This is a genomic window from Mycobacterium sp. PSTR-4-N, from assembly GCF_022348085.1.
Classification (GTDB): domain Bacteria; phylum Actinomycetota; class Actinomycetes; order Mycobacteriales; family Mycobacteriaceae; genus Mycobacterium.
Genome location: NZ_JAKRFN010000011.1, coordinates 1 through 114,083, shown reverse-complemented (window position 1 = coordinate 114,083; position 114,083 = coordinate 1). Strand labels below are relative to the sequence as shown.

Sequence of the window (114,083 nt, the reverse complement as noted above, 5' to 3'; positions counted from 1 at the left end):
GTCGCGCTGTAGGGCGTCGTTGTGGCCCGCGGCGGCACGGCCGATGAGTTGCTCGTCGGTGAGTTCGTCACCGGAGAACACGTTGAACAACCAGATTGCGATCACGATGGCGACAATGATGGCGAGCGCACCCAGGAACGGCGCGGCCGAGTTGCCGGTGGACTCCTCGGGCTCGGTCACGTCAGCCTGCGCACCGCCGACGCCACGCGCCGAGCGCGGTCGCGGGCGACGATCGGATCGGGCGCGGTGGCGGTGGCCAACCAGCGCCGCCCCGAGAACAACCGCACGTCGCTCTCGGCGACCGCGAGCGCCTCACCGAGAGCGGCCCGCCAGGCGGTGTCGTCGGGATCGTGCCCGTCGGAAGAGATCTCCATCGCCGCCGGGGAGATCATGATGGTGTCGACAGGGAGCCCGAGGATCGCCCGGGCATGCAGTTCATGTGCCGACAGACGCTGGGAGCGCAGAGTCACCAGCGCGCTGTCCTGCGGCCGAGGTGTGACATCGCTGAAATACACCTCGTCGCCGCGGACCAGCAGCTCGACCGCGAACACGCCCCGACCACCGAGGGAGTTGACGATCCGCGCCGCGATCGACTTCGCCGCGTCCGAAGCGGCGGCCGAGAGGTGTTGCGGCTGCCACGATTCCAGTGTCTCGGCGGACTCCCGGTGGTGTCCGATCGGTTCGCAAAAGCTGACGGCAGGCCCCGACGGTCCGGTGGTGCGCACGGTCAGCAGAGTCACCGCGACGTCGACCTCGACCACTGTCTCGGCCAGCACCCGCTGCAGGCTCAGCCGGCCTCCGGCCACCGCGCTGCGCCACGCCGGCTCGATGTCATCGGACCGCAGAACGACCGACTCCCCCTCGCCGGGCGCGGCGGTCACCGGCTTGACCAGCAGCGGGTAGCCGGCATGCTGGGCGACCGCCGTGAGCTCGGCCACCGAACCGGCGAACCAGAACGGCGCCGTCGGCAATCCGAGCTCGTCGGCGGCCAGCCGGCGCAGCGCCTCCCCGTCCACCGACAACCGCAACGCGCGCGGCGTCGGCAGCACCTCGACGTCCTCGCGGTCGGCGGCGGCGAGCAGCGCATCGATGGCCACCCCGCCGGCGTCGGCGACGACGATCCGGGGCCGGGTCGCGTCGATCAGCGCGGTGAGCGCGTCCGCATCGGTCAGCGCGGCCATGTCGTCGGACACCGTGACACGGGCGCCCAGCCGCTCGAAGGCCAGCGCCAGGTCATTCGCGTGCTCGCCACCCCGCAGGAGCAGCACCGACGTCGTCTCGGCAGCAGTCGTCTCACTCATCGAGCATCCAGCCTGCCAGAACCTTCACTCAGGGGTGACGCGCAGATCGGTGCGAAACGCACCCATCGCGTCGACGACGGCGCTGAACACCCGGTGGGCAGCCTGCAGATCGGCGTCGGGCACGTCGGTCAGCGCGCGGTTCAAATGCTCGGCCAGTGGGGCGAAGAACTCGCCGGCCACCGCCAGGCCGTGCTCGGCCACCCGAAGCTTGACCCTGCGCCGGTCGCCGGGATCGGGCTCGCGCAGCACGTGCCCGGAGGCGATCATCCGCTCGACCAGATAGGTGATCGCCGCGCCGGACATGCCCATCCGGGCGCGCAATCCTCCGGCGGCGAGCGGGTCACCGCTGGTCTCGGCCACCATCACGTGCAGCAGGGCGCGAAAGTCGTTGTCCGACAATCCGTGGCGGGCGGCAAAGGCGTGACCGATCTGGTCGGACTGCGCGGTGAGCGCACGCACATCGGCGGCAATGAGCGCTTCCAACGCTGCACGGTCCTCTACGGCCATGCCCACACCTTACCGCTTGTTCACTTGATTAACGATTAAGTATCTGAAATATTGACCGTCATGAGCAGACGACTGTCGTGGACGATCGCGGTGCTGATCATCGCCGTGTCCGGCGCACTCCTGGGCTTGCTGAGCGGCGGCTCCGCAGGTGAGCAATCGCCGGTGCCCGTACCGGCGAACGCCGAGTCGACCCGCGCCGACGCGCTGCGCGCGGACTTCCCCGGTGGCGATCAGGCACCGGTGCTGCTGGTCCTGACCCGCACCGACGGCGCGCCGCTCAGCCCCGCCGACCGGGCGGCCGCCGACGCGGCGCGCGAGCGCATGCTGGCCGCCGCGGACGCGGGTCCCGGCGGGCCTCCCGTGCAGGTGTCCGAGGACGGACAGGCCGCGATCGCCGTGGTCCCCGTGCCGGCCGACCTATCCGGGTTCGCGCTCGGCGACGAAGTCAGCACACTCCGCGCAGCGGCCTCCGACGGCCTGGACCCGCAACTGCGCGCGGAGGTCACCGGCGGTCCCGCGTTCGGCGCGGACATCGCGGACTCGTTCTCCGGTGCCAACATCACGCTGCTCGCCGTCACCGCGGCCGTGGTCGCTCTGCTGCTGATCGTCACGTACCGCTCACCCGTGCTGTGGCTGGTGCCGCTGCTGGTGATCGCGTTCGCCGACCGGGTCGGCGGCGTGTTGGGCACCGCCGTCGCCGAAGGTCTCGGCATGTCCCCGGACGGCTCGACGACCGGGATCACCAGCGTGCTCGTGTTCGGCGCGGGCACCAACTACGCGCTGCTGCTCATCTCGCGGTACCGGGAAGAACTCGGCCGCAACGCCCTCCACCACGACGCGCTCGCCACGGCGGTGCGCCGGGCCGGTCCAGCGATCATCGCGAGCAACGCGACGGTGGTGCTGGCACTGCTGACCCTGCTGCTCGCCTCCTCCCCCAGCACCCGCAGCCTCGGCGTCCAGGCCGCCGCCGGACTGGTCGTCGCCGCGGTGTTCGTCCTGTTGGTGTTGCCACCGTTCCTCGACCTCTTCGGTCGGAAACTGTTCTGGCCCTTCATTCCCCGGATGGGAGCGACGGCACTGACCGAAGGTGGTGCGTGGCATCGCGTCGCCGACGGGGTGGCGCGCCGGCCGGCGGTGGTGTCCGTCGCCGCGCTCGCGGTGCTCGGGCTGTTGTGCACCGGGCTGGTGAGCACGCCGATCGGGTTGTCGCAGACCGAGCAGTTCCGCGTGCAAGCCGAATCGGTGAGCGGCTTCGAGACCCTGGCCGACCACTTCCCCAGCGGCCTCACCGATCCGACCCTCGTCATCGCCTCGACCGACCGCGCCGCAGACGTACAGCAGGCGATCACCGCCACCCCGGGCGTGGTCTCCGCCAACCCGACAGGCACCTCCCCGCAGGGCCTGACTCAGTGGTCGGTCGTGCTGGCCGCCGAGCCCGCCTCCGACGAGGCGTTCGGCACCGTCGACGCACTGCGTGACGCCGTGCACGGCGCCGATCCCGAGAGCCTGGTCGGCGGCTCCGACGCCAAGGCCCGGGACGCGGCGGCCGCCGCAGGCCGGGACCGCATGCTGGTCGTGCCCGCGATCCTCGCGGTCGTGCTGGTGGTGCTGTTCGTGCTGCTGCGCTCGGCGCTGGCGCCGGTGATCCTGGTCGCGGTGACCGTACTGAGCGCCCTTGCCGCCCTCGGGCTCGGCGGGTGGGCCAGCGTTCACGTGTTCGGCTTCCCTGCGCTGGACAACAGCGTGCCGCTGTTCGCGCTGCTGTTCCTGGTCGCACTCGGCGTGGACTACACGATCTTCCTGGTGACCCGGGCCCGGGAGGAAACCCCAGAGCACGGCACCCGCGACGGCATCGTGCGGGCGGTCTCGGCGACGGGAGCGGTGATCACCAGCGCAGGCATCGTGCTGGCGGCGGTGTTCTGCGTGCTGGGGGTGCTGCCCCTGATCGCGCTGACGCAGGTCGGCATCATCGTGGGGCTCGGTATTTTGCTGGACACGTTCGTCGTACGCACCGTCGTCATCCCGGCGCTGTTCACGCTCATCGGCCCGAAGATCTGGTGGCCGGCGCTGCGCGCGGAAAGGTAGCTGGGCTAACGGGCAGGTAGCGTCGAGACATGAGTCAGGCCGATACCCGCACCGAACCGGCGGCCGGGCAACCGCCGCTGCACATGCGCCGCGACGGGCTCGATCCGACGCCGGTACTGGGCCAGATCCGCGAGTCCGTCGGCGTCGCCAGCGTCACCAATGCCTTCGGCATGCACGTCTACCTCGTCACCCGCCACGAAGACGTCAAGACGGTGCTCAGCGATCACGCGCGGTTCTCGAATGGCAGGCCGCCCGGGTTCGTCGTGGCCGGCGCACCCCCGGTCGACGAGGAGGAGGCCGCCCGCAACCGTGCCGGCAACCTGCTCGGCCTCGATCCCCCTGAGCACCAACGACTTCGGCGCATGCTGACCCCGGAGTTCACGATCCGCCGGATCCAGCGGCTGGCGCCTCGCATCGTCGAGATCGTCGACGCGCAGCTCGACGCACTCGAAGCCGCCGGCTCCCCGGCCGATCTCGTCGAACACGTCACGCTGCCGATCCCGTCGCTGGTGATCTGCGAACTGCTCGGCGTGCCCTACGCCGATCGCGACGACTTCCAGCGCCGCAGCGCACGCCAACTCGACCTGTCCATCCCGATTCCCGAACGCCTGCAGTTGGCCCAGGAGGGTCGCGCCTACATGGGCTCGCTCGTCGAGCGGGCTCGGGCCGCCCCGGGCGAGGACATCCTGGGCATGCTGGTGCGCGAGCACGGCGACGAGCTCACCGACGACGAGCTGATCGGTATCGCGGGGCTACTGTTGCTCGCCGGGCACGAGACCACGTCGAACATGCTGGCGCTCGGCACCGTGGCGCTGCTGAGCCATCCCGACCAGATGGCGGCCGTGCGCGACGATCCCGCCGCGGTTGGCCCGGCCATCGAGGAACTGCTGCGCTACCTGTCGATCGTGCACACCTCGATCCCTCGCATCACCACCACCGACGTCGAGCTCGCCGGGGTGGCCATCCCGGCCGGCCGGCTGGTGTTCGCCTCGCTGCCTGCCGCCAACCGCGATCCCCAGTTCATCTCTGCGTCAGAACATTTCGACATCCGCCGAGGAGCGCCCGGCCATTTGGCCTTCGGCCACGGCGTGCACCACTGCCTGGGCGCTCCGCTGGCGCGGATGGAGATGCAGATCGCCTTCCCGGCGTTGCTGCGCCGCTTCCCGACGTTGCAGCTCGCCGACGACACCGACGACATCGCGTTCCGGTCCTTCCACTTCATCTACGGCGTGGCGTCGTTGGGGGTGCGCTGGTGAGCCGGGTCAGCGCGGACCGGGAGATCTGCATCCAGGCCGGCAACTGCGTGATGGTGGCCGCCGACGTCTTCGACCAGGACGACGACGGCGTGGTCGTGGTGCTCACCGCCGAGGTGAGCGGGGACGCCGAGGAGCGTGCGCAACAGGCCGTCAACCTCTGTCCGGCAGCGGCGTTGGCGTTGCAGGCCGATTCGGGGGACGACGGAACATCAGCAGGCTGACCACCAGCACCCACGCCGGGAACGTCAACGTCATCCACGGGCTGACGTCACCGGCGACGAGCACACTGAGCGCGACCAGGTACGTCGTCACCACCAGCCACCGGGCCATCAGGCCGGTCCGCAGCCAGATGGTGGCCAGCGACATCATGAAGACCGCGGCCATCCGCAGCGCGTAGGTGTTGGTCAACGCGAGCAGCAACCCGTGGGCGAACGCCACCACCTCCGGGTCGGCCGCGATGCCCGCCTTCCTGCCGGCCAGCAGGCCCGCCTCGACCGCGGTCCCCGCGAACACCATCGCCAGGAACAGCAGACCGCTACCGAGGAACACGGTGGTGAAGAACCGGTCCTCCAGGCGACCCAGGCTGTCGCGGACCACGCCGATGAACCACAGGAACGCGATGCCCGCGAACGGCGTCAGCACGACCGCGATACGCAGGCGGGTGCTCGTCGTCGGCTCCGGCAGCCGCAGCGCCACCAGTATCACCGCGAACAGCAGCGCGAACACCACCCCGGCCAACGCGGCGGCGCGGGGAGTCGTGAGGCTGCGCAATTGGCCCGGCGGGTGCTCTGTCATGCGCCGACGACCACGGTCTGGTTGCCGCCCACGCTCTTCGCGCGGTACATCGCGCCGTCGGCCAACTCGAGCAGCGAGTGCACCGTCGACGACGCCTCCCGGTCGGTGGTCCACCCGGTCGCGACACCCACGCTGACGGTCGGCACCACCGCGGCGTCGCAACGGGCCACCGCGTCGTGCAGCTGCGCGGCGACCGAGCGCACCGTGGCGGGAGGGGCCAGGACCACCACCGCGAACTCCTCCCCGCCGGTGCGCGCGATCAGAGACCGCACACCCGCGGCCGCCACGGCGTCGCGGATGCCCTTGGCCACCGACACCAGCACCTGATCCCCGGCGTCGTGGCCATGGCCGTCGTTGATCGCCTTGAACTTGTCGATGTCGACGGCCAGCACCCCCAGATGCGCGCCGTCCTCGGACACCAGCCCGGTCACCTCGTCCTCCAACCCCCGGCGATTGAGCAGCCCGGTCAGCGGATCGTAGAGCGAGTCGAGCGCACCCATCCGCAAAGCAAGCAGATACGACTGCACGATCACCGGCACGCCCACCACGGTCGGCAGCAGGACCAGAAGACGGATGGTGATGACACTGACGGCCTGCGTGTCCTGCGCCAGCGCCATGGCGTACCACGCGGCGAACGCCGCGACGGTGAAGGCGAGGTGCGCGGCGAGTGCCCGCGGGCCGTGCAGCACCACGACGTAGATTCCGTTCGCGGCGAGCAGCGCCAGGCCGGGCATCGCGGTGAAGGCGTCGTGATAGCACGCGATGACCACGATCACCGCGATGTCGGCGTATATCGCAAAGGCGCGGGACCGACGCTCGGTCGGCGGCGGGCCGAAGATCCAGATCGCGCCCAGGATCGCCGAGCTGATCGCGATCGCGATCACCAGCGGCCGGCCGTTCACCGCGCCGCCGTCGCGCGCTGCCCACACCACCGTCAGCAGCGCGGTCAGCCCGTAGAGCAGCGAGAACGAGCCGATGAACACCTGGTGGATTCGCATCACACCCCGGGACTGCAGGTGCCGCCGGGTCCATTCGAAGTCGAACGGCTGCCGCCACCAGATCAGCAGGTACTCGCGAAAGCCCTTCTCCATCGCCCCCCTGAGAGCAGCGCTACGGCTGTCCGGGGAGCAGCCGGATCATCAGTCCGTTCGCCTCGGCGAGCAGGGTGCCGTCCGGGTCGCGGAGCTCTGCGTTGACGAAGGCCTTACGGCCTTCGGCCTCGCGAAGCCAGCCCTTCGCGGTGAGCACCGTGTCGATCGGCGTCACGTTGCGGTAGTCCACGTGCAGGAACGCGGTCCGGCTGATCGGGCGTCCGGTCGCATGGATCACCATTCCGAAGACGCTGTCGAACAGCAACGGCAACACTCCGCCATGAACGGCATGGTTCCCGCCCACCGAGAACCGACTGAACTCTACCTGCAGTTCGACGCCCGCGTCAGTGAAAGAAATGATGCGATACGGCGGCATCAGCAAGCTTCCCGTGCCGGGCAGCGACGGCGCGCGGTTGGCGGGGCCGACCCCTTCCTCCGCCTCGAACGGGGCCAGCACCTCGATCAGCCGCTCCACCTGGTCGGCGGCCTCGTCCCACGTCGCCGCATCGGGGGCCGCCGACACCGCGAGGTCCTGGGCACGGCGCATGGCCGCCAGGAAGCGGCCGAACCCGGGCGGCGGGGTGATCGGTTGCAGATCAGGGAACCCGCCCGGGGTCGGGTCGGTCACGCCAGCACGTCGCGGCGCACGATGGTCTGGTCACGGCCGGGCCCGACGCCGATGCACGAGACGTGCGCGCCGGCGAGCTCTTCAAGACGCAGCACGTAGTCGCGCGCCTTGGCGGGCAGGTCGTCGAACTCCCGCGCGCCGGAGATGTCCTCCCACCACCCGGGCAGTTCTTCGTAGATGGGCTCGGCGCGGGCGATGTCGCTCTGGGTCATCGGCATCTCGTCGGTCCGCTTGCCGTCGACGGTGTAGCCGATGCAGATCGGCACCGTCTCCAGGCTGGAGAGCACATCGAGCTTGGTGAGGAAGTAGTCGGTGATGCCGTTGACCCGCGTCGCGTACCGGGCGATGACGGCGTCGAACCAGCCGCAGCGGCGCCGCCGGCCGGTGGTGACCCCGACCTCGCCGCCGGTCTTGGCCAGGTATTCACCGTGCTCGTCGAACAGTTCGGTCGGGAACGGACCGGACCCCACCCGGGTCGTGTACGCCTTGAGGATGCCCAGCACCGTCGTGATGCGGGTCGGCCCGATGCCGGAGCCGACGGCCGCCCCGCCGGAGGTCGGATTCGACGACGTGACAAAGGGATACGTGCCGTGGTCGACGTCGAGCAGCGTGCCCTGCGACCCCTCGAGCAGCACGGTCTCGCCCTGCTCGAGTGCGGTGTTGAGCAGGAGCCGGGTGTCGGCGATGCGATGCCGGAAGCCCTCGGCCTGGGCCAGCAGGTTCTCGACCACTTCGTTCGCGTCGAGCGCTTTGCGGTTGTAGATCTTGACGAGCACCTGGTTCTTGAATTCCAGTGCGCCCTCGATCTTTTCGGCCAGCAGATCCGGGTCCAGCACATCGGCGACGCGGATGCCCTGCCGGGCGATCTTGTCCTGGTAGCAGGGACCGATACCGCGACCGGTGGTGCCGATCTTCTTACTGCCGGCGTACCGTTCCACGACCTTGTCGATCGCCACGTGGTAGGGCATCAGCAGGTGCGCGTCGGCCGACAGCAGCAGCCGGTCGGTGTCCACACCGCGGTCTTCGAGGCCGCGCAGCTCGGTCAGCAGCACGCCCGGATCGACGACGACGCCGTTGCCGATCACGTTGGTCACGCCCGGGGTGAGAATGCCCGACGGGATGAGGTGAAGCGCGAAGTTCTCCCCCGTCGGGAGCACCACCGTGTGGCCGGCGTTGTTGCCGCCCTGGTAGCGCACCACCCACTGAACCCGCCCACCGAGCAGGTCGGTGGCCTTACCTTTGCCCTCGTCGCCCCACTGGGCGCCGATGAGGACGATTGCCGGCATGCCGCGCCTCTCCCGCTCGAATGCTGTGCATAGTGTGTGCAGCCGGTGAGCTACCTTATCCGATCGCGAGCAGCACCTCCGTCAGTCGCGGTGCTCAGTCCGGGCGGCGCACGGGTGCCGCGACCGCTGCGCGCCCTCCCCCGCACCGACCTGGACGAGATCGCGACGTGGCGTCGCGTCGTCGTGGTCGGCAGCGACGCCGACCTGGCCGCCGCGCTCAAGGCTTTGCTGCGCGCTGACCGTCTCGACGTCGAGGTGGCCCACGTTCGCCATGCGTTCGGCGCAGGCCGGGCCCTGCACGCACCGGCCACCCGCGTTCCGTTGATCAGGGACGAAACCGGTGGCGTCGTCGTCGGCTCGGCGCTGTGGCGGCCGCCGGAGAACCAGCGCACCGTGCACGGCGAAGCCGTCGTCGACGACACCGTGCTGTTCGACGGCGAGGTGGCGGCCGTCCGTGTGGAGCCGACCGGGCAGCTGCCCGGGTTGCGCGCCGCGGTGCTGACCGGCCCGTTTCGCCCGCGCCGCTGGGTGGCCGGGCGGGCGGCGCAGCTGGGCACCACCGGCGCGCAGGTGGTGCGAGACGGGGTGCCCGGGCCGCGCCCGGTGCGGCGTTCCACGTTCTATCGCCACACGCAGGGCTGGTTGCACGTCGGGCGCAGGTAGCTTGGGGTGCGTGGGCCTCATCAGGATGAACGACCGGGGTCCGCTGCACCGGTCGGTGCGGCCGAGTCCTCTGTTCCTGGTCCTGATCGCCGTGACGGTCGCCGGCGGAGTCGTGGCGTGGCTGTCGACGTCGCAGGTCGGCCCGATGGCCTACCTCGGGGTGTTCGTGTTCGTGATCTTCGGCTGGCTGGTGTCGCTGTGCCTGCACGAATTCGGCCATGCGTACTCGGCGTGGCGGTGCGGCGACCGCGACGTCGAGGCGCTCGGCTACCTGACGCTCAACCCGCTGAAGTACTCGCATCCGCTGTTGTCACTGGGGTTGCCGGTGCTGTTCATCGCACTCGGCGGTATCGGGTTGCCTGGTGGCGCGGTCTACCTGCGAACCGGCTGGATGGGTGCGTGGCAGCGGACGCTGATCAGCCTCGCCGGCCCGGCGGCCAACGTCGTGTGCGCGGTGCTGCTGCTGACGGCGACCCGGCTGTTCTACGACCCGGCGCACTCGGTGTTCTGGGCCGCAGTCGCGTTCCTGGGGTTCCTGCAGATCACCGCGTTCCTGCTGAACATCCTTCCGATCCCGGGGCTCGACGGCTACGGCGCTCTCGAGCCGCATCTGAGTCCGCAGACGCAGCGTGCGGTCGAACCAGCCAAACAGTGGGGCTTCCTGCTGCTGGTGTTGTTGCTGTTCGCCCCCGGAGTCAACCGGGGGTTCTTCTCCGGGGTCTACACCCTCTTCGAGCTGTCCGGCGTCCCGGCGTACCTGTCGGCCGTCGGCGGTGAACTGACGCGGTTCTGGTCGGCATTGCGATAGCTCCCTCCGACAGCCTTGCCATATATGCGTCATTGCGCATATATTCGCCGACATGGGTGCGGGACACGATCACAGCCACGGGGGCGATGCGCGCGTATCCCGGATGGTGATCGCCGCCGCGATCCTGACCGTGTTCTTCGCCGTCGAACTCGGCACCGCACTGGCCATCGGCTCGATCGCACTGCTCGCCGACGCCGGGCACATGCTCACCGACCTGGTCGCGATGTTCATGGGTCTGACCGCGGTGCTCCTGGCCAGGCGCGGCAGCACGTCGCCGTCGCGGACCTACGGATGGCACCGGGCCGAGGTGTTCACCGCGGTCGCCAACGCGGTGCTGCTGATCGGCGTCGCCGGTTTCATCCTCTACGAGGCATTCGAACGGCTCGGCGGCGCACCGGACGTGCCCGGCGTGCCGATGATCGTCGTCGCGCTCGCCGGACTTCTCGCCAACGCCGCCGTGGTGCTGCTGCTGCGCTCGCAGTCGGAGAACAGCCTCGCGGTCAAAGGTGCCTACATGGAGGTCGTCGCCGACACCGTCGGCAGCATCGGCGTCCTGATCGCCGGCATCGTCACCGTCACCACCCAGTGGCCCTATGCCGACGTCGTGGTCGCGGTGCTGGTGGCACTGTGGGTGCTGCCCCGGGCGATCGCGCTGGCCCGCGCCGCGCTGCGCATCCTGTCCGAGAGCTCACCCAGCCACATCGACGTCGACGAACTGCGCGCCGCACTGTGCGCCGTGGAGGGCGTGACCGAGGTGCACGATCTACACGTGTGGACCCTGGTCCCCGGCAAGGACATGGTCACTGCGCACCTGACCAGCCGCAGTGACTCGGCACGGGTGCTCGACGATGCGCGCGCCGTACTCACTGCGCGCGGGCTCGACCACGCGACCGTGCAGGTCGAGCCGCCGGATTCGGCCGCCGACTGCGAGTGCGAAAGCCAGAACCGGTAACCCCGCCACGGCTGCCCGGCGCCGTTCGCGCCGCGGTCAGCACCGCGATCCCCGTCCTCGTCGGCGCGGCCGTCGGCAGCGTCGGCGCCGGGTTGATCGCCACGCTCGGCGCCTTCACATCGCGGTTCGGGGTGGGCCGGCCCTACCTCAGCCGCGCCGTCCACCTCGCCGTGGTGGCGATCGCACTGGCACTGGCGGTCACCGCGGGCTCCTGGGCCGCCGACGTCGCGTGGGCGGCCGTGCTGACCGTCTCCGCCGTCGCGCTGATCGCGGTATGGCTGTGCAGCGCGCTACGAGTCGGGCCGCCCGGAGCGTACGTCTTCGTCGTGGCCTGTGCCGCGGGGATCGGTGTCTCGGCGTCCCGGCTGAGCCCCTGGCAGATCGGCGGACTCGTGCTGGCGGGCGGTGCGGTGGCGTGGGCCGTCCAGATGATCGGCGCGGTGACGGGGTTACGGCGCCCGGAGCGCGCGGCGGTGCGCACGGCGGCCGATCGGGTGGCCGGCTACCTCGACGCCGTCGGCGGGCCCGGCGAGGACACCGCGCGCCATGAGGCGGCGCACGCGCTGCATCGGGCATGGACAGCTTTGATCGACCAACAGCCCGTCGCCTTCGAGACCCGCCGGCTGCACCGACTGCGCGCCACGAACCACGCGGTGCACGTCCTCTACGCCCGCGCCGACCGCGACGACGCGGACGTGGCGCGCGCCCTCGGGCGGTTCGACATCGATCCCGACACGATCGCCCATCGTGACGCCGGTCAGCCCCCGCCGGCGCCGGTGCCCGCCCGGCATCTGCTGCGGGCGGCGCTTCGCACCGGCTCGCAGACGCGCCGGGTGCTGGTCCGCGTGGCGATCGGGGTGCCGCTCGCCGGATTCGCCGCCGTGGGCCTCGGTGTCGACCGGGCCTACTGGGCCATGGCCGCGGCGGTGCTGATCCTGCATCAGGGCGCGCCGCTGCGCCATGCGATGCGCCGGGGTGCCGAGCGCCTCCTCGGCACCTGGATCGGGCTGGCACTGGCCGCGGCGATCGTCTTCGTCCACCCGCAGGGCTGGCTCTTGGCCGCAGTGCTGGCCCTGCTGAACTTCGCCATCGAGATGCTGGTGGCCCGCAACTATCTCCTCGCCTCGGTGTTCATCACCGCCACCGCACTGACCATCGGTACGGCGAGCCACCCGCTGGAGCCGGGGCAGGTCGGACACCTGCTCCTGACCCGCGGCGTCGACACGCTGATCGGCTGCGCCATCGGGCTGGCGGTGTACCTGGCACTGGCGGGCCGACAGGAGACCCACCGGCTCGCCGACGCGCTGGCGTCGACCCGAGCCGCGCTGGCACTCGCCCAGCCGTTCGCGGCGGCGGGCGACGCGACCAGCCTCGCAGCGCGCACCGCGCGACGGGATCTGCAGCGGACGACGCTCGACATGCTCGACGTGCTCGATGCCGCCGAGGCCGGGCCGCGGGATCAGCGGGAAGCCGCAGTCCGGCTGCGGCCGGAGGTATTGGCGGTCGAGCGGGCGTCGTCGGAGACGATCGCCGCGCTCTGGGGTGTCTAGGCCAGCCCGAGTTGACCGCGCGCTGCCGGATCGCAGTCGTCGAGCAGGTCCAGGCAGCGCTGATACTCGGGCACTTCGCCGATCGCGTCAGCCGCTCGGGCCAGCGCCGCCACGCAGCGCAGGAAGCCGCGATTGGGCTCATGGGCGTAGGGCACCGGGCCGAAACCCTTCCAGCCGTTGCGGCGCAACTGATCGAGCCCGCGGTGATAGCCGGTGCGGGCGTAGGCGTAGGCGGTCACCGCCTGGTCCTCGGCGAGCGCATCCTCGGCCAGCTGGGCCCACGCCACCGACGCCGAGGGGTGCGCGGCAGCGACGATCGCCGGGCTCTCCGCGGCGGCCAACTCTGCTTCGGCCTCGGGATCGCCGGGCAGCAGTACAGGTTCCGGTCCGAGGAGATCGCCCATCCGAGTCATGGCCCCCATTGTGCCGTGCACAGTTACCCGACCGTCACCGCGGATGGATAAGCTTCGCCCGTAGCCGTCAGGAGGACCGCAGCACCGATGTCGAACCCCACTGGCCCGGATCAACCGGACGAAGCAACACACTCACAGGATGAGCCCGCCACCGAGGTGTTCGCGCCGGCGGATCCGGGTGAGCAGTCGGACCCTGCGGCGGGTGAGCGGCGATTCACCGCACCGTCGGGCTTCGACGCCGGGTCCACCCAGATCATCAACCGGCCACAGGAACCGGCCACCGAGGTCTTCGACACCGGCGGGGCGGCCGAGACCGAGGCTTTTGCGGCGCAAAACGTTGCGCCGCAGAAGATCCCGGCCCGCGACGACGCCCCCAAACCACCCGGCAAGAAACGCAGCTGGGGCTGGGTGATCGCGATCGTGCTGGTGATCGCCGCGCTCGCGGCCGTCGCGATCCTGGGCACCATCCTGCTCACCCGCGGGTCGTCAGCGGCCGCCTCGCAGGAGGACAAGGTGCGCGACACCATTTCAGATTTCGACGTCGCGGTGCAGAACGGCGACCTGGCGGCGCTGCGCAGCATCACCTGCGGCAGCACCCGCGACACCTACGTCGCCTACAACGACGACGCGTGGGAGCAGACCCACGCCCGGGTCGCGGCGGCCAAGCAGTACCCCGTGGTTGCCAGCATCGACCAGGTCGTCGTCAACGGCGACCACGCCGAGGCGAACGTGACCACGTTCATGGCCTACGCGCCGCAGACCCGCTCGACGCGCAGTTTCGACCTGGAGTTCACCGACGAGCAGTGGAAGATCTGCCAGGCCCCGCAGTAGCTGGCCCGCGGTATCTGATTGCGGGCTTCTCTTCGTTCAGCCCGCGGTCACACTGCGGCCTGCACTGTGCAGGTCGTTGCACGCCTCGACCACGCGCTCGCTCATCGACGCCTCGGCCTTCTTGAAGTAGCTGCGCGGGTCGTAGACCTTCTTGTTGCCGACCTCGCCGTCCACCTTCAGCACGCCGTCGTAGTTGGTGAACATGTGGCCGACGATCGGCCGGGTGAACGCGTACTGGGTGTCGGTGTCGACGTTCATCTTGACCACGCCGTACTTGAGCGAATCCTCGATCTCGGACTTCAGCGAACCGGACCCGCCGTGGAAGACGAAGTCGAACGGCTTGGACCCCTCGGGCAGACCCAGCTTGGCCGCGGCTACCTTCTGCCCCTCGGCCAGCACCTCGGGACGCAGCTTGACGTTGCCCGGCTTGTACACGCCGTGCACGTTGCCGAAGGTCGCCGCCAGCAGGTACTTGCCGTGCTCACCCGCGCCGAGCGCAGAGATCGTCTTCTCGAAGTCCTCGGGGGTGGTGTAGAGCTTGTCGTTGATCTCGGCCTCGACACCGTCCTCTTCGCCGCCGACCACGCCGATCTCGATCTCCAGGATGATCTTCGCCGCGGCGGCCTGCTTGAGCAGCTCCTGCGCGATCTCCAGGTTCTCGTCGATCGGCACCGCGGAACCGTCCCACATGTGCGACTGGAACAGCGGGTTCTGGCCCTTGGCGACGCGTTCGGCGGAGATCGCGAGCAGCGGACGGACCAGGCCGTCGAGCTTGTCCTTGGGGCAGTGGTCGGTGTGCAGCGCGACGGTGATGTCGTACTTCTCGGCGATCACGTGCGCGAACTCGGCCAGCGCCACCGCACCCGTCACCATGTCTTTGACACCGAGACCCGACGCGAATTCCGCACCGCCGGTGGAGAACTGGATGATGCCGTCGGAGCCGGCGTCGGCGAAGCCCTTGATCGCGGCGTTGACGCTCTCCGACCCGACGCAGTTGATCGCCGGGAACGCGAACGAGTGCTCCTTGGCCCGGCTCAGCATCTCGGCGTAGACCTCGGGCGTGGCGATGGGCATGACTGTTCCTCTCGGCTTGGGTGGTTTGGAGTATCTCAGGTGCGGCGGATGCTCACACGGTCAGAACCATGCGGTAGCGCGCCTGGCCCGAATCCATCAGCTGGAACGCCTCGGCGGCCTCGGCCAGCGGCCGCTCCTGGACCATCGCCCGCACGCCGGACAGCACGGCGAAGTGCATGGTCTCCTCGACGTCGCGGGAGGTGCCCGACGGGTGGCCGCTCACCGACAGGCCCGAGTTGATCAGATCGAGCGGGCTGATCGGCAGGTTCTCCGGCGTGACGCCGACGGCCACCAGCTCACCTTCCGGACTCAGACCTCCGACGGTCGCGGCCATCGCCTCGGCGTTGTTCGCCGTCGCCAACACCACCGCGGCCCCGCCGAGCTTCTGCAGTTCGGCAGCGACGTCCTGGGCGGTGGAATCGATGTAGTGGTGCGCGCCGAGCTGGGTGGCCTCCTCGGCCTTGCCGGTACCCCGCGCGATCGCGACGGTCTCGAAGCCCATCGCCCGGGCGAACTGCACCCCGAGGTGGCCGAGCCCGCCGACGCCGAGGATCGCGACGACGTCGCCGGCTTTCGCGCGGGTCTGACGCAACCCGTTGAACGTCGTCACCCCGGCGCAGCCCATCGGTGCGGCCTCGACGAACGACAACCCGTCGGGGATGCGGGCCAGCGCGGTGGCCGGCACGGTCACCGATTCCGCGTAGCCGCCCGGGTAGTGCCAGCTGGGAACCTCCATGCGCACGCACTGCATGAAGTGGCCCTGCCGACACGGGATGCAGCGGTTGCAGTTGCCGCCGAACCAGCCGACCGCGACCCGGTCACCGGTGGCGAAGTCCTCGACCCCGTCCCCGACCTCGGCGACGGTGCCGGCGATCTCGTGGCCGAGCGTCAGCGGCCACTGCAAGCCCGGGAAGTGCCCGGCATGGAATTCGCGGTCGGTGCCGCAGACGCCGCAGGCGGCGACGTCGATCCGGACGTGACCGGCCGACGGGGAGGGGGTGTCGACCTCGACGACGGTCAGCGCGGCGTTGGCTTCGGGAACCTGGACGGCCTTGTGCGTGGGCATGCCTCAGCCTAAGCCGCCGGTACCCTTGGGGCCGTGGTCGTCGACAATCTCGCGCTGATGCCCGATTTCCTGGACCCGATAAATCTCATCGGATACTTCGGCACCTGGGCGCTGGTCGGCATCCTGGTGGTCGTCTTCGTCGAATCGGGTGTGCTGTTCCCGGTGCTCCCGGGCGACACGCTGTTGTTCGTGGCGGGCATGCTGGCGGCGGGCACGGCCGCGCGCGCCGACGCGGTCGACGCGAATTTCCACCTGTGGCAGCTGCTGGTGTTCATCCCCATCGCCGCCGTGCTGGGTGGCCAGGTGGGCTACTGGATCGGCCGCAGCTTGGGCACCGCGATGTTCAAGCCGAACGCGCGCGTGCTCAAGCAGCGCTACCTCGACGAGGCGCATCTGTTCTTCGAGCAGCGCGGGCCGTTCGCGATCGTGATCGCCCGATTCGTGCCGATCGTGCGCACGCTGGCGCCCATCACCGCGGGCGCGGCGAAGATGAGCTACGGCCTGTTCACCGCGTTCAACGTGCTGGGCGCCGTCGTGTGGGGTGTGGGCCTGACGCTGATGGGCTACGGCCTCGGCCAGTTCGAGGTCGTGCAGAAGCTGCTCGAGCCGATCTTCATCCTGATCGCGGTCGCCTCGATCACGCCGATGATCTGGGAGTGGTACAAGCGCCGGAAGGCGGCGAAGGCGGCCGGTCAGGCAGGGCCGTCAGCACCCGAGCCGCACCATCCGTGACCGCAATCGTGTGCTCGCTGTGCGCAGTGCGGGACCCGTCGGCCGACCGGATCGTCCACCCGTCCGGGTCGTAGACGATCCGGTTCGTGCCCTGGGCGAGCCAGGGCTCCAATGCCAGTGTCAGACCCGGCCGCAGCACCATGCCCCGTCCTGCACGCCCGACGTTGGACACGTGCGGGTCCTCGTGCATCGTGCGGCCCAGGCCGTGCCCACCGAAGTCGGTGTTCACCCGGTAGCCGTACTCGGCTGACACCGCGCCGATGGCCGCCGAGATGTCGCCCAGGCGGTTGCCCGGGCGGGCCGCGTGGATGCCCGCGGCCAGCGCGTGCTCGGTGGCCTCGATGATCCGCTGGTCTTGGGGGCGCGGGGTGCCGACGATGATGCTGCGCGCGGAGTCGGCCACCCATCCGTCGATCGAGACCGCGATGTCCATGCTCAGTAGATCCCCGTCGCGCAACACATAGTCGTGCGGAAGTCCGTGCAGCACAGCGTCGTTGACGGACAAGCAGATGACGTTGCGGAACGGTCCGCGACCGAAGGACGGGTCGTAGTCCCAGTAGCAGGACTGCGCACCGCGCTCGGCGATCAGCTCCCGCGCGCGCTGTTCGAGGTCGAGCAGGTTGACCCCGACCTGCGCGCGCTCGGCCAGCTCGTCGAGCAGTGCGGCGATGAACGCTCCGGTGACGCCCATGGCGTCGACCTCAGCCGCCGTCTTCAACTCGACCATGAACACCCTTCCGCAGACCGGTATAAAAATACCAGTGTAGGCCCGGGGGCCTATTCTTGGCCCATGGTGCGTTCTCCCCTGACCCCGCAGCAGCGGGCAGCAGGCGCTCGCCTCGGGGCCTATCTGCGCGCCGCCCGCGGCACCCGGAAGGCGGCCGATGTCGCGCGCGCGGCAGCCATCTCACCGGAGACCCTGCGCAAGATCGAGACCGGCCGCCTGGCCACACCGGCGTTCACCACGGTCGCCGCACTGGCCGCGGTGCTGGACATCCGCCTCGACGAGCTCGCCCGCACCTGCCGTTAGGACTGTTCGAGCCCGTTCTGCAGTGCATCGAAGAGTTGACCCAGACGGCGGCGATGGTCGTCGACAACCGGTTCCGGCGACCCTTCGCCGATGACGCGGCGTGCCGTTTCGGTCAGGACGGTCGAGTATCCGGCGATGACGAGCGCGGGGAACAGGGCCGGGTCACCTTCGAACTGCGGGTCCGCGTCGAGCGCCTCGCGCAGCGCCTGCACGAGTTCGGCGGCGATCTCCCGCAGCCGGGCGATCAGCACCGGCGATCCTGCGACGGTTCGATAGAACGGAATCGATCCGTCCTTGACCCCGGACAGGGCGTGGCGTTCGTCGACGAGACGGAACGCCATGTCGCGCAGCGACGTCAGTACGGCGGTTTCGGGGGCGCGGTCACGCACCGCCGCCCGCAGGATCTCGACGGCGTCGTCGACGCGGTCGAACAGCAGGTCCTCTTTGCGCGGAAAGTGCTTGAACACCGTCACGCTCGAGACTCCGGCCTCCTTGGCGACCTGCGCGACCGTCACCTCGTCGAACCCGCGATCGAGGAACATCCGGGTCGCGACATCCGAGATCTTTCGCCGGGTCATCGGCCCGCCGCGCTCCGAGGTCCTGGGCATTCCACCTCACTTTGTTGACTCACTTAGTTTAGTCACTTAGCTTAGTGACATGACCATCCAGAGCATTGTCTCTCCTCGCTCGCTCACCCAGGCCTGGCCGGCCCTTCTGGGCCTGTCGGCCGTGTTCCTGTTCGAGATGCTCGACAACTCGATCCTGACCGTCGCGCTGCCCACGATCGGCCGCGACCTGCACGCCTCCACCGCCGCACTGCAATGGGTGACGGGCGCCTACGCCGTCGTGTTCGGCGCGCTGATGCTCATACTCGGGGCCGTCGCCGACCGGGTCGGACGGCGTCGCGTCATGCTTGTCGGCCTCGCCCTGCTCGCCGCCGCGAGCCTGGCGACCGTGTTCGTCACGACGGCCGAACAGCTCATCGCCGTCCGGGTGCTGACCGGCGTCGCGGCGGCGATGACGACACCGGGCGCGATGGCGCTGGCGTTCCGGCTGTTCGACGACGACACGCTGCGCATGCGGGCGATCACGCTGATCTCGACCGTGGGACTGGTCGGTCTCGCGATCGGCCCGACAGTGGGCGGGTTCGTCATCGAGATCGCACCCTGGCAGGTGCTGCTGCTGGTCAACGCGCCGATCGCACTGCTCGCGATCGTGGGTGTGCGCGTCGGCATCACGGCCGACCGCGCCGAGGATCTTCATCGCGATCCGCTGGACGTCGCGGGCGGCGTTCTCGGCACGATCGCGATCGCGTGCGCGCTGGTCGCGCCGACGCTCTTCGTCGAGCAGGGTGCCGGTGCGTGGCTGCCGTGGGCGACGGGAGGCCTGGCGGTGGTCGGCTGCGTGGCGTTCGTGCTCAGGGAGCGGACCGCACGGTTCCCGCTGATCTCGTTGCAGCTGGTAGCGCACCCGCTGGTGGCGAGCGGCCTGGCGTTCAAGGCCGCAGCCGGGCTGGCGATCGCCGGCCTGGGCTACCTGGTGACGCTGCAGCTCCAGCTCGACTGGGGCTGGCCCCCGGCGCTCGCCGCAATCGGGATGCTGCCGCAGGTCGCAGTGCTCATCGCAGGAAGCTTTGTCGTCAGGCCCTTCGTGGCTCGGGTCGGGCCGGAACGCGCCGCCTGGCTCAGCGCCTCGGCGGTCGTGCTCGGACTCGCGGTGTACGCCGTGTTGGGCCGCTTCGGCTATCCGTGGGTCGCGACCGCGCTGGTGCTAGTGGCGGCGGGCCTGCGGGTGGTCGGCGTGGTGGCAGCGGTGAACGTGTTGCGCGGGCTGCCCGAGAACCGGACCACGATCGGCACAGCGCTGGTCGACACGTCCAGCGAGGTGACGTCCGGCGTCGGCATCGCGGTCAGCGGGACGATCCTGGCGGCTATGTTCACCGGCACCATCACCGCCGCGCACTGGACGGCGAGTCAGACGACGCAGTTCCGGGAGGCGGTCACCGTCGCGGGGCTCGCGCTGACCGGGATCGCGGCGGCGCTGGTCGTGTTCGGAATCGTCCGTGCGGGATGATGCCGATCGGATTTTCGTTGCATTCGTTTTCCACCCGGCGGAAGGAAGAGCGAGGGAGCGTCAAGAAAGGAGTAAGCACTCTCCTCGCACTGGCACGAGCGGACGAAATCGGCAGCGAACCCGCCTAACCAATCACTCAGTCGAACACGGCTATAACAGCCAGGATCACTCCATAGCGACGGCATCGTCGGTGTCGGTTGAGCCGAGCCGGCTAGGAGCCGAGCCGGGGGCGCTGCGCCCGCGCGTCTGCGACGAACGGGGAAATGAGGTGCTGGCCGATGCGCCGTCTGCGGTCAGCAGGGCCTCGTTTGAGGGTCGTACGGCTCGGCGACGAGGTCGGCCACCCGTCACGCCTGCGCCAGGACATGAGACTTGCCGGGCTCCTTCGAGAAGTCGAACACCTCGTGTACCGACTCCCACAGAGCCCTAACGCCCTTCTGCAGGCCGATGGTCATCGCTTGACTCAATGACTCGCACGGAAATCGAGATGCTGATTTACTCAGCGGACCGGCCATCCGCTTTACGGCCGGTGATTGGGCGGAGGCGCGGAGAACTCCCCCTTGGGGTGCGAGTACTCGCGACGCGTCCACGCGTAGAAACGGAAGCCGTTCATCCCGTTTCCAAATCTTGTCGGCCGCTGTGGTTATGCTGGCGGCCACCTGTAGGTCAACTGACTAAAGATGGGGGCTTGTACAGTGACCCAGCCAAGAGCGGGATGGTATCCAGACCCGTCTGACCCGAGCCGGCAACGGTACTTCGACGGCAGGGCGTGGACGGATAACTACGCGCCGTTCGGGCCACCCGTGCCACTCGGTACCAGTACGCCCGAAAAGCCGGGTCTTTCCAAGGGTGTAAAGATCGTCGCGGGTGTAGCCGCAGCGATCCTGGCGTTAATCATCCTCGGGTCGCTCGGCAGCGGGAGCGGCAATAAGGACACGGCCACTTCCACTGCGACTGAGAAGAACTCATCGACATCGGACACCTCCAGGTCTGCATCCGTGCAATCGGCAGGGGACGAGGTCGCTCCAGCAGGGTCGACCGTTCGCGATGGCAAATTCGAGTTCCAAGTCCTCGGGATCGACCGGTCGGCCACCAAAGAGGGTGTCTTCAGCCCGGAGCAGGCAAAAGGCGAGTTCTTCAGCGTTCGCATGAAGGTGACGAACATCGGTGATGACGCGCGCAGCTTCTCTGCGTCTAACCAACACTTGATCGTCAACGGCAATACCTACGACGCCACCACCTCGCTCAGCGATGAGAACTGGATGGAAGACATTAATCCCGGCCTTTCAATCACCGCGACCGTGTCGTTTGATATTCCGCCGGGTGCGGTGCCCGAAGCCATCGAATGCCATGACTCGGCGTTCTCGGGCGGGGCCATGCTCGCGCTCTAGCGATAGCAAACTCAATCGTCGGGCACGCACTGAGAGGCGCGGATCGGGATAGATCGCGCCCTCCGAATGTCCCACAGATCAGGCACTTGTCGGACCCTAAACCGCGACGGTTACGCAGCGTCGCAGCCTTGGACCACACCGGCCTTGTTTTTGAAGCCGATGCTTGGCCTTTCGACGCGCGGACGCAAATGCCGTCATGGTCGACGGCCGGTAAGCGATCCATGTCGTGCTCTTTCTCATCACGAGCGCGACGTGAGCCATGGGATCCCCCAGACCACGGCTTTTGCGTCGACCTGGTCGACAACCAACACCGGCAGGCCGACGAACGTCTCGACACTCGCGCCACACTTGGCGGCGGCGTGTCCTATGTTCGCAACCTGGTTGCAGTCGCCCTACGCCAACCCTCCAGTTCGGTGGCTCGTGGGTAGTCAACAGTGGACATCCCGACGCTCACGGGCGTAAGGAACGCCCGCCTTCGAGCGCGCGGATGAGGCTCGCCGCGTCCCACGGCCCCTTGTGCCGGACCCCGTTGACGAACAGCGTCGGCGTCGCATTCAGGTCCATTGCTTGGGCGTCCTCGGCATCGTCGGTCACCCGGTGCAGCACCTTCGACGCATGCAGCCGGACATCGCGGTCGAACTGTTCAATGTCGCAGCCCGCAGCGACGGCGTAGCGGTAGATGTCGGCCCAGTCGAGATCGTCCTGATGGGCGAACAGCTGACGCGCCATCTCCCAGAACCGCCCCTGCAGCGCCGCCGCCTCGCTGGCGCGGGCCGCGTCGAACGCCCGCGGATGCGCCCGCTCCAGTGGGAAATGCCGCCACACGTACCGCAACTCGTCGCCGAAGTGCTTGCGGACCTCGTCGATAGCGCCGGTGGCGCGGCTGCAGAACGGGCACTCGAAGTCGCCGTACTCGACCAGCGTCAGCGGTGCGTCGGGCCGGCCGCGCAGGTGGTCCCGCTCGGGATCGACGGGACGCAGCAGGTGCAGGCCGACCGGTTCGGGCGGGCTGAGCCAATCGGTGATCCGGAAGATCGCCCAGCCCAGTGCGAACGCCAGCACCGACGCCGCCAGCACGCCGATACGGGCCCGGTCCTGGCGGCCCGGGTCCTCGATCGCGATGTCGACGATGAACAGCGAGATCGTGAACCCGATGCCCGACAGCGCGGCGCCGCCCATCACCCTGCGCAGCGTCAGCCCCGGCGCGAGCACGCCCAGCCCGGTGCGGCGCATGAACCACGTCGCACCGGTGATGCCGACGAACTTGCCGATCACCAGGCCGGCGACGATGCCCCACGTCAGCGGTGACCGCAGCGCCGCGCCCACGCTCGCCGCATCCAGCTTCACCCCCGCGTTGACCAACGCGAAGATCGGCAGGATGCCGAACGACACCACCGGCCCGACCGCCGTCTGCAGCCGTTCGTTGATCGAGATGGACTCCTGCAGCGAGCGGCTCGCGGCGCGGGCGTACCGCGAATTCGGCGACTGCCGGAACGCGCGGATCTGCTCGACCGCGCGCTCGACCGGCCGTCGTTCCGGGGTGAAGACCGGGATCAGCAGCGCGACCGCCACCCCGGCCAGGGTGGGATGCACCCCGCCCATGTACAGCGCGACCCACAGCGCCACGCCGAGGACCGCGTAGGCGGGCCCGCGTGCGACGGGCAGCCTACGCACCAGCGCCAGCGCACCCAGCAGCACCGCAGCCACCAGCAGCGGCACCCATCGGATCTCGTCGGAGTAGAACAGCGCGATCACCCCGAGCGCGCCGACGTCGTCGACGACGGCCAGGGTGAGCAGGAACAGCCGCACGCGAGCGGGGAACACCGGCTTGATGATCGCCAGCGCGCCGACGAGGAACGCGGTGTCGGTCGAGATCACCACACCCCACGCGTGCGCGTTCTCCCCCGACGGGTTGAGCGCCAGGAACACGACCGCGGGCAGCACCAGCCCGGCGATCGCGGCGACGACGGGTACCGCGGCGCGGGAGCGGTCCGTCAGCTCGCCGATGGTGAACTCCCGGGTCACCTCGAGGCCGACGATGAAGAAGAAGAACGTCATCAACGCGTCGTTGACCAGGTGCTGCACCGACATCTCGGCGTGATACGAGCCGACGGTGAACCCGACCTCGGTGTGCAGCAGCGTCGAATACGCTTGCGCCCACGGCGAATTCGCCCACAGGATGGCGACGATGGTGGCGATGAGCAGCAGCGCCGCCGCGGTGTTGTCGGTCGTCTTGTTCGTGCCACTGCCGCGGCTCAGACGCGAGGGCCGCAGCGGGAAACCCCGCGGCGGGGTACCGGCTTCGGTCACGGCCGACCGGAAACGGCGTGGGCTGCTTCCATCAGCATCCACCCTGCCAGTTGGACCGACAGATCGCGCTCCGGGATCTCCGAGGAGTTCACGGCACCGGCGACGAACTCGGCATCACCGGACGTTGCCGTGGGCAGCTGCGCCTCGCGCTCCCAGAACGCGCTGAACAGCGGCAGATCCTCGACCGTCGCACGGTTGTCCCAGGCCGCCTGCGCCGAGGACAGCACCAACGTCGCGGCGGTGGCGCGCGCCGACTCGTCCTCCGGCGAGTCACCGGGCAGATCGGTCGCCACCAGCGCGAGATAGCGCGCGAGGATGCCGTGGAACAGTCCGCCGTCACCGCCGCCGGCGCCCTTGAGCACCCCGGCCGGGGCCATGCGCTCGGCCACCGCGGCGACCAGCCGGTGCACGCGCTCGGCGTGCCGCGAGTCCTGGGTGCGGACGGCGAGCTCGGTTTCCAGGCCCAGCACCACGCCCTGGCAATAGGTGTACTGGGCGCGCACCAAGGAGCCGGCCTTGATGCCGTCGAAGACGAGGTGCGTCTCGGGATCGATCAGGGTCTCGTCGATCCAGTCGGCCATCTGCTGGGCCCGGCGCAGCCGGCCTTCGGTGCGTGCCAGGAAGATTCCGGCGGGACCGTTGGCGGGGGCGTTGAAGAACTGGTCCTGTTTGCGCCACGGGATGCCGCCGCCGTCCTCGGGCACCCACGCGCTCAGGAACTGGTCGGCCAGGGTGTCCAGCGCCTTGGGTCGACCCACGTCGGCCAGCCGGCCGGCGCGTTCGAGCGCCAGGGCCAGCCAGGCCATGTCGTCGTAGTAGTCGTTGGTCCACCGGCCGATGTTGCGCAGCCGGTGGCTGCGGATCTGGCGGGTGAGGCGCGTCAACCGGTCGGGCTGCGGGTCCCGCACCTGCGCGTCGACCAGGTTGTCGATGAGGTGGGCCTGCCACCAGTAGTGCCAGGTACCGAAGCGCCGCTGGCCGCCCGTCGCCGGCCACGCCACGACGCCGAGCTGAGTGCCCGGCAGCCCCCACAGTTTGCGGAGGTGGCGCGCGGCGATCGCGGCTTCGGCGCTGGCCGCGCGGTTGGCCCACATCTGATCCATGCGTCGATCCTGCCTCACCCACTCCCCCAAAAGCCATGAGACAAATGTGTCTCACGTGAGCTATAGTCGTCTCATGTCGACGCGAGAAGATTTGCTCCGCGCCGCCGCCGACTACCTCGGGCGGCGGCCCAACGCGACGCAGGACGAGATCGCCTCGGCGGTCGGCGTCAGCCGCGCGACGCTGCACCGGCACTTCTCGGGTCGCACCGCGCTGATGGCGGCGCTCGAGGAGCTCGCCATCAGGGAGATGAGCGAGGTGCTGGCCGTCGTCCGTCTCCACGAGGGACCTGCCGACGAGGCGCTGCGCCGGCTGGTGATGGCGTGCGAGCCCATCGCGCCCTACCTCGCGCTGCTCTACAGCCAGAGCCAGGACGATGTGACCGCCTGCATCGAGGTGTGGGACGAGGTCGACGGCGCGATCACAGAGCTCTTCGTCCGCGGGCAACGCGACGGAGTGTTCCGGCCCGACCTGCCTGCCGCCTGGCTGACCGAGTCCTTCTACAGCCTGGTCGCCGCGACCGACTGGTCCATCCGCGCCGGCCGAGTGGCCGCCCGCGACGGCACCCGACTCATCATCGACCTTCTGTTGAACGGAGTACGTACCTCATGACTCGCCGCTGGCTCGCACTCGGCGTCCTCACCCTCGCCGTCTTGCTCATCGGTGTCGACGGCACCGTCCTGGCGCTGGCAACACCGTTCATCAGTGCCGACCTCGGCGCCACCGGCACCGAGATCCTCTGGATCGGCGACATCTACTCCTTCGTGCTCGCCGCGCTGCTCATCAGCATGGGCAGCCTCGGCGATCGCATCGGTCACAAGAAACTGCTGCTCTGGGGCGCGACGGGGTTCGCCGCGGTCTCCGCGATCTCGGCGTACTCGAGCACCGCGCCGATGCTGATCGGCACCCGCGCGCTTCTCGGCATGGCGGGTGCGACGCTGGCCCCGGCCACGCTTGCGCTGATCCGCGGCCTGTTCGCCGATCAACGGGAACGCAGCATCGCGGTCGGCATCTGGGCCGCGACGTTCTCCGCCGGCGCCGCGCTGGGACCCGTGGTGGGTGGCGTGCTGCTCGAGCACTTCTGGTGGGGGTCGGTCTTCCTGATCAACATCCCGGTGATGGTGGTCCTCGTGGTGGGCGGGCTGTTACTGCTGCCCGAACACCGCGATCCCGAGCCAGGACCGTGGGATCTGCCCAGCGTCGCGTTGTCGATGGTCGGCATGATCGGCGTGGTCTACGCGATCAAGGAGGGGTTCACCAGCCTGGCCGAAGGCGTCGGGGCTGACGTGGTGGTCGCGGGCGCGCTCGGCGCGGCCGCGCTGGTCGCGTTCGTGCGCAGGCAGCTGCGGCTGCCGCACCCGCTGATCGACGTGCGGCTGTTCGCGAACCCGCGGTTCTCCGGCGTCGTCGCCGGCAACCTGCTCTCGGTGCTGGGGCTGTCAGGACTGGTGTTCTTCCTGTCGCAGTACTTCCAGCTGGTGCACGGCTACGGCCCGCTGAAGGCCGGGTTGGCCGAACTACCGGCCGCTCTGACCGCCACCGTGTTCGGTGTGCTCGCCGGCCTGCTGGTGCGCTACGTGTCCCACCGGGCGGTGCTCACCACCGGGCTCGCACTGGTCGGCGTGGCGATGGCGGGGATGATGGTCTCGCTGCTCGTGTTCACGCCGATCGCCCCGTACCTGCCGTTGGGCATCGCGCTGTTCGTCGTCGGCGTGGGGCTGGGCCTGGCGTTCACCGTGGCCAGCGACGTCATCTTGGCCAGCGTGCCCAAAGAGCGGGCCGGCGCGGCGGCAGCCGTGTCGGAGACGGCCTACGAGCTCGGCATGGCGCTGGGTATCGCGGTGCTGGGCTCGATCGTCACCGCGGTGTACCGCACAGTGGTCGTCGCGCCGGGGGTGCCGGCCGCAGCGGCCGCGCAGGCCCGCGACTCGCTGCCGCATGCCCTGGAGGCAGCGCAGACACTGCGGCCGGCCCAGGCCGAGGGCCTTCTCGACGCCGCGCGTACCGCATTCACGCACGGATTGTCGGTGGCCTCCGGGGTCGGCGCGCTCCTGCTGCTGTCCTCGGCCGTCGCGGTGTGGATTCTGCTGAAATCACCAGGCCAGGTCGAGGTCGGCGTGCTGGCGGACCCAGGTGTGCATCGCGATGCCGGCGGCGACCGCCGCGTTGATGCTTCGTGTGGAGCCGAACTGCGCGATTGAGACTGTCAGCGCCGCACCGCTTTTCGCGTCGTCGGTGATACCGGGCCCCTCCTGGCCGAAGATCAGCAGCGCCGCCCGCGGCAACGTCACCTCCTCGATACGCGCCGCGCCCGGCACGTTGTCGACGGCCACCGGGGTCAACCCGTCCCGGGCGGCGGCGTCGAGCAGCGCGGCCGTACTGTCGTGGTGGCACAACCGCTGATATCGGTCGGTCACCATGGCGCCGCGCCGGTTCCAGCGTCGCCGGCCGACGATGTGCACGGTGTGCACGGCGAACGCGTTCGCCGTGCGAACCACGGCGCCGATGTTGGCGTCGTTGCCGAAGTTCTCGATCGCGATGTGCAGCGGATGCCGTCGGGCGTCGATGTCGGCGACGATCGCTTCCCGCGTCCAGTACCGGTACGCGTCGACGACGTTGCGAGTGTCGCCGTCGCGCAACAGGTTCGGGTCGTAACGGGGGTCGTCGGGCAGAGGACCCGGCCAGGGTCCGACGCCCGGCCCCTCGCCCCACTCGGTGGGACCGGGCGAATTGGTCATCAGCGCGTCCACAGCGCCGCATGGGTGCCGACCACCGACACCGTCGCATACAGCAGCGCCTCGTTGATCTCCCCCTGGGTGCACAGCGACGCACGCACATGCACGCCGTCGCGCGACGCCTCGGGCAGGACCAGCACGGACGCTCCGTAGACGTCACAGGCGTGGCTGAGGCCGCGACCCGGCACCGTCGGGGCGGCGACCACCATCAGCGGGCCGCCGCGGGCGGCGGCGTCATCGCGGTAGCGAGCGGCCAACCCGCTGATGTCGAGCCCGATCAGCATGTATCCCTTGCCGGTGAAGGCCTCCGGGTCACCCAGGGCGGTCGGGTTCAGGGCGGTGCCGTCGGCGCGGAACGCGTCCAGGCTCGTGGTGGTCAAATCCAATCCGGTGTCGTTGGCGTTGATCTCGGGCAGCCCGACGGGGAACGCGACGGGGTAGGCGACGGTCGTCCCGGCGATGCGGTCGCGCGGTGAATACGCGTACACCCCGCGCACCTGAGCCTGGTCACGGAACGGTCCGATGCACACGGTGCCCGACATCCGATCCGGATCCTGCGCCGAAACCGGTTGCAGTGCAAGCGATGTCACATCCTCACAGCCGCCGATCACGTTGGCTTCCACGGGATGGTCCAGGGCCCCGTAGAGGCCGAAGCGGATGTCGCGCGGCGTGGTATGGGGTGCGCCCTGCTGCGCCGGAGCGGCGTCGATATCGACGAGCACGTAGTCGGCGTCGAAGCGCAGGTCGGTCACCGAGATGTTCCAACCGAGGACGGCCAGCGATTCGCCGATCGTCGCCGTCAGCGCCGAATACACGTCGGGACGGTCGTCGTCACTCGAACAGGAGGTGGCGGTCAGCACCAGGACCACCAGGAGCGCGATCAGTCGCACGGCGTGTCAGGTCCGGCCACGGCCCTTGCCCACGGTTCGGGTCAGCGCGCGCACCAGGGTTCTCGGCACCATGCGCCCGCCGGTGGTCAACGCCTTGTACTGCAGGCCCGGGATGATCACGACCTTGCCCTTCGCCATGTCGGACATCGTCTCGGCGACGACGTCGTCGACCTCGAGCCACAGGAACGACGCGGTGCCGGCCATGTCGATGCCGGCGCGGGCGTGGAACTCGGTGCGCACGAATCCCGGACACAGTGCGTGGACGCCGACCCCTGTACCGCCCAGGCCGTTGGCCAGCCCCTCGGAGAACGACACCACCCACGCCTTGGACGCCGAGTACGTCGAGCCGCGCCCGGGCAGCAGACCCGCGACGCTGGCCACGTTGAGCACGGTGCCGGTGCCCGCGGCGATCATCGCCGGCAACGCCGCGTGGGTGAGGGCCATGACGGCGGTGACGTTGACGTCGAGCTGGGCCTGCAGCTTCTCGTACGGCGCGGACCAGAACTCGCCGGAGGTGCCGAACCCGGCGTTGTTGACCAGGACGCGGACCCCGGCGCGCAACCGCTCGGCGACGGTGTCCCGATCAGCGGCCACCGAGAGGTCGGCGGTGATGGTCTCCACCCCGGTGCCGTGCCGCTGCCGCAGCTCATCGGCCAAGCGGTCCAGCCGCGCGGTGTCGCGGGCCACGAGCACCAGGTCGTACCCGTCGGCCGCGTAGCGGCGCGCGAAACCTTCGCCGATCCCGGCGGTCGGTCCGGTGATCAACGCGACGGGACGGGACATGCCCAGAGGATAGCTACCGCTGATAGTTCGGCGATTGCCGGCCGTTGCGCTGCCCGGGGGGTGGCGGGGGCACGGGACGGCGCGGCGGCTCAGGCCGCGGCGGCGTCGGGGTCAGCGGCCGGCTCGGGGAGCCGCTGCGGCGCGCCACGGGCTGCCCGGCCGCGGCCGACGGCACCGGCGGCAGCACACGCAGCAGGTCGTTGAACTGACGCACGGTGCGCAGGCCCTCGTCCCACTGGGCGCGGGTGCTGGTCACCGGCATGCTGATCAGCGTCCAGTTCTGCTCGTTCCACATGATCTCGGCGCAATCGGGCGCGGTGTGGGCGAACGTCACCATGCGCCGGTCGCACGCGCGCCGGGCAGCGTCGAGGTTGGTGGAGTAGACCATGCGGGGCCCGATAGCGCCGAGCAGCCAGATGTCGCTCTCGCGCGGCTCCTTGATGCCCTTGAGCCGCATGTCGACGACGACGTTCGTGCCGACCTTGCGGTGCAGCGCGATGACCGTCGCGACGTCCTCGAGGTCGAAGATGAACACGGCCTCGCCGCGGATCTGCCCGAGGACGACGTTCTTGGCCGTCACATCGCCGACGGTGGACATCACGCCGCGCTTCCAACGGTCCAGGATGTCGGCGGATTCGGGCTCGTAATCGAAGCCGTGCGACTTCGCCCACGACTTGCGGCGCCGGCCCAGACCGCGACGGCGGTCCTGGTCGACGTACAGCAGAACTGCCGCACCCACGAAACAGAGTGCGGACAGCGTGAACCAGAGCGGAACCATTGCGACCAGAGTATCCGCTCCCAGCGGTCCGGTCCGAATCCGTTTGGGTCACAACCCGGTCACCTTCTCCCGGACCTCCTGCCGGCGCCGGCGACGCATACTGGCCCGATGACCGATCTGACCGGCACGGCCTACCTCGTTGTCGGGGCCAGCGGGGCGCTCGGATCGCGGATCGCGCGGTCCCTCGCCGAGCGCGGCGCGGCGGTGACGGTGACGGGCCGCAACGCCGACGCGCTCGGCCAGCTCGGCGACGTCCACGCCGTCACCGCCGATCTGCGCGAGCCCGACGCCGGGCGGACCGTGGTCGAGGCGGCCCGCGAGCAGCACGGCCGGCTCGACGGCGTCGTCATCGCCGCTGGTGTGGTGGCATTCGGGCCGTTCACCGACATCGACGACGACACCGTCGACGATCTCGTGCTGGTCGACTTCCTGGCGCCCTTGCGCGTGATGCGCGCCGCGCTGCCGGTCGTGGAGCCCGGCGGGGTGATCCTCGGCATCAGCGCGGTGGTCGCAGAGAAGCCACTGCCAAACATGGCTGTGTACTCGGCAGTCAAGGCGGCGACGGCGGCGCTGTTCACCGCGGTCCGCAGCGAGGCACGCCGACGCAAGGTCCGCGTCGTCGACGTGCGGCCGCCCCACACCGAGACCGGCCTCGCAGGCCGGGCGATCGCGGGCGACCCGCCGCGGCTACCGCAGGGGTTGGAGCCCGATGCGGTGGCCGAGCGGATCGTCGACGCGCTGCTCGGCGACGAGACGGACCTCCCGAGCACCGCGTTTTCTTAGGCACCTTTTTCCCAGGCAGACGCAAACTCGCGTGCTTTCGGCAGAAAACACGCGAGTTTGCGTCTGGTCGCGGGACCCAACTCAGCCCAGAACCAACCGGTCGCCGTCGGGGCTGACGTTGACGGGCACGATGTCACCGTCGTGCACGTCGCCCGCGAGCAGCATCTTGGCCAGCTGGTCGCCGATGGCCTGCTGCACCAACCGGCGCAGCGGCCGCGCGCCGTACAGCGGGTCGAAGCCGCGCTCGGCGAGCCACTTCTTGGCCGGCAGCGACACCTCGAGGGTGAGCCGGCGCTGCGCCAACCGCTTGGCCAGCTGGTTGAGCTGGATGTCGACGATGGAGACCAGCTCCTCGGGGTTGAGCCCGTCGAAGATGATCACGTCGTCGAGCCGGTTGATGAACTCGGGCTTGAAGGCCGAGCGCACCGCCGCCATCACCATCTCCTCGGTGCCGCCGGCGCCCAGGTTGGACGTCAGGATGAGGATGGTGTTGCGGAAGTCGACCGTGCGGCCCTGGCCGTCGGTCAGCCGGCCCTCATCGAGCACCTGCAGCAGCACGTCGAACACGTCCGGGTGGGCCTTCTCGATCTCGTCGAACAGGATCACCGTGTACGGACGACGACGCACCGCCTCGGTCAGCTGGCCTCCCTGGTCGTAGCCGATGTAGCCGGGAGGCGCACCGACCAGCCGAGCCACCGAGTGCTTCTCGCCGTACTCGCTCATGTCGATGCGGACCATCGCCCGCTCGTCGTCGAACAGGAACTCCGCCAACGCTTTTGCCAGCTCGGTCTTACCGACACCGGTCGGGCCCAGGAACATGAACGAGCCCGTCGGCCGGTTCGGGTCGGCGACACCGGCGCGCGAGCGGCGCACCGCGTCGGAGACGGCCTGCACGGCCTTGCGCTGCCCGATGACGCGCTTGCCCAGCTCCTCCTCCATGCGGAGCAGCTTGGCGGTCTCGCCTTCGAGCATCCGGCCCGCCGGGATTCCGGTCCACGCCGACACCACATCGGCGATGTCGTCGGGGCCGACCTCCTCCTTGAGCATCACGTCCTCGCGGGCTTCCGCCTGCGGCACCGCGGCGTCGAGCTTCTTCTCGACCTCGGGAATCCGGCCGTACCGCAGCTCGGCGGCCTTGGCCAGGTCACCGTCGCGTTCGGCTCGGTCGGCCGCGCCGCGCAGCTCCTCGAGCTGCTCCTTGAGCTCGCGGACGACGTCGATGGCGCTCTTCTCGTTCTGCCAGCGGGTGGTCAGCTCCGAGAGCTTCTCCTTGTGGTCGGCCAGTTCGGCGCGCAGCTTCTCCAGCCGGTCCTTCGACGCCGCGTCCTCCTCCTTGGCCAGCGCCATCTCCTCGATCTCGAGGCGACGCACCAGCCGCTCGACCTCGTCGATCTCGACGGGCCGGGAGTCGATCTCCATCCGCAGCCGGGACGCGGCCTCGTCGACGAGGTCGATGGCCTTGTCGGGCAGGAACCGCGAGGTGATGTACCGGTCGGACAGCGACGCGGCGGCCACCAGCGCGGAGTCGGTGATCCGCACGCCGTGGTGCACCTCGTAGCGTTCCTTGAGCCCGCGCAGGATGCCGACAGTGTCCTCGACAGAGGGCTCGCCGACCAGCACCTGCTGGAAGCGCCGCTCGAGTGCGGCGTCCTTTTCGATGTACTTGCGGTACTCGTCGAGCGTGGTCGCACCGACCAGCCGCAGCTCACCACGGGCCAGCATCGGCTTGATCATGTTGCCGGCGTCCATCGCGGACTCACCGGTCGCGCCGGCGCCCACGATGGTGTGCAGCTCGTCGATGAACGTGATGATCTGTCCGGCGGAGTTCTTGATGTCGTCGAGGACGGCCTTGAGGCGCTCCTCGAATTCACCGCGGTACTTCGCGCCGGCCACCATCGAGCCCAGGTCGAGCGAGATGACGGTCTTGTCGCGCAGACTCTCCGGCACGTCACCGGCGACCACGCGCTGGGCCAGACCCTCGACGATCGCGGTCTTGCCGACGCCGGGTTCGCCGATGAGCACCGGGTTGTTCTTGGTGCGACGGCTCAGTACCTGCACGACGCGACGGATCTCGGTGTCCCGGCCGATGACCGGATCGAGCTTGCCCTCGCGGGCGCGTGCGGTCAGATCGGTGGAGTACTTCTCGAGCGCCTGGTAGGTGCCCTCGGGATCGGGGCTGGTGACGCGGGCACTGCCGCGGACCTTGGTGAACGCCTCACGCAGCGCCTGGGGCGATGCGCCGTGGCCGGTCAGCAGCTTGGCGGTGTCGCTGTCGCCGGTCGCGAGACCGACGAGCAGATGCTCGGTGGAGACGTATTCGTCGTCCATCTCGGTCGCGAGATGCTGCGCGGCGGTGATGGCCGCGACGGCCTGCGGGGCGAGCTGGGGCTGCGACGCCGAGCCGGTGGCGCTGGGCAGCCGGTCGAGCAGACGCTGCGTCTCGGCGCGCACGGTCGCGGGATCGACGCCGACGGCCTCCAGCAACGGGGCGGCGATGCCGTCGTTCTGCGTCAGCAGCGCCATCAACAGATGAGCGGGCGTGATCTGCGGGTTGCCCGCGGCCGTTGCCGCCTGCAGCGCCGACGTCAGGGCCGCCTGGGTCTTGGTCGTCGGGTTGAACGAGTCCACGACACTCCTTTACGGGTCCGACGGGCCACACGGGTGACCCGGAAAATTGCTAGTCGACAGAATCAACGCGGAAAACCTTGAGTCTGTTCCGCTCAACTTTAACTTTTTTGCCGACGCGACACCAGGGGCCGAACGGCACCGATCGCTTCGCGGACATTTCGCCTGGTGGACACGAACGCCACGTCCCCGCACGTGAACGCGACCAGGGTTAACGTCAACGCATGTCCGACATCGGCGACTTCGAGTACGAACGGAAGTTCTTCGTTCGCGACATGCCGGCGGTCGCGGCGTCCGACCCGAGCCCGCTACTGATCGCGCAGGCCTATCTGTTCGTCTCGGACGGCTACGCCGTGCGGGTACGTGTGCAGGGACCGGCCCCCGCCGACCTCGACGCAACGCCGGCCGAGCTGGTGACGGCCCTGGGCGACGAGTCGATGGGAACCATGACCGCCAAGGGTCCGGCCGCCGGTGGGACCCGCTACGAGGCCGAGCGCGAACTCGATCCGCTGGTGGCGGGCCAGATCGTCTCGCGGGCCGACCATGTCGTGGTCAAGATCCGCTCCTCGGTCTGGCTCGGCGAGGACGGGTGGGTGATCGATCGCTTCCTGGGCGCCAACGCCCCGTTGCTGATGGCCGAGGTCGAACGCGACAACCCCGTGGTCGATCTCGCGATCCCCGCGTTCTGCACGACCGAAGTGTCCGAAGACGACCGGTTCCGCAACGAATACCTGGCCCACCATCCGTTCGGATCGTGGGCAGAGCAGTTCGGGGGCGAACTCGACTCCCGCGGGCCGGCTTTCGTCGACAGCCTGGGTCAGAACCGCTTCGACGGCCCCTAGCCTGCCGCCACGCGCTTGCGGAAGACCACCCACCGCAGCGCGCAATACATGAAGACGGCTTCGCATCCCCCGACCGCGAGCCGCGCCAGCCGGTAGTCGAGGCCGAGCTCGGTCAGCAGTGTCGACAGCGCCAGGATGAACACCAGGAAGTTGACCACCACCACCGCGACGTAGACGCCCAACTCCTGTCCCACAGGGGCGTGCGAGCGGAAGTTGAAGCGACGGTTGAGCACATAGCTCAGGCCGAAGGCGCATGCATAGGCCACCGTCACCGCGAGCGGGTACGGAACGCCGAGTCCACCGCGCAACCCCGTCAACAGCACCAGGTCGACGCCGAAGGTCGCGCTGTTGATCAGGCAGAAGCCGACCAGCGTTGGCGGTACCAGCCGTCGGAGTCCCGCACGCGGCTGCGATACGACCGACACATGCGCACTATGGCATCAGCAGATGACGCGACGGTGAGCGGTGTGCCAACGCCTGGCCCCGGATCAGTACTCGACGCGGAACCCGCCGATCACGGTGACGGTGTTCCCGTCGGGATCGGTGAGCGCGGACAATCGCACGCCCTTGCTGGCCTCGACCACCCCGCCCGGCTCCAGCCCGCGCGTCCGCAGCTCCGCAAGTGTGGCCTCGAGGTCGTCGACGGCCAGGTTGAACAACCCCGACCCGGCGCGGACAGGGTCGCAGAACACCTGCAGCCACGCTCCGGGCAGCACCTGCCACTCGATCAGGCTGGGCATCGGGTGGTTGTCCTCCGGCCTGCCGAACAGCGCGGTGAACCATGGGCGGCTGGCCTCGACATTGCTGACGGGCAGGACGGCGAGGAGGTGGTCGATCGTCATACGGTTCTGACCGTCGGTACCGCCGGGAGTCATCGTCACGACGCGTAATCCCAGAACTGCAGCTCGTGCACGCTGGCGAACACCGTCAACGTCACCGCGTAGACCACGAGGATCACCGCCACGCCTACCCCGCTCACGCGAGCACCGGCGCCGTCGACCGGGTCCAGCCACCGGCGCAGCGGCCGCGACGCCGCAGGCATCAACCACCACTGCATCGCGACGATGCTGACGATCTGGCTGATCCACAGGGCCAGCCACGGTGGCGCACCCGCGTGATCGACGACCGGCCCGAGGAACCGGGACAGCAACATCACCGTCGGGTAGAGCACGGCGAGGACCAACATCGCCGACTTCCAGTTGGGCGTCATCAACGTCTGACCGTCCTGCACCCGCACCGTGGTGCCGAACGGCGTGGTGCCGGTGCTGAAGTCCCTGCTCAGGGTGCCACGCATCTGTTCCAGCGCAGCACCGCGCTCGGCGGAGGCGAGCCACTGCACGAGCTGCGCACCGGTGCGGAACCGCACGACCGAGGTCCATTCGCCGTCCTGTTCGCCCGCCACCAGGACCGTCCCCAGGTAGCCCGGCTGCGTCGCCGCGGCCCGCGAGAGCCGGGCCTGTGTGGCCCGGAACTCGTCGTCACAGCCGGCGGCCACGACATGCCCGAACACGCCGATGCCCGACGCCTGCACGTTGTCCGCCGTGGTCACCACGTCGGGCGTCGCGGTCCAGAATCCCCGCGCCCGCCCGTCGCACAGCACCGCCTCGCGGTCGGGGCTGTCGAGCCACCGGTGCAGCGCGGCATCGTCGCAAAACGTCACGGCGACAGCGCGATCCGACGTCACGTCCACCACGTCGGAAACCCGGCTCGACAGGTGTCCGTGCGCGTCCCGGGCTGACTCCAGGAGCCGGGCGGCCCACCGGGTGAACTCCGCGTCGTCACCATCGGCGTGGAAGACCGTCACCGCCGTCGCCGGGCGCGGACCGGGCTGAGTCATTAGACGACGATAGCGGCGGGGCTTTGCTAGGTTCTTGGCCGTGTCGTGGGCATCCGTGCTGGCCGAGCTCGTCCCGTTGGGCCTCGTCGTCGCGCTGTCCCCGCTGACCATCATTCCCGCGGTGCTGGTCTTGCAGACCCCGCGGCCCCGGCCCACCGGACTGGCCTTCCTCGTCGGCTGGATCATCGGGCTCGCGGCGCTGACCGCGGTGTTCCTCGAGCTGTCGAACCTGATCGGCGGTATCGGCACCAAGCCGCCGGGCTGGGCGTCCTGGCTGCGCATCGTCGTCGGGGCGGCGTTGATCGCGCTCGGCGTGTACCGCTGGATCAACCGCGCGAAGTCCGAGCACATGCCCGGCTGGATGACCCGGATGAGCTCCATGACCCCGCCGAAGGCCGCAGCGACCGCGTTGGCCCTGACCGTCGTCAACCCCAAGGTGCTGTTCCTTTGCGCGGCAGCCGGTTTGGCGATCGGATCGGCAGGCATCGACGTCCCGGCGGTGTGGATCGCCGAGGCCTGGTATGTGCTGGTCGCGGGATGCACGGTGGCGTTGCCCGTGCTGGCCTACGCCGTGTCGGGTCAGCGGCTCGACCCGACACTGGCCAGGGTCCGGGTCTGGCTGGAACGCCAGCACGCGGCGCTGATCGCCGCCATCTTCGTCGTGATCGGAATCCTGGTGCTCTACAAGGGCATTCACGGCCTGTAGGTGGCCTGGCCGCGGGTGACCTAGGATCGTGCGGCGTGGGCCTGGAAGATCGCGAGTCGATGTACATCCTGCGGGATGCGCTCGACACCGGTGACGATGCGCTGGTCGGCGACTTCTACACCCGTTGGTTCGCCTCCGATCTGTCGGCGCGCGACCTTTTCCCCCCGGAGATGGCCACCCAGCGCAAGGTGTTCGGACAAGCTTTGAGCTGGTTGTGCGACGAGCTGATCGCCCAGCGGGCCGAGGAACCGGTGGCGTTCCTCGCCCAGCTGGGGCGCGATCACCGCAAGTACGGCGTGACGTCCGGCCACTACGAGACACTGCAGCTCGCGCTGCTGGCGACGCTGCGCAGGCACCTGGCCCACCGCTGGGATCGCCGCCTCGACGAGGCGGTCACCGACGTGGTGTCGCTGATGGTCGGCGTCATGAGCGGCGCCGCCGATGCGGAGACCAGCCCGCCGTTCTGCGACGGCACCGTCCTCGAACACCTGCGGCCCACCCGCGATGTCTCGGTGATCCGGCTGAAGATGGATCACGCGCTCGGCTATCACCCCGGCCAATACGTGCCGGTGCAGATTCCGCAGTGGCCGCGGCGGTGGCGCTACCTGAGCCCGTCGATCCCGGCCGATCCCGCCGGTTACGTCGAGTTCCACGTGCGGTCGGTGCCCGGTGGCATGGTCAGCCGGGCGATCGTCGGCGAAGCACGCCCGGGTGACCGCTGGCGGGTGTCCAACCCGCACGGCGCGCTGGACATCGACCGCGACGATGGGGACGTCCTGATGGTGGCCGGCAGCACCGGTCTGGCACCGCTTCGGGCCCTGATCATGGACCTGACGAGGTTCGGGGAGAACCCGCGCGTGCACCTGTTCTTCGGCGCGAAACACCCCTGCGAGCTCTACGACCTGCGCACGCTGTGGGAGATCGCGGCGACCAACCCCTGGCTGTCGGTGACGCCGGTGTCCGAGTTCGACTTCGACCCGCCGTGGGCGGCGCAGTACCCCGACGTGACCCCGCCGCGGGGCCTGCACGTCCGCCAGACCGGGCGGTTGCCCGAGGTGGTCACCCGCTACGGCAGCTGGGGAGACCGCCAGATCCTGGTGTGCGGCCGCCCGGAGATGGTGACCGCCACGAAGGCCGCGCTCATTGCGAAAGGCGCGCCCGCCGAACGAATTCGCCACGATCCTCTGGCGAGCTGAGCACACGTGGCAGGATCGCATGCCATGGACACGTTCGAAACCGTGACGCTGCGTGATCCGTCCTCCGCGCTGACCGCCACCTACGTTCCGGCCGCCGGGATGGTCGCCAGCTCGCTGTCCGACGACGGTGTGGAACTGCTGGGCCAGCGGCGGGGACTGCAGGCCTATGTGTCGAACCACAAGACCATGGGCATCCCGATCCTCTACCCGTGGGCCAACCGGTTGAGCAGCATGGGCTACGGGGTCGACGGCGCGGTGGTGACATTGACGCCGGGCACGGGTGGGGTCCGCACCGACGAGCACGGGGTGCCGATCCACGGGACGTTGGCGGCCTACCCGGACTGGACCGTGACGACGGCGCTGGAGTCCCAGCTGACCGCCGAACTGGACTTCGCCGCGCGGCCCGCGCTGCTGACCACGTTCCCCTTCCCGCATCTGCTCACCCTCGATGCGACGCTGCGGGACCGCACGCTGACGGTGACGACGACGGTGACCGCGACGACGGGTGCGCGGGTGCCGCTGTGTTTCGGGTTCCATCCGTACCTGCAGTTGCCGGGGGTGCCGCGCGCGCAGTGGCTCGTCGAGACGCCGGCGATGCGCTATCAGCCGGTCAACGCCTGGGGCATCCCGACCGGCCGGGTCGAGCCGCGTGCGGCCGCGTCGGAACTGTTGGGCGACAGGTTCATCGACGAGGGTTTCGATGAGGTGGCGCCGGGTTCGGTGTTCGCGGTCTCCGGTGGGGGCCGCCGCATCGAGGTGCACTACGACCAGGGTTACACCGCGGCGCAGGTGTTCGCACCCGGCGAGGACGACGTGATCTGCTTCGAGCCGATGGCCGCGCCCACCGACGCGCTGCGCCGCGGCGGGTATCGCGAGGTGGCGCCGGGCGAATCGGTGTCAGCGGTCTTCCGCGTCGTCGTCAGTTGAGGTTCCGGCGAGTGGACCAAAGCTGCAGATCGATAAGCGTTCATGGTCGTAGCGCATCGTCACGCAACGCGGTCGCGTCGCGGTCATCGAGACAGAAATGAACGCGCCCGCACCACGCACACCGACATACTTGCTCGGCCGCGGGCGAACAGTCCAAGAGTTCGAGATTTTCCTATCATCGGGCTCAGACCTCGCTCAGCAACGCGACCTGTTCGAATTGCTCGCCGACGCGATCAACACGCAGGCCTTGGACGCCGGTGTGGACTACAGGTTAGCAGTGAGGCGTTGGGAAGATGCCGTATCACGCAAGACTTTTGGCGATGGCAACAGGGAGTTCCGTCATGACGCTGCGTCGGCGCATCTAGTCGTAGTGCTTCTACATGAAGATCTGCGGCCGGGTACAAAAGAGGAACTGCTCCAGGCGGTCAGCGCGACGCAGACTCAAGTGGCAGTCATTTGGATGGACCCCCCGCCTCCCAATTCACGCAAGCGCGCGGTGAAGGAACTTCATGCAACGCTAGACGTGTTGAAGGATGAGGTGCGGTGGTCACGCACCGGCCCTCCCGGCCACGAGAGCGTAGCCGCCGCAATGGTCGAAATCCTCAGTCGCGTAATCATGGATATCTCCGCAAGACAGTCCAACTTGCCGAATCACTACTTCGAGGAGAGGTGAGTATGCCACCGGCCACGGAGTTGCTGGAAGCTGCAATCCGTCTTGATCAAAAGGTACTGATAAAGTCGGACGACGCAGGTGCACTTCACTTCCTCGGGATCCTGTCGCTTGATCCTCGACATATCGGGGACGCCAGGCAGGGCCATGAAGTAGTCCTAACGGCTGCTGGAACTTCGGTTTTATTCGTCGCCGCAGAGTCAATTAAAACCGCTCTCCACGGGGATTCTGATGGCGCGCGAGCAGTACTTGCTGACTGGAAGCCGCAAAGCGATCTTGAGCAACTGATTGTTCTTCTGGTTCAAGCCTGGCTTGACACCGCCTCTAGCTCTTTGACCCGTGTTGACGAATTCATTCGTCAAACGACGTTTTCGCGCGATATCTCAGCACGCAGCTACCTGAAGTTAATGACATGGGCGCTTGAGCGCGGAGGGACTCTTGCGGCGCGTCCATACTATGACCTAGCTTTAGAGTATTCATCCGGGCAATTATCGCAGGCCATTCACTCCGTTGGTTCCGCGTTTGGCGCCGATGCCCGTATTTACTTTAAGCCTCCAACTTCGGAATTGGTTTCGTACTCCTCCATTACTGATTCTGTATACGAGACTGCGTACGATCAATTTTATCGAGATGCTCGCCGGCAGTTCACTTCGCCCTTCACCCGCACATGGGGTGCAGATCCTCATACCAACCCCATTCGGCTGCGTGCCGCGGAACTGCAAGCCGGATGGACCGGCGCTTATTGGGCCCTCCAGAAAGTCTGGCGCCTCAAGGCGTCGATTTTGCTAATCAATAGCGACCAGCCGGTGGAAAGAGCCGACGCTATTGCCGCATGGGCACTGAGCGGAGGCGCACGCCCAGGATCGTTGGTCGATGCAAACGAACAGTATCTGACAGAGGAACTCATCGCGAAAATATTCCGAGAAGATCTGAAATCAGGCAACAGGATCAGCGAGAGCGATTGGGTAGGGATGTGCTCTGCCATATGGGACGAGCTGCCTAACGACCTGATTATTTCCCTCATCGACACGCTCAGGGTCGAAAGGACTTCGGAGGACGCTTTACTCTTCGATATAACTGACGCACCAACCAGACTTTTCGCGTCGTTGAGCCGCGCGGATTCAAAAACGTGGCTCGACAGGTTCCGCGATCTCGATCCTGAAGAGCAACTGTCGGTCGCACTCACTTTAAATGTCTCGGAAGCGACCGCTCTACCCGCTTCCGCTCGATACAGCCTCCGCCGAATGCTTCTCGAAGTCCTGGAGCGCACGGCCGAGAGAGGTAATACCTACAACTTTCCGAACTTGACCACACTCGCCGCCCTGCTCTTGGACGAAGATCCTGGTTCATCCGACATTGCGCGCTTTCAACAGCTGCTTCCCCACTCACGAGCAGCAGAGGTCGCGGCGTTAGCGGCGGCTATCGTCCCGGAACCCTTGCTCGAGGAATGTCTGATTGCAGGCAAACAAGAACTCAAAGATCAGCTGGCTGAAAATCGAGCCGGTAGGTGGACAAAGCGCATCGACAGCATTCCCCTTCAAATTGCCCAGTGCATGGTATCTCTCAAACGGATCGATGAATCCGCGATCCGTTTAATAGTGGATCTTGCGAACTCTCCATTTACGTCGTCCGACGATATAATCGACGCCATCGCGTCACTCAGTTGGTTGGTCGATACGGAGATACTCAGTCCTAACCATCCCGACTTGGGGGCAATAAGCTTTAAGACCAACCTGTCGCCGATCGACCGTTACTGGACAGGTAGGGATGACTTGCGTGCCATCAACGCATCGATCGCCGGCCTCTTGGCACGGCTGCCAGTGTCCAGGGTTGACGCTATGAATTCGCTGATCGTTTCTACACGCGATCCTGATATCAATGTCCGACTTTATGCGGTGTCACAGCTAGCGAGCGCTGCGTTGTCGGTCGAAGGGCTCGAGACGGCTGTGGACGCAGCCCTCCTAGGAGCAGTTTTCGATCCTGATAGTCGCGTTCAAGCTGCAGCCGTCAGGGGCATTCCGCTCATTTCCGACAATTCTGTTCGGCGCCTCGCGTGGGAGCGCGTTGTTCGCGAATGGGAGATCTCACACCGAAGGGTCAGAGTGGCGGCAGCAAGGACGCTAGCGCGGACGTCAAGTGAAGATCCATCAGGCAACTTACGCGACCAGATTTTAGGTCTAGCCGAGTCAGACAGGTCCCTCAACGTCCGAGCCGCAGTACGAAATGAGTAGCCGCGCAAAGGTCCTTCGCAGGCCGTCAGCGGCCTATTCCGCTGATCACGAATGGCTCCCCATGAAATGCATTGGCTTGTCAAGTAGATTAAAGGACTGCGGGGCGACTTGCCTTAGCGTCAGTATGAGCAGGGACGATTCGCCGGCCCAGTTTGGGCCGATTCCGTCTCTGCAGCACCGGTCGCGGTTCGGCTTACCGCGGGGCCAGCTGCCCGGACGAGGAACCCTCAGCTCATACTCGGCGGCTCAGTTTCAACATAGACATCCAAGTCCGCGGGCTGAGCCGGATCGAAATAGATTCGTCGCGCCGAGTCGGTCAGACTAAACTGTCGGCGGCCATTCACCATTGCCCTTTCAACCAGTTTTCGCTCGGCAAGCTTCTTTCCCCGCTTGCCCACGAGCTGATAGGACACATCCAACTCCTGCGCTATGTCACCGGGCCGTAGAGGCTCGGACTCGACGCTCAACGTCTGCAAGATTCCCAATTCAGTAGACGGTAGCAACTCTTCGGCGTTGACATTGCGTATCGTGGCTTCGTACTTTCTCGATATGTTGGTCACACGGCAGCGGCCCTCTCTGCACTCGGGGCAAAGCATATTGAAACGCTTCAGCGCGTCAATTTCCGACGGGTCGAAGACGTGGTTGCAATTGTCACATCTTATTTCTTCATTTTGATTGATATATTCTTGAAGGATGGGATTGAAGTCAAATGCACGCTCAACAAAATAGACTCGACTTTGTCGCGAGTCCGTAGGCCGGCCAAATGTGATGCTATATTTCTCGCAGAGACCGAAATTTAGCGCATACACCGTCACGCGCCGGCCATCCCGGTTACTCATTGCGTAATATTTTGTCACGAAGAAGTTTAGTTCCAGTGACGATAGCACGTGCTCGAAACGAGGATCGACATTGAAATGACTGGTTGGATGTTGGCCCGTTATCGTTTCAAAGAACGACGCGGCACTTTTTGCGCGGAGCTCCCGCGCGCGGCCAACGATGGCCTCCAACAACTCCTTCAGGCTAAATATCGAAGACTTCTCTTGGAAAGATTCGTGCAGAAAAGCTCCCATACTGAAATAGGGCTCGATTTTATCAGTATAGTATCGTTTGGCTGCAGCGCTAACGCTTTTGACATTGATCTTGCCTCCATACAGCACATTGTTCTCGTACGCGAAGTAGAGGATGTAACCCAAGGTGCGGGGATTGCCCATCGAGGCGTTGAACAATGCGGCCCAAACAGCACCGACGTTGCGTTCGTCAATAAAATCGTCGGCTCTGATATCAAAGTAATCGAACCGCCGCTGCAGCAACCTACGGGTGAAGTCTATACCTTTCGACTCCATTTCAGAAACTGAGTTGCGTCCATACAGGCTGTACAGGTCCAAGCTGACCTCATCGAGCTTCGTCTTGTCCAACTGCCCATAATACATTCGGCCAGGATATGCAGCAATTTTGAATTTTACGAGTTCATCTGACCAATTATTCAGCGGTGCGATAAGCGTATCAACCACCGCTCGCATTGGCCCTTCGGGCAATTCTGAAAAATCATCCAAAAAGATGTAGAGGTGTTTTACATTGAGGGGCTCGAGCAGCCTTTTTATGCTGGCAATAAGTGCTCTGACATCAAATATGCGGACAAATATCTCACTGAATCCCATTTCTGACGTCGACGATGACGTCTCGGACACAGACGCTTCAACACTCGCTGTAGGCACAAGCGAGGGGTCGATTCTGGCAGTTGCGGAAGCTTCACCCGATGTCGTGTCCTCGCTGCGCGCCCAACGAGCAGACTTCTTAATGCCTTGCGCATTCTTGAAATCTGGGTTGCTGAGGTTTTCGACGAATGAGTCCAAGTTCTCGAATAGTTCCTCGTACGTACCAGTGAACTTTTCCTTTACTCGGAGCTTCCAGGACGACTTCAACTGTTTCTTGAGATCATCCCGAATTCCTTCCACCACCGCCCCGACGAAGCTTGTCATTAACAAAACGGCATCTAGCGCATTGGGTGGGAGACTTTCGTCGGCTACATTGACCTTTTTGGCAAGTTCCGGATCGACCTGGGACGATTCGAACACCGTCTTGATATCGACGTAAGTCGACAGCACGCCTTTTTCCGTCAGTAGGCTTTTCTGCGCCCGGAGGAACACTGTTGATTTACCAGTCCCCTTCCGGCCAATTAAAAATGTCGTGCTTGGCTGGCGAAGTACCTTATGCACGTGATCCTGCGGGAGTGGGTCAACATAGAGTGTCTCTATTAAATCGTCGCCCTGAGAACTCTGGAGCTCAGCACGACGGTAAAGTTTCAGACTTTGAATCGCTTCAGCGAAACGTTCCATGTCTTCGCTTGACTCTCGTACCACTTCGACCTCTCATCCGCGCATAGCGTGCTGCGACTTACCATAGTCGCGGTCGTGTCGGCCGCAAGATTTGCCTGGTCGGGACAGGTATGCGCCTCGGCTAATTGAATACCGAAGCCGCGTTAGCAGCGAAGCCCGTCGAGCTAGAACGACCAGCCGGCCAAAACCTTGATGTCGGAGTTCGATGGCCTCGGGGACGCTCGTTCTAGCAACACCCGCGCGCCTTCTTGAAGGCCGATATCCAGAGGTATCGCGAAGCTGTGGACCATGCCGCGGCTGGATTACGGCATCCAAGGGTTAGGCGGCGGTGATCCGCGCCCGAACCTCGAAATCCAGACCCAGTGCCTCCGCGACGTAGATGTCCTGGTTGAGCTGGTTGCCTGACATCGACACCTCGCCACGGGGGCTCACGTAGGTCAGGTTCTCGGCGGCCAGGGTCATCGCGGCCACGTCCAGCGAACCTGCCCGCCGGGCCAGGGCGATCAGCAACGTGATTGCCTCATAACAGGATTCACCGATGCTGTTCAGCGCGGGTGCAGCGGCCCCGAAGTGCCGGTAGTAGCGCGCGGCGAACTCCATACCGGCCGCGGTGTTCAGCGCTTCGAAGTACCCTGCCGCCGCGAAGAGTCCGTTATTGCTGTCGGATCCGCTGGCCAGCAACATGTTCTCCTCGACATGTGGGCTGAGCCGGGGCACCGATGCCGCCAGCCCGCAGCCGGCGAACTGACGGTTGAACGCCACGCCGTCGCCGCCGACGAGCAACAGCACGACACCCACACCCTGAGCTCCGGTGATCTCGACCTGGCGGATCGCAGCGCTGAAGTCCTCGGTCCCCAGCGGAAGGTAGATCTCGTCTATCAGTGGTCGGCCTCGCGCACGGGCATGCCACCGGGCGGCGGCACCGGTCTGCTTGGGCCAGATGTAGTCGTTGCCGATGACGATCCAGCGGTCGACGCCGTACTCCGCGGTCATCCAGTCCATGGCGGGCAGGAGTTGACGCGACGGCGTCTCCCCCGTCAGGAACAGCCCGGGAGTGCGCTCCCCACCCTCGTACAGCGGACCGTACACGTACGGGATCCGCCCCGCGGTCACCTTCGCCAGCGCCTGCCGGACCGGCGAGATGTGCCAGCCGGTCACGGCGTCGATCATGCCGTGTGCCACCAGGCGGGCGACCTCCGCGGCGACGGCCGTGGGCGCCCGGCTGCCGTCGACGGGGATCAACCGGACCGGCCGGCCCAACAGGCCCGCGGTGCCGTTGAGATCCGAGATCGCCAGCTCGGCACATGCCTCGCAGGATGGCCCGTAGATGCCCGCGGATCCGCTGCGGGGAACGACCAGCGCGATGTCGATGGTGCACCGGCGCGCACCGGGAGATGACAGATCCATCGCAGCGCCTCCTTCGTGCGCCCATCGTGGCGGTGTGCCGTTACCGCGGTGTTGCAGGGCTGTTCTGCTCAGGAAAACCGATCACTGGCGGGTGTCCAACGGCAGTTCGCCCACCCGGGCCAGCGTGCGGATCAAATGGACGGCGGTCTCTTCGCCGAACTCCTCGATGAGCATCGCCTTCACCGCGGCTTCCTGGCGGGAGAGCCGGCGGACCTTGGTCTTTCCCCGTACCGAGAGGTGGATCAGAACCCGCCGGCGGTCTGTGGCGTCGACCCTGCGCAGCACGAACCCACCGTCGACGAGCTTGTCGACGATCCGGGTCAGCGATGGTGCGGGAATGCCCATCGCTGTGGCGATCTCGGTCATCGTGAAGCCGTCGCCGCTGCGCAGGGCACCCAGCACACGCCACCCCTCGAGGCTGGCGATGTCGTTGTCGAGCAGCCCCTGAGACAGCGCGTCGCTCCACCAGCGCCCGAGCCGGAAGAACACCTCGGAGACGCTTTCGGTGGCGATGGACGTCGGCACAACGCTCCTCGTGTCGGTTGCTTCCATGAACGAAAATTTCTCTTCCGCAGCGTAACCGGGTCAGCCCGGCGCGACCACCGACCGCGGTGCGGCGAGGCGTGCGATCATTCCCGCACCCCATTCGGAGGCGAGTCCGAAGCAGGCGCCGACGGCCGCGGTCACGGCGGCCACCAACGCCGGATGACCCAATCCCATTGTCGTTATACCGTTTCCGGTGGCCGCGATCGTCCCGACCGTCATCGCGAACCCGAACACGATCGCGGGGGTCGCGGAGATCCAGGGCAACCTCGAGACCTGGACCATGACCAGGCTCCCGACACCGACCGCGATCGAGAGCAGCAACGCGCTGTCACTGGCATGAACCGACAGCAGCGTCGCGGTCGCAATCGCGATCCCCGCCCAATTGCACGCCACCGACTTCAGCAACCCGGCGACACCCGACCCCACGAAGAAGAACGAGGCCCACGCCAAGAACAACACCCACACCGGCAATGGCCACACCGTCGCGGTGATCAGGGTGGACACCATGCCCAACACTCCGACGCTGATCGACAGCGCGGTGACTTTCGACATCGACTCGCCCCTCAGTGCTCGTGCGGATGGTCGTGATCGTCATGGGCCAATCGAGATGCCTCGAGACGCACACGCTCTTCCAGACCTGCTTCGGCGATGAACTGTTTCTCCAGGGCGAGCCGGCAGAATGCGTCACCGAACTGGCGGTAGTAGACCGAGGGATCGCAGACGTCGTCGATGCCCGACTCACCGATGACGTCGATCAGGTGCTTCTTGAACTCGTCCCAGGTGAACATGCCGGCTTGGCACATCTGTACCACGAGGCCGAAAAGCCGTCCCTGCCATGGGGCGTCGAAGACGAGCTCGCCGTTGGACCTTGGCAGCGCAGCGGCCGTCCCCGGTGCGTCGAACTCGACGATGGTGGGTGCAGACATGTCAGGCCGCCTTCGGTGCGGACAGCACAGCGGTGCCGACCATGGAGTCCCGGCTCACCAGGGCGATGAGTTCGTCCTCACTGAGGCGCTCGGTTCCCTCGGGCCGCTGCGGAATCACCAGGTAACGGATCTCGGCACTGCTGTCCCAGACGTCGATGTGGACGTCGTCGGCCAGCGTCACCCCGAATTCGGCCAGCACACTTCGTGGTTCCTTCACCACGCGGGCGCGGTACTGGGGGTATTTGAACCAGGCCGGCGGAATGCCCAGCAGGGTCCACGGATAGCACGAGCACAACGTGCACACCACGACGTTGTGCCGCTCCGCAGTGTTCTCCACCGCGACCATGTGCTCGGTCTGCAGCCCGGTGAAGCCCATGTCGGCGATCGCCGCGGTGGCATCGGTGAGCAACCACTCGCGGTACTCCGGATCGGTCCAGGCCCGCACCACGACCTTGGCACCGTTGACGGGGCCCATGTCGTTCTCGAACGAGGCCACCACCGCATCGACAGCCTCGTGTTCGGCGAGGCCCTTCTCCACCATCAGTGACTCGAGCGCGTTCACGCGCGCTTCGACGTCGCTCAATGACAGCCAATCCATCTGTGTCTCCTAGTTTCTCGTCGTCTCGGGGTTTCTGGGATCACTCGCCGATGGGTTCGAGGTAACTCTCGAACAGGTCGGCGTAGAGGTCGAATTCTTCGGCCGCGTCGTCGCCCCACAGTTCGGTGGAACTGAACTTCACCATGTAGAGCTGATGTGGAACGTCCTTGTACTCGTGCGCGCTGGCGGCCGGATCGTGGAATGCGCCGTACTGTTTGGCGATCACGCCGCGGGCCCGCCGCAGGTAACCGGGCAACCGGTTGTGTGTGGTGGCGCTGATGTTGCGTACGGCGACGGCGTCTCCCACCTCGAACGCCGGCGGTGAATCGGCCGGCAGGTCGTGCGGTGTGCCGGCCCACAGCACGTCGATCATCGTCTGCGCGAACGGGGAGAGCGTGTCCGGCTTCGTCGGGTGGGGCGTCATCTCGGGGGTTCCGAGCTCGGCCATGCGCGCATCGACCTCCTCGTGCGAGATGTATCCCTTGTCGTTGAGCAACTTCTCCACCGAGAACAGCCAGTGTGCGTAGTAGGTGGAGTCCAGGTAGTCGCTCCACTTCATCAGCTCGATGCCGTGGCGCTGCTCGTCGAGATTGAAGGCACCCTTGGCGATAGCCATCGCCGTCACCGCGTGCATGCGCCCCTCGAAGGGATAGCGCCAGTCGGGGATTCCCGGTTCCAGGAATTCTTCGGCGATGGCACCCACACCATCGCGCCCGCCGAGATCATGCGGACCGTGCATCTGCCCAGCCTCCTTGGTTCATGTCGCCAATACTTTCAGTAGAAACTATGTACACGTCCCAACGGTGCGCGCAATCGCTCGGTCGCAGCTGTTACCGCGGCTTAACGTGCGCGGTCGGGATGTTAAAAGTAGGTATCACAGGGTTTGTGCGGGCGCCTTCCGGTTGACGGCGACCTGCGCGGGTTCCCAGACTGTCGATCGTCAGGAATATTTCCACTCAGCAACTTTTCACGATGGAGGAAGCCCCCATGACTTCACGCACAGTCGCGTCACCGCGCACAGACGCCCTCGACACCTCGCGGCTGGAAGCCGCGCTCTGGCTCACCACGACCACCGCGCTCGCCCTGATCGCCTACTACTTCCTCGGGTACGACCAGGGCGCCGTATCGGTGTTCGGTTCCGATACCCACGTGCACGAGTTCCTGCACGACGCCAGGCACCTGCTCGGATTCCCCTGCCACTAGAAGGGATCGAGATCATGGAGAAACGCATCATCGGATTGGGCATCACCGGCGGGGTCGCCGCCGGCGCGGTGACCTTCGGATACGCGCGCTGGCACCTGGCGCCGCTGATCGCCGACGCCGTCGACTACGAGGAGCAACGCTCACACGCCGCCGAAGCCCTCGAGGGCGGGCACGGCCACGAGCACGAGGTGTTCAGCAGGGCAGCCCAGGAGAACATCGGCTCCGCGGTGGGCACCGTCGCCTTCGGAGTCATCATGGGTGCTCTGTTCGCGGTGGCGTTGACCGTGGTCATCGCTGCATTCCAGCGGCACGGTCGGCACACGGGTCTGTCGGGTCTGGCCGCCGCGAGCGCGGCGGCGGGCTTCGTCTGTGTCGCGGTGGTGCCGTTCCTGGTCTACCCGGCCAACCCACCGGGCGTGGGACTGGAGGAGACCGCGGGCGACCGCACTCTGACCTACCTGATCGTCCTCGCGGCTTCTCTTGCGGCGGCCGCCGCCGGTCTGGCGGCGGGGTTGCGCCTGGCACCGCGGATCGGCGGCGCGGCAGCCGTCGCTGCATCGATCGGCGGCTACGTCGTGGTCATGACGGGGGTGGGGCTCGCGCTGCCCGCCTTTAACGAGGTTCCCCACGGGTTCCCTGCTGAGCTGCTCGCCGACTTCCGACTGTCGTCGCTGGTCGGCCAGGCACTGATGTGGTCCACGCTCGGTGCGGTGACGTCGGTGCTTCTCCCCCGCGTGCTCACCTCCGCCACGGTGGGAGCGGCCCGTGCAGGTCGTTGAGTTCACCCCGACCAGAGACCAATACGTCTGGACCTTCGGTGGTGCCGAACCGGTGATGGAGGTGGACCCCGGTGCCGCACTGCGGCTCTGGACCGAAGATGCTTTCGCCGGCCGGGTCACCTCTCGCGACGACCGTCCCAGCCAGGTGCTGAATCCGAAGGAGCTGAATCCGCAGACCGGGCCCTTCTACGTCCGCGGCGCCGAACCCGGGGACACTCTGGCTCTGCACGTGGTGTCATTGACCCCGGCGCGGGATTGGGCGGCGTCGACGACGATCCCGCTGTTCGGTGCGCTCACCGGGACCGACCGTACCGCGGGGCTGCAGCCGCCCCTGCCGGAACTGACGTGGATCTACACGGTCGACCGGGCCACCGACACCGCGCTGTTCACCGCGCACCAATCGGACTTCGAACTTCGGGTGCCGTTGGCCCCGATGCTCGGGACCGTCGGGGTGGCCCCCGCCCTGCGGGAGGTGCGCACGACTCTGGTGCCGGACTACTTCGGCGGGAACATGGACACCCCGGAGCTTCGTGCGGGCACCACGGTGTACCTCGGCGTCAATGTCGAGGGCGCCCTGTTCTCGATCGGCGACGGCCACTACCGGCAGGGCGAGGGTGAAACCTGCGGCACCGCACTGGAAGGCGCGATGGACGTGACGCTCATCGTCGAGCTGATCAAGGGCAACGCACCGGCATGGCCCCGGCTCGAACACGACGACGCCTTGTTGACCGTGGGGTCCGCGCGGCCGCTCGAGGATGCCTGGCGGTGCAGCCAGGTGGAGATGGTGCGGTGGCTGGTCGAGCTCTACGGACTCGGCGAGCTGGACGCCTACCAGCTGTGCAGCCAGCTGTGCCGTTCACCGCTGGCCAATGTGGTCGACGTGAACTACAGCGCCGTCACCAAGATCGCGAAAGACCTTCTGCCCGAGGCGCACCCGTATGCGGGGATGCATTCTTCCCTGCGGACGCGGGGCGCCCTGCTGTCCTGAGCCTCAGCGCTGGTTGCGTGGCTGCCACACGACCAGCGCTGTGCTCTTGGCCCGGGGTTGCGCACGCAGGTGCTCGACCTCGGCGGAGAGTTCACGCACCCGTGCCTGCAGCGCCTCGACCTGATTGGTCAGTTCGATGATGCGCTTGATGCCGGCCAGGTTGACGCCCTCGTCCTGCGAGAGTCGCTGCACTTCGCGGAGGAGGTCGACGTCGCGTTGCGAATAGCGCCGTCCCCCACCGGATGTGCGTTCGGGGCTGACCAGGCCGAGCCGGTCGTATGTGCGCAGCGTCTGCGCATGCATACCGGCCAGCTCGGCGGCGACCGAGATCAGGAACGTCCTGGCCTGGTCCTTCTGGTCTTTGCGCCCGGGGCTCACTGGGCACCGGCCCATCCCGCCCGCGGATCGAAGCCGCTGGCGCGCTCGGCTTGTGCGTAGGCCTCCAACGCCTCGGCGGCCTCACCTTCGAGATTCGACGGCACGGCCACCTTCACGGTGACCAACAGGTCGCCGTTGCCGCCGGAGCGTTTGGGCACCCCACGACCGCGCACCCGCAGGATGCGTCCGTCCGACGTGCCCTTCGGCACCCGCACCCCGACCTTGCCTTCCAGCGTCGGCACGGACAGCGTTGTGCCCAGGGCCAGTTCATGGAAGGCGACGGGCACCGTGACCGTCAGGTCGTCGCCGTTGCGGCCGAACACCTTGTCGGGGCGCACGTGCACGGTGACGTAGAGGTCACCCGACGGGGCGCCGCGCAACCCTGCTTCGCCCTGACCGGCGAGCCGGATACGTTGTCCGTCTTCGACTCCCGGCGGTATCCGCACGTTGATGGTGCGGGTGCGGGTGGTGACCCCGGTGCCCTTGCACTCGTCGCAGGGGTGCTCGATGATCGACCCACTGCCACGGCACTCCGTGCACGGCTCGGAGAACCCGAACGCACCCTGGTTGCGGCTGATGACACCGGCGCCGTTGCAGTTCGGGCAGACCTTCGGGCTGGTACCCGGGCGGGCACCGCTGCCGTGGCAGTTCGTGCACGGGGCAGGGCTGGTCAGCCGCAACGGCATCGCCACGCCCTTGGTGGCCTCGAGGAAACTCAGTTCGGTCTCGGTCTCGAGGTCGTTGCCCCGCCGGGGGCGGCTCGGCCGCGGCTGCTGTGCGCCTCGGCCGAACAACCCACCGAACAGGTCACCGATGTTCGCGCCCCCGGTCTGCCCGGCAGCGTCGAACAGGTCGTTGAGGTTGAACTCCTGACCATCACCGCCGCCGAACCCGCCGAAACCGCCACCGCCGGCGCGGCCCCGGCCGAACCCGCCGCCCGCGAAGAGCCGACGGGTCTCGTCGTACTCCTTGCGTTTGGCGGGGTCGGTCAGCACTTCCTTGGCCTCCGAGGCGGCCTTGTACCGCTCTTCGGCCGCGGCGTTGCCGGGGTTCCGGTCGGGGTGGTTCTCGGCGAGAATCTTGCGGGCAGCCCGCTTGATCTCGTCCTGGCCGGCGTCGGAGGCGACGCCGAGCTCCTTGTAGAAGTCCTTCTCAACCCACTCACGCTGGGCCATACCGCGTCACCTCCTCACCTCTCGTCGCGGTTGTCAATTCCTATGATTCTGCTGGCTTTTGCGGTTCTTGGTCGGTATTCGCCGATCCGGCCGCGTCGGGCCCCGAGTCAGGCACGGTGTCGACGACGCCGACCATCGCGTGGCGAACCACGTGATCACCGACGGTGTAGCCGCGGCGCATGACCGTTCCGACCACCGGATGCGTGCCGTCGCCCTCGTGCTGCACGGCCTCGTGCAGCGACGGGTCGAAGGCATCGCCCTCTTCACCGAACGGCTTGAGCCCCAACCCTTCGAGAGTCGAAACCAGCTTGTCCGCAACGGATTTGAGGGGACCGGAGTCCAGGTCGCCGTGCGCGCGGGCCCGCTCGAGATCGTCGAGCACGGGCAGCAGCTGGGTCACCACGTGAGCCTTGGCTCGCTCGGTGGCCACCTGCTGATCGCGCAGCGAGCGCTTGCGGTAGTTCGCGAAATCGGCTTGTACCCGCTGCAGGTCGGCCAACAGCTCGGCGGCCTTGTCCTGCGACTCCTCGGACACGGTCGGCACCTCCTCGGCCGGCCCGGAGGCCGGCTCAGGTGCGTCGCGCACCTGGCCGGTCTGCGGGTCTATCCGGCGCTTGTCGGTGACGGTGATCGGTTCTTCGCGATCGTCAGTCACTTGCGCTCCTGATCGTCCTCAACAACCTCGGCGTCGACAACGTCATCGTTGGAGCCCGAGTCCGAGCCACCGGGGGCGTCACCGCCGGCAGCGCCCTGCTCGGCCTGGGTGGCCTCGTAGATCGCCTGGCCCAGCGCCTGGCTCTCGGTGCCCAACTTCTCCATCGCGGCCTTGATCGCCGAGATGTCGGTGCCGGCGAGCGCGGACTTGGCCTCGGCGATGGCGCCGTCGACCTTGGTCAGCGTGTCCTCGGAGACCTTGGACCCACCTTCGGCCTCGCGCTGTTCCTTGACGAACTTCTCCGTCTGGTAGACCAGCGACTCGGCCTGGTTGCGGACATCGGCCTCTTCGCGACGCTGACGGTCCTCGTCGGCGTGCGCCTCGGCGTCCTTGATCATCCGATCGATCTCTTCCTTGGAGAGGCCGGAGCCTTCCTGGATCTTGATCGTGTTCTCCTTGCCGGTGCCCTTGTCCTTGGCCGTGACGTGCACGATGCCGTTGGCGTCGATGTCGAACGTGACCTCGATCTGCGGCACACCGCGCGGGGCCGGCGGGATGCCGGTCAGCTCGAAGCTGCCGAGCAGCTTGTTGTGCGCGGCGATCTCACGCTCGCCCTGGAACACCTGGATCTGCACCGACGGCTGATTGTCGTCGGCCGTGGTGAACGTCTCCGAACGCTTGGTCGGGATCGTGGTGTTGCGCTCGATGAGCTTGGTCATCACGCCGCCCTTGGTCTCGATGCCCAGGCTCAGCGGGGTGACGTCCAGCAGCAGCACGTCCTTGACCTCGCCCTTGAGCACGCCGGCCTGCAGCGCGGCGCCCACGGCGACGACCTCGTCGGGGTTGACGCCCTTGTTGGGCTCCTGGCCACCGGTCATCTCCTTGACCAGCTCGGAGACCGCGGGCATACGCGTCGAACCACCGACCAGCACGACGTGATCGATGTCGCCGACGGCGATGCCGGCGTCCTTGATCACCTGCTGGAACGGCTTGCGGGTGCGGTCCAGCAGATCCTGCGTGATGCGCTGGAACTCCGCGCGGGTCAGCTGCTCGTCGAGGAACAGCGGGTTCTTGTCCGCGTCGACGGTGATGTAGGGCAGGTTGATCGAGGTGCTCTGCGAGCTCGAGAGTTCGATCTTGGCCTTCTCGGCCGCTTCGCGCAGCCGCTGCATCGCCATCTTGTCCTTGGTCAGGTCGATGCCCGAGGTGGCCTTGAACTTGTCGACGAGCCATTCGACGATCCGGTCGTCCCAGTCGTCGCCACCGAGGTGGTTGTCACCGGAGGTGGCGCGCACCTCGACGACACCCTCGCCGATCTCCAGCAGCGACACGTCGAACGTGCCACCACCGAGGTCGAACACCAGGATGGTCTGCTCTTTCTCGCCCTTGTCCAGGCCGTAGGCCAGCGCGGCCGCGGTCGGCTCGTTGACGATGCGGAGCACGTTGAGCCCGGCGATCTGGCCGGCTTCCTTGGTGGCCTGACGCTGGGCGTCGTTGAAGTACGCGGGCACGGTGATCACCGCGTCGGCGATGTCCTCGCCGAGGTAGGACTCGGCGTCGCGCTTGAGCTTCATCAGCACACGGGCGCTGATCTCCTGCGCGGTGTAGTTCTTGCCGTCGATCTCCACAGTCCAGTCGGAGCCCATGTGCCGTTTCACCGAACGGATCGTTCGGTCGACGTTGGTCACCGCCTGGTTCTTGGCGGGCTGACCGACCAGCACCTCGCCGTTGCGCGCGAACGCCACGACCGACGGGGTGGTGCGGGAGCCCTCGGAGTTCGCGACGACGACGGGGTCGCCACCCTCCAGAACTGCGACGACGGAGTTGGTGGTCCCGAGGTCGATGCCGACCGCACGAGCCATAGTTACTGCCTCCTGATTAGACGAAACGTGTGTACTGAGTGCACCGGGCTCAACACTGCTCCTCGGCATGGGGTCCTGTCAAGCAGAACTTGAGTCTGTGTCACTCAACTGTCGAAGTGGTCAACGGGGCGTCCGCGCCATTTGTTCCCCGCGACCCGCGAGAGTGCCGTCAGCGTCGTCGCACCGCGACCCCCGCTACCTTCAGGGCACTTTCGCGGGGCGCGTTCCGGCGGGAGCGCACTCAAGGCTGTGAACACGCGCATTACACGACCATGGCTTCTCAGCGGGCGGGTGCGCAGTACTTCTACGCTCGTCCGCGAGTCACTCCCGTCACACCGATCACATGCTGCGTACGCTGGGCCAGGTGAACACGCGGCTGGTGGCGGCAGGCTTGCTGGCCATTGCCGCGCTCACCGGCTGCCAGTCCTCGATCGAGGGCGTCGCCACCCGCAGCCCGGACACCGGCATCGAGCCCGACTTCCCCACGCCGCGGCCCAGCCGCTCGACGCCTCCGCCGCCGAGTACACCTGAGCCCGCGCCGTCCCCGACGACCACCCGCGCACCGTCCGGCGAGGTGCTCAGCCCGCAGAACGGCTACGTGTTCATCGAGACCAAGTCCGGCAAGACCCGCTGCCAGCTCGATGAGCAGGAGGTCGGCTGCGAATCGGCCTTCACCAACGCTCCCGAGGTGGAGGGGGAGCCGGCCAACGGCGTGCGCTTGACCGCCGACGGCAGGGTGAGCTGGGTGCTCGGCAATCTCGGCGCCATTCCCGCCGTCACCCTGGACTACCGCACCTACTCCGCGCTCGGCTGGACCATCGACGCGACCGAAGACGGCACGACCTTCACCAATGACGGCACCGGGCACGGCATGACGATCAGCACCGAGGGCGTCGAGAGCTTCTAGGGTTTGACCAGCCCGCTGCGCCGGGAACAGCGTGCAGATGAGCTCACCCGATCCCGTCGCCCTCGTGCTCTTCGGTGCCCGCGGTGACCTGGCCCGCCGCATGCTGTTCCCGAGCCTCTACCGGTTGGCCGCGGCGGGTCTCCTGCCGGACGACTACGCCATCATCGGATCGGGACGCACCGCACCGGACAGCGTCGACGATTTCCGCGAGTCGGTGCGCGACGGCCTGGCCGATTCGATCGACGATCTGGACGACGAGGTCGTACAGAACCTGTTGCAACGGTTGGACTTCCAGTCTTCCAGCGCCGACGACGGCGCGGACCTGGCCGAGACCGTGAAACGCACCCAGGAAGAGCTCGGGCCCGACGCGACAACGCTCATCTACCTGTCGGTCCCCCCGACCGCGATGCAGCCCATGATCGCGATGCTGGGCCGCGAGGGTCTCGCGGAGGGGGCGCGCCTGGTGGTCGAGAAGCCCTTCGGTATCGACCTGGAGAGTTCCCGCGCCCTGCAGGAGACCATCACCTCGGTCGCCGACGAGGACCACATCTACCGCATCGACCATTTCCTGGGCAAGGAGGCGGTGCAGAACATCCTGGCGCTGCGGTTCGCCAACGGTTTGCTCGAACCCGCATGGAACGCAACACATGTCGAGTCCGTGCAGATCGACGTTCCCGAAGAACTCGGCCTGGAGGGCCGCGGCAGCTTCTACGAAGCCACCGGCTGCCTGCGCGACATGGTGTCGACCCATCTGTGCCAGGTGCTCGGCTTCGTCGCGATGGAACCACCCGCTACGTTGGACGCCGGCGATCTGCGGGAGGCCAAGGCCGCGGTGTTCGACGCGATGCGACCGCTGGACCCCCGGCGAGTGGTGTTCGGGCAGTTCGACGGTTACCGCGACGAGGACGATGTCGACGACAACTCACAGGTGGAGACTTTCGTCGCCGCGGAGATCCACATCGACAACGATCGGTGGCGAGACGTGCCGTTCTATCTACGTACCGGAAAAGCGTTGGCGGACAAGCGAAGGACCGTGACGTTGACGTTCCGAACCCCACCGTCCCCGTTCCCGGGCGACGCCCCTGAACCCGACGAACTCGCGCTGGACCTCACCGACACCCCGGTCGCCTCATTGGATGTCAACGTCAAGCGCCCGGGCCCCGACCTCGCGATCGAACGTCTCGGCTCGCGTCTGGAGCTCGCGCCGTCCGATCACGCCGATGACTCCCTGACCGCCTACGAGCGCCTTCTGCTCGATGTCATCCGCGGTGATCAGACGCTGTTCGCCCGCTCCGACGAGGTGGACCGGCTGTGGCAGGTGTGCCAGCCGGTGCTGGACGACCCGCCCCCGGTGCAGACGTATGAAAAGGGTTCGTGGGGGCCGCAATCCGCGTTGGAGCTGCCCGGCGAACGCGGCTGGCGACTGCCCGATCGACGCGACGACGATTAGGCTGGGGCCATGACCGTCGCCCAGCGGGAACGCGCCGCCCTGGTGTCCACGTTCCGCACTCTCTCGCCGGATGCTCCCACGCTGTGCGAGGGGTGGGACGCTCGCGAATTGGCCGCCCACCTCGTCGTGCGCGAACGCCGGCTCGACGCCGCGCCGGGCATCCTCATCCCCGCGCTCGCCGGCTACACCGACCGCGTGCAGAAACAGGTCTCCGCTGCGACGGACTGGGACGCGCTCGTCGACCAGGTGGCCGAGGGCCCACCGGTGTACTCGCCGTTCAAGCTGCTCGACCCGATCGCCAACGTGGCCGAGATGTTCATCCACCACGAGGACGTCCGGCGCGCACAGCCGGAGTGGGAACCCCGCCCGCTCGACGACCAGACCGTCTCCGCGCTTCGTCGCCCCGTCGGGCTGATGGCGCGGATGACGCTGCGCCGCTCCCCGGCCAAGGTGGTCCTGCAGACTCCGCAGGGCGAGCGGCTCGCGACGGCGGGACGCGGTCCCACGCTCACCGTCATCGGCGAGCCCGGCGAGCTGCTGCTGTTCATCACCGGCCGCGATGAAGCCCAGGTCGAGTTCGACGGCCCGCCCGAGCTGGTGGCCAAGGTGAAGGCCGCGCGCGGCGGACTGTGACAAAGGAGAAATCAGTGGACTTCCGCATCTTCGTCGAACCCCAGCAGGGCGCCTCCTACGCCGATCAGCTCGCGGTCGCACGGACGGCCGAAAGCGCCGGCTACTCTGCTTTCTTCCGATCCGACCATTACGTCGCGATGAGCGGCGACGGTCTGCCCGGCCCCACCGATTCCTGGGTGACGCTCGCGGGCCTGGCCCGCGAGACCACGTCCATCCGCCTCGGCACCATGGTCACCTCGGCGACCTTCCGACATCCGGGACCGCTGGCCATCTCGGTTGCGCAGGTGGACGAGATGAGCAGTGGCCGTGTCGAATTCGGCATCGGTGCGGGATGGTTCGAAGCCGAGCACAAGGCGTACGCGATCCCGTTCCCGCCGCTGGGCGAGAGGTTCGACCGGCTGACCGAACAGCTCGAGATCATCACCGGGCTCTGGACCACCGAGAGCGGCCAGACCTTCGACTACGACGGCACCCATTACAGCGTCGCGGACTCCCCTGCGCTGCCCAAGCCGGTCCAGTCGCCCCATCCACCGATCATCATCGGCGGCGGCGGGGCCAAGCGGACCCCGGCGCTGGCGGCGCGCTTCGCCGCGGAGTTCAACATCCCGTTCGTGCCGTTGGACACGCTGAGCACGCAGTTCGGCCGGGTCGCCGATGCCGTCGAGGCAGCGGGCCGGCCTGCCGATTCGATCGTCTACTCGGCTGCTTTCGTGGTGTGTGCGGGTCGTGACGACGACGAGGTGGCCCGACGGGCCTCGGCCATCGGCCGCGAGGTCGACGAGTTGCGCGCCAACTCCCCGACGGTCGGTTCACCCGACGAGATCGTCGACAAGCTCGGCCCTTTCATCGAGGCCGGCGTCCAGCGCGTCTACCTGCAGGTCCTCGACATGTCCGACCTCGACCACGTCGATTTCTTCGCCGAGGCCGTCGCTCCCCAGCTCGGCTGAGTCAGCGGACCGAGCCGGCCCGCGGTTACTATCGGTGGCCGTGACCAGGCCGGATCGAGACGAGGGCGCGCACCGCGATGCGTCGGAGGTGCCGTGGCACAACCGGACCTCGACACTTCTCGGCGCCAGCGTGCTCGCGCTCGCGGTCATCGCGGCGCTGATCGCCGGCGGTTTGTGGCTGGGCCGCCAGTTCACCGAGCCGGAGCAGGCGCCACTGAACTACGTCGATCCCACGTTCCCGAGCGCGTCCGAATCCGCGTCGTCGACACCGACCACCACGGAGACGATCACCAGCACGAGCCCGCCGGTGACCACGGACATCAACCCGGAGTCGACCCCGCCGACCACCACGGAATCCGAGACACCGAGCACCTCGCGGCCACCCCGTACTTCGCGCACCCGCGACGACGACGATGACGACGACGCCACGACGACGCGCAAACGACCCAGGACCAACGTGACACGCACGCTCTACCCGGGCACATAGCGGCGAGAGCCTACTATCGGGATCCGTGGCGCGATACGGATCCGGTGACGACGACAACTACTACTCCGACGACGATGCGACCCAGGTCAGCAACTACGGACAGGGCGGATACCCGGACGACTACCAAGGCGGCTACGACCAGCCCACGCCGTGGTACCGCAAGCCCGCCGCGCTGGTGGCGTTCGGCGCGCTCGGCGCGGTCATCGTCGCGCTGATCATCTACGGCCTGGCCAAGGCCATCACCGGGGACGCCCCGTCGGAGCCGACGACCACGCCGCTGACGCCGCTGACGTCGAGTTCCGCGCCGGCGGTCGCGCCGAGTTCGACCGTCGACGAGACGACCGCGACCACCACGGAGACCACTTCTCCCACGTCGACCACGACCACGACGCCGACGACCACCGAGACCACCAGCCCGACCACGACGACGACTCCGTCGACATCGGTGAGTACGAGTACGAGTACCAGTACCGTCACGCAGACGGAGACGGAGACGGAGACGGTGACGCAGTCGTCGGCTCCACCTCCGGCGCCGTAGTCGTCGCGGGCGCCTCGCTGGAGGGCGCCTCGCTGGTGGGCGCCGGTTCGGACGTCTGGGTCGGCGCCTCGCTGGTTGGCGCCTCGCTGGTGGGCGTCGGTGTGGGTTCCGGAGTGGACGACGGCGCCGGCGTGGGACTGGGCTTGGGCGTCGGCGCCGGGAACGTGAACTGCGGCAATGGGATTCGCGGCCACACCGGAGCAGGAGCCGCGGGCGCCGGGGCTGGGGCAGGCGCCGCGGGTGCTGGCGCCGGAGCGGGCGCCGCGGGTGCTGGAGCCGGGGCGGCCTCCTTGGCGACCACCTGCCCCTGGGGAGCCGCCGGCGCCGGGGCAGCCTGAACGGCGGCTTGCTGGGGCGCTGGTGCGGCCCGGACCGTCTGCGTGACGGTGTCGGCCGGGGGTGCCACCGACGGTTCGAGCGCGTGCATGGCGACGGGCGTGCTGATGCCCGACGCCGGCGTGGTCTCGTCACTGCGGGCGATCTGGGTCGTCAGCAACACCGCCGCTGTGGCGATGGCCGCGGCGCACGCTGCGCCGGCGAGCCACACCGGGGCAGCAGCACGCTTCTTCGCTGGGGTCTCATCGTCAGCGGGCGGGGTGAAGTGCACCGCGGGCCGGGCAGCACCGGTGTCTGCGCCACCTTCGGCGGCGGGGATGGCGAACTGGGTCTCTTCGGCGTCGATGTCCTCCGCCGACCAGGCCAGTGCGGGTGCGAGGACGGTGTCGGGTGCGGGCACCGCGACGGTGGCGGCCTGCTGGTCGACGCTGCGCCGCGCGAGCAGCTCAGCTCCGCTGGCTGCAGCGATCTGCGGGTGCGCGGTGGTGCGCACCGGGCAGCGCAGGGCGTCGGAGAGCCGCTGCGTCACCAGCGGAATGCGGGCTCCCCCGCCGACGGTGATGACCGCGGCCGGTGCGACGCGCGCGCGGTGCACGACGTCGAGGATCACCGCGACCAGGCGATCGAGCGGTTCGGCGATCAGCGCCTCGAGCTCGCCGCGGGTCACGCGGACCGGGCCGCGGGCGCCGACCAGTGCGGTCGCGGTCACCTGCGAGAGCCGCTCCTTGGCGGCCCGGCTCTCAGCCCGCAGATCGTGCAGCGAGGCCACAGCGGAGGTACCGGCCGGGTCGAGGTTCAACCCGTCGAGCACATGGCGCAGCAGCGCCTGATCGACGAGGTCGCCGGAGAAGTCATCGCAGCGCACGGTCGGCCCGATCGCGGCGAACCCCGTGCCGGCGTCGGCGAGCGTGATGCTGGTGCCGCCGGCACCGAAGTCGCAGAGCAGGACCACGCCCCGCGTCGGCAAGCCGGGGCCTGCGGCGATCGCGGTCAGCGCTGCGGTCGAGTCAGGGACGATGACAAGGTGTGGCGCGGCGTCGCGCAGCGCGGCGACCGCGGTGTCCGACCAGTGACCGGGCACCGCGACGGCGCCCAGCTCCGGCCGGTATCGCGGGGAGGCCTGCCGGGTGGCGGCCTCGATCGCGGCAGCGGCCAGGCGATCGGCCCGGTGCGCGGAGCCGTCGGTGGCCAGCATCGGCACCGGATCTCCGACGCGCTCGACGAAGCCGGTCATCGTCACGCCGGGCCGAACAGTCACGGCGGCGGGCCGGACGACCGGCCGGCCGCCGGCCACGGCGACGAGGTTCGCCGAACCCAGCGAGATCCCCACGGAAGTGCGCATAACTCTTCATCGCTCGGCGCGGCCGAAACGTTAAGTGCTCGCCGACACTCAGGAATAGCCCGCGACCAGCGCTTCGGCACTGCGCACCGCGGCCCGGCAGGCCCGCGTGGTGAAGGGGTCGTTGAGCGGGTGCTCGGCGCGACGACGCCAGCGTTGCGCCGCGGCGAACGCGGCCCGGGGACCGTCGTCGGCGGTCTCGGGGGTGAGCCCGAGCCGGCTCGCCGCGTCGGCGCCGGACCCGCCGATCAGCCGCCGCAGCGAGGCCATCTCGTCGGGGTTCAGCGTCGTCGGGAGGGACCGCAGCGCGCTGAGCAATCGCAGCTCCTCGAAGGCGTGCGTGTCGGCGAGCAGCGGCTCGATGTCGGCGAGGATGTGCGGCGTGGCGGGGATCGGATTGCGGGTGACGATCTCCCGCAGTGTCAGCAGAGCAGTGTGCGCCTTGAGCAGGTCCGAGCGTTGGGCGAACTGCTGGTCGATCACCTCGCGCAGCGCGACCAGCCCGCTGCGCTCGAGCAGCTCGTCGGCCAGCGCCACCGAGTCGCTGACCCCGGCGCGCAGCACGGCGATCGAGATCCGGATGCCGAACATCCCGAAACGGTCGAGCAGCGCGGCGCGCGTGGCGGGATCCACCGGCAGCGTGCTGTCCTCGCGGACGAAGCGGTCGACCGACAGCATCGCCTTCGTCAGCTCGGCGGCGTCGACGCCGGCGAGCTTCTCCAGCGCGACGAACTCGCTCTGCCGCAGGGTGCGTGCGGTCAGCGCGAGCAGGCCCGACACCGGCACCACGGCCTGGCAGATCCCGGTACGGTCCATCTCGGCGGTGAACCGCTGAGCGACATCGCGGGCCGACATCATCGCGTCGATGCGGCCGGCCCCGATCTCGTCGGCCCGGGACGCGACGCCGATCACGCCGAGCGCGCCGGCCGAGCCGCCGACCAGCTCACCGATCTGTTGGAGCAGCGCGATGTCGGCGGCGTTGAGGGTGCGCAGCAGGAACACGACCGCGTCCACGCGCGGTATCCCGTCGGCCGGGACGAGCAGGCGCAACGTGCGGGCGGACACGTCGCGGGACAGCGACGACGTGCCCGGGGTGTCGATGATCGTCGCGTCGACCAGCTCGGCGGCCGGCCATTCGACGTCGAGGTCGACGACGTCGTCGGGGTCGAGCCGGGCCAGGTCGAACGTCAGGCCCCGGTCGGTCGGGTCGCGGGTGATCGGCACGTTGGAGCGGTGGCCGTCGCGGTGGTTGGCGCTCACCCGCGGGGTCGGTCCGTGCCGGAACCACGTCACGATGCGGGTGGCCTCGGTGGCGTCGGTGGGGGCGATGGTGTCGCCGACGAGCGCGTTGACCAGGGTCGATTTACCGGCTTTGAGCGTGCCGGCCAACGCGATGCGCATCGGCTGGTTGAGCCGGTGACCGACACCGGCGAGCTCGTGATGCAGCGCGGGGCGGTCGCGGTAGGCAGGGTCGCCCCGGTAGGCGGCGATGGTGCCGCCGAGGATCGCCCGCACGCGGTCGCTGGTGCTCAGTGCCGTCCCGTCCTGCTCGCCCGACTGTCTAGCTCCTCGAGCTTAGTGACCCCTCGGCGACGAGCTTGTCGGCGTGCTCGACGACCTGGCGCAGGATGTTGAGCTGCCGTTCGAGTTCCTTGACGCGGCCCGCGTGTTCGGTCTCGGCCACCTTGGCCGCGGCCAGCGTCGCCTGAAGCGACTCGTTGAGAGAGCGGCTGGTCTGGTTGGCGATCTCGCGGTAGTGGTCGCGCAGCTGCCGCTGGATCGCCTTGAGCCGGTCGCGGGACTCCTTGCCGACGACGAACGCGACGTCGTCGACGAACCGGCGCACGTTGGTCTTGGCCTCGTTGCGCACCCGCAGCATCCGGTTCTCCATGTCCTCCTTGTAGGCCTTGCGGCCCAGCACGAGGCCGGCGCCCAGCGACAGCGGGTTGAACATGCCCAGCCCGGCGAACGAGGTCAGCATGCCGAACATCAGCACGCCGCCGTAGGAGCCGCGCATCCCGGTGACGATCTTGTGGCCGGTCTTGATGGGCTTGGCTTCCAGGTGGGCCAGCGACGAGAACTCGGCGAACTCCGCCCCCATGGCGCGCGGGTCAAGGGCGGGCATCTGCACCGAGTCCAGCCCGGCCTCGGAGAAGGTACGGGCCACCTCGGCGGCGAGCGTCTCGGCGCGCCGGTAGGCCCAGACGAAGTTGTCGCCGACCGCGGTCGCGACGGCGTCTTCGAGTTCGGCGCCGATCTCGGCCCACTGCAAGGTCGGGTCGCCGGCGTCGATCACCGCTTCGGTGTGGAAGGTGATCGTCCGAAACCGTTGCCGCAGATCATGATCCACGTCTGCTGTCAGATCGGCGATGCCGTCGGAGAGCACCTGCTGCCACAGCGCGGTCTGCTGCAGCGCGTCCTGGGCCTCCTGCTTGCGCGCCTCCAGGTCGGCGGTCAGCTTCTCCCGGGTGTGTGGGTCGCTGAGTGCGGACAGTTCGGCCTGCGCGGCGAGCATCAAATGCTCTGCGGCGGAGCGGATTTCGCCGAGTGCGTGGTTGCGGACGCGGCCCTTCTGCCGTCCGAGCACCTCTTCGGAGAGGAACGTCACGATCGCCGGGAAGTTGGATTCCTCGTTGAGTTCCTTGTCGTTGAGCTGCACGGCGTGGCTGCGCAGCACCGACGACGCGGGAATCATCGGTGTGGTGACGCCGGCACGGCGCAGGTGTGCGGCGTTGGCGTCGACGACCTGCCGCCAGTGCGGGTACAGGTCGGTCTTCGTCGCCACGATCGCCGCGACGGGGCACACCTCGAGCGCTTGACGCAGGAACGTCATCTCGGGCTCGGTGAATTCGGCGCTGGTGTCGCTGATCAGCAGCATCGCGTCGGCGTCGGGCAATAGCCCCAGCGTCGCCGACAGGTGCGGTTGCCCGTGCCCGCCCACCCCCGGGGTGTCGACGAAGGCGAGGCCGCCTTTGAGTAGCGGGCTCGGCGCCGTCACCTCGATGCGCAGCACGTCCCGGCCGCGGGCCGCCGGAGCCCGGCGCAGATCGGTCCCCAGGTCGGTGACCGGGATCTCGACCAGCTCCGGCTCGTCGCCACCTTCGCGGGCCACCACGAGCCGGGCGGACGCCGGCTCGCCGTAGGACACCAGCGTGGGCAGCACCGTCGACTCGTCGTCGCCGACGCGGGCGACCGGCATGTTGAGCAGCGAGTTGAGCAGGTGGCTCTTGCCCTGCTTGAGCTGCCCGGCGATCACGACCCGGATCTGCGGATCCTCGACACGGGCCTTGGCCCGGGCGAGCCGGGCCGCCAGATCACCGCGCTGACGGGTCTCGGCGATCGCGCTGGTGTGGTCGAGGAGCTCGATCAGCACCCGGTTCGGTTGGGTCATGACGGCCCCTCTCGTCGGCGGCACTATCGGTGATCAACGGTAAACGCGGCGCCGGCGGGGACCGGTGTGGTCCCCGCCGGCTGGTGGATGGATCAGAATGCGTCGAGCACCGGGTTGTGGGACGCGATGTCGGGGTTGTGCGACGCCACGTCGTTGTTGAAAGCGCTGGAGTTGTGCGAGGCGATGTCGGTGTGCGACGACAACCCGGCGTCGTTGCCCGAGAACAGCGACGTGTCGGTGTGATTGCCCGACCCGATCGCGGTCTCGTTGCCCGATCCGATGTTGGACTCGTAGCTGGTGGAGTGGTCCTCGATCGACGTGTCGTGCGAGGTCTCGGTGTCGACCGAGGTGTGAGTCGAGTCGTCCACCGAGTTGTGGCTGCCGGAGTCGCCACCGATGGTGGTCTGTGTGCCGCTGTTGGCATGGCTGTCGGAGACGATGATCGAGCCGGCATTGCCGCCGTCGCCGCCCGCGGAGTTGCCGCTCCCGATGCCGAGCAGGCTGCCGCCGCCGTGCGAGCCACCGCCGCTGCCGCCGGACAGGTCGTTGTCCTTGATCACGGCGCCGGAGTTGTCGGAGACCACGTCACCGGCCGCGTGCTGGCTGCTGTCCTCGATCTCGTTGCCGCTACCCACCGCGACGTGTGAGCCCGACCCGGCGAGGATGTCGCCGTTGTTGACGTCGTTGTTGTTGCCGAGCACGGCGCCGTCGCCGCTGACGATGTCGCCCTTGTTGTCGCCGTCGACCACGACGCCGCCGTTGGTGGCGGTGTTCGTGCTCTTGTCACCGAGGGTGATGTCGCCGAAGCCGAGGTTGAACGCGCCGTTCTGGGCGTTCGCGCCCGCGTCCTGGACCGGGCTGGCCACCGGGACATTGTTCCCGCTGAGCAGGTCGGTGTTCGTCTCGGGGGCGAAGGTGTTCTGCGGGGCCCAGGAGGTCTGGGGCGAGAACGGGGAGGCGAAGCTGGACGCCAGCTGGTGGTGGTCGGACACAGCGCGCTGCAGCCCGACGATCGGGTCGCCGCCGCCGAGCGCGTAGCCGGCCGGTGCGGCGGTGGCCGCGACCGAGGCGAGCTGCGCGGCGGTCACGTTCGGCAGGCCGGCGTCGCGCAGGGCGCCGTCGGGGTCGATGACGAACGAGGCGGCCGACGCGGGGCTGCGGAACAGGTCGAGGATGAAGTCGATCAGAGTCGTCATGGCAGTGCCTTTCTGGGATGCACTCGCCGGTTCTCCCCGGCGATCTGGAGACCACGTTATGGACTGCACATCGGCCCGGAAACGGGGATGCCACCCGCTGCTGCAGAAGCCCCATGCGGGATTCCCGGCTATCCCGGTTAGGGGATTAGGGGGTGCATTGGGGAGACGGGGGATATACCGCTTCTGACCGGCTCAGCGCACCAAAAAGCCCGCGCAGACGGGTCTGCGCGGGCTTCGGAGGGAACTCCGGGCGATCAGTGGAACAGATCGACGTCCGGCAGGTGGTCGACCGGATGAACGTCATGGACGTCGTTCATGTCCCCACTGATGTCGTGGACCCACTGCTCGGCGCCCGCGGGTTCGGCGAGGCCCGCGTGCTCGACCGCCGGGTCGTCCAGCTGCACCGACGGGACCGCATCCGGTGTGGGGACGGCCGGGGCCACGTCCCACGTGTCGTCGAGGTGGTCGACGATGGCGGGCACGGAGTGTTCGGTGTCGATCACTCGAGCAGAGGGCACGTGGTCGTCGAAAGCGTCGAACGCCGCGCTGGCAGCTCCGCTGGACCAGACGTTGGGGACCGCGTCGAGGCCGGGATCGGCGAAGGCGTCGAAGCTGTGTGCCGGCACCGCCGTCGACAGTGATTCCGCCACGACAGGGAGGAGATTCTGCACGTCGGCGCTGGTCACATCGGTCAGATGGGCATCGGCGAGAGCCTGCGCCGGATCGGCGGCATAGGCCGCCGCCGCGGCCGGATCACGAACGAGCGACACCACGAAGTCGACCAGTGAGTTCGCCACGTCCCGACCTTCCCCTCGACATCCACTTGGCTTCTGTGTGCTCGATGCTATCGGCGCAGCGCCGTCGGCGGATCGGTGCTGAGCCCACCCCGCATCTAGGGCCATTAGGGGATGGCACATTAGGGGCATTCGCGACACTAGGGGCGCGTGCCCGGCACGGCGGCGTCCCACCGTTAAGGTGGTGTGCGGTCCACAGCACGGGACGGGCCGGACGGCCGAGGAGGGACACCAGCGCCATGACCGAACCACTGGGGTTGTCGATCGGGATGACGAACCTGGTGGCCGCGCGCGTCGGCCGGCCACCGGTGACGCGCCGGGCGATCCTGACCGTCTATCCCGATCGAGCCCCGGAGGTCGGGGTCCCGAGCGACCCCTCGACCGATCCAGCGCAGGCCGGACAGGTGTTGAGCGGGTTCGTCGACCGGGTCGGGGATCCGGTTCCGCTGGTGGCCGCCGACGGTTCCGCGCATCGCGGAGAGGTCGTGCTCGCCGAGGCGTTGGCCGCGATGGCGCGCCTGGTCGACGGCGGCTCTCCGGTGGCCATCGCCGTCCCCGCGCACTGGGGGCCGGGAACACTCGGAGCCCTGCGCGGCGCGCTGCGAAGCCGCCCGATCCTCGCGCCGAACGGCGTGCCCGCCGCGCTCATCCCCGACGCCTCCGCAGCGCTGGCCGCCTTGCAGGCCGCGCCGGGACTGCCGGATCAGGGCGTGGTCGTCCTGGTCGACCTCGGCGGCAGCGGGACCAGCGTCACGCTTGCCGACGCGGGCGCCAACCTGGATCTGGTCGGCCAAACGGTGCGGTATCCGGACTTCTCCGGCGACGGGATCGACCAGCGTCTGCTCGACCACGTGCTGGCGGGCATCGCCGACGCCAATGACGCGGACCCCGCGGGCACGACCGCGGTCGGCTCCCTGGCCCGGCTGCGGGACGAATGCCGCCAGGCCAAAGAGCGGCTGTCCGAGCAGACCGCGACCGTGGTGCCCGCTGAGCTGCCCGGAGTCCGGTCCGACATCCGGGTCACCCGGCCCGAGCTCGAGCAACTGATCGGCGAACCTCTCGACGGCCTCCTCGGTGTCATCGACGACGCGTTGCAGCGTGCCGCCGTCCCCGCGGCCGGTGTCGCGGCCATCGCCACTGTCGGCGGTGGAGCGGCCATACCTCTTGTCACCCAGCGGCTGTCGGAACGTCTCCGCGCACCGGTGATCACCACGCCGGAGCCGGCGCTCAACGTCGCCGCAGGTGCGGCTCTGGTGGCCAACCAGAGTCTCGACGCCCAGGCCGCCACCGGCCTCGCCCCCGCAGCCGGGGAGCCGACAGCGATGGCACCCGCGGCGTGGGCAGCGGGCGCGGCGGGCCTGGCCGCCGGTCAGGCCGCCGACGACGGGGCGGCATCGGCGACCTTCCGTGCTCTGGCGTGGTCGCAGGACGACGATCCTGCAGGTGAACCCGTGCCGTACGCCGGCGAAGACTACGTGGCCTCGCCGGATCCGGCTCGGCCGCCGGTGGCCTTCGCTCCTGATGAGACCCAGTACGACGACGTCGCGCCGCTGCCCTGGTACAAACGCCCGCCCGTGCTGTTCGGCATCGCTGCCGCCGCTGCGCTGCTGGCAGCCGGCGGCCTGGCCATCACCTTGACCAGCTCGGACGGAGACCCGGGCACGGTCACCGAGACCGCGACACCGCCCGCGGCGTCGTCGCCGGTCGAACTCCCGCCTCCGGTCACCACGGTGACCATCGGCCCCGACGGTGTCGCGACCACCACCGTGAGCCAGCCCCCGCCACCACCGCCCTCGTCGACGACGGACGCCACCCCGCCGTCGTCGACGACGACCACCTCACCGACCACCACCACGACCACGAGCACCACCACGACCACGACGACCACCGCGCCGACCACGACGACGACACGCACCACGACCACCCGCCCGACGACGACGCAACCGCCCACCACCACGGCGGCTCCCCCGACGACGACGGCCGCGCCGCCCACGACAGAGGCGCCACCGGCGACCACGACGGTCGTCCCGGACACCGGCGCCTGATCTCGGCGATGACCGGTCCCGGGCCCCGGCTCACCGACGTGCCGCCGGCGGCGCGCGAAGCGGTCGGTCTGGTCGAGCGCGACCCCCACGCGCCGACGAAGCTGCTGGTGACGGGTGGGATCGGGACAGGCAAGTCCACGGTGTTGGCGGCGCTGCGTCAGCTGTTGCGAGCTGCCGGCCGGGCCGTGCTGTCCCGGCCGCCCCGTCCGGGCGACACCGAGGGCGCGGCGGTGTTGATCGACGACGCCGACCTGCTCGAGACCGACGACGTCGACCGGGTCACCGCGCTGGTCGCCGAGCCTGCGGCGACGGTGGTCATCGGGGCGCAGCCGCTCGCGCATCACGCCGCGCTGCGGCGCCTGTTCCTCGCACTCGAGCGGGAGAACCTGCCCGTCGCGCTCGGTCCGCTGACGCCGGTCGACGTGGGCAGGATGACCGCCGCCGCACTCGGGGAGCCCGCCGCTGCGGACACGGTCCGGATGCTCGTGGCCGCCGCCGCCGGCCTGCCGTTTCTGCTGCGGCCCGCGATCGGCTCGGTGGGCGAGGGGAACCGTGCGGTGCGCCAAGCCGCACGGTTCGCGCTGGTCGAACGTCTCCACCGCCTCGATGAACCGTTGCTCGACACGCTGCTCGTCTCGTCGCTGGCCCCGGGCCTCGGACCCGATGACGTCGCGGCCGGACTGCGCATGACACCCGACGAGGCGCGGGGCGCCGTCGACCGTGCACGCGCCGGCGGACTTCTCGATCCCTTCCATCCCCCGGGTTTCGCCCGCGACGTCCACGACGCCGTCGCGTCGATCGTCGGCGCCGCGCACCACCACGACGTCGAGGTGTCGATTTTGACGTCACAGGTGGCGACCTCGACCCTGACGCCCGAGCTCGCGCTGCAGCTGGCCGAGCACGGCTTGCGGGACGAGCGGCTGGCCGCCGCGCTGACCGAACTGGCCGGACAGGACACCGTGGCACCGGCACGCGCTGCGCGGCTGTACCGGGCGGCGGCGCGCGCGGGCGACTCGGTGCCGGCAGTGCACCTGGCCGACGCCCTCGCGCTCACGGGAGACTGCGCGACGGCGGCCCGGCTGGCCGACGACATGTTGACCTCGTCAGACACCGCAGACCGGGCCGGCGCCGTGCGCATCGCGGCGAGTATCGCGTTGCACGACGGCAACTCGGCCCAGGCCCGCGATCTGTTCGCCTGGCTGGGGTCGGCGCCCGATGCCTTCGAGGACCCCACCGTCGGTGCCGCTGCGACGATCTCCGCGATGGCCGCCGGCGACGCGGCCGCAGCCCGTGCCGGCACGGACGCGCCCCGATCGGGTCCGCCCACCTCGGCGGCGCGGGCCGCGCGCGCCGTCACCGACGGGTTGGTGCTGACGTTGGACGCGCCGTATCCCGTGGCGCTCACCCGTCTCAGCCAGGCCATCGGCACCGACGCGAACCCGCCCGTCGTCACCCCCGACACCCCGGCCGCGCTGGTGACGCTGGCCGCATTGCACGGCGGCGATCCGGTACGCGCCAGATCGGTGATCGGGCGCGCCGTGCGCGAGGGATCCGACCGGGACGGCGACCACGGATCGGATGCGATCTTCGTCACGTATCGGCACCGGCTCCTGCACGGGTGGACGCTGATGCAGGATGGGCATCTGCAGGCCGCCGCCGCGGCCGCCGCGGCGGCACCCGGGCAGCACGTGCATCGGCGCGACGCGCTGTGGGCTGCGGCGCTGCAGACGGCCATCGCCCGCCGCGGCGGTGACACCGGCGCGATGCAGCAGCACTGGTATGCGGCGATGGAGGTGCTCGCCGAGTGCGCGACCGATCTGTTCTCGTTGCTACCTCTCGGCGAACTGTGGACGGCCGCCGCGCGGATGCGGCAGGTCGACCGGCTGCGGCACGCGGTGGACCAGGCCTTCGAGGTGCTGGCCGGGCTCGGGAATCCGGTGCTGTGGTCGGTGCCGCTGCACTGGGCCGGGGTGCACGCGGGGATCCTGGCGAACTCCCCCGGCGACGTCGCGCCGCACGGTCAGGCGCTGACCGCCGCCGCAGCGCACTCGACCATGGCGAAAGTGCTGGCCACGGCGGGGCGCACCTGGTTACGGGTACTCGCCGATGCCGTCGACACCGACGAGGTGGCCGCCGCGGCGAGAGGCCTCGCGCATGTGGGGCACACCTCCGATGCGACCCGGCTGGCCGGGCAGGCCGCCCTGCACACCACCGATCCGCGGGTGTCCCAGGCGATGCTGCAGTTGGCTCGCGACCTCAAGCAGGCGGTCGCGGCACCGGAGGCGCCCGTCGATTCCGACGATCCGCGTCCGTCCAGCCCGCCGGCGCGCACGCGGTCGGCCGCCACGCTGTCCGAACGCGAACGGGAGGTCGCGGAGTTGCTCCTTCAGGGTCTGCCCTACCGCGACATCGGGGCACAGCTGTTCATCTCCGCCAAGACGGTGGAGCATCACGTCGCCCGAATCCGTCGCCGGCTGGGTGCGGAATCGCGGTCGGAAATGTTGTCGATGCTCAGGGTGATGCTGGCTCCGGCGACCTGACCAACCGGTAGTTAGGGCGACCTTCGTAGCGCCGATTCCTCGCATGATGCGACTATGAGCTGGCAGCGAGCTAAGTTACTTGTCAGTAACATGGTCTAAGTTACCCACTGGTAACCAGAACCGGAGGATGCGCGTGGACACCCAAACCATGATCAGGTTGATTGTCGGGTTGTTGATGACGGCGGTGGTCGCCGTGTTCGCGGTCAAACGCGTGCTGTGGCTGTTCACGCTCGTCCGTGCGGGCCAACCGATGAGCGAGAGCAACAACCGCTTCGATCACATGGGCGACCGGATCGGGACCCAGGCCAAAGAGGTGCTCGCGCAGACCCGCATGCTGCGGTGGTCGGTGCCGGGGCTCGCCCACTTCTTCACCATGTGGGGCTTCTTCATCCTCATCACCGTCTACATCGAGGCCTTCGGTGTGCTGTTCGACCCGAAGTTCGCGATCCCGGTGGTCGGTCACTGGGAGGTGCTCGGCTTCCTGCAGGACTTCATCGCGCTCGCCGTGCTCGGCGGCATCGTCACGTTCGCGATCATCCGGTTGCGCTCGGAGCCCAAGGAGCACGGTCGTGACTCCCGCTTCTACGGCAGCCACACCGGCGGCGCCTGGCTGATCCTGTGGATGATCTTCCTGGTCATCCTGACCTACGCATTCTTCCGCGGTGCCGCCGTGGTGAACGGCAACCTCCCGTACGGCTGGGGCGCCTTCTTCTCGCACGGCATGGGGTCGTGGATGGAGGTGTTCGGCGAGCCGGCGAACGAGTGGATCGAGACCGTCGCGCTGCTCGGACACATCGGCGTCGCGCTCGTGTTCCTGCTGATCGTGCTGCACTCCAAGCACCTGCACATCTTCCTGGCGCCGATCAACATCACCTTCAAGCGACTGCCGAACGGCCTGGGCCCGCTGCTGCCCGTCGAATCCAAGGGTGAGCTCGTCGACTTCGAGGATCCCGCCGAGGATGCTGTGCTGGGTCGCGGCAAGATCGAGGACTTCACCTGGAAGGGCTACCTCGACATGACCACCTGCACCGAGTGCGGGCGTTGTCAGTCGCAGTGCCCGGCATGGAACACCGGTAAGCCGCTGTCGCCCAAGCTCGTGATCATGAACCTGCGCGACCACATGTTCGCCAAGGCGCCCTACATCCTCGGCGACAAGGAATCTCCGCTGGAGAACACGCCCGAGGGCGGTCTCGGCGAAGAGGTGCGCGGCGAGAAGCACAGCGAGGAGCACGCGCACGAACACGTGCCCGAGTCCGGCTTCGAGCGCATCCTGGGCTCCGGCCCCGAGCAGGCGACCCGCCCGCTGGTCGGCACCCTCGAACAGGGTGGCGTCATCGACCCCGACGTGCTGTGGTCCTGCACCACCTGCGGCGCGTGCGTCGAGCAATGCCCGGTGGACATCGAGCACATCGATCACATCGTCGACATGCGCCGCTACCAGGTGATGATGGAGTCCGAGTTCCCCGCCGAGCTCAGCGGCCTCTTCAAGAACCTGGAGAACAAGGGCAATCCCTGGGGCCAGAACGCCAAGGACCGCACGAACTGGATCGACGAGGTCGACTTCGACGTGCCGGTGTTCGGCAAGGACGTCGAGTCGTTCGCGGGCTACGAGTACCTGTTCTGGGTCGGCTGCGCCGGCGCCTACGAGGACCGTGCCAAGAAGACCACCAAGGCCGTCGCCGAGCTGCTCGCCACCGCGGGCGTGAAGTACCTGGTGCTGGGTGAGGGCGAGACCTGCAACGGCGACTCCGCCCGACGCTCCGGCAACGAGTTCCTGTTCCAGCAGCTCGCCGCGCAGAACGTCGAGACCCTCAACGATCTGTTCGAGGGCGTCGAGCGGGTGGACCGCAAGATCGTCGTCACGTGCCCGCACTGCTTCAACACGCTGGGCCGCGAGTACCCGCAGGTAGGCGGCAACTACACGGTGCTGCACCACACCCAGCTACTCAACCGGCTCGTGCGCGACAAGAAGCTGGTGCCGGTGAAGCCGGCCGATGGCGGAATGGACATCACCTACCACGACCCCTGCTACCTGGGCCGCCACAACAAGGAGTACTCGGCGCCGCGTGAGCTGATCGGCGCGTCCGGCGCGACGCTGACGGAGATGCCGCGTCACGCGGAGCGCGGCCTGTGCTGCGGCGCCGGTGGTGCCCGCATGTGGATGGAAGAGCACATCGGCAAGCGCGTGAACGTCGAGCGCTCCGAGGAGGCCGTCGACACCGGGGCGTCGGCGATCGCGACGGGCTGCCCGTTCTGCCGCGTGATGATGACCGACGGCGTCGACGACGTGACGTCGACGCGCAGCCTGGAGAAGACGCCGGAAGTTCTCGACGTCGCGCAGCTGCTGCTCGGCTCTCTGGACAAGACCGGCGTGACGCTGCCCGAGAAGGGCACCGCCGCCAAGGAGGCTGAGGAGCGGGCGGCTCGCGTGGAGGCCTCTGCGCCGGCCGAGGTCGTCGAGGAGAAGGAGCCTGAGGCGCCGGCAGAAGCCGAAGCCAAGGCCGAGACCGCGCCGACCGAAGCCAAGCCCGTGGAAGCCAAGGGGCTCGGCATCGCCGGTGGCGCCAAGCGTCCCGGGGCGAAGAAGGCGGCGGCTCCGGCCGCCTCGGCTGCCGCTCCGGTCGAGGACAAGCCCGCCGAGGCAACCGCCCCGGTCAAGGGCCTGGGTATCGCAGGTGGAGCCAAGCGGCCCGGCGCCAAGAAGGCCACGGCTCCCGCCGCCGCTCCTGCCGAGAAGCCGACCGAGGCTCCCGCCGCGGACAAGCCCGCGCCGGCTCCGGTCAAGGGTCTGGGCATCGCAGGCGGCGCCAAGCGCCCCGGCGCGAAGAAGACGGCCGCAGCTGCGAAGGACGCCGCGTCCCCGAACGAAGGTGCGCCGACCGTCGTGCAGCCTCCCAATGTGGAGCCGGACAAGGCCGTGGCCGGCACCGAGGCCGCGGACACCGCCGACTCCGACCGCGGTCTGGACGCCACACCCGAGCCCAAGCCGGAGCCCGAGGTCAAGGGCCTGGGCATCGCGGCCGGTGCCCGCCGCCCAGGAGCGAAGAAGGCTCCTACCGCCGCGCCGAAGGCCGAGCCGGCACCCGAGCCGGAGCCGGCCGCCGCTGCTGAGCCGGCCGCCGCTGCTGAGCCGGAGCCCGAGCCCGCCGCCCCGGCGAGCAACGGCAGCAGCAATGGTTCTGGTAACGGGGAAGCCCGCATCGTCGGCGACGAGCCGCCGGTGAAGGGTCTCGGCATCGCGAAGGGCGCGCGCCGCCCCGGCAAGCGGTAATTCCGGTGTTCCGCCTGGCCGCCGTCGCTGTTGCGACGGCGGCTTTGGCGTTCTCGGCCCTGGCCGCCCCGCCGCACGGCCGTGCGGCTGCCGATGCATGCGTGGTGATCGACACCGATCTCGACATCGACGACATGATGTCCATGCCGATGGTCGTCGGAAACCGCCACGTCGCAGCCGTCGTCGCCACCGAGGGATTCACGACACCGGAGCTGGGCGCGGCGGCGATCAGTCGGCTACTGGCCGAGCCCGAGCAGCGCACGATTCCCGTCATCGTGGGCGCCGGAGTCCATCGATCCGACGCCGACATCGCCGCCGGATTCGGCGATTTCGTGCTCGTGTTCCGAGAGCTGATGAACCGGCTCAACGACTTCCTGCCCACCGCCCTGCCACCGGCGCCTCGCGCCGAGGACTACGTGCAGCGAGTCGCCGACGCGGTCGCGACCTGCCGGCAGGTCGACGTACTCCTTCTGGGCCCCTTGACGTCGTTCGTGGACTACGAGCCGGCGATCAGACCCAAGATCGGCCGCGTGGTGATCTCTGGCAGGCCCGTCAACGCCGACAGCGACCTCGAAGCCGTCGAGTCCTTCAACTGCAGCTACGACAGACCCTCGTGCGCAACGGTTTTCCACGACCAACTCCCTGGCCTGACGCACAGTTTTGTCGATGTACCGCGCAGTGACTGCGATCTGACCCCCAACCGAGCCGGGTGCAAAGGCACCGTCTACGGTCCGACACTCGAGATGGTCCGCGCGCTGGGCCCGGTCGGCCTGCCGAACACGCTCAAGCAGATCCTGCTGAACCACACGAACTCGTGGGCCGCCGACACGTGGGAGCACTCCGGTTACGGCGGGCGGTCGCTGTTCTGGGACCAGTCCGCTGCGCTCGAACTACTCGCCCCGGAGTTGTTCCGTGACGTCGGCCCGTATCGGGAAACGACGCTGAGCCCTGCGGATTTCCAGCGCGCATGGGTGGAGCGCACCAACAGTTCCGTGTCGTATGCCTAGTGGTATGTCAGAAATCGCCTGGACAGAGCGTGGGAGGATCGAACGCATGAGTACGCATCAGGTGCCCTGGCAGACAGGAAGCGGCCAGCACGCGCGTCAACGCGAGTTCACGCAGTCGTCGAAGCTGCAGGACGTCCTGTACGAGATCCGCGGCCCCGTACACGAGCACGCCGCGCGCCTGGAGTCCGAGGGTCACCGCATCCTCAAGCTCAACATCGGCAATCCCGCGCCGTTCGGCTTCGAGGCGCCCGACGTCATCATGCGCGACATCATCGCGGCCCTCCCCTACGCACAGGGTTACTCCGACTCCAAGGGCATCGTCAGCGCCCGACGCGCGGTGTTCACCCGCTACGAACTGGTCGAGGGGTTCCCGCGCTTCGACATCGACGACGTGTTCCTCGGTAACGGTGCCTCTGAGCTCATCCAGATGGTGTTGCAGGCCCTGCTCGACAACGGCGACCAGGTGCTGATCCCCGCGCCCGATTACCCGCTGTGGACGGCGTGTACATCGCTGGCCGGCGGCACCCCGGTGCACTACCTGTGCGACGAGACGCAAGGGTGGAATCCCGACGTCGCCGATCTGGAATCGAAGATCACCGACCGCACCAAGGCGATCGTGGTCATCAACCCGAACAACCCGACGGGTGCGGTCTACAGCCGCGAGACGTTGGAGCAGATCGCCGACCTGGCGCGCAGACACCAACTCCTGCTGCTGTCCGACGAGATCTACGACAAGATCCTCTACGACGACGCGAAGCACATCTCGATGGCGTCGGTGGCGCCCGACGTGCTCACGTTGACCTTCAACGGGTTGTCGAAGGCCTACCGGGTTGCGGGCTACCGATCGGGGTGGTTGGTCATCACCGGCCCCAAGGAGAACGCCGGCAGTTTCATCGAGGGCATCAGCCTGTTGGCGAACATGCGGCTGTGCCCGAATGTACCTGCCCAGCATGCGATTCAAGTCGCGCTCGGCGGTCATCAGAGCATCGACGATCTGGTACTGCCGGGCGGCCGACTGCTCGAGCAGCGGGATGTGGCGTGGAGCAAGCTCAACGACATCCCCGGCGTCTCCTGTGTGAAACCGCAGGGCGCGCTGTACGCCTTCCCGCGGCTGGACCCCGAGGTCTACGAGATCCACGACGACGAGCAGTTGGTGCTCGATCTGTTGCTGCAGGAGAAGATCCTGGTGGTACAGGGCACCGGATTCAACTGGCCCACACCGGATCACCTGCGTATCGTGACGCTGCCCTGGGCACGCGATCTGTCGAACGCCATCGAGAGGCTGGGCAACTTCCTGGTCAGCTATCGGCAGTGACCGGCTCCAGGACGCCCCGCTCACTCAGCGCCGAAGCCCACCGTCCCGTCTCATCCCTGATCTGGCGACTGAAGCCCGCCCACCGCTCCTGATGGCCGAAACAATCTCGTAGCGTCGCCACATACGACGTCAACGTCTCGATGTCGTCGATCGCGGCGAGGTAGCAGCACGTGGTCTCGTAGGCGATCAACAGGTTGTTCTCGACGGCATATTGCACCAAAGCCGCTGTCGTGTCGATGTGTTCGAGCGCATCGAGCAGCAGGCCGAGGCCCCGGCACAGCCCCGCGGTGAACGCCGCCATGTCCGTGTCCGGCCGGAACCGCAACTCGTACGGCAGTTCGGGAACGAGTGATTCCCAACGGCGGTCGAGCAGATGCCGGTTTCGGCCCGTCTTGGGGCGCCCCTGCGCTGCGCACGCCCCGTCCACCTCGGTCGAACCCACCCCGACATTGATGAAGAAGCCGTGCCACCGCACGGACCCGTTGTGCCAGTTCTCCTGGAATTCGATCACGTCGTAGATCGCGCCGCGGTGACGGCGAAACTCGTTGAGTGTCCTCACGAATCCCCGCTCACCGAGAAACGACGGCACATCTGTGGTCAGCATCGAGTCGTAGGCTCGCTTCATCGACTCGGTCTCGTTGTTGTGCCTGCTCATCGCAACCCCCTGTCAGATCGATTGAAGAGAACACTAGGCCGGCCGAAGGGGGCTGTTCCGCAGCAATTTCGCCGACCGGCGACAGTAGCCAGGCAGCCACACCGCCTACTCTGTCGGACGTGGCGCACTCCCATTCGCACTCGCACTCACTGGGCGGCCCGTCGCCACTCGGGCCGCTGGCCGCCAAGATCGTCGTCGCGCTCCTGGCCGCCTGCGGTGTCGCGGTCGCCGTCGGTGCCGTGGTGCTCTGGCCGAGCAGCCAGAAGGCCGACATTCCCCTCCCCTTCCAGAACGCCGCCGGCGGGGCCGTCACGACCGAGGCGGGTCACGTCGTGTCCAGCGCGACCGCGACGTGTGGCAGTCCGTCGGCCGGGGCGGTCCTCACCGCCGATCCGATCCCGGCGCCAGGTGGGGGTGCGCAGTGCGTGCAGACGCTCGTCGACATCGATTCCGGACCGAATCAGGGCGCGACCACGCTGCTCGAGTTCAGTGGTGGCCCAGGACAACCACATCTGGCGGTCGGCGACCACATCCGCATCAGCCGCCAGGTCGACGACGCCGGGACCACGAGCTACGCGTTCTTCGACTACGAGCGGACCTGGCCGCTGACCGTCCTGGCCGCGGTGTTCGCCGTGGTGATCGTCGCTGTCGCGGGCTGGCGCGGGCTGCGCGCGCTGGTCGGCATCGTGATCGCGTTCGGCGTCCTGGTGGTGTTCCTGCTACGGCGCTGCGCGACGGCGCACCCGCGGTTCCGGTCGCGCTGGTGGCGTCGGCGGCGATCCTGTTCGCGGTCATCTATCTCGCCCACGGTGTGAGCCTGCGGACCAGCGCCGCGCTGCTCGGCACGCTGAGCGCCCTGCTCCTCGCCGCCCTGCTGTCTTGGGCAGCGATCGAGGTCGCACATCTGACCGGGCTGTCCGAGGACCAGAACAACGAGGTCGCTGCGTATCTGGGCAACGTGTCGATCACCGGGCTGCTGCTCGCGGGCTTCATCATCGGCTCCCTGGGTGTGCTCAACGACGTCACGATCACTCAGGCGTCGGCCGTGTTCGAACTCGCGGGCGTGGAGTCGGCAGGTCGGCGGGCGGTCTTCGTCGGCGCGATGCGGGTGGGCCGGGACCACATCGCGAGCACCGTCTACACGCTGGTACTCGCCTACGCGGGCAGCGCTCTGCCGCTGCTGCTGCTGTTCAGCGTGGCCAACCGATCGCTGGGTGACGTGCTCACCAGCGAGAGCGTCGCGATCGAGATCGCGCGCTCGGCGGTCGGCGGCATCGCGTTGGCGCTGTCCGTGCCGCTGACCACCGGCATCGCGGCGGTGCTGGCCACTCCGAACCGCTCGTCCGGCTAGCGTTTGGTGCCGATCGCCTCGGGTATGCGGGCGCCGTGGACCACACCTCTTCGGTGACGTTGCACGTCGACGGCCGCGACCACGAGCTGACGCTCGACAACCGGGTCACCTTGCTCGACGCCCTTCGCGAACATCTCGGCGTCACCGCGCCGAAGAAGGGTTGCGATCACGGACAGTGCGGGTCGTGCACGGTACTGGTCGACGGCAGGCGCATGACGAGCTGCCTGACCTTTGCGGTGGCTGCTGACGGTACCGAGGTGACCACGGCCGCGGGTCTCGGCACAGACACTGACCTGCACCCAGTGGCACAGGCCTTCCAGGACGAGGACGCCTTCCAGTGCGGATACTGCACGCCGGGTCAGATCTGTTCGTCGGTCGGCATGTTGGACGAGTTCACATCAGGGGCACCGAGCTTTGTCACCGAGGATCTGGCGAGCACGCCCGACCTGACCGGCGAGGAGATCCGAGAGCGGATGAGTGGCAACCTGTGTCGCTGCGCCGCCTACCCCAACATCGTCGCGGCGATCGTCAGGGCACAGCGATGAAGCCGTTCGCCTATCACGTGGCCACCAGCCCGGCTGATGCCGTCGCCACGCTCACCGCGCACCCGGGCGCCGCCTACCTCGCCGGAGGCACCAATCTGGTCGATCACATGAAACTCGGTGTGGCCGAGCCGGATCTGTTGGTCGACGTGAGCCGGCTGGATCTCGACGACATCACGGAAACCGACGACGGCGGCGTGTACATCGGCGCCAACGTGCGCAACAGCGAGCTGGCGGCCCACCCGCTGATCCGGTCCCGGTATCCGGTGCTGTCGCGGGCCATGCTGTCGGCGGCGTCCGGACAGCTGCGCAATGCCGCGACAACCGCGGGAAACCTGTTGCAACGCACCCGCTGCGTGTATTTCCAGGACGTCACCACGCCGTGCAACAAGCGAGTTCCCGGTACCGGCTGCTCGGCCGTCGGCGGATACCTCCGCTACCACGCCATCCTCGGCGCCTCCGCCGAGTGCGTCGCCACTCATCCGTCGGACATGGCGGTGGCGATGAGCGCGCTGGACGCGGTCGTGCTCGTGGAGGGAGCGGACGGATCGCGCCTCATCCCCGCCACCGACTTTCACCGGCTGCCCGGCGACGCGCCACATCGTGACACCGTGCTCGACCGCGGCGAGTTGATCACTGCGGTCGAGATACCGCCACCGCCGCCGAACGCCGTGTCGGACTACCGCAAGGTCCGCGATCGCGCCTCGTACGCGTTCGCGTTGGTGTCGGTGGCCGCGGAGGTGAGCATGGACGGCGACCGGATCCTGTCCGCCCGCATTGCGCTGGGTGGCGTCGCGCACAAGCCGTGGCGCGCCCGGGCCACTGAGGACCGACTGACCGGCGCTGCTGCGACCGAGGAGAACTTCGCAGCCGCTGTCGACGCCGAGCTCGACGCTGCAGAACCGTTGCCCGGCAACGAGTTCAAAGTCCCTCTCGCGCGCCGCACCATGCTCGCCCAGCTGCGCATCCTCACCGAACGGGGCCGGCAATGACGTCTCTCCTCGATCCCCGCGCCATCGGCGAGCCGGTGGCGCGCCGGGATGGACGCGCCAAGGTGACCGGCACCGCGCCGTACGCGTTCGAGCACCACACCGACAGCCCCGCTTATCTGCATCCCGTCCAGGCCACCATCGCACGTGGACGCGTCACCGCGATGGAGGTGGACGCGGCACGTGCCGTCAGCGGTGTGCTCGATGTACTCACCGTGTTCGACGCTCCGACACTCGCGGACTCCTCCGACGGCGAGCTGGCGATCCTGCAGGATGCCGAGGTGCACTTCCGGGGGCAGATCATCGGCGGCGTGATCGCCGAGTCAGCCGAGATCGCCCGTCAGGCAGCAGCTCTGGTGGAAACGCAGTACGACACCTCGCCGCACGACGCAGAGCTGCGAGCAGACCATCCGCGCCTCTACACTCCGGAGACGGTGAACCCGTCCTACCCCCCGGACTCCGAGGACGGGGATGTGGACGCCGCGCTGGCCGCAGCGGAGGTGACCGTCGACCACACCTACGAGACACCGATCGAGCACAACAACCCGATGGAGCCGCACGCGTGCATCGCGCGGTGGCACACCCGAGACGGTTCGCCTGAGGTCACGCTGTACGACTCGACGCAAGGTGTGCATGCGGTGCGTAAAGCGATGGCACCGATCTTCGGCTTGGACGTCGACCAGCTGCGCGTCATCGCACCGTACGTCGGCGGCGGCTTCGGCTCCAAGGGTGCTCCGCACGCCCACAACACGCTGGTGCTGCTCGCCGCTCAGCGCATTGCGGGACGGCCCGTCAAGCTGGCGCTGACCCGCCAGCAGATGTTCGCACTGGTCGGGTACCGCACTCCGACGATCCAACGGGTCCGCCTCGGCGCCGACGCGGACGGCCGCCTCACCGCGATCAGCCACGACGTCATCGAACAGACCTCGGCGGTCAAGGAATTCGCCGAGCAGACGGCCGTGACCACGCGAAAGATGTATGCCGCCGCCAACCGACGGACCTCACACCGGCTGGCAGCGCTGGACGTACCGGTACCGTTCTGGATGCGCGCACCTGGTGAGTGTCCAGGCACCTATGCCGCCGAGGTCGCGATGGACGAGCTCGCCGTCGCATGCGGCGTCGATCCCATCGAACTGCGTATCCGCAACGATCCCGATGTCGATCCGGAGACCGGAAACCCCTGGTCGAGCCGGAAATTGGTGCAGTGCCTCCAGATGGGCGCCGAGCGCTTCGGATGGTCCACGTGGGACCGTGCTCCGGGCCGGCGCCTCACCGGCGGGTGGTACCGGGGCGTGGGTGTCGCGTCGGCGACCTATCCGGCGATGCAGATGCCGGGCAACACCGCACGCATCACGTACGACCGCGACGGCCACTATGTCGTGCAGATCGGCGCCGCTGACATCGGCACCGGGACGTGGACCACGCTGACTCAGATCGCGGCGGACGCCCTGGATTGCGGGATCGAGGCAGTGGAGCTGCAGATCGGGGACAGTGCGCTGCCCGATGCGTCGGTGGCTGGCGGATCGTCCGGCATCAATTCCTGGGGCCGGGCGATTGTCGCTGCGGCACAACAGTTTCGCAGCGACCACGGCAATCCACCGGTGGTGGGTGCGTCTTCCGTCGCCGAGGCGCCGGAGAATCCGGATGCCGAGACGATGACGCTGCAATCGTTCGGCGCCCACTTCGTCGAGGCGCACGTCAACGCGGACACCGGCGAGATCCGCGTTCCTCGGATGTTCGGCGTTTTCGACATCGGCCGGGCCATCAATCCGCGCACGTTGCGTTCGCAGTTGATCGGTGGGATGACGATGGGGCTGTCGATGGCCTTACACGAGGAGAGCGTTCGCGATCCTCGGTTCGGTCACGTCGTCACCCAGGACCTGGCGACCTATCACTTCAGCGCGCACGCCGACGTGGTCGACATCGACGCGATCTGGCTGAATGAGCCTGACCCCCACGCGAATCCGATGGGTTCGCGTGGAGGCGGGGAGATCGGCATCGTCGGGTCGGCCGCCGCGGTGGTCAACGCGGTGTACCACGCGTGCGGCGTGCGGGTGCGCGACCTGCCCGTCACGCTGGACAAGGTGCTCGCCGGGCTCGACTAGACGGACGGTGCGATGGTCCGCACCACGGTGAAGCCGTCGGCGGTACCCGTGGTGACGTACACGGTGCCGTCGGGCCCGACGACGGGGGGTTCCACCGGAGGTGTGCCGTCGAGGTCGAGTACCTTGGTCACCCCGGTCGTGGTGAACGCGTACACCCCGGCGTCGCCGGGTGCGTTACTCGCGACATAGCCGGTGCCGTCAGGACCGAACACCATGAACTGTTCGGGACCGTAATCGGTGCCCACCGGTTGTGTCAGAGTCAGTGTCACGCCCGTCAGACCGGCGGCGTCGAAGCCGACGAACTGCGCACCGATCTGCGGATCGTTGCGCAGGAGCAGGTATCCGCTGCCATCCGGGGCGAACTGGACATTGGCCGCGCCGCCGAGCAACGGGCCCCGCACCGGCGGCGAGGAGCTGTCGTTCGACAGAGTCAGCAGAATCTGCGTGGTAGCGACGGCACCGGGCTCACCCAGCTGGTTGATCTGATAGGCCGCGCCGTCGGGTCCGAAGAAGACCTGGCCGGGAACACTGCCTTCGGGCAGCTCGATGGTGCGATCGACGGTGCCGTCAGAGTTGAGCACGGCAAGGTAATTCGTGCCGTTCGCGGTGTAGGTGACATACCCGTGGTCGTCGGTTTGTTCCCCGGCGCCCACGATCCGGTTGAAGGCAGTCACCGAGAGTGCGGTGCCCGGCAGAACAACGGTGCTCTGGCTGGTGCCGTCAGGACTGATCACCACCACGGGCGTGCTGGCGGAGTCCCCGACCACCGCGTAGATGGTGCCCTCGGCCGTCACCGTGAAGCTGCGTAGACGTGCCTCGATGACTCTCGGATCGGCGATGGCCGTCGGGGTGATCTTGTAGATGAAGGTGGTGCCGTCTCCGACGTCTTTGTTCCCCGGGTAGGTGAAGGTTTCGAGGTACAGGCCGTCGTTCTTCACCACGACGTTGCCCGGCAGCCCTGTCACGGTACGGGTGGTGCTCTGCGCCCCGTGAAAGGTGTAGAGCCGCGTCGTCTTACCGCCGAACAGAGTTGTGACGCCGACGGGCAAGTAGACGTACCCGTCCTCGCCGAGGATGGGGGAACGGGCGCGGTCCTCGCGCGGCAGCAGGATCGTCTTGGTCTTGCCGTCCGCCCCGAAGGCGTGCAGCGTGCGACCGCCGAACTGCGTCGACACCAGGTACGCGCTGCCGTCGGGAGCCAGTGTCACGGTCGAGTTGGGCGCGAAGGTCTGCGCTCTGTTGGTCGGCGAGATGCGGACCGTGCGATAGTCGATGTTCCCGATGGGACTGAAGATGAACGGGATGTTGGTGCTGAAGTACAGCGACCCGTCGGCCGCCACCCGCGGCGTCGAGGCTATGCCGACGACCGTCGTGATCTTGCTGACCTCGCCTTGACTGTTCACCGACCAGAGGGTGGAACGGGTTTGACGGTCGTTCATCGTGACGACCACCAAGGAGCCGTCCGGCCTGGTGACCGACCGTGTCGACGGGTCCTGCATCCCAGGTATGGCTTGGCTGGTCGTGATCACGTGACCGTCAATGTCGATGATGCTGACCCGTGTGCCGTCCGTGTCGTGGGTGACCTGGTAAACCGTGCCGGTCGAGCCGATGACCACGGGTCCCCTTGACCCGCCGGGAATCCCGGCGGGGTCGGCGTCGGCTTCTACGGCAGGGCTCGCCTGCACCGCACTCGAGGTTGCCGCCGCGGCCGCCCTGTCGGCGCGGCGCTCCTCGGCGTGCTGACGCGCGGTCGCGAGCATCGTCAACAGCAGCGGCGCGGCGGCCGGCGACTCAGGATCGTTCTTGTGCTCCGTGGCTGCGCGCGGCTGGAACAGCGACCGCACCGCTTTTTTGACCGGCTCCTGCTCGTCAACCGCGGGCTTCAAATCAGACTCAGGCTCACCGGAACTCGGTGCGGCCTCGGTCGCGTCCGCCGAGGCGCGGTGTGCACCGAACACCCGCTTCCTGGCCGGTCGATCCTCCCGGGCCACCTTGGGCTTGGTCAGCTTCGCGGCCGGACGCTCGGATGTCTGGCTGGTGGCGGGCGCCGAGCCGCCGGCCGACGTCGCACCATCGGAGTCTGCCCACGCCACGCCCGGCAGAGAGGCCACCGCCGAGCCGATTCCCAAGGCAACAGCCGACGCACCGACGCGCCCGACGTACTTCTCCCACCCCATGTGTCCTCCGATGTCGTTGTGGTCGCGCATATTCAGACCGCTGTCGGCGGCGCGATGGTCCGCACAATCGTGAAGCCGTCGGCCGTCGCCGTGGTGACGTACAACGTGCCGTCGGGAGCAATGACGGCGCCGGACGCCGGTGGCGTACCGGCAAGGTCGAGGACCTTGGCGGCCCCGGTCTTTGTGAGCGCGTACACCGCAGGGCCGGCGGGGTCGTCGGTGGCGAGGTAGGCGGTGCCGTCGGCAGCGAACGCCAGCGCCTGATCGGGGCTGATCTTGTAGCCGAAGTGACGGCTGTCCATGACTGTGAGAACCGTTCCCGTCAACCCGGACGCGTCGAAGCCGACGATCTTCACCCCGAGCCCAGAATCCGGCCGCAACAACAGGTATCCGCTGCCATCGGGGCCGAATTGGATACTGCGCGAGGAGTCATAGTCCGACCCAGGGTTCAGAACGGGCGAGAACGTGTCATTCGACAGGGTCAACAGCACCCGCGACTGATAGGTAGTGCCAGGATCCTGCGTGTAGTTCAGGAGGTAAGCCGCTCCGTCCGGGCCGAAGAACACGGAGCCCGGCTTCGTGCCGGCCGGGAGCTCGATGGTGCGATCGATCGAGCCGTCGCCGTTGAGCACCGCGAGGAATGTCGTGCCGTTGGAGGCGTAGGTGAAGTAGCCGTGGTTGTCGGCCTGCTCGACGTCTCCCTCGGACACCGCCGGGTCGCCGAGCAGGTCGATTGTGGTCCGGCTGGTGCCGTCGGGGCTGATGATGAGGACCGGAAGGCCGTCAGGATCCTCGAGCAACGCGTAGATCGTGCCGTCTGCGGACACTTGGAGGCGCCTGCCGTCGTAGAGCTGCTTGAGGCGCCCCTCGATGAACCGCGGATCGGCGACGGCCGTCGGTGTGATCTTGTAGATGTAGGTGTTCCCGTCGCCCAGATCGTTGGTGCCTGAGTACGTGTAGGTTTCGAGGTAGACACCGTCGTTCTTCACGACGTAGCTTCCGGGCACACCCGTCAGCGTCTGCTTGGCGATCTGCGTACCGCGCATCGTGTACAACCGAGTTGTCTTGCCGCCGAACAACGTCTGAACAGGAACGGGTAGGTAGAGGTAGCCGTCTTCGCCGACGATCGGGGAACCGTATTGAATCTCACCCGGGAGGATGACCGTCCTGGTCGTGCCGTCCGCCCCGAAAGCGCGCAACGTTCTCCCTGACCCGGTGGGCAGCAGGTACACACTGCCGTCAGGCGCCACGGTGACCCTGGTCTGCGGCGAATACGTCCGCACGGTGTTGGTCGGCGAGATTCGGAATGTGCGGTAGCCGACGAACCCGATCGGGCTCAAGAAGAAGGGAATGTCGCTGCCGAAATAGAGCGATCCGTCCGCCCCGACCTTGGGTGCGTCGGCGAAGCCCCTGACCATCGTGATCTTGGTGAGGTCGCCCTGCTCGTTCACCGACCACACCGTGGAGCGTGTTCTGCGATCGTTGACCGTGATGACGACGACCGACCCGTCAGGTCTGGCGACCGACGTCGTCCTCGGTACCGGCGCGTCGGGAAACGCGTCGCTGGTGGTGATCACGCGACCGTCCCGGTCGACGATGCTGACCCGGGTTCCGTCCGCATCGGTGGTGACCTGATAGATCGTCCCGGTGGAGCCGACGACCACGGGTCCGTCCGGCACCCCGCGGATTTCGGTGTCGGCGGGGTCAGCGTCGGCGGCAGGGTTGACCTGAACGGAACTCGACGTCGCCGCCGCCGCTGCCCTGTCGGCTCGGCGCTCCTCGACGTGCTGGCGGGCAGTGCCCAACATGGTCAACAGCAGCGGTGCGGCTGCCGGCGACTCGGGTTCCTTGTCAGGCTGCGCGTCGGCACGCGGGTGAAACAGTGGCCGCACTACCTTCTTGACGGGGGGCTCGTCGTCGGCGACCGGGGGCGAATCGACCTCGACGTCAACCGAACTCGTCTCGGACTCGGTCACCTTGGCCCCGCCGAACAGGCGCTTGCGAGCCGGCCGGTCCTCGCGCGCTGACTTCGGCTTGGTCAAGCTCTTGGCGGGGCGATCGACCGTCTGACGTGGTGCCGGGGCGGAAACGCCGGCCGAGGTCGAGTCACCGGAATCGGCCCAAGCCACACCCGGCAGGGACGCCACCGCGGAGCCGATTCCCAAGGCGACAGCCAGCGCCCCGACACGACCGACGTACTTTTCCCAGCCCATGCGCAGCCCCTCCCCGTTGACTTCACAGCAAACCCTACAGGGCAATACAGCTGTATGGCAATGGCCGGTTTCAGCGCAGTTCGGGTCAGCGGTCCAGCAACTCCAACAGGTAGGCGCCGTATCCGGACTTGATCAATTTCTCTGCGCGCGCAGCCAATTCATCGTCGTCGATGAACCCGACCCGCCACGCCACCTCTTCGGGCACGCTGATCTTGAGGCCCTGCCGGCGCTCGATCGTCCGCACGTAGTCGCTCGCGTCGAGCAACGAGTCGAAGGTGCCCGTGTCGAGCCATGCGGTGCCGCGGGCGAGTACCTCGACGCTGAGCCGGTCCTGCTCCAGGTAGCGCTGGTTGATCTCTGTGATCTCGTACTCGCCCCGCGCGGACTTGCGCAGCGAGCGTGCGATCTCGATGACGTCGTTGTCGTAGAAGTACAACCCCGGCACCGCGTAATGCGACTTCGGCACCGCCGGCTTTTCCTGCAGCGACAACGCCGTCCCGTCGTCGGCGAATTCGACCACACCGTAGGCCGACGGGTCGGCCACCCAGTAGGCGAAGATCGCGCCGCCCTCGACGGTGTGGAATCGACGCAGGCTGGTGCCCAGCCCCGGCCCGTAGAAAATGTTGTCGCCCAATATGAGCGCGACCGAATCGCCGCCGATGTGGTCGGCACAGATCACGAAAGCCTGTGCCAGACCCTCGGGTTCGTCCTGGACGGCGTAGCTGATGTCGATGCCGAAGTCGGAGCCGTCGCCGAGCAGGCGGCGGAACGCCGGCGCGTCCTGTGCGGTGGTGACGACCGCGATGTCGCGGATGCCCGCCATCATCAACGTCGACAGGGGGTAGTAGATCAGCGGCTTGTCGTACACCGGCAGCAGCTGTTTGCTCGCCCCCATCGTGATCGGATACAGCCGCGTACCCGATCCGCCCGCCAGGATGATGCCGCGCATCAGCCGGTCAGGTCGGCTTCGGTGAGCTCCGTCGCGGCCAGCGCGGCGGCCAGATCGTCGTGCCGGAACACTGACGTCACGTGATCGGCGACCACCCGGAAGGCCGATGCCGCAGACCCCGCGCCGCCCACCTTTTCCTCGACCACGACGACGCCGTCGTGGACGTAGATGCGACCGGGTTCGATCGTGCGGCCCAGCCCCTGCGCCCAGTCACGCAACGCGCTGTGGCCTTGCGCCGCGCCGTGCGCATCGCCGATCTCGATGTCGTCACTGGACAGCGACACCAGCGTGTCGAGATCGCCGGCGTTCAGGGCGTCGTGCCAGGCGAGAACAGTCGCCATCTCCGAAGTGGTCATGATCGAAAGCTTAGGCCGGTCTTCCGTCGCGACAGCAGCGCCGCTCAGTAGGGCGTGCGGTCCAACCAGTTCTCCCATACGGCTGTGTCGCCGTGCACCTCGAGGCCCGCGTCGGCAGCGCTGACACGGCGCACGGCGGCCAGCAGCAGATCCTTCGCCGGCCCCCGCAGCGCAACACTGCCTTTGCCGTGGTCGTGGGACCACCAGACGCCTTCCTCGTCGTGGACGATCATCCACTCCCCCGTCGGTCCGAGCTCGGGGTCGGTGGCGTGCAGGTGGATGGATTGGCCCCGATCGAGTGCCGGCGGGTGGCGCCGGTCCACCGATACCCGGTCGATCCATTCGCTGAGAGCATCGGCGGCCAGATCGGGGGACAACTCGAACGGGACGCCGAGGGCAAGGGCAGCGTCGGCGCGGTGCACGGTGGCCTCGTGCAGGCGCCGCCGAATCCACCAGCCGGCAGGGCGCGGGCCGATGAACGTCCACACCCTGGTCTCAGCGCCGACGCGGTCGATCGCGTTGCTGATCAGTTCCGCCCCCGCCATCAGCCAGTCCGCGGCGGCGTCCGGGTCGTCTGGCGGTTTGCCGTCGCGGACATCCCGCGGATCGAGCTCCTGGTTGCGTCGCTCGAGGATAATCTGTGCGGCCCAACGGTTTCCGCGTCCCACGTGGCGGAACAGCTGTTTGAGGGTCCAGTCCCCGCAGGTCGGCACCGGCGTCGCGGGGTCTGCCGTCCGGATCAGATCGCCGAAAGCTCGAGTCTGCTCGAGCAGAGCTGCTCGGAAGTCCACCCGCTCACGCTAGCGCGGTGCGCGCGCTCCCAAGCGTGATCGGCAATGTTGACCACCCTCGCAGCACGCGGGTGTCGCGCCGGTGGGCCTCTCCGGCGAGCTTGGCCCCGGGGTAACGCTCGAAGAAGGTGCGCAATCCGACCTCGCCTTCGGAGCGCGCCAACGCGGCGCCGAGGCAGAAGTGCCGCCCGCCGGAGAACGACAGATGCTTGCCCGCGTTCTCCCGCTCGAGGTCGAACCGGTGGGGATCGGTGAACACCTTCGGGTCGCGGTTCGCCCCGGCCAGGTGGAGGATGATCAGCTCACCGCGGGCTATGCGCGTGCCGGCGATGTCGACGTCCTTGCGCGCGAAGCGGGCGCTCATCTGCACCGGGGAGTCCAGTCGCAGGATTTCCTCGACGGCGGTGGGCCACAGCTCCGGTCGCGCGGCCAGGGTCTCCAGGTGCTCGGGCGTCTGCAGCAGCATCCGGATGCCGTTGCCGAGCAGGTTCACCGTCGTTTCGAAGCCGGCAGCCAGGACAAGGCCCGCAGTGGCCAGCAATTCCCGCTGTGACAGCCGCGCGCTCTCGTCGGCCGCAGCGCTGGCCTGGATGAGCTGGCTCATCAGGTCGTCGCCGGGGTTGCGGGCCAGCTCGTCGAGGTGACGCGTGAGCCAGGCGTTGAACCCCACCAGGCCCTCGTGCACGCTCGTGTACTGCTTCCACGACAGGCCGATGTCCAGGCTGGGCGCGGCGAGCTCCCCGAAGTGCAGGATCTGCTGACGGTCCGCTTCGGGCACACCGAGGATGTCACTGATCACCGCGACCGGAAGTTGGGCGCAGTATGCGTCGACGACGTCGACGACCCCCGTCCGGCCCTCGAGTCGGTCCAGCAGCCCGTCTGCGGTGTCCTGTACGCGGTCGCGCAGCGCCGCGACCGCGCGGGTGGTGAACACCGAGGACACCATCTTGCGGCAGCGGGTGTGCTCGGGGGGCTCGATCGACAGCAGCGACGGCGGCTCGATGGGGTGCAGCAGGCCGGTATGGGTCTTTTCGTTGATGCGGCGCAGCGTCGCGGGGAGGCCCGCGCCGAGGCTCATGACGTGGAAGTCGTCGGACCGCAGCACCTCGTTGACGACAGCGTGATCGAACGTCATCAGCGCTGTGCGAGAACGGACGACAGGCCCGCGAGCGCGCATCTCATCGGCGAATGCCGCGGGGTCGGCCCGCACGGCCGGATCGGCGATGAGCCGCGCCTGCGGATCGCCGCGCCGTGCACCGACCTGGGACAGTCCGCGAACGATGCCGTGCAGGATCAGCCATCGCAGCCGGTGCCGGAACTTCTCCATCACCCGAGCTTAAGCAGAGGCCGCAGGTCGTCGAGCCGATCGAACAGATGCCAGATGTAAGAGGACGATCCGTTCTCCCGATGGGCGTGCAGCTCGGCCAACTCCGGGTCGTTGCGGTAACTGTCGAACGCCTCCCTCGAGTCCCACTCGACAAGGATCAGCACCGTGCGCGGCGCGATCTCCCCGGTCACCGATTCCTGGAACTTGCCGAGCGCGACCACCCGGCCGCCGTGCTTGGCGACCTCCTGCGGTGAGCGCTTCGAGTAGGCCCGGTACTCGGCGGGGTCGGCGATGTCGAAGAGATTCAGGGCGTAAACAGTCACATCCCGACGCTACGGCCCAGCGCGTAGAGCTGCCAGCCCGCCTGCCGCCAGCGCTGCCGGTCCAGACAATTGCGGCCGTCCACAATGACTTTGGTGCGCACGGTGTCGGCGAGCGTCTCGGGGTCCAGATCGACGAACTCGGCCCATTCCGTCAGCACCAGGACAGCGTCGGCGCGATCGCAGGCGTCGGCGACCGACGTCGCATACGTCAGGGTCGGGAACAGCCGGCGGGAGTTCTCCATCGCCTTGGGGTCGTAGACGGTGACGGTGGCTCCGTTCAGTTGCAGCAGCCCCGCCACGTTGAGGGCGGGTGAGTCGCGAACGTCGTCGGATTCGGGTTTGAACGCCGCACCCAGGACGGCGACATTCGCGCCGAGCAGAGAGCCTCCGCACGCGGTGGTGGCCAATTCGACCATGCGGGTGCGGCGCCGCATGTTGATGCTGTCGACCTCACGCAGGAAGGTGAGTGCGTGGTTGGCGCCGAGCTCTCCGGCACGCGCCATGAACGCGCGGATGTCCTTCGGCAGGCAGCCGCCCCCGAAACCCAAGCCCGCGTTGAGGAATCGGCGCCCGATGCGCGCGTCGTACCCGAGCGCGTCGGCCAGCGTCGTCACGTCGGCACCGGCGGCCTCGCAGACTTCGGAGATCGCGTTGATGAACGAGATCTTGGTGGCGAGAAAGGCATTGGCCGAGACCTTGACCAGTTCGGCCGTCTGCAGATCGGTCAGCAGGAAGGGCACCCCGCTGTCGAGCAGCGGTGCGTACAGCGCACGGATCGCCTCCTCGGCGAACCGTGAATCGTGCTGCACGCCGAGGACGATCCGATCCGGGTGCAGCGTGTCGTGAACGGCGAAGCCCTCCCGCAGGAACTCGGGGTTCCACGCGATCTCGACGGGTATCTCGGACGGGTTCAGCGCAGCGGCCCGCTCGACGAGATCGGTTGCCGTTCCAACGGGCACGGTGGACTTTCCGACGATCACCGCGGGGCGGCGCAGCTGCGGTACCAGCGCGTCGATGACGGCATACACGTGGCGGAGGTCGGCGCCGTACTCCCCCTTCTTCTGGGGTGTGCCGACGCCGAGGAAGTGGACGTCGGCGAAGTCGGCGGCCTCGGCGTAGTCGGTGGTGAAGTGCAGCCGGCCCGCATCGAGGTTGCGCTGCAACAGTTCTGGCAACCCAGGCTCGTAGAACGGGACGTCACCGCCGGCCAGTTTGGCGATCTTGCCCGGGTCGATGTCGACACCGATCACCTCGTGGCCGAGTTCTGCCATCCCGACCGCGTGGGTGGCGCCGAGGTAGCCGGTGCCGAAGACGGTGCATCGCATACTGCCTCTATAGGCAGCCGGGATGAGAGGGCTGCTACGCGACACTGGCCGCCAGACCAACGGAGGGTGACGGTCCCGTGCCGCGAGAGTGCACTCAGGGTCGTGATTCGGGGGTTTTCACAGCCGTGGGTGCACTTTCGCGCGAAGTGGGCTGGCCGCTACCCGCGGCCCCCGCCGGGGGCGCAGAAGATCAGGAAGCACTTCTCGCCACCGGAGGAGCCGCTGCCCGATCCGCCGCGCGACGACGAGCCGGAGCCGCTGGAGCCACCCGAGCCACCGAACCCGCTGGAGCCACCAAAACCGCCGGACCCGTAGTCGTCACTGCCGCGGCCGCTGCCGGAGTTCGATCCGGGCCACTGCGGCGTCTGCGGCACCTGGGGAACCTGCGGCGGCGTCACCGGCGGCGTCCACTGCGGGGTCTCGGGCTCATCCGGCTCAGGCGCCTCCGGCTTGCTCGGCCACGTCCATGCCGGCTTCGGCGGCGAGAACACCGGCCACTGCCGCTGGGGCACCACGATCACCGGCCGCGGAACCACCACAGGAGCGGGAACCGGCGCGACGACCGGCGGCGCCGGGGCCGGGGCCACGGGAGCAGGCGCCGGGGCGGGTGCCGCAGGAGCAGGCGCGGGGGCCGGAGCTGCGGGCGCAGGCGCAGGCTTTTCCACGAACACGGTGCGGGGAGCCTGCGGCGTCTGCTGCACCGCGACCGGCACCGGAGGCTTGATGGTCTCGGCCGACGGCGGCGGATCGGCGGGCACCTGGGCGGCCTGCTCGATCGGCGCGGGCGCGGGTGCCTGGCTGGTCGGCACGATGGCCGCCTGCGCGGGACTGGGCCGCGAGTCGACGGTCGGGCGGATGCTGACCGCCAGCGAGATCACCAGGGCGACGACACCGATGACGAACACCGACGTCAACGCGCTGCCGACAAGGAGGAACGGCTTGCGCCCCTCCTCGGCCTCACGCATCTCGGTCTGGGCGAACTCGTCGACCACCTCGGCGCCGACCGGCGCGAGTTGGGTGTCCGCGCCGGCGAGCCCGGCGTAGACCGAGCCGGCGGTGTCACCGTCGGGGTCCTGTGAGTAGGCCAGCCCCACGGTCGTCGCCTCGAACGCGGGTGCAGCGGCCGATGCCAGCGCTGCACCCCGGGCCAGTGCCAGATCCGCGTCGTCGGGCGCGCTGACGGGGAGGTCGACGAGATGTTCGAGATGAGACTTCACGGAGCTGACGTCGACGCCGGAACCGACGACGAACATGCCCTGCGGTGGGGCATCCTGCGCGGCCACCGCGTGCGCCATCTCGGTGAGCACGGCCATCGCGTCGGTGCTGTGCAGCGAACGGCTGAGCACCTTGACCACCGAGCCGTCGTCGGTGCGGACCACCGACAGCGTCGCGGTGTCGCGGTCGACGAAGAGCAGAGCGGTGGTGTCGTATCCGACCGCGCGTCCCACCGCCTGCGCGAGAGACGCGGCAGCGTGGCTCTCGGCGACGAGCATGACGTCGTCGATGCCGTGCGCGGACAGCGCGTCACGAAGAGCGCTCGCCTCGGTGTGGTCACTCCAGGTGACACCGATGGATTTCAGGTGATGCCCGCCGGACTCCGCGCTTTCCTTGGTGCCCTGGACGGCTGCGACCACCTGCTCGGCGACGTTTGCTGACGCCTCAGCGGACGTGACGTCGAAGACGTCGTGATCGACGGTGACGCCGTCCGCTTTTTCGCCCTCCACCAGCACCATGCGGACCGTCGTAGGTGTCATCGACACACCGAGAACGATGTCCACTCGACCCCTCCAAAAAAGTTTGCTGCAGCCTGGTTGTTGTATGGGCCCACCTGCAGGTTGAGCGCCGACAACTAGTACTTCATCGACGCGGACGGCCACGGCGTTACACACGTCGCGGTTAGCTGCACGGCGGTGAGGCGCGGCCGGCGCGCCAGTGGTTATGACATTACCCGCCACGCGGAGATTCCCGCCCGCGGTCAGTTGGACGTCAGGTCGACCGCAGGAAGTTCTGATACGACCGCGACGGCGTGGGACCGCGCTGGCCCTGGTACTTGGAGCCGACCTTGTCACTGCCGTAGGGATGCTCGGCGGGGCTGGTGAGCCGCAGCAGGCAGAGCTGGCCGATCTTCATGCCGGGCCACAGGGTGATCGGCAGGTTCGCGACGTTCGACAGCTCGAGCGTGATGTGACCGGAGAAACCCGGGTCGATGAAGCCGGCGGTCGAGTGGGTCAGCAGGCCGAGACGACCCAGCGACGACTTGCCCTCCAACCGACCCGCCAGATCGTCGGGCAGCGAACACCGCTCGAGCGTCGCACCGAGCACGAACTCACCGGGGTGCAGCACGAAGGGCTCCCCCTCTTTGGGCTCGACGAGCGTGGTGAGGTCGTCCTGCCGTAGGGCGGGGTCGATGTGGGTGTAGCGCGTGTTGTTGAAGACGCGGAACAAGGAGTCCAACCGGACATCGACGCTGGACGGCTGGATCAAGCTGTCGTCGAACGGGTCGACGCCGAGCCTCCCGGCGTCGATCTCGGCCCGAATGTCACGGTCGGAGAGCAGCACGGGACGAGAGTAACGGCGGGAATCGCCCCGGTAGCAGGCGGCGCGGCGCAGAGCAGACCGCCCTGCTGTGAATCGGGTGCGAAAAATTCACAGAAGATCTTACGTCCGCAACAATTTTTCTCACAGATTCCCGCCCCATTGTGCGAACACGTGTTAGCTTCCACATCGTCGCCAGTTTTGCTGTCGGGGATGGTCGCGTGACGCGACGGCTGGTGTCTCTCTTCGATCCCGCGTGTTGTCGTGCTGCGCTGCTGCCCGGGTTGCCACCACGGCCACACGTTCCACCGCTGTGCCGCAAACACCGATTCCGGGCAGACAATTGGGGGATTCACAGATGAACGTTCGGGCAACTGATCGCCAGGCGGGGACGACTGCGGCGGCGACTGCCGGCGGCGCACACATCGGCCGAGTCGGCGCATTAGCTGTCGCGTTGGGAGTCGGGTTTGCGGTTGCCAGCGGCGCGACCGGTGTCGCATCGGCTGACAGCGACTCCACTATCAGCAGCTCGTCCTCGGACAATCGGTCGGTGTCGCGGCCGGATGCAGCGCCGTCGGACACCTCTCCGTCCCGCGGCAAGAAGAAGGCGGACAAGAAGGTCAGCTCCGAGGTGAACGGAGACGCGACGGAAGCTGATGATGCGCCGTCGCGCAGCCACCGCCGCGCCACGGCGCCAAAGGCGGATACACCGGCACGTTCGACGACAGAGGACGCCGGCGAGGACCCCACCGTCGAGCGGTCCGACACACCCGCCGCCGCCGAAAAGCCCGCAGAGTCGATCGCGCCGACGCGAGTCAGCACGTCTCGACCGGCACGAAAGGTCGTCACCTCGACCGCGGTGGCGACCGCACCCCACGTGGAGGTCGCTAACGACACGAAAGCAACTGTCGAGTTGGACCAACCTGCCGCGCCCGCTACCCCTGCAACGCCCGATGCGCCCGCCGGAACCGGTCTGTGGACCATGCTGAGCGCGGCGGGCCGGGAGTCGCGGCGCACGCTGTTCAACCGCCGGCCCGTGCTGGACAACCAGCAGGTCGACGTGACGCTGGACGAGTACGACGACGTGAGCGTTCCGATCGCGTTCAACGGCACGGACGCCGATGGCGATTCGTTGACCTACCGGGTCCGCCGCGGACTCTTCGGGCCCAAGCACGGCACCGTCACCGTCGACCCGGCAACCGGAACCTTCACCTACGACGCCGACAACGAGTTCGCGCTCACCGGCGGCCGTGACCGATTCCTGGTGCGGGTCTCCGATTACAACCGCGACGACTTCCACGTGCACGGTCTGTTCGGGGGGCACAGCGACTGGGCAGTCATCACCGTGAACGTCGCCGCGACCGATCGGGCACCTGTCGCCGGCAGTGACAGCGTCTCTGTCGACGAGGACGGACTGCTGGTGGTGAACCCCGCCGACCTGCTGGCCAACGACACCGACCCCGACGGTGACGACTTGTCCATCGACGGCTACACCCAACCGGAGCACGGCGATCTCTGGATCAACCGCGACGGCAGCATCAGCTACGACCCCGACGACGACTTCCACGGCAGCGACACCTTCACCTATACCGTCACCGACGGGATCAAGACCACCACCGCAACAGTCACCGTCAGCGTCAACCCCGTCAACGACGCGCCCGTCGCCACCGACGACGGGGTCTCCGTCGACGAAGACGGGTTGCTCATCGTCAACCCCGCCGAACTGCTGGCCAACGACACCGACATCGACCGCGACAACCTCAGCATCGACGGCTACACCCAGCCCGAACACGGCGACCTCTGGATCAACCGCGACGGGACGATCAGCTACGACCCCGACGACGACTACAACGGCACCGACACGTTCACCTACACCGTCACCGACGGCACCGAAACCGCCACTGCCACAGTCACTGTCACCGTCGATCCCGTCAAAGACCCGCCCGTGGCCACCGACGACAGCGTCACCGTCGACGAAGACGGGCTGCTCATCGTCAACCCCGCTGATCTGCTGGCCAACGACACCGACATCGACGGCGACAAACTCTCGATCGAGGGTTACACCCAACCGGAGCACGGCGATCTCTGGATCAACCGCGACGGCACCATCAGCTACGACCCCGACGACGACTACAACGGCACCGACACCTTCACTTACACCGTCACCGACGGCACGACGACGGCCACCGCGACCGTCACCGTGGTCGTCAACGCTGTGGATGACGCCCCGGTGATCACCGGCGTGAACGTCGGCGCCGGTGACCCGACGACAACAGAGGTGCGCGGAACCGTCACCGCGACGGACCCTGACGGCGGCACGGTCACCTACAGCGCGCCGGCCACCACGCAGTACGGCACCGTGACGATCGACCCGGACACCGGGGCGTTCGTGTACCTGCCGAACGAGGAGTTCCGGGACGGCGGCGGTGGAAATGGCGCAACCATCACATTCAGCGATCCCGCCCAGGTCAAGCAGGGTACGTTCGCCAGCACTGCACTTGGCCTGAACGATCTTTCGGACTTGACCGGACGCGATGCCACCCGCAATTACATCGCGACGTCCTTCACGGCCACCGCCACGCAGTCGTACACGATCGGCCAGAGCCAGGCGCCAGAGGACACCCTGATGATCGTGTACAGCGGAACGTTCGACCCCGACTCGCCGGAGACGGGCGCTCTGGTGCTGAACGACGACGCCGGGACACACGCCGTCGCGGTGACCGGGTGTGGCGGTGGCAAGAGTTTTTGTCCCGAGGTGACGCTCGACCTGATGGCGGGCCAGCGGGTCTCGATCGTGGTCACTACGTGGGCGGCTGACCGGCCGCTCGGTCTGCCGCAGAGCTTCTATGCGACAGGCCCGGGAGGGTTCGGCGCGAAACCGCAGGAGGACACGTTCGTCGTCACCGCCACCGATTCGAGCGGCGCGACGGCGGCGGTCTCGGTGACGGTGCCGATCACACCGTTGCCGGCGGTGTCCGCGCTCTGACGCAGCGACCTCGCCTGGTGTGCGGCCCGATCGTGCTGTGCGCCCGATCTGCGATCTGAGCGCACACCAGGTGAGGTTTCGCACGTGTTAGCCTTGCCCTTCGTAACACGGCCGATGTAGTTCAATGGCAGAACATCAGCTTCCCAAGCTGAATACGCGGGTTCGATTCCCGTCATCGGCTCCACGGGCGCACCGATTTCTGACGTCCACGTCAGATCGGTTTGTCGCGGTCGACGGTTGGTCACATTCTCGATCATGATCACGCATCGTCGCTGGCAGTTGTCCCTGGTCACGTGCGCCGCCGGCGCGAGCCTGGCCCTCGGCCTCGGAGCGGGCACCGCCGCGGCAGACACCGGTTCGGCAGACTCCAGCCCCAGCGCGACCCAGTCCAGCGGGGAGACTTCGACTGCGAAGGACCGTCGGGATGCGCGCCGCAGCGAACGCACCGCCCAGCGAACGGAGCGGGCGGCCGAACGGTCGGAGCGCGCCGCCGACCGCGCTGAACGGAGAGCCGAGCGCGTGGCCGCGCGGCAGTCGTCCAACTCGGGCACGGAGTCAAAGCCGTTGCGGCGCAGCACGTCGGCCACCGAGGCGGCCAGCGACTCCGCACCGCCGAAACCTGCGAAGCGCCCCATCGCCGACGCACTGGCCGCGCTGAGTGCTGCCGTGGCACGTCCAGCTGCACGGCCCACCCCGGTGACCGTGCCGTCGGTCGACGTCGACTCCTATCTCGGCACCTGGTACGAGGTCGGAAGCGTCAAACAGTTCTTCTCGGTCGGTTTGGTCAACACCATGGCCGAATACAGCCTCAACCCCGACGGGACCATCAAGGTGGTCAACTCCGGCAACTACTTCTTCAACAGGGGCCCGAAGTCGTCGATCAACGGCACGGCCTCACCGGTGGACGACACCAACGCCAAGTTGAACGTCACGTTCTTCGGGCCGCCGTCGAACAAGGCGCCCGGCAACTACTGGATCGTCGACCTCGGTGACGACTACGAGTACGCGATCGTCACCGACCCCACCGGCCTGAGCGGGTTCATCCTCAGCCGGGACCCCGTCGTCACCACCGAGCAGTACCAGGCGCTGAGGGCCGAAGCGAAAGCCAGCGGTGTCCGAGGGATCATCACCAAGACGCGCCAGCCGGGTGCACGGCAGGCCTCCGAGACCACAACGGCGACAGCGCTTTTCTGACCGGAACCTCGTGCCCCGGCAACGGTTCGTAGACGAACCAGTTGCGGCCACCGGAGTCGAAGATCGCGGTCAGCACCGCCTCCAGCACGGGATTCCAGACCGGGCGCGACGGATAACCCAACGGCAGCACGACGGCGTCGGCGATGCCCGCAGACGTGGGGATCGCGATGCTCGCCCCGGGTGACCCGTAGACACCCTGCGACGCCGTCCCCGAGAACAGGTCGTCGACCCAGCCGGCGGTGAGGATCTCGGCCGCCTCGATGTTCTGCGGCTTCGAGAAGCCGGCGGTGAGGTATTCGAAGAACTGGATGATCTTGTTGCCGCCCAGCATGTAGTCGATGTGCCGACCGCCCACGAGGTTGACGCCGGTGAAGTCGCCGGGCCGCGCGAGTTGCAGCTTGTCGGCCATGTCGCCGTTGCGGCTCCAGAAGTACCGGTCGGAGGAGATGAGATAGATGGGCCGGTAGTCGGCGCCGGTCAGCTTGGACAGCGCGTCGCTGACGAACGGTGATCCGGCCGGTTCGACGCCGTCCAGCATCACGATGCCCTGGAGGTCGCCGATCGCCCCGCTGTCGGCGAGGAAGCCGGCGACGCTGGTGACCAGCGTGCCACCGGCCGAATGGCCGACGAGAACGAATTCTTGGGGCAGCGTGACCTCGTATCCGGCTGCGGCACTGGCACTGTCGACGAGCGACCCACGGTCGCCGACGAAGAGGTCGGCGACGGCACGCTGAATGGTGGAGCCGCCCAGCCACTCCGCCGACGGTGAGAAGAAGTTCGACGACAGTGACGGGGCGACGATGATGCTGTCGGTGCGTTCGGCCAGATGGGCGATCGTGTAGCTGTAGATCGGTCCGCTGGCCAGGAAGCCGTGTTGGAAGTAGATCAGCCGCGTCGAGGTGTCGGCGTCCTCGGGGAAGTACCAGTCGGCCTGCACGGATCGTCCTGTGCCGATGGGTAGTACGAGGCTCGAGGTTCGTACGGTGACAGTGCTGTTCGGTGGCAGAACCGGTGGCCCGTCGGCGAGGTGGATCGCTCCGACGAGTGTGTTGACGAGCAGGGACCCGACGGCGCTGAGGAGGCCTGCGCGACGCGGCGGGCTCGGCACGGGTGAGTCGCCGGCGCTGTCCATACGGGTCGCGACGGACGGTCTGACCTGGGGGACCGACGACGTCGTTGTCGCGCGTGACGCGGCACGGTGGGCGATCCTGTCCCGCAGCGTCGGGCGCTCGCTCTTCGCCGACGTGAGGTTCACGGCGGAGGTATCGGTGAAACCCTCTGCCGGCGTGCGCGTTTTGACTCTCGGTCCGATACGGCGCGGGGGTGCGTCGTCGTCTCGGGGCGACGCCTGCCGCAGCACCATCCGAGTACCGCGTCGTGGGGCGTCGCCCCTTTCGTCCCGGCGGGCTCGCAGCGACGGTTCGGTCCGCGGTCCCGGGTCTCGCTCTGCACTCACCGCCGTTCGCCCAGCCGCCGCGTCCGGCTCGGCCGTCGCGGTCGCGGTGCCCAAGAACAGGGCCGCCGCGATCGGCGCCGTCAGAACACTCACCGTCATGATCGCCGCCCGACGCTGCATGCCCGCCCCCAAAATAGACATTTGATGACTTTCGTCTATTTATAGGGCCACAGTCTCGCCACGGCAAGAGCGTCGGACATACTGTTCACTCGAAGGACCCACGATGAGCAGATCCCCTGACGCCGCCGGAGCGGAACCGCCGCGACGTCCGCGTGGGCGTCCTCCGGGTGGTGGCCATTCCGCCGAGGAGGCCCGGACCGTGCTGATGGATGCGGCAGAGCGGTCGATCCTGGCACGCGGGTTCCAGGCCTCCACCATGGAACTCATTGCGCGCGAAGCAGGCTACTCACGCGCCGCGATGTACCTTCATTTTCCCAACCGCCGACGCCTGCTCGAGGAGCTGGTGGCCCGCAAGACTCGCGGGCACCAGCAGGCGATCGTGGCGCGCCTACCCGACGGTGCGAGCCTGGCCGACATGCTCGTCGAAAGTCTCGTGATCGTGGCCACCGAACTCGTCGACGATCCTCTGTTGCAGACGCTGTCGGAGCAGACCCAGGATGGCACCATCGCCCAGTTGATCGCCCAGGACCGGTCGTTGACCGAGTTGGTCACCGTGCTCGTCGACGCGCTCGACGCCGATCGCGACGGGCTCCGGGACGGGTTGGACCCCGCGGACCTGGCGCAGTTCCTCGTTTCCACCGCGATCACGCTGCTGATGGGCGTGCTTCCGGGTTCGACTGATCCGGACACCACCCGTCGCTACCTACGGACCTTCGTTCTGCCTGCCCTGCTGCGCAACCCGCCCGCCCCGGTGCGGGTCTTCCCGGATTCTTGACGGGCGACCGAGTCACGGCTCGTCGGGCAGGCCTCTGCGCCGCGCCTTCTCCCGATACATGTTCATGTCGGCGTCACGGATCAATTCGCCGATGTCGAAGGGCACATTGCACGTCCACCCCACCGAACCATCTTGCGGCAGCATTGCACATGTCCCTGGAGATGGCCGGGTCGATGCGACGTCTTCGGCCGCTGCCGACACCGACGCGATGGTGATCGCTGGACGCCGCCGCGATCGACGAACGGCGACAAGGAATGTCAGGCGGTCCGCAGCAGCCCTGCAGCCCGCACCCAAGATCCGCTCGTACCGTCGCGGAGGCGTCGGGGAGCTCGAGACGAGGAAAACTGATGACAGCGAAATCCTTCATCACACGCGCAGCAGTGACCGTCGGCATCGGCGCCGCCGTTCTCGGTCTGGGTGCTGGACCTGCACTGGCGCAGCCAGGAGAGCCGGGACCCGGCCCCGGTTGGCACGGGCAGCCACCGCCGCATGACTGGGGTCCGCCGGACAGTCCTGGCTGGCACGGACGTCGGCCGCCGTGGGGCGATGGACCGGCACCGTGGGGCTTCGGTCCGCCTCCCCCGCCCCCGCCCCCGCCACACGGTCCGCTCCCCCCGCCGTGGGGACCGCCGCCGCCGCCCTTCGACTACTGGGGGCATCGGGTCACGCCGGTCTACGACCCCGGCTTCCATGCGTGGGGATTCTGGTTCTTCGGGATCTGGATTCCGCTCTGACCCCGGCCGGTGGCAGATCTCGGTTCGGCGACACAACGGACACAACCGAATCCGCCTGCCGCTTCCCACCCTGACCAGGCCGTACTCTGCGAATCACTATGGCAAGGGTTTCCCGCAGGGTTCTCCGCACGATGGCCGCCGTCACGGCGCCGGCGATCGCCGTTCTCGCGTTCGCCGGCGCCGCGGCCGCCGATCCCCCGCTGCTCAACGGCACCTACGGCTCCGCCGACGGCGATCCGTACAACGTCTTGACGATCGCCACCAGCTGCGGGCCCGCCGGGTGCACCGGCACCGTCTCCAGCAACCAGGGCTGGACCACGCCGACTACCTTCACCGACGGTCGCTGGGTGTTCACCGTGTCGAAGCCCGGGGGCCTCACCTGCGACGACGGGCACTACGAACCCGCCGTGGTGTCGATGTCGGTCGATCCCGTGACGCTCGCCGGCGTGGTGTCGTCCGACTCGAACTTCGGCTGCGCCGGCGGCATCGTCACGCAGAGTCCGTTCCAGCTACAGAAGGTCGGTTGAGCTAGAGCGCGTCGCGGATGTCGTTCTTCAGCACCTCGGATTGAGTGCCGAACACCGCCTGCACGTTGTTACCCACCTCGATGACGCCGGCCGCGCCGAGCGCTTTGAGACGGCCCTGGTCGACCTTCGACTTGTCGGCGACCTCCATGCGCAGCCGCGTGATGCACGCATCGACGTTGACGAGGTTCTCCCGGCCGCCGAACGCTTCGATCAACTGCTCGGCCTTCGACGAGGTCGCGGTCTGCGTCGGCGCCGCGACGGCGGTCGGCCCCGCACCTGCTTCCGGCGCCTCCGTGCCCGACTCGACGTTCGCCTGTTCTTCGGCCTCGAACTCGTTCTCGGGTTCACGGCCCGGGGTGCGCATGTTGAACTTCGTGATCGCGAACCGGAACAGCAGGTAATAGACGGCGAAGAACACCACACCCATCACGATCAGCAGCGGGATGTTCTTCGCGGCCGGCGCCGTGCCGTAGAGCAGCAGGTCGATCAGCCCGGCCGAGAACGAGAACCCGAGGTGGATGTCGAGCAGATAGGCGATCGCCAGCGACAGACCCGTCAGCACCGCGTGGATCACGTAGAGCGGGAACGCGACGAACATGAACGCGAACTCCAGCGGCTCGGTCACACCGGTGAGGAACGCGGTCAGGGCTGCCGCCGACAGGATGCCGACCGCGACCTTGCGCTGCTTCTTGTTGGCGACGTGGATCATCGCCAGCGCCGCCGCGGGCAGACCGAACATCAGGATCGGGTAGAAGCCCGACGTGAGGATGCCCGCGGTCGGGTCTCCTGCCGCGAACCGGGTCAGCTCGCCGGTGACGTTCTCCCCGCCCGGTGTCTGGTAGTCGCCGTAGAGGAACCAGATGTAGGAGTTCGGAATGTGGTGCAGGCCCAGCGGGATCAGCATGCGGTTGGCGAATCCGTAGACGAACGCGCCGATTGCTCCGGAGCCGCCGATGAACTCGCCGAGGCCGGTCAGCCCGGCGTCGAAGATCGGATAGAAGTAGCTCATCGCGAACGCGAGGAACAGACATGCCAGTGAGACGATGATCGGGACGAAGCGTCTGCCACCGAAGAAGCCGAGATACGAGGGCAATTCGATCGTGTGGTAGCGGTCGAACAGCCACGCTGTCAGCAATCCGACGACGATGCCGGCGAACACGCTGTAGTTGATCAGCGCCTGCTCCCCGGATTTGTCGACCTCGCCGGCCAGCACGATCGGCGACATGGTCTTGAACACGGCCTGCACCACCAGGTAGCCCACCACCGCAGAGAGGGCGGTCGACCCGTCGGCCTTCTTCGCGAATCCGATGGCGACACCGACCGCGAACAGCAGCGGCAGGTTGGTGAACAGCGCGTCGCCGGCCGCACTCATCGCCTTGAAGAAGGCCCCGATGACCGGGGTCTCGATCCGGCCCAGCAGATCCGGTTGCCCGAGCCGTAGCAGGATGCCCGCGGCGGGCAGCACCGCGATCGGCAGCATGAGGCTCTTGCCCAGCCGTTGGAGCTGGGCGAATCCGGGTATCCGCATACCTGACTTGCTCTGCGCTTCTTGTGGTTTCGCAGATCGATCCGTCACAGGTCAGCCTTCCTTCTCGCCGGTTTCGTGCCCGTGCGCAAGTTCTGCAAGCCTATTCTTGGTGCGATCGGCTTTCATCCGATCGACAAAAGGAGTTGCGCCTGTGAGCACCACATCCGTCATCGCCCCCGTTCCGGGCCGCGCGGTCCCCCTCTCCGATGTCCCCGACCCGGTGTTCTCCGCGGGCATGGTCGGCTACGGCGCCGCGGTGGATCCTCCCCACGAGGTGATCGAGGCGGTCGCCCCGGTGTCGGGCAAGGTGCTCAAGCTCTTGCCACACGCCTACGTGATCATGACGGCCGACAACGTCGGTGTGCTGGTACACCTCGGCCTGGACACCGTCGCGCTCGAGGGTGAGGGTTTCACGACGCATGTCAGCCAGGGCGACGAGGTCACCGCGGGTCAGACGGTGACCACCTATGACGTTCCCGCGATCGTGGCCAAGGGATTGAATCCCGTTGTGCCCGTTGTGGTGATGGACGAGCGGGAGCCCGGCAACATCACCCCGGACGAGGCCGTGCTCGAAGGTGCGGTGCTGACGTCGGGTGACGGCCTCTTCACGGCCGGCAACTGATGGAAGTCGTTGTCCTGCAGGACCAGAACGAGATCGGCCGGGTGGCCGCCGACGCGGTGACCGCGTTGCTGAAACGCAACCCCGGCGCGGTTCTCGGGTTGGCCACCGGTTCCTCGCCCTTGAGCATCTACGACGAGCTGGTGACCCGGTACGAGGCCGGTGAGCTGTCCTTCCGGCAGGCCAAGGGCTTCACGCTCGACGAATACGTCGGACTGCCTGCCGATCATCCCGAGAGCTACCGCAACGTCATCGACGCGGTGTTCGTCTCCCGCGTGGATTTCGCCGACGGTGCGGTGCAGGGCCCCGACGGCCTGGCCGCCGACATACCGGCCGCCTGCGCGGCGTACGAGGAGGCGATCCGCGCCGCCGGCGGGGTGGATCTGCAGATCCTCGGGATCGGCACCGACGGGCACATCGGGTTCAACGAGCCCGGGTCGTCGCTGGCGTCGCGGACCCGGATCAAGACGCTGACCCGGCAGACCCGGCTCGACAATGCCCGATTCTTCGACGACGACGTCGACGCGGTGCCGACGCACTGCCTGACGCAGGGGTTGGGCACGATCTCCGAGGCACGGCACATCGTGCTGGTGGCGACAGGACGGGGCAAGGCCGAGGCGGTACACCACCTGGTCGAAGGAGCGGTGAGCGCGATGTGGCCCGCGACGGTGCTGCAGCATCATCCGCACGTGACGGTGCTGCTGGACGACGCGGCCGCGCGGCGGCTGCAACTGGTGGACTACTACCGCGAGACGTATCGCAGCAAGCCCGACTGGCAGGGCATCTGAGGTGCTGCTGCGTGCCGACGCGATACTGACGGGACGAAAGTCGTTGCGGCCAGGATGGATCGAGGTGGTCGACGGCTCCATCCGCAGGCTGGGCGAGGGCGATGCGCCGACGCCGGCCGATCGCGACCTCGGCCCGGTCACGGTGGTGCCGGGGTTCGTCGACACACATCTTCACGGCGGCGGCGGCGCGAACTTCTCCGCCGCCGACCCGGAGCAGACCGCCACCGCCGTTGCCGTCCACCGCAGCCATGGGAGCACCCGGCTGGTCGCATCGCTGGTGACCGCCGACCGGGAGGACTTGCTCCGACAGGTCGCCGCGTTGGCGCGCGATGTGCGGGCCGGCCTCATCGACGGAATCCACCTAGAAGGCCCGTGGCTCTCCCCGCAGCGCTGCGGTGCGCATCAACCAGGGCTGATGCGCGACCCCGACCCAGCGGAGATCGACGCCGTTCTCGAAGCAGGGGGCGGCAGCATCCGGATGGTCACCTTCGCCCCCGAGCGTGCCGGAGCAATCGCTGCGATCGAACAGATCACCGCTGCAGGGGTGGTGGCCGCGGTCGGGCACACCGAGGCGACCTACGCACAGACGCGGGCCGCGATCGACGCCGGCGCGACGGTCGCCACCCACCTGTTCAATGCGATGCGTCCCCTCGATCGCCGGGAGCCGGGTCCGGTGGCCGCGCTGCTCGAAGACGAGCGAGTCACCGTGGAGCTGATCACCGACGGGGTGCACCTCGATCCGGCCATCTACCGACTGGTGACGAAATCCATTGGCCACGAACGCGTCTCGCTGATCACCGATGCGATGGCGGCAACCGGCATGCCGGACGGCCGCTACGACCTCGGTCCGTTGGCGGTGGATGTCGTCGGCGGGGTGGCCCGGGTGGCGGGTACCGACACCATCGCGGGCAGCACGGCCACGATGGACCAGGTGCTCCGGTTTGCTGTCCTGCACAGCGGCGCCTCGCGCAGTGACGCGCTGCAGGACGCGGTTGCCCAGACATCGGTCAACCCCGCCGCCGCGCTCGGGTTACCCAGCGCCGAACTCACCGCCGGATCGGCCGCCGACCTGGTGGTGCTCGACGAGGAACTGACGGTGACCGGGGTGATGCGCCGAGGCACCTGGGTGTGACTGCTGTCACAGGACAACGTAGGTTGTCACCATGCCAGACACCTCCCGGCGCCTTTGCTACGGCGTTGCCGCACTCGTCCTGTGCGCAGGACTAGCCGCCTCGCCCGCACCCGCGTGGGCCGATTCCGGCCAGACCGAGACGACGACGGTGACGCATTCCTCGGACTCCGCCGCGACGACCCGGCCTGATCGCGCCGGGGCGTCAGGCAACGACGACTCGAGTGGTCGACCCGAACGCCCCTCGTGGAAACGGTTCGCCGAGCGGGTCCAGGAGAAGATGGAGCAGCGCCAGGCTGACCGCGAGGCGCGGCGCGACGAGCGCATCGAGGCCCGCGTCGGCAAGCGCGCCCGCACCGCGACCCAACCCGCTCCAGAGGTGGTCACCGACACCGCCACCGAGACCACGCGGCCGACGCGACATCTGACGATCGTCCGCTCCGAATCACCGCCGGCGGCTGCCGTCGCCACCGAACCCGCCGTCGCGGCCGTCACCGAACTGACCGTCGCCCCCGGGGCGCCGGTGCCGCAGCCGCTCTCGCCGCTGGGCAAACTCGTGCAACTACCGGGGCGCCTGATCAACACGGTGCTGCAGGTGCTGGACATCACGTCGTCGACGAGCGGTCCGCAGCCGCCGGTCAAGATCATTCCCCCCATCAACGATCTGCTGTTCGCGGTCTTCCGCGAGACCGAGAAGTGGTTCCGACTGGATCGGACGCCACCGCCGCAACCGGCCATTCCCGAGGTGACCTACGACGGGCCGCCGACCGGTGCGACGCCGACCGTGGCTCAGTTCCTCAACGCGTCGGCGTCGGCGTACGGACTCGGCACCACACCCGAGGGTCTGGTCCCGTTCACCGTCAACGGTTTTCAGCTGGCCTCGGCGAACATCCTGTCCGGGATGGCCGCTCGCGCGTGGGTCACCGCCGATGGACAGATCGTGATCGCCTACCAGGGCACCACCGGAGGAACGAATCTGCTGTTCAATCCGCTGATAGCCGGAGCTCAGCTGTTCACCGACCTGCAGGTCGTCTTCACGTCGAAGACCCCGCGCGCATTCCATGACGCGCTGCGCTTCGCCGAGCGGGTTCGAGCCGCCGCAGAGAGCCAGGGCTACGACGCCGACGACATCTTCGTCACCGGGCACTCACTCGGCGGCTGGGAGGCGCAGTACGTCGCGCAGCAACTCGGTCTGCCCGGCGTCAGCTTCGAGGCCCCGGGAATGAACACCACTGTCGAAGGGAACGGCCGGGACTCGATGTTCGTCAACATCATCACCTACGGCGACCCCGCCGGCTTCATGGCGACCGACCTGCCCGGCCTGCAACCACTCATGCCGCCCTACGTCCCGGGCGGGGGCAGCAAGCCGCACTACGGCAACATCGTGCTGATCGGTGACCCGAACGCCATGACACCCCTGCTGAACGCAGCGACGCTGTGGCACACGGGTCCGATCAGGAACCTGGTCTTCCTCGCCGACTTCTTCGGCAACTTCTTCCAATACCACCTGCCGGGCGTCCAGGCCTACCATCTCGGCGTCACACCCGATCCGGGCGTGGTGCCGTGGTTGGGCACCGCCCGCGGACCCGTGAACACCGGCTGGGGCCAGCTGACCATCCCGGAACTGCTCACCGTCGTGTCGGGCAACGCACAGGCCACCCTCGTGGCCGCCTAGCTCACGAATCGCGTTGCCGCGCACCTTGTTCGGCGATGGCGATGGCGGCCTGCACGTTCCGGTTGTGCAGCAGCACGTCGTCCATCACCGCGGTGGTCACCGAACGCAGCGCCAGCAGCGGCCGCACCCAGGCCGGTGCGCTGACCCGCGGTGCGCGCCGCTCGATCGCGTCCAACATGGCGTCGGCCGCCTCCGTGACGGTCATCTCCTTGGTGAACACCCGCGGCACGGCCTGCCTGATCGCTGCGGCCGACGCGTCGGCGAACGCGTCGGCGGCCAGGTCGGTGTCGATGAACCCGAGGTAGGCGATGCCCGCGGTGGCGCCGTGGGACGCCAGCTCCACCCGCAACGTTCGGGCGAGCTGCTCGACACCGGCCTTGCTCACCGCGTACGGCGCCGCGAGCACACCGTTGAAGAAGGCGTAAATCGAGCCGACCAGCAGGACGTGTCCCCGGCGCTCGAGGACCGCTGGCAGCGTCGCGCGCACGGTGCGCCATTGGCCCAGCAGGTCGACGTCGACGGTGTGCTCGAAGTCGTCCGCAGCGATGGTCGCGACGGTGTGCGAGGGCGGTGCGATCCCGGCATTGGCGATGACGACGTCGATGCCACCGAAGGCGGCCACGGCATCGTCGGCGGCGCGCTGCAGGCGCTCCGCGGACGTCACGTCGGCCTCGAACGCGGCTGCGCCAGAACCCAATTCCGCTGCCAGCTGCTCAAGTGGCGCCAGCCGACGGCCCACGAGGGCCACCCGCGCGCCGCGGGCGTGGGCGCGGCGCGCGGTCTCGGCACCCAATCCCCTGGCGGCACCGGTGATGAACACGACGCGGCCGGCCAGCTCGTACCGAGGCGGGCGGGTGACGATCCGGGCAACCGTTCGGCCGGCCAACCGCACGGCATCGTCGAGGATCACAGCTACAGAAGGTAGCCGCAAGGCGGTGCAGCGAAACCGGTGCACATCCGCGACGAGAAGGCCGGGATCATTTATGGTCGTTCGGTGCCAGAAATGGATCGTCGTCACCTGATGTTCATGTTCGGTCTGGGCGCGGCAGCCGTCGCGCTGCCCACAGCGACCGCCCATGCACAACCCCTGCCCGGCGACGTACCACCTGTCCCCGCTCCGCCCGGCGCTCCGCCGGCCCCGGCCCCGGCCGCGAACGTCGACCCCGGCCCGGTGTTCCTGTTCCAGGACGAGTTCAACGGCCCGGCGGGCGCACCGCCCGATCCGGCGTGGTGGTTCATCGTCCCTGCACGGGAGACCATCCGGAACCCTGTCGAGTGGGACAAGCCCTACAACATGGGCCGCTATGTCACCGATCAGGAGCATGTCTTCCAGGACGGCAACGGCAACCTCGTCATCCGGGCCACCCGCGGACCGGGCACGACGATCCAGGAGAAGTACGCCAGCGCCAAGATCATCGGGAACTGGCGCGGTGCCGTCGGCACGACGTGGGAGGCGCGCATCAAGCTCGACTGCCTCACCGACGGCGCGTGGCCCGCGTTCTGGCTCCTGAACGACAACCCGGTGCGCGGCGGCGAGGTGGACCTCGTCGAGTGGTACGGCAACAACGACTGGCCGTCCGGAACCACCGTGCACGCCCGGTTGGACGGCACGTCGTTCGCCACCGACCGCCACCCGGTCGACAACGCCTGGCACACCTGGCGGATGACGTGGCTGCCGACGGGCATGTACTTCTGGAAGGACTATCAGCCCGGTATGGAGCCGTTCTTCACCGTGCCCGCGAACTCGCTCCAGGACTGGCCGTTCAACGATCCCGGATACACGCTGGCACCGGTGTTCAACATCGCCGTCGGCGGCTCGGGAGGCCGCGAACCCGCGGGCGGCACGTACCCGGCGCAGATGCTCATCGACTGGATTCGGGTCTTCTGACCGCAGCACCACGGCAGCGGCGCGAGCAGTAGACGATCTGATCCCACTGCCCGCGCGAGGCCCATTTCTTCCGGTTGTGGAACGGGCGACCGCACACCGGACAGATCTTCACCTCGGGTTGTGCCCGCATCCTGCCTTTGTACGTGACGTCTGACTGACGTCGCCGACAAATCTCTCCACGAGACGGTGTCGCGGGTCTAGGTTCTTTGCCGTGACGTCAAGACACTGGGGTTACTGGTTCTTCGCTGCGGGCGCGGGTGCATGCATCGCGCTCGGCGCCGGGCACGGAGTGGCTGCCGCCGACTCCGACACCGGCGACACCTCGCCGACGCGCTCGACCGACGCAGGGCCTTCCCGCGACGCAGGGACCGCCTCCACCGAGGCGAAGCGAGAGGCGAAACGCGATCGGAGGGTCGCTCGCGCCGACGACGATCCGGCCACCGCACCCACGTCCACCACGCCCCGTGGTCGCGCGAAACTCCGCGACACCGACACCGACACCGCCGCCGATACCGACACCGCCGCCGGCAAGCGGCCCCGGCTGCTCACACTGCGCCACAACGCCGACGCCGAGAAATCCGTGGTCGCCGAGAGCGCCGCCGTCGAACCCCCGATCGTCGCGCAGGTCGCGGCCACCGGCACGGTCACCGGTGTGCGGACCGGGCGGGCGAAACTGGACATCCCGGTCGGCGAGAAGGATCTGAAGACGCGGGCCGACTGGTACTTCCCCACGCAGTCCGACGGCTCAGTCGACGCCACCGGCGTCATCTATTTGCAGCACGGCTTCATGGGCCGCAAGTTCTTCTACTCGGCGCTGGCCAAGGACCTGTCGCAGCAGACGAACAGCATCGTCGTGGTGCCCAACATCCCGTCGTTCCCATCGCTGCGCTGCGGAGGCTGTTGGCTCAACGGCACGCAAACCCAGCAGGCGGTGGCCGATCTTTTCCTCGGCGATGAGAACGAGCTCCTCACCAGCGCCATCGCCGCGGGCTACACGGGCGATCTGCCGAAGGACTTCGTGCTCAGCGGGCACTCCGCCGGCGGTGGTCTGGCTGCCGCGGCGGGCGGCTACTACGAGGCCGATCCCGACAACGGAGACAATCTGCGCGGCGTCGTGATGTTCGACGGGTTCGCCTACAAGAACGTCGTCCCCGAGGCGCTGACCCGACTCGGCGACATCCCGGTGTACCAGGTCGCGGCGCCGCCGCAGGCCGGCAACCTCTTCGGCGCCACCACCAAGGAACTCGTCGCCGCCCGACCCGGGCAGTTCGTCGGGGTGACGCTGGCAGGCGGCTCCCACGTCGACTCGCTGCTCGGCGGCAATCCGGTGATCGACCTCCTGTCGCAGCTGTTCACCCGGTTCTCGGCGCCCGGCAACACCGCGGCGGCCTACACGCTGGCGTCCGGGTGGATCAACGACCTGTATCAGGGGCTGGGGCCGGCCGACGGCACCGGCATCTACGGCGCCCCCGACCAGTACATCGTGCTCGGCGACACCTCGGCCGTCGTCCTGGCTCCCCCGCCGGTCGTCGACGTCGACTCGTACCTCGGTACCTGGTACGAGGTCGGCAGCGTCAAGCAGTTCTTCTCGATCGGGCTGGTGAACACCAAGGCCGTCTACGGCCTGAACCCCGACGGGTCGATCAGCGTCGCGAACTCCGGGAACTACTTCTTCGACAACGGACCGGAGTCCACGATCCAGGGCACTGCGCTGCCCGTCGATTCCACCAACAGCAAGCTGAAGGTGACGTTCTTCGGCAAGCCGAACGCCAACCCGCCCGGCAACTACTGGATCGTCGACCTCGATCCCGACTACCAGTGGGCCATCGTGACCGACCCGACGGGCCTGTCGGGCTTCCTCCTCAGCCGCACGCCGGTGGTGTCGGACGAGTTCTATCGGGAATTGCTCGCCCGCGCCTCGGTCTACGGCGTCAAGGCCCGCATCACCCCGACCCGTCAGCCGGGAGCGGTCACAACCGCCCTCTGAGGATGCCGTGCCAGTAGGTCCGCGGAAGCACATGACGATCGAAGGCCCAGGCCGAGCGCCTGGGTGTGGTCGAGTCGACGAACGACGGCAGTGACGACGCCAGCCGTCCACTGCGGTCGAACTCACCGGCGATCAACCGGTGCCGGTCGGTGGTGATCGGCGCGACGGTGTACCCGTCGTAGCGCTTCATCGCCGTGCCGTCGCGAGCCGCGCGCATGTTGTGCACAAGGATCGCGATCTGCCGGCGCAGTGCGCCGCCGGACGGGTCGGTGTCGACTGCGGCGACGTCGCCGGCCGACCAGATGTTCGGATAGGTGCGGTGCTGCAGCGTGGTCGAGTCGATATCGACGAGTCCGTGGGGCTGTTCCCCCGTCAGACCCGACGTCTGCAACCAGCGCGGGCCCCGGAACGGCGGGACCAGATGCAGGAAGTCATAGTGCATGTGCTCACCGCCCCCGACACTGATGACGTTCGCCTCCGGTTTCAGCTCGCCCACCGCGGTGTCGTACAGTATGCGAACATCCAACTCCGCCAACCGTTTCGAGAGCCGGGCATCGATCTCTGGCACACCCACGAGATGGGGGCGGTCGATCACCAGGGTGATGTTCACCCCCGGCAGGCGCCCCGTGTCGCGCCAGTGTGCGGCTGCGAGGAACAACGGCTTCATCGTGGTGGCAGTGCAACTGACCGGCGCACGCGGCACGGTGAACACCGCGTGGCCACCCGACGGCATCGCGCGGATACGCCGCCACGTCTTCTCGGCGTGGTCGAGGTAATTGCTGGCGACGGCCGGAGTCTTCAAAGCGGAGGTGACGCCGGGTAATTCGTCGTCGTCGGGGACCAGTCCGGTACCGATCACCAGATCGGTGTAGCGAAGCCGGCGACCGGTGGCGCACTCGACCGTCGAGCCCGCCGGGTCGACGGACACCACAGCGTCGCGAATCCAGGTGCACCTCGACGGCGTCACCGACCGCTGGGTCCGCTCGGCGCGGCGCAAGCTCGCCTGCCCGCCGCCGACATAGGACAGCAGCGGCCGATAGGTGTGCACGGTTTGCGGCTCGACCACGGCGATCCGCTGAAAGCCCTTGCGCAGCAACCGTGCCGCCGCGCTGATTCCGGCGTTCCCGCCCCCGACGACGACGACATCGAAACGCTGCTCGGTGTCCTGCTCCACCGCCCCGTGGTACCCGGGTTCCTCGGGGAGAAACCCGGGTATGCCTGGACACATGGCCGACATCATCGATCTCATCTACGCCGATCACGACTGGCTCCGCCGGCAGTTCTTCCGGCTCGACGACGCGCACTCCCCCGACGAGCTGGCGGCGATCTGGGACGCGCTGGGCACCCGGTTGGACGCGCACGCCGACGCCGAGGAGACGGTGTTCTACCCGGCGCTGCTGGCCCACGGAGGGCGCGACCACCCGGGCAATCCGGAAGGCGATCCGGAGGACGAGACCGAGGACGCGATCACCGACCACAACTCCATCCGCGACGCGGTGCGCCGGTCCCGAGAGCACGAGCCCGGCAGCGACGAGTGGTTCGCGGCGGTCAACGAAGCCCGCAAGGAGAACGGCTCGCACCTCGACGAAGAGGAGCGCGAGGCGATGCCCGATTTCATCAAGAGCGCCAGCCTTCAGATGCGCCACGACCTCGGCATGCGGTGGCTCCGGTTCTATGCTGAACGCGAATCCGTCACCGATATCGACACCTCCGACAAGGACGCCGACCGGTACATCGCCGAACACAGCGAGTGATCAGCGGGTTAGATTCGTTGCGGCCAGGGTAGTGGTGTCGACATGCTGCAAAAACCTGTGATCGCCGCGTGTGCCGCCGCTGCCGCACTCGCTTTCGCCCCGCTCGCATCCGCCGGTGGCCCGGCCGGGTGCGTCGACCCGTACGGCACGGGCTGCGCCGCGCCGCCGCCTCCTCCTCCCCCGCCGGCCGGTTACGCCCCGCCTCCCCCGCCTCCGCCGGCGGGCTATGTGCCGCCGCCTGCTCCCGGCTACGGCGTGGCCGGACCCGGCGGTGCAGCCGGCGCCATCCC

Annotated in this window: 105 protein-coding genes, 1 tRNA gene and 3 pseudogenes (1 of these 109 running past the window's edge); 54 read left to right on the top strand and 55 right to left on the bottom strand. The window is 68.0% G+C overall.

Features of this window, described 5'->3' with window-relative positions; translation table 11 throughout:
• The 3 genes in view from MHN84_RS16460 to MHN84_RS16450 are tightly spaced (at most 24 nt apart) and all read right to left on the bottom strand, a layout consistent with a single transcriptional unit that may run on beyond the window.
• Nucleotides 1–180, bottom strand: partial view of a lumazine-binding protein gene (locus tag MHN84_RS16460; protein WP_241205596.1) — the 5' portion only. 261 nt of this gene lie to the left of the window's left edge; the window shows 180 of its 441 coding nt (coding positions 1–180); its start codon is at nt 178–180; its stop codon lies off the left edge, out of view.
• Nucleotides 177–1,301: a formate-dependent phosphoribosylglycinamide formyltransferase gene (gene purT / locus MHN84_RS16455; RefSeq protein ID WP_241205595.1), complete on the bottom strand. Its 1,125-nt coding sequence runs from the start codon at nt 1,299–1,301 to the stop codon at nt 177–179. Before purT ends, MHN84_RS16460 begins: the two co-directional genes overlap by 4 nt.
• Before the next feature lie 24 nt (nt 1,302–1,325).
• Nucleotides 1,326–1,808: a MarR family winged helix-turn-helix transcriptional regulator gene (locus tag MHN84_RS16450; protein WP_241205594.1), complete on the bottom strand. Its 483-nt coding sequence runs from the start codon at nt 1,806–1,808 to the stop codon at nt 1,326–1,328.
• Between the two features lie 60 nt (nt 1,809–1,868).
• Between MHN84_RS16450 and MHN84_RS16445 the strand changes: the two genes are divergently transcribed.
• From MHN84_RS16445 to MHN84_RS16435, 3 genes are read left to right on the top strand one after another with little or no spacing between them, the layout of a single operon-like run.
• Nucleotides 1,869–3,893: an MMPL family transporter gene (locus MHN84_RS16445; protein ID WP_241205593.1), complete on the top strand. Its 2,025-nt coding sequence runs from the start codon at nt 1,869–1,871 to the stop codon at nt 3,891–3,893.
• 29 nt (nt 3,894–3,922) lie between these two features.
• On the top strand, nt 3,923–5,149 hold the full coding sequence (locus tag MHN84_RS16440) for a cytochrome P450 (protein ID WP_241205592.1): 1,227 nt from the start codon (nt 3,923–3,925) through the stop codon (nt 5,147–5,149).
• A 50-nt stretch (nt 5,150–5,199) separates the two neighbouring features.
• Complete coding sequence (locus MHN84_RS16435; protein WP_241205650.1) at nt 5,200–5,370, top strand: ferredoxin; 171 nt, start codon at nt 5,200–5,202, stop codon at nt 5,368–5,370.
• Here the strand turns inward: MHN84_RS16435 and MHN84_RS16430 are convergent.
• From MHN84_RS16430 to MHN84_RS16415, 4 genes are read right to left on the bottom strand one after another with little or no spacing between them, the layout of a single operon-like run.
• The gene (locus MHN84_RS16430) at nt 5,300–5,944 is read right to left on the bottom strand and encodes a hypothetical protein (protein ID WP_241205591.1); all 645 of its coding nucleotides are present in this window, start codon (nt 5,942–5,944) and stop codon (nt 5,300–5,302) included. The two genes, MHN84_RS16435 and MHN84_RS16430, sit on opposite strands and share 71 nt — an antisense overlap.
• Nucleotides 5,941–7,035: a diguanylate cyclase gene (locus MHN84_RS16425; protein WP_241205590.1), complete on the bottom strand. Its 1,095-nt coding sequence runs from the start codon at nt 7,033–7,035 to the stop codon at nt 5,941–5,943. Before MHN84_RS16425 ends, MHN84_RS16430 begins: the two co-directional genes overlap by 4 nt.
• 19 nt (nt 7,036–7,054) lie before the next feature.
• Nucleotides 7,055–7,663 (bottom strand): PaaI family thioesterase, encoded by a 609-nt coding sequence (locus tag MHN84_RS16420; RefSeq protein WP_241205589.1) that lies wholly within the window; start codon nt 7,661–7,663, stop codon nt 7,055–7,057.
• A complete protein-coding gene (locus MHN84_RS16415) occupies nt 7,660–8,949 on the bottom strand; it encodes an adenylosuccinate synthase (protein ID WP_241205588.1) in 1,290 nt (429 codons plus the stop codon). Before MHN84_RS16415 ends, MHN84_RS16420 begins: the two co-directional genes overlap by 4 nt.
• Nucleotides 8,950–9,063: 114 nt before the next feature.
• On the opposite strand from MHN84_RS16415, the gene MHN84_RS16410 reads away from it, so the two are divergent.
• Genes MHN84_RS16410 through MHN84_RS16395 form a run of 4 tightly spaced genes read left to right on the top strand, consistent with a single transcriptional unit; the run spans nt 9,064 to nt 12,922 of the window.
• Entirely contained in the window at nt 9,064–9,612 is a 549-nt protein-coding gene (locus MHN84_RS16410) for a hypothetical protein (RefSeq protein ID WP_241205587.1), read from the top strand.
• A gap of 25 nt (nt 9,613–9,637) precedes the next feature.
• On the top strand, nt 9,638–10,420 hold the full coding sequence (locus tag MHN84_RS16405) for a site-2 protease family protein (protein WP_241205649.1): 783 nt from the start codon (nt 9,638–9,640) through the stop codon (nt 10,418–10,420).
• 52 nt (nt 10,421–10,472) lie between these two features.
• A complete protein-coding gene (locus MHN84_RS16400; RefSeq protein ID WP_241205586.1) occupies nt 10,473–11,372 on the top strand; it encodes a cation diffusion facilitator family transporter in 900 nt (299 codons plus the stop codon).
• Nucleotides 11,351–12,922 (top strand): FUSC family protein, encoded by a 1,572-nt coding sequence (locus MHN84_RS16395; RefSeq protein WP_241205585.1) that lies wholly within the window; start codon nt 11,351–11,353, stop codon nt 12,920–12,922. The genes MHN84_RS16400 and MHN84_RS16395 overlap by 22 nt, the downstream gene beginning before the upstream one ends.
• Here the strand turns inward: MHN84_RS16395 and MHN84_RS16390 are convergent.
• Nucleotides 12,919–13,335 carry a DUF3151 domain-containing protein gene (locus MHN84_RS16390; RefSeq protein ID WP_241205584.1) on the bottom strand — a complete coding sequence of 139 codons (417 nt, stop codon included), beginning with the start codon at nt 13,333–13,335 and terminating at the stop codon, nt 12,919–12,921. The two genes, MHN84_RS16395 and MHN84_RS16390, sit on opposite strands and share 4 nt — an antisense overlap.
• 87 nt (nt 13,336–13,422) lie before the next feature.
• Here MHN84_RS16390 and MHN84_RS16385 point away from each other — a divergent pair, with 87 nt between their 5' ends.
• Nucleotides 13,423–14,166 (top strand): DUF4878 domain-containing protein, encoded by a 744-nt coding sequence (locus MHN84_RS16385; protein ID WP_241205583.1) that lies wholly within the window; start codon nt 13,423–13,425, stop codon nt 14,164–14,166.
• A gap of 36 nt (nt 14,167–14,202) precedes the next feature.
• Here MHN84_RS16385 and fbaA read toward each other — a convergent pair whose 3' ends face one another.
• On the bottom strand, nt 14,203–15,240 hold the full coding sequence (gene fbaA / locus MHN84_RS16380) for a class II fructose-bisphosphate aldolase (RefSeq protein ID WP_241205582.1): 1,038 nt from the start codon (nt 15,238–15,240) through the stop codon (nt 14,203–14,205).
• 52 nt (nt 15,241–15,292) lie between these two features.
• Complete coding sequence (locus tag MHN84_RS16375) at nt 15,293–16,306, bottom strand: alcohol dehydrogenase catalytic domain-containing protein (protein WP_241205581.1); 1,014 nt, start codon at nt 16,304–16,306, stop codon at nt 15,293–15,295.
• 57 nt (nt 16,307–16,363) lie between these two features.
• On the opposite strand from MHN84_RS16375, the gene MHN84_RS16370 reads away from it, so the two are divergent.
• Entirely contained in the window at nt 16,364–17,038 is a 675-nt protein-coding gene (locus tag MHN84_RS16370; RefSeq protein WP_255730530.1) for a VTT domain-containing protein, read from the top strand.
• Here MHN84_RS16370 and map read toward each other — a convergent pair.
• Nucleotides 16,944–17,765 (bottom strand): type I methionyl aminopeptidase, encoded by an 822-nt coding sequence (gene map / locus MHN84_RS16365; RefSeq protein WP_241205579.1) that lies wholly within the window; start codon nt 17,763–17,765, stop codon nt 16,944–16,946. The genes MHN84_RS16370 and map overlap by 95 nt on opposite strands.
• Before the next feature lie 63 nt (nt 17,766–17,828).
• Here map and MHN84_RS16360 point away from each other — a divergent pair, with 63 nt between their 5' ends.
• The gene (locus MHN84_RS16360; RefSeq protein ID WP_241205578.1) at nt 17,829–18,068 is read left to right on the top strand and encodes a helix-turn-helix transcriptional regulator; all 240 of its coding nucleotides are present in this window, start codon (nt 17,829–17,831) and stop codon (nt 18,066–18,068) included.
• On the opposite strand, the gene MHN84_RS16355 is transcribed toward MHN84_RS16360, so the two are convergent.
• Entirely contained in the window at nt 18,065–18,676 is a 612-nt protein-coding gene (locus MHN84_RS16355; RefSeq protein WP_241205577.1) for a TetR/AcrR family transcriptional regulator, read from the bottom strand. The genes MHN84_RS16360 and MHN84_RS16355 overlap by 4 nt on opposite strands.
• 49 nt (nt 18,677–18,725) lie before the next feature.
• On the opposite strand from MHN84_RS16355, the gene MHN84_RS16350 reads away from it, so the two are divergent.
• The 3 genes and pseudogenes from MHN84_RS16350 to MHN84_RS16340 all read left to right on the top strand — a co-directional run bounded on the left by MHN84_RS16350 (nt 18,726) and on the right by MHN84_RS16340 (nt 21,532).
• On the top strand, nt 18,726–20,141 hold the full coding sequence (locus tag MHN84_RS16350) for an MFS transporter (protein ID WP_241205576.1): 1,416 nt from the start codon (nt 18,726–18,728) through the stop codon (nt 20,139–20,141).
• A gap of 680 nt (nt 20,142–20,821) precedes the next feature.
• Nucleotides 20,822–20,905: pseudogene (locus MHN84_RS16345) on the top strand (DUF2510 domain-containing protein); the annotation flags it as partial.
• A gap of 39 nt (nt 20,906–20,944) precedes the next feature.
• Nucleotides 20,945–21,532: a DUF4352 domain-containing protein gene (locus MHN84_RS16340; RefSeq protein WP_241205648.1), complete on the top strand. Its 588-nt coding sequence runs from the start codon at nt 20,945–20,947 to the stop codon at nt 21,530–21,532.
• A gap of 450 nt (nt 21,533–21,982) precedes the next feature.
• Here MHN84_RS16340 and nhaA read toward each other — a convergent pair whose 3' ends face one another.
• Nucleotides 21,983–23,842, bottom strand: coding sequence for a Na+/H+ antiporter NhaA (gene nhaA / locus MHN84_RS16335; protein WP_241205575.1), 1,860 nt, complete (start codon nt 23,840–23,842; stop codon nt 21,983–21,985).
• On the bottom strand, nt 23,839–24,945 hold the full coding sequence (locus MHN84_RS16330; protein WP_241205574.1) for a glycoside hydrolase family 76 protein: 1,107 nt from the start codon (nt 24,943–24,945) through the stop codon (nt 23,839–23,841). Before MHN84_RS16330 ends, nhaA begins: the two co-directional genes overlap by 4 nt.
• Nucleotides 24,946–25,018: 73 nt before the next feature.
• Here MHN84_RS16330 and MHN84_RS16325 point away from each other — a divergent pair, with 73 nt between their 5' ends.
• Nucleotides 25,019–25,555: a TetR/AcrR family transcriptional regulator gene (locus MHN84_RS16325; RefSeq protein ID WP_241205573.1), complete on the top strand. Its 537-nt coding sequence runs from the start codon at nt 25,019–25,021 to the stop codon at nt 25,553–25,555.
• Nucleotides 25,552–27,144: an MFS transporter gene (locus tag MHN84_RS16320; RefSeq protein ID WP_241205572.1), complete on the top strand. Its 1,593-nt coding sequence runs from the start codon at nt 25,552–25,554 to the stop codon at nt 27,142–27,144. Before MHN84_RS16325 ends, MHN84_RS16320 begins: the two co-directional genes overlap by 4 nt.
• Here MHN84_RS16320 and MHN84_RS16315 read toward each other — a convergent pair.
• Genes MHN84_RS16315 through ttfA form a run of 4 tightly spaced genes read right to left on the bottom strand, consistent with a single transcriptional unit; the run spans nt 27,037 to nt 30,129 of the window.
• Nucleotides 27,037–27,681: a TrmH family RNA methyltransferase gene (locus MHN84_RS16315; protein ID WP_241205571.1), complete on the bottom strand. Its 645-nt coding sequence runs from the start codon at nt 27,679–27,681 to the stop codon at nt 27,037–27,039. The genes MHN84_RS16320 and MHN84_RS16315 overlap by 108 nt on opposite strands.
• Nucleotides 27,681–28,568, bottom strand: coding sequence for a hypothetical protein (locus MHN84_RS16310; protein ID WP_241205570.1), 888 nt, complete (start codon nt 28,566–28,568; stop codon nt 27,681–27,683). Before MHN84_RS16310 ends, MHN84_RS16315 begins: the two co-directional genes overlap by 1 nt.
• Nucleotides 28,569–28,574: 6 nt before the next feature.
• Nucleotides 28,575–29,351 carry an SDR family oxidoreductase gene (locus MHN84_RS16305; RefSeq protein ID WP_241205569.1) on the bottom strand — a complete coding sequence of 259 codons (777 nt, stop codon included), beginning with the start codon at nt 29,349–29,351 and terminating at the stop codon, nt 28,575–28,577.
• Between the two features lie 13 nt (nt 29,352–29,364).
• On the bottom strand, nt 29,365–30,129 hold the full coding sequence (gene ttfA, locus MHN84_RS16300; RefSeq protein WP_241205568.1) for a trehalose monomycolate transport factor TtfA: 765 nt from the start codon (nt 30,127–30,129) through the stop codon (nt 29,365–29,367).
• A 108-nt stretch (nt 30,130–30,237) separates the two neighbouring features.
• Between ttfA and MHN84_RS16295 the strand changes: the two genes are divergently transcribed.
• On the top strand, nt 30,238–30,912 hold the full coding sequence (locus MHN84_RS16295; protein WP_241205567.1) for an SDR family oxidoreductase: 675 nt from the start codon (nt 30,238–30,240) through the stop codon (nt 30,910–30,912).
• A gap of 81 nt (nt 30,913–30,993) precedes the next feature.
• Here the strand turns inward: MHN84_RS16295 and clpB are convergent, their stop codons facing one another.
• Nucleotides 30,994–33,540, bottom strand: coding sequence for an ATP-dependent chaperone ClpB (gene clpB / locus MHN84_RS16290; RefSeq protein WP_241205566.1), 2,547 nt, complete (start codon nt 33,538–33,540; stop codon nt 30,994–30,996).
• A 221-nt stretch (nt 33,541–33,761) separates the two neighbouring features.
• Here clpB and MHN84_RS16285 point away from each other — a divergent pair, with 221 nt between their 5' ends.
• A complete protein-coding gene (locus MHN84_RS16285; protein ID WP_241205565.1) occupies nt 33,762–34,379 on the top strand; it encodes a hypothetical protein in 618 nt (205 codons plus the stop codon).
• Here MHN84_RS16285 and MHN84_RS16280 read toward each other — a convergent pair.
• The 3 genes from MHN84_RS16280 to MHN84_RS16270 all read right to left on the bottom strand — a co-directional run bounded on the left by MHN84_RS16280 (nt 34,376) and on the right by MHN84_RS16270 (nt 36,216).
• Nucleotides 34,376–34,804 (bottom strand): GtrA family protein, encoded by a 429-nt coding sequence (locus tag MHN84_RS16280; protein WP_241205564.1) that lies wholly within the window; start codon nt 34,802–34,804, stop codon nt 34,376–34,378. The genes MHN84_RS16285 and MHN84_RS16280 overlap by 4 nt on opposite strands.
• A gap of 63 nt (nt 34,805–34,867) precedes the next feature.
• Nucleotides 34,868–35,221 carry a VOC family protein gene (locus MHN84_RS16275; protein ID WP_241205647.1) on the bottom strand — a complete coding sequence of 118 codons (354 nt, stop codon included), beginning with the start codon at nt 35,219–35,221 and terminating at the stop codon, nt 34,868–34,870.
• A gap of 35 nt (nt 35,222–35,256) precedes the next feature.
• On the bottom strand, nt 35,257–36,216 hold the full coding sequence (locus tag MHN84_RS16270; protein ID WP_241205563.1) for an antibiotic biosynthesis monooxygenase: 960 nt from the start codon (nt 36,214–36,216) through the stop codon (nt 35,257–35,259).
• Between the two features lie 34 nt (nt 36,217–36,250).
• On the opposite strand from MHN84_RS16270, the gene MHN84_RS16265 reads away from it, so the two are divergent.
• The 5 genes from MHN84_RS16265 (at nt 36,251) to MHN84_RS16245 (ending at nt 41,946) form a co-directional block, all read left to right on the top strand.
• On the top strand, nt 36,251–36,922 hold the full coding sequence (locus MHN84_RS16265; RefSeq protein WP_241205562.1) for a GAP family protein: 672 nt from the start codon (nt 36,251–36,253) through the stop codon (nt 36,920–36,922).
• A 35-nt stretch (nt 36,923–36,957) separates the two neighbouring features.
• Nucleotides 36,958–38,118 (top strand): FAD-binding oxidoreductase, encoded by a 1,161-nt coding sequence (locus MHN84_RS16260; RefSeq protein WP_241205561.1) that lies wholly within the window; start codon nt 36,958–36,960, stop codon nt 38,116–38,118.
• A 24-nt stretch (nt 38,119–38,142) separates the two neighbouring features.
• A complete protein-coding gene (locus MHN84_RS16255; protein ID WP_241205560.1) occupies nt 38,143–39,045 on the top strand; it encodes an aldose 1-epimerase in 903 nt (300 codons plus the stop codon).
• A gap of 97 nt (nt 39,046–39,142) precedes the next feature.
• Complete coding sequence (locus MHN84_RS16250) at nt 39,143–39,718, top strand: hypothetical protein (protein ID WP_241205559.1); 576 nt, start codon at nt 39,143–39,145, stop codon at nt 39,716–39,718.
• Nucleotides 39,719–39,720: 2 nt separating this feature from the next.
• Entirely contained in the window at nt 39,721–41,946 is a 2,226-nt protein-coding gene (locus MHN84_RS16245; RefSeq protein ID WP_241205558.1) for a hypothetical protein, read from the top strand.
• Between the two features lie 227 nt (nt 41,947–42,173).
• Here MHN84_RS16245 and MHN84_RS16240 read toward each other — a convergent pair whose 3' ends face one another.
• The 7 genes from MHN84_RS16240 to nthB all read right to left on the bottom strand — a co-directional run bounded on the left by MHN84_RS16240 (nt 42,174) and on the right by nthB (nt 48,498).
• Nucleotides 42,174–44,282, bottom strand: a complete 2,109-nt coding sequence (locus MHN84_RS16240) for a hypothetical protein (RefSeq protein ID WP_241205557.1) — start codon at nt 44,280–44,282, stop codon at nt 42,174–42,176.
• Between the two features lie 318 nt (nt 44,283–44,600).
• Nucleotides 44,601–45,689 carry a substrate-binding domain-containing protein gene (locus MHN84_RS16235; protein ID WP_241205556.1) on the bottom strand — a complete coding sequence of 363 codons (1,089 nt, stop codon included), beginning with the start codon at nt 45,687–45,689 and terminating at the stop codon, nt 44,601–44,603.
• An 81-nt stretch (nt 45,690–45,770) separates the two neighbouring features.
• On the bottom strand, nt 45,771–46,214 hold the full coding sequence (locus MHN84_RS16230) for a MarR family winged helix-turn-helix transcriptional regulator (RefSeq protein ID WP_241205555.1): 444 nt from the start codon (nt 46,212–46,214) through the stop codon (nt 45,771–45,773).
• A 60-nt stretch (nt 46,215–46,274) separates the two neighbouring features.
• A complete protein-coding gene (locus MHN84_RS16225) occupies nt 46,275–46,787 on the bottom strand; it encodes a DUF1097 domain-containing protein (protein ID WP_241205554.1) in 513 nt (170 codons plus the stop codon).
• 11 nt (nt 46,788–46,798) lie between these two features.
• Nucleotides 46,799–47,161, bottom strand: coding sequence for an SH3-like domain-containing protein (locus MHN84_RS16220; RefSeq protein WP_221353604.1), 363 nt, complete (start codon nt 47,159–47,161; stop codon nt 46,799–46,801).
• Between the two features lies 1 nt (nt 47,162).
• Nucleotides 47,163–47,759, bottom strand: coding sequence for a nitrile hydratase subunit alpha (nthA, locus tag MHN84_RS16215; RefSeq protein ID WP_221353603.1), 597 nt, complete (start codon nt 47,757–47,759; stop codon nt 47,163–47,165).
• 40 nt (nt 47,760–47,799) lie between these two features.
• Entirely contained in the window at nt 47,800–48,498 is a 699-nt protein-coding gene (gene nthB / locus MHN84_RS16210) for a nitrile hydratase subunit beta (protein WP_241205553.1), read from the bottom strand.
• Between the two features lie 248 nt (nt 48,499–48,746).
• Here nthB and MHN84_RS16205 point away from each other — a divergent pair, with 248 nt between their 5' ends.
• The 3 genes from MHN84_RS16205 to MHN84_RS16195 are packed head-to-tail and all read left to right on the top strand — an operon-like array spanning nt 48,747 to nt 50,729.
• Entirely contained in the window at nt 48,747–48,962 is a 216-nt protein-coding gene (locus MHN84_RS16205; RefSeq protein WP_221353599.1) for a CbtB-domain containing protein, read from the top strand.
• A gap of 14 nt (nt 48,963–48,976) precedes the next feature.
• Complete coding sequence (locus MHN84_RS16200) at nt 48,977–49,741, top strand: CbtA family protein (RefSeq protein WP_241205552.1); 765 nt, start codon at nt 48,977–48,979, stop codon at nt 49,739–49,741.
• On the top strand, nt 49,728–50,729 hold the full coding sequence (locus MHN84_RS16195) for an acetamidase/formamidase family protein (RefSeq protein ID WP_241205551.1): 1,002 nt from the start codon (nt 49,728–49,730) through the stop codon (nt 50,727–50,729). Before MHN84_RS16200 ends, MHN84_RS16195 begins: the two co-directional genes overlap by 14 nt.
• 3 nt (nt 50,730–50,732) lie before the next feature.
• Here the strand turns inward: MHN84_RS16195 and MHN84_RS16190 are convergent, their stop codons facing one another.
• Genes MHN84_RS16190 through dnaK form a run of 4 tightly spaced genes read right to left on the bottom strand, consistent with a single transcriptional unit; the run spans nt 50,733 to nt 54,799 of the window.
• Entirely contained in the window at nt 50,733–51,122 is a 390-nt protein-coding gene (locus MHN84_RS16190; protein ID WP_241205550.1) for a heat shock protein transcriptional repressor HspR, read from the bottom strand.
• On the bottom strand, nt 51,104–52,282 hold the full coding sequence (dnaJ, locus tag MHN84_RS16185; protein WP_241205549.1) for a molecular chaperone DnaJ: 1,179 nt from the start codon (nt 52,280–52,282) through the stop codon (nt 51,104–51,106). Before dnaJ ends, MHN84_RS16190 begins: the two co-directional genes overlap by 19 nt.
• Before the next feature lie 40 nt (nt 52,283–52,322).
• Nucleotides 52,323–52,937 carry a nucleotide exchange factor GrpE gene (grpE, locus tag MHN84_RS16180; protein ID WP_241205548.1) on the bottom strand — a complete coding sequence of 205 codons (615 nt, stop codon included), beginning with the start codon at nt 52,935–52,937 and terminating at the stop codon, nt 52,323–52,325.
• Entirely contained in the window at nt 52,934–54,799 is a 1,866-nt protein-coding gene (gene dnaK / locus MHN84_RS16175; protein ID WP_241205547.1) for a molecular chaperone DnaK, read from the bottom strand. The genes grpE and dnaK overlap by 4 nt, the downstream gene beginning before the upstream one ends.
• Nucleotides 54,800–55,163: 364 nt before the next feature.
• Between dnaK and MHN84_RS16170 the strand changes: the two genes are divergently transcribed.
• The 6 genes from MHN84_RS16170 to MHN84_RS16145 are packed head-to-tail and all read left to right on the top strand — an operon-like array spanning nt 55,164 to nt 59,761.
• Complete coding sequence (locus tag MHN84_RS16170; RefSeq protein WP_241205546.1) at nt 55,164–55,706, top strand: hypothetical protein; 543 nt, start codon at nt 55,164–55,166, stop codon at nt 55,704–55,706.
• Nucleotides 55,707–55,743: 37 nt separating this feature from the next.
• Complete coding sequence (gene zwf / locus MHN84_RS16165) at nt 55,744–57,156, top strand: glucose-6-phosphate dehydrogenase (RefSeq protein WP_241205545.1); 1,413 nt, start codon at nt 55,744–55,746, stop codon at nt 57,154–57,156.
• A 9-nt stretch (nt 57,157–57,165) separates the two neighbouring features.
• Complete coding sequence (locus MHN84_RS16160) at nt 57,166–57,789, top strand: TIGR03085 family metal-binding protein (protein ID WP_241205544.1); 624 nt, start codon at nt 57,166–57,168, stop codon at nt 57,787–57,789.
• Between the two features lie 14 nt (nt 57,790–57,803).
• On the top strand, nt 57,804–58,736 hold the full coding sequence (locus MHN84_RS16155) for an LLM class F420-dependent oxidoreductase (protein ID WP_241205543.1): 933 nt from the start codon (nt 57,804–57,806) through the stop codon (nt 58,734–58,736).
• Between the two features lie 40 nt (nt 58,737–58,776).
• Nucleotides 58,777–59,223 (top strand): hypothetical protein, encoded by a 447-nt coding sequence (locus MHN84_RS16150; RefSeq protein WP_308192953.1) that lies wholly within the window; start codon nt 58,777–58,779, stop codon nt 59,221–59,223.
• 25 nt (nt 59,224–59,248) lie between these two features.
• Nucleotides 59,249–59,761 (top strand): hypothetical protein, encoded by a 513-nt coding sequence (locus tag MHN84_RS16145; RefSeq protein ID WP_241205541.1) that lies wholly within the window; start codon nt 59,249–59,251, stop codon nt 59,759–59,761.
• On the opposite strand, the gene MHN84_RS29830 is transcribed toward MHN84_RS16145, so the two are convergent.
• From MHN84_RS29830 to MHN84_RS16120, 5 genes are all read right to left on the bottom strand, one after another.
• Entirely contained in the window at nt 59,697–61,439 is a 1,743-nt protein-coding gene (locus tag MHN84_RS29830; RefSeq protein ID WP_304654324.1) for an Hsp70 family protein, read from the bottom strand. The genes MHN84_RS16145 and MHN84_RS29830 overlap by 65 nt on opposite strands.
• Nucleotides 61,440–61,487: 48 nt before the next feature.
• Nucleotides 61,488–62,969, bottom strand: a complete 1,482-nt coding sequence (locus MHN84_RS16135; protein ID WP_241205646.1) for a dynamin-like GTPase family protein — start codon at nt 62,967–62,969, stop codon at nt 61,488–61,490.
• 28 nt (nt 62,970–62,997) lie between these two features.
• Nucleotides 62,998–64,827, bottom strand: a complete 1,830-nt coding sequence (gene iniA, locus MHN84_RS16130) for an isoniazid-induced dynamin-like GTPase IniA (protein ID WP_241205540.1) — start codon at nt 64,825–64,827, stop codon at nt 62,998–63,000.
• A gap of 92 nt (nt 64,828–64,919) precedes the next feature.
• Nucleotides 64,920–66,023, bottom strand: coding sequence for an IniB N-terminal domain-containing protein (locus tag MHN84_RS16125; protein WP_241205539.1), 1,104 nt, complete (start codon nt 66,021–66,023; stop codon nt 64,920–64,922).
• A gap of 254 nt (nt 66,024–66,277) precedes the next feature.
• On the bottom strand, nt 66,278–66,820 hold the full coding sequence (locus MHN84_RS16120) for an Rv0340 family IniB-related protein (protein ID WP_241205538.1): 543 nt from the start codon (nt 66,818–66,820) through the stop codon (nt 66,278–66,280).
• Between the two features lie 236 nt (nt 66,821–67,056).
• Between MHN84_RS16120 and MHN84_RS16115 the strand changes: the two genes are divergently transcribed.
• The 5 genes from MHN84_RS16115 (at nt 67,057) to MHN84_RS16095 (ending at nt 76,995) form a co-directional block, all read left to right on the top strand.
• Entirely contained in the window at nt 67,057–68,862 is a 1,806-nt protein-coding gene (locus MHN84_RS16115) for an Hsp70 family protein (RefSeq protein ID WP_241205537.1), read from the top strand.
• A gap of 8 nt (nt 68,863–68,870) precedes the next feature.
• The gene (iniR, locus tag MHN84_RS16110; protein ID WP_241205536.1) at nt 68,871–71,402 is read left to right on the top strand and encodes an isoniazid response ATPase/transcriptional regulator IniR; all 2,532 of its coding nucleotides are present in this window, start codon (nt 68,871–68,873) and stop codon (nt 71,400–71,402) included.
• 133 nt (nt 71,403–71,535) lie between these two features.
• The gene (locus MHN84_RS16105) at nt 71,536–74,673 is read left to right on the top strand and encodes a heterodisulfide reductase-related iron-sulfur binding cluster (RefSeq protein ID WP_241205535.1); all 3,138 of its coding nucleotides are present in this window, start codon (nt 71,536–71,538) and stop codon (nt 74,671–74,673) included.
• 5 nt (nt 74,674–74,678) lie between these two features.
• Nucleotides 74,679–75,680 (top strand): nucleoside hydrolase, encoded by a 1,002-nt coding sequence (locus MHN84_RS16100; protein WP_241205534.1) that lies wholly within the window; start codon nt 74,679–74,681, stop codon nt 75,678–75,680.
• A gap of 46 nt (nt 75,681–75,726) precedes the next feature.
• A complete protein-coding gene (locus MHN84_RS16095; RefSeq protein WP_241205533.1) occupies nt 75,727–76,995 on the top strand; it encodes a pyridoxal phosphate-dependent aminotransferase in 1,269 nt (422 codons plus the stop codon).
• Here the strand turns inward: MHN84_RS16095 and MHN84_RS16090 are convergent.
• The gene (locus tag MHN84_RS16090) at nt 76,979–77,650 is read right to left on the bottom strand and encodes a DUF4304 domain-containing protein (RefSeq protein ID WP_241205532.1); all 672 of its coding nucleotides are present in this window, start codon (nt 77,648–77,650) and stop codon (nt 76,979–76,981) included. The two genes, MHN84_RS16095 and MHN84_RS16090, sit on opposite strands and share 17 nt — an antisense overlap.
• Nucleotides 77,651–77,769: 119 nt before the next feature.
• On the opposite strand from MHN84_RS16090, the pseudogene MHN84_RS16085 reads away from it, so the two are divergent.
• The 4 genes and pseudogenes from MHN84_RS16085 to MHN84_RS16070 all read left to right on the top strand — a co-directional run bounded on the left by MHN84_RS16085 (nt 77,770) and on the right by MHN84_RS16070 (nt 82,637).
• Nucleotides 77,770–79,001: pseudogene (locus tag MHN84_RS16085) on the top strand (YibE/F family protein).
• Between the two features lie 35 nt (nt 79,002–79,036).
• Complete coding sequence (locus MHN84_RS16080; RefSeq protein WP_241205531.1) at nt 79,037–79,546, top strand: 2Fe-2S iron-sulfur cluster-binding protein; 510 nt, start codon at nt 79,037–79,039, stop codon at nt 79,544–79,546.
• Nucleotides 79,543–80,535: a xanthine dehydrogenase family protein subunit M gene (locus MHN84_RS16075; protein WP_241205530.1), complete on the top strand. Its 993-nt coding sequence runs from the start codon at nt 79,543–79,545 to the stop codon at nt 80,533–80,535. Before MHN84_RS16080 ends, MHN84_RS16075 begins: the two co-directional genes overlap by 4 nt.
• Nucleotides 80,532–82,637, top strand: coding sequence for a xanthine dehydrogenase family protein molybdopterin-binding subunit (locus MHN84_RS16070; RefSeq protein WP_241205529.1), 2,106 nt, complete (start codon nt 80,532–80,534; stop codon nt 82,635–82,637). The genes MHN84_RS16075 and MHN84_RS16070 overlap by 4 nt, the downstream gene beginning before the upstream one ends.
• Here MHN84_RS16070 and MHN84_RS16065 read toward each other — a convergent pair.
• The 10 genes from MHN84_RS16065 to dcd form a co-directional block, all read right to left on the bottom strand.
• On the bottom strand, nt 82,634–84,844 hold the full coding sequence (locus tag MHN84_RS16065) for a hypothetical protein (RefSeq protein ID WP_241205528.1): 2,211 nt from the start codon (nt 84,842–84,844) through the stop codon (nt 82,634–82,636). The two genes, MHN84_RS16070 and MHN84_RS16065, sit on opposite strands and share 4 nt — an antisense overlap.
• A 2-nt stretch (nt 84,845–84,846) precedes the next feature.
• A complete protein-coding gene (locus MHN84_RS16060) occupies nt 84,847–87,027 on the bottom strand; it encodes a hypothetical protein (RefSeq protein WP_241205527.1) in 2,181 nt (726 codons plus the stop codon).
• Nucleotides 87,028–87,112: 85 nt separating this feature from the next.
• Nucleotides 87,113–87,976, bottom strand: a complete 864-nt coding sequence (rfbA, locus tag MHN84_RS16055; RefSeq protein WP_241205526.1) for a glucose-1-phosphate thymidylyltransferase RfbA — start codon at nt 87,974–87,976, stop codon at nt 87,113–87,115.
• Nucleotides 87,976–88,332, bottom strand: a complete 357-nt coding sequence (locus MHN84_RS16050; protein ID WP_241205525.1) for a nuclear transport factor 2 family protein — start codon at nt 88,330–88,332, stop codon at nt 87,976–87,978. The genes rfbA and MHN84_RS16050 overlap by 1 nt, the downstream gene beginning before the upstream one ends.
• 44 nt (nt 88,333–88,376) lie before the next feature.
• Nucleotides 88,377–89,123 (bottom strand): maleylpyruvate isomerase family mycothiol-dependent enzyme, encoded by a 747-nt coding sequence (locus MHN84_RS16045; protein WP_241205524.1) that lies wholly within the window; start codon nt 89,121–89,123, stop codon nt 88,377–88,379.
• A gap of 4 nt (nt 89,124–89,127) precedes the next feature.
• Nucleotides 89,128–90,450: a cytochrome P450 gene (locus MHN84_RS16040; RefSeq protein WP_241205523.1), complete on the bottom strand. Its 1,323-nt coding sequence runs from the start codon at nt 90,448–90,450 to the stop codon at nt 89,128–89,130.
• Nucleotides 90,450–90,773, bottom strand: a complete 324-nt coding sequence (locus MHN84_RS16035) for a DUF1330 domain-containing protein (protein ID WP_241205522.1) — start codon at nt 90,771–90,773, stop codon at nt 90,450–90,452. Before MHN84_RS16035 ends, MHN84_RS16040 begins: the two co-directional genes overlap by 1 nt.
• Nucleotides 90,770–92,098: a UDP-glucose/GDP-mannose dehydrogenase family protein gene (locus tag MHN84_RS16030; RefSeq protein ID WP_241205521.1), complete on the bottom strand. Its 1,329-nt coding sequence runs from the start codon at nt 92,096–92,098 to the stop codon at nt 90,770–90,772. The genes MHN84_RS16035 and MHN84_RS16030 overlap by 4 nt, the downstream gene beginning before the upstream one ends.
• A gap of 158 nt (nt 92,099–92,256) precedes the next feature.
• On the bottom strand, nt 92,257–93,876 hold the full coding sequence (locus MHN84_RS16025) for a hypothetical protein (RefSeq protein ID WP_241205520.1): 1,620 nt from the start codon (nt 93,874–93,876) through the stop codon (nt 92,257–92,259).
• Nucleotides 93,877–94,084: 208 nt separating this feature from the next.
• Nucleotides 94,085–94,657 carry a dCTP deaminase gene (dcd, locus tag MHN84_RS16020; RefSeq protein ID WP_241205519.1) on the bottom strand — a complete coding sequence of 191 codons (573 nt, stop codon included), beginning with the start codon at nt 94,655–94,657 and terminating at the stop codon, nt 94,085–94,087.
• Between the two features lie 526 nt (nt 94,658–95,183).
• On the opposite strand from dcd, the gene MHN84_RS16015 reads away from it, so the two are divergent.
• The 3 genes from MHN84_RS16015 (at nt 95,184) to MHN84_RS16005 (ending at nt 98,813) form a co-directional block, all read left to right on the top strand.
• The gene (locus tag MHN84_RS16015) at nt 95,184–97,619 is read left to right on the top strand and encodes an Ig-like domain-containing protein (RefSeq protein WP_241205518.1); all 2,436 of its coding nucleotides are present in this window, start codon (nt 95,184–95,186) and stop codon (nt 97,617–97,619) included.
• A 110-nt stretch (nt 97,620–97,729) separates the two neighbouring features.
• Nucleotides 97,730–97,803, top strand: a tRNA-Gly gene (locus MHN84_RS16010).
• A 71-nt stretch (nt 97,804–97,874) separates the two neighbouring features.
• Nucleotides 97,875–98,813 carry a lipocalin family protein gene (locus MHN84_RS16005; protein ID WP_241205517.1) on the top strand — a complete coding sequence of 313 codons (939 nt, stop codon included), beginning with the start codon at nt 97,875–97,877 and terminating at the stop codon, nt 98,811–98,813.
• Here MHN84_RS16005 and MHN84_RS16000 read toward each other — a convergent pair.
• Nucleotides 98,746–100,410: an alpha/beta hydrolase gene (locus MHN84_RS16000; protein WP_241205516.1), complete on the bottom strand. Its 1,665-nt coding sequence runs from the start codon at nt 100,408–100,410 to the stop codon at nt 98,746–98,748. The two genes, MHN84_RS16005 and MHN84_RS16000, sit on opposite strands and share 68 nt — an antisense overlap.
• An 82-nt stretch (nt 100,411–100,492) precedes the next feature.
• On the opposite strand from MHN84_RS16000, the gene MHN84_RS15995 reads away from it, so the two are divergent.
• Complete coding sequence (locus MHN84_RS15995) at nt 100,493–101,164, top strand: TetR/AcrR family transcriptional regulator (protein ID WP_241205515.1); 672 nt, start codon at nt 100,493–100,495, stop codon at nt 101,162–101,164.
• Nucleotides 101,165–101,176: 12 nt separating this feature from the next.
• On the opposite strand, the gene MHN84_RS15990 is transcribed toward MHN84_RS15995, so the two are convergent.
• Nucleotides 101,177–101,308 (bottom strand): GGDEF domain-containing protein, encoded by a 132-nt coding sequence (locus MHN84_RS15990; protein WP_241205514.1) that lies wholly within the window; start codon nt 101,306–101,308, stop codon nt 101,177–101,179.
• Nucleotides 101,309–101,511: 203 nt separating this feature from the next.
• On the opposite strand from MHN84_RS15990, the gene MHN84_RS15985 reads away from it, so the two are divergent.
• A complete protein-coding gene (locus tag MHN84_RS15985; protein WP_241205513.1) occupies nt 101,512–101,898 on the top strand; it encodes a hypothetical protein in 387 nt (128 codons plus the stop codon).
• A 98-nt stretch (nt 101,899–101,996) separates the two neighbouring features.
• A complete protein-coding gene (locus tag MHN84_RS15980; RefSeq protein ID WP_241205512.1) occupies nt 101,997–102,425 on the top strand; it encodes a hypothetical protein in 429 nt (142 codons plus the stop codon).
• A gap of 1 nt (nt 102,426) precedes the next feature.
• Here MHN84_RS15980 and MHN84_RS15975 read toward each other — a convergent pair whose 3' ends face one another.
• Nucleotides 102,427–103,953 carry a PTS transporter subunit EIIC gene (locus MHN84_RS15975; protein WP_241205511.1) on the bottom strand — a complete coding sequence of 509 codons (1,527 nt, stop codon included), beginning with the start codon at nt 103,951–103,953 and terminating at the stop codon, nt 102,427–102,429.
• A gap of 151 nt (nt 103,954–104,104) precedes the next feature.
• Here MHN84_RS15975 and MHN84_RS15970 point away from each other — a divergent pair, with 151 nt between their 5' ends.
• From MHN84_RS15970 to MHN84_RS15955, 4 genes are read left to right on the top strand one after another with little or no spacing between them, the layout of a single operon-like run.
• A complete protein-coding gene (locus MHN84_RS15970) occupies nt 104,105–104,575 on the top strand; it encodes a PTS glucose transporter subunit IIA (RefSeq protein ID WP_241205510.1) in 471 nt (156 codons plus the stop codon).
• A complete protein-coding gene (gene nagB / locus MHN84_RS15965; protein WP_241205509.1) occupies nt 104,575–105,360 on the top strand; it encodes a glucosamine-6-phosphate deaminase in 786 nt (261 codons plus the stop codon). The genes MHN84_RS15970 and nagB overlap by 1 nt, the downstream gene beginning before the upstream one ends.
• A 1-nt stretch (nt 105,361) precedes the next feature.
• On the top strand, nt 105,362–106,492 hold the full coding sequence (nagA, locus tag MHN84_RS15960) for an N-acetylglucosamine-6-phosphate deacetylase (RefSeq protein WP_241205508.1): 1,131 nt from the start codon (nt 105,362–105,364) through the stop codon (nt 106,490–106,492).
• Between the two features lie 31 nt (nt 106,493–106,523).
• Nucleotides 106,524–108,164: a hypothetical protein gene (locus tag MHN84_RS15955; RefSeq protein ID WP_241205507.1), complete on the top strand. Its 1,641-nt coding sequence runs from the start codon at nt 106,524–106,526 to the stop codon at nt 108,162–108,164.
• A gap of 1 nt (nt 108,165) precedes the next feature.
• Here MHN84_RS15955 and MHN84_RS15950 read toward each other — a convergent pair whose 3' ends face one another.
• A complete protein-coding gene (locus MHN84_RS15950; protein WP_241205506.1) occupies nt 108,166–109,074 on the bottom strand; it encodes a short-chain dehydrogenase/reductase in 909 nt (302 codons plus the stop codon).
• A gap of 93 nt (nt 109,075–109,167) precedes the next feature.
• On the opposite strand from MHN84_RS15950, the gene MHN84_RS15945 reads away from it, so the two are divergent.
• Nucleotides 109,168–110,052: a family 16 glycosylhydrolase gene (locus MHN84_RS15945; RefSeq protein ID WP_241205645.1), complete on the top strand. Its 885-nt coding sequence runs from the start codon at nt 109,168–109,170 to the stop codon at nt 110,050–110,052.
• Here MHN84_RS15945 and MHN84_RS15940 read toward each other — a convergent pair.
• A complete protein-coding gene (locus MHN84_RS15940) occupies nt 110,027–110,182 on the bottom strand; it encodes a DUF2256 domain-containing protein (protein ID WP_241205505.1) in 156 nt (51 codons plus the stop codon). The genes MHN84_RS15945 and MHN84_RS15940 overlap by 26 nt on opposite strands.
• A gap of 81 nt (nt 110,183–110,263) precedes the next feature.
• Between MHN84_RS15940 and MHN84_RS29890 the strand changes: the two genes are divergently transcribed.
• Nucleotides 110,264–112,039: a lipocalin family protein gene (locus MHN84_RS29890; protein ID WP_308192952.1), complete on the top strand. Its 1,776-nt coding sequence runs from the start codon at nt 110,264–110,266 to the stop codon at nt 112,037–112,039.
• On the opposite strand, the gene MHN84_RS15930 is transcribed toward MHN84_RS29890, so the two are convergent.
• A complete protein-coding gene (locus tag MHN84_RS15930) occupies nt 112,023–113,213 on the bottom strand; it encodes an FAD/NAD(P)-binding oxidoreductase (RefSeq protein ID WP_241205504.1) in 1,191 nt (396 codons plus the stop codon). The genes MHN84_RS29890 and MHN84_RS15930 overlap by 17 nt on opposite strands.
• 52 nt (nt 113,214–113,265) lie before the next feature.
• Between MHN84_RS15930 and MHN84_RS15925 the strand changes: the two genes are divergently transcribed.
• Complete coding sequence (locus MHN84_RS15925) at nt 113,266–113,793, top strand: hemerythrin domain-containing protein (protein WP_241205503.1); 528 nt, start codon at nt 113,266–113,268, stop codon at nt 113,791–113,793.
• 42 nt (nt 113,794–113,835) lie between these two features.
• Nucleotides 113,836–114,083 (top strand): annotated as a pseudogene (locus tag MHN84_RS15920) (hypothetical protein); the annotation flags it as partial.

Excerpts from the sequence above, each read along its gene's own strand:
- MHN84_RS15925 (WP_241205503.1), top strand. The coding sequence starts at position 113,266 with ATGGCCGACATCATCGATCTCATCTACGCCGATCACGACTGGCTCCGC.
- MHN84_RS15985 (WP_241205513.1), top strand. The coding sequence starts at position 101,512 with ATGACAGCGAAATCCTTCATCACACGCGCAGCAGTGACCGTCGGCATC.
- MHN84_RS16325 (WP_241205573.1), top strand. The coding sequence starts at position 25,019 with ATGTCGACGCGAGAAGATTTGCTCCGCGCCGCCGCCGACTACCTCGGG.
- MHN84_RS16385 (WP_241205583.1), top strand. The coding sequence starts at position 13,423 with ATGTCGAACCCCACTGGCCCGGATCAACCGGACGAAGCAACACACTCA.
- MHN84_RS16000 (WP_241205516.1), bottom strand. The coding sequence starts at position 100,410 with ATGTCTATTTTGGGGGCGGGCATGCAGCGTCGGGCGGCGATCATGACG.
- map (WP_241205579.1), bottom strand. The coding sequence starts at position 17,765 with ATGGTCGAGTTGAAGACGGCGGCTGAGGTCGACGCCATGGGCGTCACC.
- purT (WP_241205595.1), bottom strand. The coding sequence starts at position 1,301 with ATGAGTGAGACGACTGCTGCCGAGACGACGTCGGTGCTGCTCCTGCGG.
- MHN84_RS16295 (WP_241205567.1), top strand. The coding sequence starts at position 30,238 with ATGACCGATCTGACCGGCACGGCCTACCTCGTTGTCGGGGCCAGCGGG.
- MHN84_RS16070 (WP_241205529.1), top strand. The coding sequence starts at position 80,532 with ATGACGTCTCTCCTCGATCCCCGCGCCATCGGCGAGCCGGTGGCGCGC.
- iniA (WP_241205540.1), bottom strand. The coding sequence starts at position 64,827 with ATGACCCAACCGAACCGGGTGCTGATCGAGCTCCTCGACCACACCAGC.
- zwf (WP_241205545.1), top strand. The coding sequence starts at position 55,744 with ATGAGCTCACCCGATCCCGTCGCCCTCGTGCTCTTCGGTGCCCGCGGT.
- MHN84_RS15955 (WP_241205507.1), top strand. The coding sequence starts at position 106,524 with ATGCCAGACACCTCCCGGCGCCTTTGCTACGGCGTTGCCGCACTCGTC.
- MHN84_RS16095 (WP_241205533.1), top strand. The coding sequence starts at position 75,727 with ATGAGTACGCATCAGGTGCCCTGGCAGACAGGAAGCGGCCAGCACGCG.
- nthB (WP_241205553.1), bottom strand. The coding sequence starts at position 48,498 with ATGCACGGTCCGCATGATCTCGGCGGGCGCGATGGTGTGGGTGCCATC.
- MHN84_RS16360 (WP_241205578.1), top strand. The coding sequence starts at position 17,829 with ATGGTGCGTTCTCCCCTGACCCCGCAGCAGCGGGCAGCAGGCGCTCGC.
- MHN84_RS29830 (WP_304654324.1), bottom strand. The coding sequence starts at position 61,439 with ATGCGCACTTCCGTGGGGATCTCGCTGGGTTCGGCGAACCTCGTCGCC.
- dnaJ (WP_241205549.1), bottom strand. The coding sequence starts at position 52,282 with ATGGCCCAGCGTGAGTGGGTTGAGAAGGACTTCTACAAGGAGCTCGGC.
- MHN84_RS16115 (WP_241205537.1), top strand. The coding sequence starts at position 67,057 with ATGACCGAACCACTGGGGTTGTCGATCGGGATGACGAACCTGGTGGCC.
- MHN84_RS16075 (WP_241205530.1), top strand. The coding sequence starts at position 79,543 with ATGAAGCCGTTCGCCTATCACGTGGCCACCAGCCCGGCTGATGCCGTC.
- MHN84_RS16375 (WP_241205581.1), bottom strand. The coding sequence starts at position 16,306 with ATGCCCACGCACAAGGCCGTCCAGGTTCCCGAAGCCAACGCCGCGCTG.
- MHN84_RS16405 (WP_241205649.1), top strand. The coding sequence starts at position 9,638 with ATGAACGACCGGGGTCCGCTGCACCGGTCGGTGCGGCCGAGTCCTCTG.
- MHN84_RS16320 (WP_241205572.1), top strand. The coding sequence starts at position 25,552 with ATGACTCGCCGCTGGCTCGCACTCGGCGTCCTCACCCTCGCCGTCTTG.
- MHN84_RS16225 (WP_241205554.1), bottom strand. The coding sequence starts at position 46,787 with ATGTCGAAAGTCACCGCGCTGTCGATCAGCGTCGGAGTGTTGGGCATG.
- MHN84_RS16240 (WP_241205557.1), bottom strand. The coding sequence starts at position 44,282 with ATGGAACGTTTCGCTGAAGCGATTCAAAGTCTGAAACTTTACCGTCGT.
- MHN84_RS16030 (WP_241205521.1), bottom strand. The coding sequence starts at position 92,098 with ATGCGATGCACCGTCTTCGGCACCGGCTACCTCGGCGCCACCCACGCG.
- ttfA (WP_241205568.1), bottom strand. The coding sequence starts at position 30,129 with ATGGTTCCGCTCTGGTTCACGCTGTCCGCACTCTGTTTCGTGGGTGCG.
- MHN84_RS16065 (WP_241205528.1), bottom strand. The coding sequence starts at position 84,844 with ATGCGCGACCACAACGACATCGGAGGACACATGGGGTGGGAGAAGTAC.
- MHN84_RS16270 (WP_241205563.1), bottom strand. The coding sequence starts at position 36,216 with ATGACTCAGCCCGGTCCGCGCCCGGCGACGGCGGTGACGGTCTTCCAC.
- MHN84_RS16355 (WP_241205577.1), bottom strand. The coding sequence starts at position 18,676 with ATGCCCAGGACCTCGGAGCGCGGCGGGCCGATGACCCGGCGAAAGATC.
- MHN84_RS16250 (WP_241205559.1), top strand. The coding sequence starts at position 39,143 with ATGAACGCGCCCGCACCACGCACACCGACATACTTGCTCGGCCGCGGG.
- MHN84_RS16415 (WP_241205588.1), bottom strand. The coding sequence starts at position 8,949 with ATGCCGGCAATCGTCCTCATCGGCGCCCAGTGGGGCGACGAGGGCAAA.
- rfbA (WP_241205526.1), bottom strand. The coding sequence starts at position 87,976 with ATGCGCGGCATCATCCTGGCGGGCGGATCGGGTACGCGGCTGTATCCG.
- MHN84_RS16285 (WP_241205565.1), top strand. The coding sequence starts at position 33,762 with ATGTCCGACATCGGCGACTTCGAGTACGAACGGAAGTTCTTCGTTCGC.
- MHN84_RS16450 (WP_241205594.1), bottom strand. The coding sequence starts at position 1,808 with ATGGCCGTAGAGGACCGTGCAGCGTTGGAAGCGCTCATTGCCGCCGAT.
- MHN84_RS16005 (WP_241205517.1), top strand. The coding sequence starts at position 97,875 with ATGATCACGCATCGTCGCTGGCAGTTGTCCCTGGTCACGTGCGCCGCC.
- MHN84_RS15940 (WP_241205505.1), bottom strand. The coding sequence starts at position 110,182 with ATGCGGGCACAACCCGAGGTGAAGATCTGTCCGGTGTGCGGTCGCCCG.
- MHN84_RS15995 (WP_241205515.1), top strand. The coding sequence starts at position 100,493 with ATGAGCAGATCCCCTGACGCCGCCGGAGCGGAACCGCCGCGACGTCCG.
- nagB (WP_241205509.1), top strand. The coding sequence starts at position 104,575 with ATGGAAGTCGTTGTCCTGCAGGACCAGAACGAGATCGGCCGGGTGGCC.
- MHN84_RS15990 (WP_241205514.1), bottom strand. The coding sequence starts at position 101,308 with ATGCTGCCGCAAGATGGTTCGGTGGGGTGGACGTGCAATGTGCCCTTC.
- MHN84_RS16200 (WP_241205552.1), top strand. The coding sequence starts at position 48,977 with ATGGAGAAACGCATCATCGGATTGGGCATCACCGGCGGGGTCGCCGCC.
- MHN84_RS16435 (WP_241205650.1), top strand. The coding sequence starts at position 5,200 with ATGGTGGCCGCCGACGTCTTCGACCAGGACGACGACGGCGTGGTCGTG.
- MHN84_RS16430 (WP_241205591.1), bottom strand. The coding sequence starts at position 5,944 with ATGACAGAGCACCCGCCGGGCCAATTGCGCAGCCTCACGACTCCCCGC.
- MHN84_RS16050 (WP_241205525.1), bottom strand. The coding sequence starts at position 88,332 with ATGACCACTTCGGAGATGGCGACTGTTCTCGCCTGGCACGACGCCCTG.
- MHN84_RS16125 (WP_241205539.1), bottom strand. The coding sequence starts at position 66,023 with ATGACGACTCTGATCGACTTCATCCTCGACCTGTTCCGCAGCCCCGCG.
- MHN84_RS16330 (WP_241205574.1), bottom strand. The coding sequence starts at position 24,945 with ATGGATCAGATGTGGGCCAACCGCGCGGCCAGCGCCGAAGCCGCGATC.
- fbaA (WP_241205582.1), bottom strand. The coding sequence starts at position 15,240 with ATGCCCATCGCCACGCCCGAGGTCTACGCCGAGATGCTGAGCCGGGCC.
- MHN84_RS16090 (WP_241205532.1), bottom strand. The coding sequence starts at position 77,650 with ATGAGCAGGCACAACAACGAGACCGAGTCGATGAAGCGAGCCTACGAC.
- MHN84_RS16440 (WP_241205592.1), top strand. The coding sequence starts at position 3,923 with ATGAGTCAGGCCGATACCCGCACCGAACCGGCGGCCGGGCAACCGCCG.
- MHN84_RS16390 (WP_241205584.1), bottom strand. The coding sequence starts at position 13,335 with ATGACTCGGATGGGCGATCTCCTCGGACCGGAACCTGTACTGCTGCCC.
- MHN84_RS15980 (WP_241205512.1), top strand. The coding sequence starts at position 101,997 with ATGGCAAGGGTTTCCCGCAGGGTTCTCCGCACGATGGCCGCCGTCACG.
- nthA (WP_221353603.1), bottom strand. The coding sequence starts at position 47,759 with ATGGATTGGCTGTCATTGAGCGACGTCGAAGCGCGCGTGAACGCGCTC.
- MHN84_RS16255 (WP_241205560.1), top strand. The coding sequence starts at position 38,143 with ATGGACACGTTCGAAACCGTGACGCTGCGTGATCCGTCCTCCGCGCTG.
- MHN84_RS16305 (WP_241205569.1), bottom strand. The coding sequence starts at position 29,351 with ATGTCCCGTCCCGTCGCGTTGATCACCGGACCGACCGCCGGGATCGGC.
- MHN84_RS16445 (WP_241205593.1), top strand. The coding sequence starts at position 1,869 with ATGAGCAGACGACTGTCGTGGACGATCGCGGTGCTGATCATCGCCGTG.
- MHN84_RS16245 (WP_241205558.1), top strand. The coding sequence starts at position 39,721 with ATGCCACCGGCCACGGAGTTGCTGGAAGCTGCAATCCGTCTTGATCAA.
- MHN84_RS16160 (WP_241205544.1), top strand. The coding sequence starts at position 57,166 with ATGACCGTCGCCCAGCGGGAACGCGCCGCCCTGGTGTCCACGTTCCGC.
- MHN84_RS16235 (WP_241205556.1), bottom strand. The coding sequence starts at position 45,689 with ATGGATCTGTCATCTCCCGGTGCGCGCCGGTGCACCATCGACATCGCG.
- MHN84_RS16220 (WP_221353604.1), bottom strand. The coding sequence starts at position 47,161 with ATGTCTGCACCCACCATCGTCGAGTTCGACGCACCGGGGACGGCCGCT.
- MHN84_RS16315 (WP_241205571.1), bottom strand. The coding sequence starts at position 27,681 with ATGACCAATTCGCCCGGTCCCACCGAGTGGGGCGAGGGGCCGGGCGTC.
- MHN84_RS16205 (WP_221353599.1), top strand. The coding sequence starts at position 48,747 with ATGACTTCACGCACAGTCGCGTCACCGCGCACAGACGCCCTCGACACC.
- MHN84_RS15975 (WP_241205511.1), bottom strand. The coding sequence starts at position 103,953 with ATGCGGATACCCGGATTCGCCCAGCTCCAACGGCTGGGCAAGAGCCTC.
- MHN84_RS16350 (WP_241205576.1), top strand. The coding sequence starts at position 18,726 with ATGACCATCCAGAGCATTGTCTCTCCTCGCTCGCTCACCCAGGCCTGG.
- MHN84_RS15945 (WP_241205645.1), top strand. The coding sequence starts at position 109,168 with ATGGATCGTCGTCACCTGATGTTCATGTTCGGTCTGGGCGCGGCAGCC.
- MHN84_RS16275 (WP_241205647.1), bottom strand. The coding sequence starts at position 35,221 with ATGACGATCGACCACCTCCTCGCCGTCCTGCCCGTCAGCAATGTCGAG.
- dnaK (WP_241205547.1), bottom strand. The coding sequence starts at position 54,799 with ATGGCTCGTGCGGTCGGCATCGACCTCGGGACCACCAACTCCGTCGTC.
- MHN84_RS16370 (WP_255730530.1), top strand. The coding sequence starts at position 16,364 with ATGCCCGATTTCCTGGACCCGATAAATCTCATCGGATACTTCGGCACC.
- MHN84_RS16040 (WP_241205523.1), bottom strand. The coding sequence starts at position 90,450 with ATGGAGAAGTTCCGGCACCGGCTGCGATGGCTGATCCTGCACGGCATC.
- iniR (WP_241205536.1), top strand. The coding sequence starts at position 68,871 with ATGACCGGTCCCGGGCCCCGGCTCACCGACGTGCCGCCGGCGGCGCGC.
- MHN84_RS16425 (WP_241205590.1), bottom strand. The coding sequence starts at position 7,035 with ATGGAGAAGGGCTTTCGCGAGTACCTGCTGATCTGGTGGCGGCAGCCG.
- MHN84_RS16400 (WP_241205586.1), top strand. The coding sequence starts at position 10,473 with ATGGGTGCGGGACACGATCACAGCCACGGGGGCGATGCGCGCGTATCC.
- MHN84_RS16060 (WP_241205527.1), bottom strand. The coding sequence starts at position 87,027 with ATGGGCTGGGAAAAGTACGTCGGTCGTGTCGGGGCGCTGGCTGTCGCC.
- MHN84_RS16190 (WP_241205550.1), bottom strand. The coding sequence starts at position 51,122 with ATGGGCCGGTGCCCAGTGAGCCCCGGGCGCAAAGACCAGAAGGACCAG.